93 protein-coding genes and 1 tRNA gene are annotated in these 98,493 nt (G+C 43.8%); 15 read left to right on the forward strand and 79 right to left on the reverse strand.

What is annotated here, in order from left to right:
• The first annotated feature begins 111 nt into the window (after nt 1-111).
• Both H6570_18710 and H6570_18715 read left to right on the forward strand, forming a co-directional pair.
• Nucleotides 112-1,395: a sigma-54-dependent Fis family transcriptional regulator gene (locus H6570_18710; GenBank protein MCB9321318.1), complete on the forward strand. Its 1,284-nt coding sequence runs from the start codon at nt 112-114 to the stop codon at nt 1,393-1,395.
• Nucleotides 1,396-1,497: 102 nt separating this feature from the next.
• The gene (locus tag H6570_18715) at nt 1,498-2,220 is read left to right on the forward strand and encodes a TIGR00730 family Rossman fold protein (protein MCB9321319.1); all 723 of its coding nucleotides are present in this window, start codon (nt 1,498-1,500) and stop codon (nt 2,218-2,220) included.
• Here the strand turns inward: H6570_18715 and H6570_18720 are convergent.
• From H6570_18720 to H6570_18755, 8 genes are all read right to left on the reverse strand, one after another.
• Complete coding sequence (locus H6570_18720; protein MCB9321320.1) at nt 2,217-4,142, reverse strand: hypothetical protein; 1,926 nt, start codon at nt 4,140-4,142, stop codon at nt 2,217-2,219. The two genes, H6570_18715 and H6570_18720, sit on opposite strands and share 4 nt — an antisense overlap.
• A 34-nt stretch (nt 4,143-4,176) precedes the next feature.
• Nucleotides 4,177-4,983: an SDR family oxidoreductase gene (locus H6570_18725; GenBank protein MCB9321321.1), complete on the reverse strand. Its 807-nt coding sequence runs from the start codon at nt 4,981-4,983 to the stop codon at nt 4,177-4,179.
• A gap of 7 nt (nt 4,984-4,990) precedes the next feature.
• A complete protein-coding gene (gene recN, locus H6570_18730; GenBank protein ID MCB9321322.1) occupies nt 4,991-6,655 on the reverse strand; it encodes a DNA repair protein RecN in 1,665 nt (554 codons plus the stop codon).
• Between the two features lie 65 nt (nt 6,656-6,720).
• Nucleotides 6,721-7,449, reverse strand: coding sequence for a lycopene cyclase domain-containing protein (locus H6570_18735; GenBank protein ID MCB9321323.1), 729 nt, complete (start codon nt 7,447-7,449; stop codon nt 6,721-6,723).
• A 160-nt stretch (nt 7,450-7,609) separates the two neighbouring features.
• On the reverse strand, nt 7,610-8,851 hold the full coding sequence (clpX, locus tag H6570_18740; GenBank protein MCB9321324.1) for an ATP-dependent Clp protease ATP-binding subunit ClpX: 1,242 nt from the start codon (nt 8,849-8,851) through the stop codon (nt 7,610-7,612).
• A gap of 145 nt (nt 8,852-8,996) precedes the next feature.
• Nucleotides 8,997-9,689 (reverse strand): ATP-dependent Clp protease proteolytic subunit, encoded by a 693-nt coding sequence (locus H6570_18745; GenBank protein MCB9321325.1) that lies wholly within the window; start codon nt 9,687-9,689, stop codon nt 8,997-8,999.
• Between the two features lie 128 nt (nt 9,690-9,817).
• Nucleotides 9,818-11,227 (reverse strand): hypothetical protein, encoded by a 1,410-nt coding sequence (locus H6570_18750; protein MCB9321326.1) that lies wholly within the window; start codon nt 11,225-11,227, stop codon nt 9,818-9,820.
• Between the two features lie 55 nt (nt 11,228-11,282).
• A tRNA-Leu gene (locus H6570_18755) sits at nt 11,283-11,364 on the reverse strand.
• 277 nt (nt 11,365-11,641) lie between these two features.
• Here H6570_18755 and H6570_18760 point away from each other — a divergent pair.
• From H6570_18760 to H6570_18785, 6 genes are all read left to right on the forward strand, one after another.
• Nucleotides 11,642-13,867, forward strand: coding sequence for a bifunctional (p)ppGpp synthetase/guanosine-3',5'-bis(diphosphate) 3'-pyrophosphohydrolase (locus H6570_18760; protein ID MCB9321327.1), 2,226 nt, complete (start codon nt 11,642-11,644; stop codon nt 13,865-13,867).
• A gap of 1 nt (nt 13,868) precedes the next feature.
• On the forward strand, nt 13,869-14,375 hold the full coding sequence (locus tag H6570_18765) for a transcriptional repressor (protein MCB9321328.1): 507 nt from the start codon (nt 13,869-13,871) through the stop codon (nt 14,373-14,375).
• 210 nt (nt 14,376-14,585) lie between these two features.
• Nucleotides 14,586-15,308 carry a PorT family protein gene (locus H6570_18770; protein ID MCB9321329.1) on the forward strand — a complete coding sequence of 241 codons (723 nt, stop codon included), beginning with the start codon at nt 14,586-14,588 and terminating at the stop codon, nt 15,306-15,308.
• Between the two features lie 48 nt (nt 15,309-15,356).
• Nucleotides 15,357-17,240, forward strand: coding sequence for a hypothetical protein (locus H6570_18775; protein MCB9321330.1), 1,884 nt, complete (start codon nt 15,357-15,359; stop codon nt 17,238-17,240).
• Nucleotides 17,240-25,666, forward strand: coding sequence for a hypothetical protein (locus tag H6570_18780; GenBank protein MCB9321331.1), 8,427 nt, complete (start codon nt 17,240-17,242; stop codon nt 25,664-25,666). The genes H6570_18775 and H6570_18780 overlap by 1 nt, the downstream gene beginning before the upstream one ends.
• A gap of 166 nt (nt 25,667-25,832) precedes the next feature.
• Nucleotides 25,833-27,098, forward strand: coding sequence for an adenylosuccinate synthase (locus H6570_18785; protein ID MCB9321332.1), 1,266 nt, complete (start codon nt 25,833-25,835; stop codon nt 27,096-27,098).
• Here the strand turns inward: H6570_18785 and H6570_18790 are convergent, their stop codons facing one another.
• The 3 genes from H6570_18790 to H6570_18800 all read right to left on the reverse strand — a co-directional run bounded on the left by H6570_18790 (nt 27,099) and on the right by H6570_18800 (nt 29,835).
• The gene (locus tag H6570_18790) at nt 27,099-27,806 is read right to left on the reverse strand and encodes a class I SAM-dependent methyltransferase (GenBank protein MCB9321333.1); all 708 of its coding nucleotides are present in this window, start codon (nt 27,804-27,806) and stop codon (nt 27,099-27,101) included.
• Nucleotides 27,807-27,921: 115 nt separating this feature from the next.
• Nucleotides 27,922-28,917: a succinylglutamate desuccinylase/aspartoacylase family protein gene (locus H6570_18795; protein ID MCB9321334.1), complete on the reverse strand. Its 996-nt coding sequence runs from the start codon at nt 28,915-28,917 to the stop codon at nt 27,922-27,924.
• A 24-nt stretch (nt 28,918-28,941) separates the two neighbouring features.
• Complete coding sequence (locus tag H6570_18800) at nt 28,942-29,835, reverse strand: RimK family alpha-L-glutamate ligase (GenBank protein MCB9321335.1); 894 nt, start codon at nt 29,833-29,835, stop codon at nt 28,942-28,944.
• A 100-nt stretch (nt 29,836-29,935) separates the two neighbouring features.
• Here H6570_18800 and H6570_18805 point away from each other — a divergent pair, with 100 nt between their 5' ends.
• Nucleotides 29,936-31,234 carry an MFS transporter gene (locus tag H6570_18805; protein ID MCB9321336.1) on the forward strand — a complete coding sequence of 433 codons (1,299 nt, stop codon included), beginning with the start codon at nt 29,936-29,938 and terminating at the stop codon, nt 31,232-31,234.
• A gap of 14 nt (nt 31,235-31,248) precedes the next feature.
• Here H6570_18805 and H6570_18810 read toward each other — a convergent pair whose 3' ends face one another.
• The 6 genes from H6570_18810 to H6570_18835 all read right to left on the reverse strand — a co-directional run bounded on the left by H6570_18810 (nt 31,249) and on the right by H6570_18835 (nt 40,382).
• Nucleotides 31,249-33,456, reverse strand: coding sequence for a family 78 glycoside hydrolase catalytic domain (locus tag H6570_18810; protein ID MCB9321337.1), 2,208 nt, complete (start codon nt 33,454-33,456; stop codon nt 31,249-31,251).
• Nucleotides 33,457-33,507: 51 nt separating this feature from the next.
• A complete protein-coding gene (locus tag H6570_18815) occupies nt 33,508-35,025 on the reverse strand; it encodes a hypothetical protein (protein MCB9321338.1) in 1,518 nt (505 codons plus the stop codon).
• Between the two features lie 102 nt (nt 35,026-35,127).
• On the reverse strand, nt 35,128-36,471 hold the full coding sequence (locus H6570_18820) for a hypothetical protein (protein MCB9321339.1): 1,344 nt from the start codon (nt 36,469-36,471) through the stop codon (nt 35,128-35,130).
• Between the two features lie 1,148 nt (nt 36,472-37,619).
• Entirely contained in the window at nt 37,620-39,104 is a 1,485-nt protein-coding gene (locus H6570_18825) for a glycosyltransferase (GenBank protein MCB9321340.1), read from the reverse strand.
• Nucleotides 39,104-39,793 carry a glycosyltransferase family 2 protein gene (locus H6570_18830; protein ID MCB9321341.1) on the reverse strand — a complete coding sequence of 230 codons (690 nt, stop codon included), beginning with the start codon at nt 39,791-39,793 and terminating at the stop codon, nt 39,104-39,106. Before H6570_18830 ends, H6570_18825 begins: the two co-directional genes overlap by 1 nt.
• Nucleotides 39,794-40,019: 226 nt before the next feature.
• A complete protein-coding gene (locus H6570_18835) occupies nt 40,020-40,382 on the reverse strand; it encodes a hypothetical protein (protein MCB9321342.1) in 363 nt (120 codons plus the stop codon).
• A 129-nt stretch (nt 40,383-40,511) separates the two neighbouring features.
• Between H6570_18835 and H6570_18840 the strand changes: the two genes are divergently transcribed.
• Nucleotides 40,512-41,513 carry a hypothetical protein gene (locus H6570_18840; GenBank protein ID MCB9321343.1) on the forward strand — a complete coding sequence of 334 codons (1,002 nt, stop codon included), beginning with the start codon at nt 40,512-40,514 and terminating at the stop codon, nt 41,511-41,513.
• A 28-nt stretch (nt 41,514-41,541) separates the two neighbouring features.
• Here H6570_18840 and H6570_18845 read toward each other — a convergent pair whose 3' ends face one another.
• From H6570_18845 to H6570_18855, 3 genes are all read right to left on the reverse strand, one after another.
• Nucleotides 41,542-42,324: a hypothetical protein gene (locus H6570_18845; GenBank protein MCB9321344.1), complete on the reverse strand. Its 783-nt coding sequence runs from the start codon at nt 42,322-42,324 to the stop codon at nt 41,542-41,544.
• A 100-nt stretch (nt 42,325-42,424) separates the two neighbouring features.
• Nucleotides 42,425-43,570: an acyl-CoA desaturase gene (locus H6570_18850; protein ID MCB9321345.1), complete on the reverse strand. Its 1,146-nt coding sequence runs from the start codon at nt 43,568-43,570 to the stop codon at nt 42,425-42,427.
• 316 nt (nt 43,571-43,886) lie between these two features.
• Nucleotides 43,887-44,669 carry an isoprenylcysteine carboxylmethyltransferase family protein gene (locus tag H6570_18855; protein ID MCB9321346.1) on the reverse strand — a complete coding sequence of 261 codons (783 nt, stop codon included), beginning with the start codon at nt 44,667-44,669 and terminating at the stop codon, nt 43,887-43,889.
• A 372-nt stretch (nt 44,670-45,041) separates the two neighbouring features.
• Here H6570_18855 and H6570_18860 point away from each other — a divergent pair, with 372 nt between their 5' ends.
• Both H6570_18860 and H6570_18865 read left to right on the forward strand, forming a co-directional pair.
• Nucleotides 45,042-46,901 carry a sensor histidine kinase gene (locus H6570_18860; GenBank protein ID MCB9321347.1) on the forward strand — a complete coding sequence of 620 codons (1,860 nt, stop codon included), beginning with the start codon at nt 45,042-45,044 and terminating at the stop codon, nt 46,899-46,901.
• A 21-nt stretch (nt 46,902-46,922) separates the two neighbouring features.
• On the forward strand, nt 46,923-47,558 hold the full coding sequence (locus tag H6570_18865) for a response regulator transcription factor (GenBank protein MCB9321348.1): 636 nt from the start codon (nt 46,923-46,925) through the stop codon (nt 47,556-47,558).
• Between the two features lie 46 nt (nt 47,559-47,604).
• Here H6570_18865 and H6570_18870 read toward each other — a convergent pair whose 3' ends face one another.
• The 55 genes from H6570_18870 to H6570_19140 form a co-directional block, all read right to left on the reverse strand.
• Complete coding sequence (locus tag H6570_18870; protein ID MCB9321349.1) at nt 47,605-48,567, reverse strand: alpha/beta fold hydrolase; 963 nt, start codon at nt 48,565-48,567, stop codon at nt 47,605-47,607.
• A gap of 100 nt (nt 48,568-48,667) precedes the next feature.
• Nucleotides 48,668-48,952 carry a GNAT family N-acetyltransferase gene (locus H6570_18875; GenBank protein ID MCB9321350.1) on the reverse strand — a complete coding sequence of 95 codons (285 nt, stop codon included), beginning with the start codon at nt 48,950-48,952 and terminating at the stop codon, nt 48,668-48,670.
• A complete protein-coding gene (locus tag H6570_18880; protein ID MCB9321351.1) occupies nt 48,953-49,531 on the reverse strand; it encodes a PorT family protein in 579 nt (192 codons plus the stop codon).
• Nucleotides 49,532-49,663: 132 nt separating this feature from the next.
• Nucleotides 49,664-50,455: a Type 1 glutamine amidotransferase-like domain-containing protein gene (locus tag H6570_18885; GenBank protein ID MCB9321352.1), complete on the reverse strand. Its 792-nt coding sequence runs from the start codon at nt 50,453-50,455 to the stop codon at nt 49,664-49,666.
• Nucleotides 50,456-50,651: 196 nt separating this feature from the next.
• Nucleotides 50,652-51,803, reverse strand: coding sequence for a DUF3179 domain-containing protein (locus H6570_18890; protein MCB9321353.1), 1,152 nt, complete (start codon nt 51,801-51,803; stop codon nt 50,652-50,654).
• Nucleotides 51,804-51,841: 38 nt separating this feature from the next.
• Nucleotides 51,842-52,834, reverse strand: coding sequence for an alpha/beta hydrolase (locus H6570_18895; GenBank protein ID MCB9321354.1), 993 nt, complete (start codon nt 52,832-52,834; stop codon nt 51,842-51,844).
• Between the two features lie 307 nt (nt 52,835-53,141).
• Nucleotides 53,142-53,723: a hypothetical protein gene (locus H6570_18900; protein MCB9321355.1), complete on the reverse strand. Its 582-nt coding sequence runs from the start codon at nt 53,721-53,723 to the stop codon at nt 53,142-53,144.
• Between the two features lie 64 nt (nt 53,724-53,787).
• A complete protein-coding gene (locus H6570_18905; protein ID MCB9321356.1) occupies nt 53,788-55,764 on the reverse strand; it encodes a CocE/NonD family hydrolase in 1,977 nt (658 codons plus the stop codon).
• A 391-nt stretch (nt 55,765-56,155) separates the two neighbouring features.
• Nucleotides 56,156-56,875, reverse strand: a complete 720-nt coding sequence (locus H6570_18910; GenBank protein MCB9321357.1) for a response regulator transcription factor — start codon at nt 56,873-56,875, stop codon at nt 56,156-56,158.
• Complete coding sequence (locus tag H6570_18915) at nt 56,862-57,953, reverse strand: histidine kinase (protein ID MCB9321358.1); 1,092 nt, start codon at nt 57,951-57,953, stop codon at nt 56,862-56,864. Before H6570_18915 ends, H6570_18910 begins: the two co-directional genes overlap by 14 nt.
• A 510-nt stretch (nt 57,954-58,463) precedes the next feature.
• Complete coding sequence (locus H6570_18920) at nt 58,464-59,636, reverse strand: hypothetical protein (GenBank protein ID MCB9321359.1); 1,173 nt, start codon at nt 59,634-59,636, stop codon at nt 58,464-58,466.
• A gap of 92 nt (nt 59,637-59,728) precedes the next feature.
• Nucleotides 59,729-60,481, reverse strand: a complete 753-nt coding sequence (locus H6570_18925) for a hypothetical protein (protein MCB9321360.1) — start codon at nt 60,479-60,481, stop codon at nt 59,729-59,731.
• Between the two features lie 167 nt (nt 60,482-60,648).
• Nucleotides 60,649-61,524, reverse strand: a complete 876-nt coding sequence (locus H6570_18930) for an alpha/beta hydrolase (GenBank protein MCB9321361.1) — start codon at nt 61,522-61,524, stop codon at nt 60,649-60,651.
• A 45-nt stretch (nt 61,525-61,569) separates the two neighbouring features.
• A complete protein-coding gene (locus H6570_18935) occupies nt 61,570-62,070 on the reverse strand; it encodes an SRPBCC domain-containing protein (protein MCB9321362.1) in 501 nt (166 codons plus the stop codon).
• The gene (locus H6570_18940; protein ID MCB9321363.1) at nt 62,067-62,393 is read right to left on the reverse strand and encodes a winged helix-turn-helix transcriptional regulator; all 327 of its coding nucleotides are present in this window, start codon (nt 62,391-62,393) and stop codon (nt 62,067-62,069) included. The genes H6570_18935 and H6570_18940 overlap by 4 nt, the downstream gene beginning before the upstream one ends.
• Nucleotides 62,394-62,801: 408 nt before the next feature.
• A complete protein-coding gene (locus tag H6570_18945) occupies nt 62,802-64,598 on the reverse strand; it encodes a tetratricopeptide repeat protein (GenBank protein ID MCB9321364.1) in 1,797 nt (598 codons plus the stop codon).
• Between the two features lie 519 nt (nt 64,599-65,117).
• Nucleotides 65,118-65,582: an rRNA adenine methyltransferase gene (locus tag H6570_18950; protein ID MCB9321365.1), complete on the reverse strand. Its 465-nt coding sequence runs from the start codon at nt 65,580-65,582 to the stop codon at nt 65,118-65,120.
• A 114-nt stretch (nt 65,583-65,696) separates the two neighbouring features.
• The gene (locus tag H6570_18955) at nt 65,697-66,323 is read right to left on the reverse strand and encodes a PorT family protein (protein MCB9321366.1); all 627 of its coding nucleotides are present in this window, start codon (nt 66,321-66,323) and stop codon (nt 65,697-65,699) included.
• A gap of 299 nt (nt 66,324-66,622) precedes the next feature.
• Complete coding sequence (locus H6570_18960) at nt 66,623-67,027, reverse strand: hypothetical protein (GenBank protein ID MCB9321367.1); 405 nt, start codon at nt 67,025-67,027, stop codon at nt 66,623-66,625.
• Between the two features lie 166 nt (nt 67,028-67,193).
• On the reverse strand, nt 67,194-67,481 hold the full coding sequence (locus H6570_18965) for a HigA family addiction module antidote protein (protein MCB9321368.1): 288 nt from the start codon (nt 67,479-67,481) through the stop codon (nt 67,194-67,196).
• Nucleotides 67,474-67,758, reverse strand: a complete 285-nt coding sequence (locus tag H6570_18970) for a type II toxin-antitoxin system RelE/ParE family toxin (GenBank protein MCB9321369.1) — start codon at nt 67,756-67,758, stop codon at nt 67,474-67,476. Before H6570_18970 ends, H6570_18965 begins: the two co-directional genes overlap by 8 nt.
• Before the next feature lie 184 nt (nt 67,759-67,942).
• Entirely contained in the window at nt 67,943-68,371 is a 429-nt protein-coding gene (locus tag H6570_18975; GenBank protein ID MCB9321370.1) for a PIN domain-containing protein, read from the reverse strand.
• Nucleotides 68,361-68,615: a hypothetical protein gene (locus tag H6570_18980; protein ID MCB9321371.1), complete on the reverse strand. Its 255-nt coding sequence runs from the start codon at nt 68,613-68,615 to the stop codon at nt 68,361-68,363. The genes H6570_18975 and H6570_18980 overlap by 11 nt, the downstream gene beginning before the upstream one ends.
• 209 nt (nt 68,616-68,824) lie before the next feature.
• Nucleotides 68,825-69,124 (reverse strand): helix-turn-helix transcriptional regulator, encoded by a 300-nt coding sequence (locus tag H6570_18985; GenBank protein ID MCB9321372.1) that lies wholly within the window; start codon nt 69,122-69,124, stop codon nt 68,825-68,827.
• On the reverse strand, nt 69,111-69,449 hold the full coding sequence (locus H6570_18990) for a type II toxin-antitoxin system RelE/ParE family toxin (GenBank protein ID MCB9321373.1): 339 nt from the start codon (nt 69,447-69,449) through the stop codon (nt 69,111-69,113). The genes H6570_18985 and H6570_18990 overlap by 14 nt, the downstream gene beginning before the upstream one ends.
• Nucleotides 69,450-69,554: 105 nt before the next feature.
• A complete protein-coding gene (locus H6570_18995) occupies nt 69,555-69,962 on the reverse strand; it encodes a hypothetical protein (GenBank protein MCB9321374.1) in 408 nt (135 codons plus the stop codon).
• 204 nt (nt 69,963-70,166) lie between these two features.
• Entirely contained in the window at nt 70,167-70,913 is a 747-nt protein-coding gene (locus H6570_19000; GenBank protein ID MCB9321375.1) for a hypothetical protein, read from the reverse strand.
• A 142-nt stretch (nt 70,914-71,055) separates the two neighbouring features.
• Nucleotides 71,056-72,033 carry a hypothetical protein gene (locus H6570_19005; protein ID MCB9321376.1) on the reverse strand — a complete coding sequence of 326 codons (978 nt, stop codon included), beginning with the start codon at nt 72,031-72,033 and terminating at the stop codon, nt 71,056-71,058.
• Between the two features lie 184 nt (nt 72,034-72,217).
• Nucleotides 72,218-72,583, reverse strand: a complete 366-nt coding sequence (locus tag H6570_19010) for a transcriptional regulator (GenBank protein MCB9321377.1) — start codon at nt 72,581-72,583, stop codon at nt 72,218-72,220.
• Nucleotides 72,580-72,876, reverse strand: a complete 297-nt coding sequence (locus H6570_19015) for a type II toxin-antitoxin system HigB family toxin (protein ID MCB9321378.1) — start codon at nt 72,874-72,876, stop codon at nt 72,580-72,582. The genes H6570_19010 and H6570_19015 overlap by 4 nt, the downstream gene beginning before the upstream one ends.
• A gap of 148 nt (nt 72,877-73,024) precedes the next feature.
• The gene (locus H6570_19020; protein ID MCB9321379.1) at nt 73,025-73,264 is read right to left on the reverse strand and encodes a hypothetical protein; all 240 of its coding nucleotides are present in this window, start codon (nt 73,262-73,264) and stop codon (nt 73,025-73,027) included.
• Complete coding sequence (locus H6570_19025; GenBank protein ID MCB9321380.1) at nt 73,261-73,665, reverse strand: hypothetical protein; 405 nt, start codon at nt 73,663-73,665, stop codon at nt 73,261-73,263. Before H6570_19025 ends, H6570_19020 begins: the two co-directional genes overlap by 4 nt.
• A 187-nt stretch (nt 73,666-73,852) precedes the next feature.
• Entirely contained in the window at nt 73,853-75,382 is a 1,530-nt protein-coding gene (locus H6570_19030) for an alpha/beta fold hydrolase (protein MCB9321381.1), read from the reverse strand.
• A 168-nt stretch (nt 75,383-75,550) separates the two neighbouring features.
• A complete protein-coding gene (locus H6570_19035; GenBank protein MCB9321382.1) occupies nt 75,551-75,856 on the reverse strand; it encodes a helix-turn-helix transcriptional regulator in 306 nt (101 codons plus the stop codon).
• Nucleotides 75,837-76,187, reverse strand: coding sequence for a type II toxin-antitoxin system RelE/ParE family toxin (locus H6570_19040; protein ID MCB9321383.1), 351 nt, complete (start codon nt 76,185-76,187; stop codon nt 75,837-75,839). Before H6570_19040 ends, H6570_19035 begins: the two co-directional genes overlap by 20 nt.
• 191 nt (nt 76,188-76,378) lie before the next feature.
• Nucleotides 76,379-77,131 (reverse strand): DUF4111 domain-containing protein, encoded by a 753-nt coding sequence (locus tag H6570_19045; GenBank protein MCB9321384.1) that lies wholly within the window; start codon nt 77,129-77,131, stop codon nt 76,379-76,381.
• A 212-nt stretch (nt 77,132-77,343) separates the two neighbouring features.
• Complete coding sequence (locus H6570_19050) at nt 77,344-77,709, reverse strand: transcriptional regulator (protein ID MCB9321385.1); 366 nt, start codon at nt 77,707-77,709, stop codon at nt 77,344-77,346.
• A complete protein-coding gene (locus tag H6570_19055) occupies nt 77,706-78,002 on the reverse strand; it encodes a type II toxin-antitoxin system HigB family toxin (protein MCB9321386.1) in 297 nt (98 codons plus the stop codon). Before H6570_19055 ends, H6570_19050 begins: the two co-directional genes overlap by 4 nt.
• A 211-nt stretch (nt 78,003-78,213) precedes the next feature.
• A complete protein-coding gene (locus H6570_19060; GenBank protein MCB9321387.1) occupies nt 78,214-78,513 on the reverse strand; it encodes a helix-turn-helix transcriptional regulator in 300 nt (99 codons plus the stop codon).
• Nucleotides 78,500-78,838, reverse strand: a complete 339-nt coding sequence (locus H6570_19065; protein MCB9321388.1) for a type II toxin-antitoxin system RelE/ParE family toxin — start codon at nt 78,836-78,838, stop codon at nt 78,500-78,502. Before H6570_19065 ends, H6570_19060 begins: the two co-directional genes overlap by 14 nt.
• A 105-nt stretch (nt 78,839-78,943) precedes the next feature.
• On the reverse strand, nt 78,944-79,351 hold the full coding sequence (locus tag H6570_19070) for a hypothetical protein (protein MCB9321389.1): 408 nt from the start codon (nt 79,349-79,351) through the stop codon (nt 78,944-78,946).
• 168 nt (nt 79,352-79,519) lie between these two features.
• Nucleotides 79,520-79,813, reverse strand: a complete 294-nt coding sequence (locus H6570_19075; GenBank protein MCB9321390.1) for a hypothetical protein — start codon at nt 79,811-79,813, stop codon at nt 79,520-79,522.
• On the reverse strand, nt 79,810-80,160 hold the full coding sequence (locus H6570_19080; GenBank protein ID MCB9321391.1) for a hypothetical protein: 351 nt from the start codon (nt 80,158-80,160) through the stop codon (nt 79,810-79,812). Before H6570_19080 ends, H6570_19075 begins: the two co-directional genes overlap by 4 nt.
• 50 nt (nt 80,161-80,210) lie before the next feature.
• Nucleotides 80,211-81,758 (reverse strand): IS1182 family transposase, encoded by a 1,548-nt coding sequence (locus tag H6570_19085; protein ID MCB9321392.1) that lies wholly within the window; start codon nt 81,756-81,758, stop codon nt 80,211-80,213.
• Nucleotides 81,759-81,975: 217 nt separating this feature from the next.
• A complete protein-coding gene (locus H6570_19090; protein ID MCB9321393.1) occupies nt 81,976-82,497 on the reverse strand; it encodes a DUF4411 family protein in 522 nt (173 codons plus the stop codon).
• Entirely contained in the window at nt 82,497-83,645 is a 1,149-nt protein-coding gene (locus H6570_19095; GenBank protein MCB9321394.1) for an ImmA/IrrE family metallo-endopeptidase, read from the reverse strand. The genes H6570_19090 and H6570_19095 overlap by 1 nt, the downstream gene beginning before the upstream one ends.
• Nucleotides 83,646-84,029 carry a hypothetical protein gene (locus H6570_19100; protein ID MCB9321395.1) on the reverse strand — a complete coding sequence of 128 codons (384 nt, stop codon included), beginning with the start codon at nt 84,027-84,029 and terminating at the stop codon, nt 83,646-83,648.
• Between the two features lie 169 nt (nt 84,030-84,198).
• Nucleotides 84,199-84,498: a helix-turn-helix transcriptional regulator gene (locus H6570_19105; GenBank protein MCB9321396.1), complete on the reverse strand. Its 300-nt coding sequence runs from the start codon at nt 84,496-84,498 to the stop codon at nt 84,199-84,201.
• A complete protein-coding gene (locus H6570_19110) occupies nt 84,485-84,823 on the reverse strand; it encodes a type II toxin-antitoxin system RelE/ParE family toxin (GenBank protein MCB9321397.1) in 339 nt (112 codons plus the stop codon). The genes H6570_19105 and H6570_19110 overlap by 14 nt, the downstream gene beginning before the upstream one ends.
• 105 nt (nt 84,824-84,928) lie before the next feature.
• Entirely contained in the window at nt 84,929-85,336 is a 408-nt protein-coding gene (locus tag H6570_19115) for a hypothetical protein (protein MCB9321398.1), read from the reverse strand.
• Between the two features lie 207 nt (nt 85,337-85,543).
• Nucleotides 85,544-86,455, reverse strand: a complete 912-nt coding sequence (locus H6570_19120; protein MCB9321399.1) for a T9SS type A sorting domain-containing protein — start codon at nt 86,453-86,455, stop codon at nt 85,544-85,546.
• Between the two features lie 110 nt (nt 86,456-86,565).
• Nucleotides 86,566-87,414 (reverse strand): hypothetical protein, encoded by an 849-nt coding sequence (locus H6570_19125; GenBank protein MCB9321400.1) that lies wholly within the window; start codon nt 87,412-87,414, stop codon nt 86,566-86,568.
• Between the two features lie 145 nt (nt 87,415-87,559).
• Entirely contained in the window at nt 87,560-87,859 is a 300-nt protein-coding gene (locus H6570_19130; GenBank protein ID MCB9321401.1) for a helix-turn-helix transcriptional regulator, read from the reverse strand.
• Nucleotides 87,846-88,184 carry a type II toxin-antitoxin system RelE/ParE family toxin gene (locus H6570_19135; protein MCB9321402.1) on the reverse strand — a complete coding sequence of 113 codons (339 nt, stop codon included), beginning with the start codon at nt 88,182-88,184 and terminating at the stop codon, nt 87,846-87,848. Before H6570_19135 ends, H6570_19130 begins: the two co-directional genes overlap by 14 nt.
• A gap of 105 nt (nt 88,185-88,289) precedes the next feature.
• Nucleotides 88,290-88,742, reverse strand: a complete 453-nt coding sequence (locus H6570_19140; GenBank protein ID MCB9321403.1) for a hypothetical protein — start codon at nt 88,740-88,742, stop codon at nt 88,290-88,292.
• An 834-nt stretch (nt 88,743-89,576) separates the two neighbouring features.
• Here H6570_19140 and H6570_19145 point away from each other — a divergent pair.
• From H6570_19145 to H6570_19155, 3 genes are read left to right on the forward strand one after another with little or no spacing between them, the layout of a single operon-like run.
• Nucleotides 89,577-89,813, forward strand: a complete 237-nt coding sequence (locus tag H6570_19145; GenBank protein ID MCB9321404.1) for a helix-turn-helix transcriptional regulator — start codon at nt 89,577-89,579, stop codon at nt 89,811-89,813.
• Nucleotides 89,779-90,588 (forward strand): restriction endonuclease, encoded by an 810-nt coding sequence (locus H6570_19150; protein ID MCB9321405.1) that lies wholly within the window; start codon nt 89,779-89,781, stop codon nt 90,586-90,588. The genes H6570_19145 and H6570_19150 overlap by 35 nt, the downstream gene beginning before the upstream one ends.
• On the forward strand, nt 90,588-91,541 hold the full coding sequence (locus tag H6570_19155) for a hypothetical protein (GenBank protein MCB9321406.1): 954 nt from the start codon (nt 90,588-90,590) through the stop codon (nt 91,539-91,541). The genes H6570_19150 and H6570_19155 overlap by 1 nt, the downstream gene beginning before the upstream one ends.
• Here the strand turns inward: H6570_19155 and H6570_19160 are convergent.
• The 4 genes from H6570_19160 to H6570_19175 form a co-directional block, all read right to left on the reverse strand.
• Nucleotides 91,505-93,385, reverse strand: coding sequence for an SAM-dependent DNA methyltransferase (locus tag H6570_19160; GenBank protein MCB9321407.1), 1,881 nt, complete (start codon nt 93,383-93,385; stop codon nt 91,505-91,507). The two genes, H6570_19155 and H6570_19160, sit on opposite strands and share 37 nt — an antisense overlap.
• 254 nt (nt 93,386-93,639) lie before the next feature.
• A complete protein-coding gene (locus H6570_19165; protein ID MCB9321408.1) occupies nt 93,640-95,175 on the reverse strand; it encodes a T9SS type A sorting domain-containing protein in 1,536 nt (511 codons plus the stop codon).
• Nucleotides 95,176-95,967: 792 nt separating this feature from the next.
• The gene (locus H6570_19170; GenBank protein ID MCB9321409.1) at nt 95,968-97,143 is read right to left on the reverse strand and encodes an acyltransferase family protein; all 1,176 of its coding nucleotides are present in this window, start codon (nt 97,141-97,143) and stop codon (nt 95,968-95,970) included.
• A gap of 204 nt (nt 97,144-97,347) precedes the next feature.
• On the reverse strand, nt 97,348-98,493 hold a 1,146-nt coding region (locus H6570_19175; GenBank protein ID MCB9321410.1), incomplete at its 5' end, for a T9SS type A sorting domain-containing protein.

Consider the following 98,493-nt stretch of genomic DNA (forward strand, 5'->3'; position numbering starts at 1 on the left):
TACATGTGATTAATTTATTACATGTAATAAGATTAATTACAGCTTATTACTTATTAAAAATAATTTTAATGTATATTTGACCGATACATTGAAAGAAGAAAAGAGGTGAATATGGCTCGAATACTAATCGTTGATGATGAGAAAAGCATCCGAAGAACACTAAAAGAGATCCTGGAATTTGAAAAGTACACCGTTGATGAGGCTATCGACGGGCTTGACTGTCTTACCAAAGTCAAACAAAACAGTTACGACGTCATCTTACTGGACATCAAAATGCCCAACCTGGATGGTATGGAAGCCCTGGATCGCATTCAGGTGATCAGTCCGGACACCCCGGTGGTCATGATTTCCGGTCATGCCACCATCGATACTGCCGTCGAAGCTGTCAAAAAAGGCGCTTTTGACTTCATATCCAAACCACCGGATCTTAACCGGATGCTTATCACGCTGCGTAATGCAATGGATCGCAGCAGCCTGATATCACAGCAACGTGTATTACAGCATAAAGTAGCGAAAAGCAAAGTGCAGGAGATCATTGGTGACTCTGAACCCATCACCATGATCAAAGAGACCATCGACCGGGTAGCGCCTACCGAAGCCCGTATCCTCGTAACCGGCCAGAATGGAACTGGCAAAGAATTGGTGGCGCGCTGGGTCCACGAGAAGAGTCACCGGAGGGAAAACCCCATCGTAGAGGTCAATTGTGCAGCAATACCTTCTGAACTCATCGAGTCCGAATTATTCGGCCACGAGAAAGGAGCCTTCACTTCTGCGATCAAACAGCGGATTGGTAAATTTGAACAGGCCAACGGAGGAACACTGTTTTTGGATGAGATAGGAGATATGAGCCTTTCGGCACAGGCAAAGGTGCTGCGGGCCCTGCAGGAATATAAAATTGTACGGGTTGGCGGAGATCGGGAGATCAAAGTTGATGTGAGAGTCGTGGCCGCTACCAATAAAGATCTGCGCAAAGAAATTGAAAAGGGCAGATTCCGTGAGGACCTTTACCATCGTCTTGCCGTGATCATCATTGATGTCCCGGCACTGGATCAGCGGAAAGAAGATATCCCGTTATTGGTCAATCATTTCAGTGAGATGATCTGTGCGGATTATGGAATTCCGGCCAAAGCATTTACCGATAAAGCGCTGAATGAACTTCAGAGCATGCATTGGTCCGGGAATATTCGTGAATTGCGGAACGTGGTCGAACGCCTGATAATCCTGGGCGAGAATGAGATCACGGCCAAAGATGTAATGAATTACGTCTTCCCGGCAGATCAGGGGCCAACGCGGCAGGTTCACGAACTATTCCGCAGCTTCAAATCTCTGCAGGATGTTAAGGCTTACATCGAAAAGGAATACGAGTCCTTTCGGGATGTAGCTGAAATACAATAAAATCCAAGCCGGCAACCGCCGGCTTTTTTATGGAGGTTACGGCAAAACAATTGTGTCTGTCCCTCCGTTGATTACCTTGTGCTACCCTTAAACGAGTCAATAATGTCAGAATCGCTGGAAAAATCACGCCCCAAAAGAACCATGCGCCAGTGGACCACCATGAAGGGAGAGAACTCCTGGACCATGTTCAAGGTGATCGCCGAGTTGGTGGATGGTTTTGAGTCTCTGAATCGCATTGGTCCCTGCGTTTCCATCTTTGGATCTGCACGTACCCAGCCGGACCACCCTTATTATCAGAAGGCGGTAGAAATTGCCGAGCGGCTGACCGAGGAGGGTTATGGAATCATCACCGGTGGAGGCCCCGGGATCATGGAGGCCGCGAATAAAGGTGCGTATTTGCGAGGAGGAGTATCCGTAGGATTGAATATTAACCTGCCCTTCGAACAAAATCACAACCCATTCATCGATGACGATAAAAATCTGAATCACCGCTACTTCTTTGTTCGTAAAGTGATGTTCGTTAAGTATGCCCAGGCATTTGTCGTCCTTCCCGGCGGATTTGGTACCATGGATGAATTATTTGAAGTGGTCACATTAATCCAGACCAAAAAAATCACCAATGTACCGGTGGTGCTGGTGGGGGTTCAGTTCTGGTCCGGTTTGAAAGCATGGATCAAGTCAACCATGATGGAGACAGAACAGAACATCAAACCACAGGACCTGGATTTGATACCCGTGACCGATGATATCGAAGAGGTGGTTGGTATCATCAACAATTTCTACCAGGAAGATAAAGGCCGTCTCAAGCCTAATTACGAGCTCTAGTTTCTCAATATCCAGCGGATGCCAAATCGTAAGCCTGCATCAAAATACGGATACAGCGGGTGCTGGTAGTAAGGGTCATCTGACCAAATATTCCACAAATTTTCGTATTTGATAAACCCTCGCAATGATTTGATTTCAAACTGGAAAAACGCCTCCAGCCAGGGTTGCCTTGGAGAGCTATAGGCAGTTTGATTGAAGAACTGACCGGTGAGGGGTGAATAGGATGGGGGAGTATAGACTGATTGCCATCTGCCATCGACTCCCAGCTGAAAATGCAGGTGTTTCTTAAATAAATCCGATTCAACATACATGCCATGACGCATCACCCAGACGGGGATAGGCACAACATCCGGTTTGTTGGTATTTTGCATCGCCACCTGATGGTAAGTGTGGAAAGCACCGAGGTTAAAGTCCTTCCGTACTTCCAGTTGCCAGATCTGGACTGCACCACCTGCGGATGGTGTATTCATGTCGTTGTAGTACAGCCAGTTTCCCAGGCGGTAAGCGCTTCCCTGAACGAGGAAGTGAAATTTCGGAATGTCAATAGCTACATGGGTATACAGGGCGGATTGCGACTTCCAGTCATAGTTCCAGGCAAGGGTGTCTGAAATGAATAGTTGGTCTTCAAGGTAAGATGCATGATAGCGGTTCAGGCCGGCAGTGGCCCTGAAAAATTGTCCTTTTGCCAGCTGTTGTGTCAGGGTGCCCTCCAGATGCAGGTCTCCCGTCCTGCTCCCGGAATACAACTTGCCTTCACCCTGTAAGGTAGTGGTATGGGTGAAAGGGATCTGGATCAATCCGGCCAGGGCAAACACATGAAGACCGGTGGAGGAGCCGGTGGTGTCCTGAATCAAATGATGCAGATCGTATTCTATCCCAGCTTTCAATCGCCAGGAATGCAATGGTATCGAGTCCGGATGCTGTAACCAATAGTAGGCATTCAATCCGATGCAGCGATCTCGTACATACCGGCTTATGGTATCCCGCCCTACCAGGTCCCAGGGTGAATAATAGTCGAAGTCCGTATAATTACGATCGAAGAAAGTAGCTCTGCGTGCCGTATAATACAAATTAGCCTGCAGGTCCGAGGTCCAGGAAGGACCTTTCAGACTGTCTCCATTCAATCGGAGGAACTGCTTGAACTCAATAGCCTGATCACGATCCTGGGCGGTGGCATCGTTCAGGTTTACCGGGAATATTTGTTTATTGCTACTTCGTTCGGTGCCAAAAAGGGACAAGTCGGGAAGCCCACCATTTTCCTGGGAATTGATGTTATTCAGCACATAATTCAGGAATCCCTGGTAACGGCCATTCGGATGTTTGAACCAGAACGTACTCTGCAGAAAACTGCCTCTGACAGCCTGGTTGATGTACAATCCATTTTGGTTGATGCGGGTAAAATCGACATCCAGGTGAATGCCTTTGCTGAAATTCCTGCTGAATAATGCATGTAGCAGGCTTTGTTCCTGGGTTGCCCCTTGTGAGAAGGAAAGATCACTCAGTGGTTTGCCGACAATGTAGGATCGTAAGGAGGTGTGATCGAGCTGATATAGATCGTACGCATGGATGCCCAGATCAAATCCCGTCGTTCGCTGGAGTTGCCACAGCAAAGGCCGTGCAGGAGAGCCCAGGTTACCCAAATGGGCATATTGGTAAAGACTCCGGCGGGTTGGGTCGTACTGATTAAAGTCCGGATACAAGGCGGTATCGGTGACCGGATACAAGACGAAAGGATCATTCTGATAAAAGTATTGTAACCGGACGGTATCTATTTCGTCGATAACCTGAACAGAATCCTGCAGGGTATCCACCACCGGAGTCCGGTCGGAGGGAGGGCGTCTATCAATGTCCGGACGAACCTGCCCGCGGAGGACAACCCATCCGGAGCATAGGATCGAAAAGACCAATAACCATTGACGCATCGATTGAATTTCTTGGTATAACGTCTATACCGGGTTATTCTTCATTAAAAACCGTAGGATTTATTCCCATAGAAGAATACCCACCATCGTGATACAGATTCTGCATGGTAATCTTGCGACTCAGGTCAGAGAACATAAAGACACAAAAGTTGGCACATTCTTCAGCCGTCGCATTGCCGAGCGGAGACATGGTGTCGGCATAGTCAAAGAAGGTCTTGAATCCTTTCACCCCACTGCCGGCGGTAGTCCAGGTGGGCGACTGAGAGATGGTATTGACGCGCACCTTGTTTTTCACGCCATAATGGTACCCAAAGCTTCGGGCAAAGGACTCTAGCAGTGCCTTTGATTCAGCCATTTCATTGTAATCCGGAAAGACCCTTTGAGCAGCTATGTAAGTCAGGGCAACGATGGATCCCCAGTCTTTTACAGCATCCAGCTGATAGGCGACCTGCATTAATTTGTGGAAGGAAACGGCGGAGATGTCAAAAGTTTTTAACATCCATTCGTGATTCAGGTCTGTATAAGCTTTGTTCTTACGGACATTCAGAGACATGCCTATCGAATGCAGGATAAAGTCAATTGATCCTCCGAAGTGTGCGATGGACTGTTCCAGCAATTTTTTCAGGTCTTCCATGGAGGTGGCATCGGCAGCGATGACCGGTGCGTTCAACTTTTCCCCCAATTCATGAATTTTACCAAATCGCATCGCTACCGGGGCATTGGTCAATACGATTTGAGCGCCTTCGGCAACTGCTTGTTCGGCAACTTTCCAGGCAATGGACTGCTCATCCAGGGCGCCAAAAACAATTCCTTTTTTTCCGGCTAATAATCCGTAACTCATAATTCGGTCAATTTGTGTGATTCGCTAATAATTCCCGGGCATTAGCCAGGGCACTGGTGGTGGGTGGATTGGTACTTAACATGATGGCAAGTTCCGTAATCCGCTCATCCGGTCCAAGCAATTTTACGTTTGTTTCGGTACGGTTTGCTTTTTCCTCTTTAAAGACAAAGTAATGATGGTCGCCCTTGGAAGCAATCTGAGGGGCGTGGGTGATGCACAGGATTTGATGTTTTTGAGCCAGGGCACGCATCATGACGCCCATCCGGTCTGAGACAAAGCCCGAAATACCGGTATCGATCTCATCAAAAATGAGTGTAGGCATGGTCATTTTGGAGGCAACCAGGGATTTCAGGACCAGATTTAGCCGGCTGAGTTCACCACCCGATGCTACCCGTTTGATGGGGAGTAACCGGCTGCCTTTGTTGGCAGAAAACAGGAGCTCGATGGTATCGATGCCATCCGTCTGTAGCTGGCTGACTGCCGTGAGGTCGATCTTGAACTGAGCCGCATCCATTGCCAATTCATGGAGTCCCCGGACTACTTCATCCTGCAGCCCCGGGATGGCTTTCTGCCTCTGATCATGAAGCTTTTTACCCAGTGTCATACATTCCTGTTCCTGCAGGGTAACTTTCCTGGCCAGGGCTTCAATTTCTTCATCGGCGTTCGTGAGGTGATCAATATCGGATTGCAGTTGGTGCTGGATGGCCAGGAGGTCAGCGGATTGCTGGACCTGATGTTTGCGAAACAGCCGGTACAACTCACCCAGACGTTCCTGGATCTCCTGGTAACGTTCAGGGTCAAACTCACTTTTTTCGCTGATGGCTGTCCATTCTTCAGCCAGATCGGCCAGTTCAATGGACGTCTGTTCCAGCCGGGTATTCAATCCTTCGATCATGGGGTGTTTTCCATAGAGTCCGCGCAGGCTTTGGGCGATGCTGTTCAGCTGATCCACCAGGCTGGAAGAGCCGTTCAGGACGATTTCTGCTGCTTCGCCGGTACGCTGCCGGATTTCTTCTGCATGGCTTAAGGCTTCCTGCTCCTGTTCCAGTTGAATTTCTTCACCGGCTTCGATCTGCAACTCGGTTAGCTCGGCTAGTTGGAATTGCCAGAAATCCAGTTCTTTTTGCCTGGTCCCGGCTTCATCGCGAAGAAATTGCAACCGGTTGCGTTCCTGCAGATAAGTACGGTAGATGGTGCGGTAGTGGTGGACCTGATCAAGGATACCGGCATAGGCATCGAGCAATTCCAGTTGCTTGGGCTGCTCGTTGATCTCCAGCGTGTCGAACTGGGCATGTACATCCACCAGTAGATCACTGAGTCCCCTTAATTCGGAAAGATTGACCAGAGCATCATTAATGAAAGCACGGGTTTTCCCCTGGGGTGTTAATTCGCGGCGGATGACCAGCTGGTGCTGATCTTCCAGGCCTAGTTCCTGCAGGACATCGGCGATAGAATCGTTGTCGATGATAAAGGTACCCTCGATGACACATCGTTCTGCCGGATCAAACAAGGATTTGGTATCGGCACGGTCGCCCAGCAGAAGTCCTAAGGCGCCCATCAGGATGGATTTACCGGCTCCTGTTTCTCCGGTGATCACATTCAGATTCGGAGAAAACTGCACCTGCAGTTCTTTGATGATCGCATAATTCTTGATGTACAGTGAAACCAGCATACGGGCCGTGTCAGAAATCCAGCAAATTTAACCCAATTGTCGGGAAGAATCGTACAAATCAAACGCTAATCCGACTCCGAGGCGGGTGCGGGTTCTGCTTTAGGCAGTAGAAATCGCTTCAGTTTGTTTTCATAAACAGTGGTGACGATGAGCATCATTAACAGCAGGTAAACGGTATCCTCAATTGGAATGGATGTCAGACGTATTCCCAGATTTTCCGAATCGTTGTACCAGACGATAGGCTGGGGCAGATAACTTCCGGTAAGAATTCCATTGACTAAAAAGAACGGAATGAGCCAAAACAGGTATGCGAGGTAGAAATGGCCCATATATTCTTGTTTGATCCACAGCGTATGCAGTAGCAATCCAAGGCCGGCGGCAACGAATGTGAGGCTGGTATACCAGCGATCGTAAAAAAAACATCCGAGGATACACAATGAGATACCCAGCAAGATGGATAGCAGCTTGCTGATTTTCAACAGGGGCTGGGAGGGGATAAAATAAACCACAGCTTCGTAAATAAACATGCAGGCATAGGGTACTGAAATAAAAAATAGCCATTCCTCTATCGGAAGGTGTAGTATTTTCAGTCCGGTAAGGAAGGTACTGTTGAATCCCCATACACCACTCAGGGTAAAAAGGATATCCCAGGGAATGAACAGCAGAACCATCCAGAAAATACCAAGGAACAAGGCCCCCAATTTGGATACAAAATGCAGACGTGGTTCAAAACTGGATAGCAGGGGATAGATCAGGGTAAATGCATCCAGTAACAAATAAAGATATTTAACCATGACTGCTCAATAACACACAAGGTTAGCAAAAATATTGCGTGAAATCCTCAGGACGTGAAGTTAAACCCAAATCATGGTATAGAATTCGTAGTGAAGCAAAACGAATGCTCCTGGCAGAACGCAAGAGATATAGAGATTGAGCCGGAAGAAAGCCCTGATATCAGGCTGCCCGCAATTTACTGAGCTTCGAGCCACGCAATTTTTCTTCGGCATAGGCACGGTCAATCACCAGCTTCGGAACATCCTTGCGGCCGGGAAGATCGTACATGGCATCCGTCATGATGGCTTCGCAGATCGACCTCAGTCCCCGGGCTCCCAATTTAAAATCCAGGGCTTTCTCAGCTATGAAGTCCAGTGCATCCGGAGCGATTTCCAGTTCAATATTCTCCAGGGCAAATAATTTGATGTACTGCTTGACCAGAGAATTCTTAGGCTCGGTAAGGATGCGCATCAGGGCCTCTTTGTCCAGCGGTTCCAGGAAGGTCAGCACCGGCAGGCGGCCGATCAATTCCGGGATCAGTCCGTACGATTTAAGATCCTGATGGTTGACGTATTGCAGCAGATTGTCGCGATCGATGCGTTCTTTTTCTTCGACGGAAAACCCGATCACCTGCGTATTCAGCCGGCGTGCGATGATCTTTTCGATACCATCAAAGGCGCCTCCGCAGATGAAAAGAATGTTTTGGGTGTTTACCGAGATCAGTTTTTGCTCCGGGTGTTTGCGTCCACCCTGGGGAGGTACGTTGACCTCAGTTCCTTCCAGCATCTTCAGCAGGGCCTGTTGTACCCCTTCTCCCGAGACATCGCGGGTGATTGAAGGGTTATCGGTCTTACGGGCGATCTTGTCAATCTCGTCGATATAGACAATGCCTTTCTCTGCCGATTCAACATCATAGTTGCAGGCCTGGAGGAGGCGGCTGAGCATGGATTCGACATCTTCGCCAACATACCCGGCTTCGGTGAAGACGGTCGCGTCAACGATGGCAAAGGGTACTTTCAGAAATTTGGCTATGGTGCGTGCCAGTAAGGTCTTTCCGGTACCGGTATGGCCGATGAAGAGGATGTTGGATTTTTCAATCTCCACATCGTTCATTTCGGTATTTTGTTTGAGCCGTTTATAATGGTTGTAAACGGCGACCGACAGGTATTTTTTAGCATCATCCTGACCGATGACATATTGGTCCAGATGATCTTTGATTTGCTGTGGGGTTACCTTATCCGGAAGGCGGTATTTGCTAGCTCCGGACTTCCGGTTCAGATGAAGTTCTTCTTCAATGATCTCTTTGGCCTGGTCCACACAGATCTCACAGATATGGCCATCGATTCCGGCGATCAGGATCAGGGCTTCGTTTTTATCCCGTCCGCAAAATGAACACCGGTAGTTTTCATTACTTCCTTTCATGAGGTTTCTTTAAGCATGTGGCATCGATCGGATAACCACAAGCATAACGTCAAAGGATTAAAGATAGTTACAAAAAAGGGTTAAAGCGTGTCGTCAGGCCTCTTTAACCCTTTTAGCGATGCAAATTGGATACCAAAAAAAATAATTATTTGGCATCCGAAGTACGGATGAGCACTTCGTCAACCAATCCGTATTCTTTGGCTTCGGTAGCTGTCATCCAGTTGTCCCGGTCACAATCCTCCTCGATCTTATCGTAGGGCTGTCCGGTATGATTCGCCATAATCTCGTACAACTCTTTTTTCATGGATTTAATCAGGTTGTATGAAATCTCCATGTCGGTAAACTGACCCTGCATGCCTCCCGATGGCTGGTGAATCATCACCCGGGCGTGTTTCAGGCAGGTTCGTTTTCCTTTAGTCCCTGCACAGAGCAGGACCGCGCCCATGGAGGCGGCAAGTCCAACGCAGATGGTTCCGATGTCCGGAGCCACATATTGCATGGTGTCATAGATGCCCATGCCGGCGATGACCGAGCCGCCAGGGCTGTTGATGAACATCTGGACATCGCGTTTCGGATCCGTTGATTCGAGAAACAGCAGCTGTGCCTGAACGACATTGGCTACATAATCGTTGACCGGAACCCCCATGAAGATGATGCGATCCATCATCAACCGGGAGAAGACATCCATGCCGACAATATTCAGCTGGCGCTCCTCAATAACCTGTGGGGTAAAGCCGGTAATTTGCGGTGCGGATGCCTGCATGTAATGCTCCAGGTGCATGGAGTTCATGCCCAGGTGCTTGGTAGCATACCGCATAAATTCATCTTTCGGAAACATATTATACTCCTTTTTAGATCGTGTATTAACAGTGGATAAACAAAGATACACGTCAAAAGATTTAATGAATCACCATCGCTGGAAAAGATCGGCGAATAAAATGCCGCCTGGATAGAAGAAGCCAGTCCTTATTCTTCCTCTTCAGCCAGCGCTTGCAGCTGATTGGCATTAGCTGCCTGGCGAGCTTCTTCCATGATCTTCAGGAAAGCATCTTTTTCGATGGACTTCTCGGTTACAGTGATCTCTTCTGCAAGTTTTTCAAACAATTTATCGTAGAGCAGATCATCGTAAACTTTTTCGACCTGCTTGCGCTCACTCATCATCTGATTCACCATACGATCCATGAACTCTTCACCGGGGTCGTATCCTGAAAAATATCCGCGGATCTGCTGGCGGAACTGGTTGCGAATCTCGTCGGCTTCCACTTTCAGGTCAAAACCTTTGATCAGGCGATTACGGATGATGGTCCAGATCAGGTTCTTGCGAAACCCATCAAATTCGTCATCGATTTGTTGCTGGGTCAGGTTTTCATTGGTAACCAGTAGCCATCTTCTCAGGAAGGCATCGGGCATTTCTGGCGTGTTGTTTTCCAGTAAGCGATCCTGGATGTCCCGGAACAATAAGGCTTCTGCCTGCCGGTCGTACATGCCACTGATGGATTTTTCGATGAAAGCCCTGGCTTCTTCCTCGGTTGCTATTTCCTGCCCGGGAAATGCTTTGTCAAAGAAATCCTTGTCCAGGTCAGCCAGCTCCTGCCGCTTGATCTTGACGATCTTGCCTTCAAAGAAGTGGCCGATATTCTTGTCTTCATCTTCATCCAGGTTGAGCAGGTATTTGCGAACGTATTTCTCGTCTTTGTCTTTCTCCAGCTCGTAGATGTCAAAACGGAATGTGTCATTCAGTTTCAGGGACTTGACTTTTTCGCGTCGATCATCGTTGAGGTCAGAAACAAAGGTAGAAAAGGCGGTTTCCCAGCCTTTTTCCTTTAGCGTTTCGCCATCCAGTTCTTTTGCTTCAATTTCGAGAATATCATCGTCCTCAATACCTTCCTGGACTTCGGCATATTGCCCAAGCTGTTTGCGTACGCGGGTTAATTCCGCATCCACCTCTGATGCCGGGATGCTGACGCGGTATTTGCTGTAAGCATCCTGACCTTTGATACCCTGAATTTCAAAGGTCGGTGCCAGGCCGATCTCAAATTCATATTCCAGTTTCTGGGGAGCGTTGACGTCCAGATGGTTTTCTTTTTCTCTTTCCGTAGGGATCGGCTGGCCCAGGAGGTCAAGTTTTTCGGTTTCCAGGTATTCGTAGAGGGAGGCTTCCAGTTTTTTGTGTACTACCTCGGCCATCAGGGACTTGCCGACCATTTTTTTCACAAAACCCATTGGCGTTTTGCCTTTGCGGAAACCTTTAAAGGCAGCTTTTTGCCGGTACTTTCGCAGTTCACTTTCAAATTCTGACAGGTAGTCTGCCGTTTCCATTTCAATTTGGATGACTTCAGTGAGTGGCTGTGAAGCAGCGCTGCGTGAGATTTTCATAAAACACCTGGATTTAAGGTACTTCGGAGGAAGTCCTTTTTTAATGTTAACTGAGTACGGGTGGAGGGACTCGAACCCCCACGCCTTGCGGCACTAGATCCTAAGTCTAGCGCGTCTACCAATTTCGCCACACCCGCAGTTCTTTGACTTTTATGCAATCCTGGCCCTTAAACCAGGGTACTTTCGACCGCTTTTGTCAAAAGGAATGCAAAGATACGATGATTATTGTAATATCTGAGTGCCATCATCAGGCTTTTTTGGGTATAAAATGTTTGTATCCGGATTCCTTTCATTCTTCGGGGAACAGATGGTTGTGTCCATGCGTTTAATACCTGAATGAACCTGGTAAATCGCACATTAATCAGGGGAATCACTATTTTGTATCTTTTTAGAACTTAAGGGTGGTAGCCAAGCATGGAAGAAGTATTGTTATATACTGATGCAGACCGGGTGTTGATCCAGCGCGCCTACCGCAAGCTTTTGCGTACCATCAACAAAAAAGCTACCCAGGAGGACCGCGCCGATATCCGCCGTGCCTATGAGATGGCTGTAGAAGCCCATGCGCGTCAGAGGCGTAAGTCCGGCGAGCCCTATATACTCCATCCCATCGAAGTTGCCCGGATCTGCGTAGAAGAGATTGGTCTGGGACCCACCGCGGTCGTCTGTGCTTTGCTGCACGATGTGGTGGAAGATACCGAAGTCTCCCTCCCGGAGGTGCGCAAAGAATTTGGCAACAAGATCGCGATGATCGTTGACGGCCTTACCAAACTGGATGGCCTCTACAACGTGGAGAGCCCGCAAGCCGAAAACTTCAAGAAGGTCGTAAGTACATTGGTGCAGGATGTCCGCGTCGTGCTGATCAAAATGGCTGACCGCCTCCACAACCTGCGGACCATTGACTCAATGCCCCGGCAAAAGCAGTTGAAGATTGCGGCCGAGACCAGCTACATTTATTCGCCCCTGGCACACCGGTTGGGGTTGTATAACATCAAAACCGAATTTCAGGATATCTGTCTCCGCATTATGGAACCGGAGATCTACCAGGAGATCGCTGATAAGCTGGAGGATTCAAAGAAACAACGCGACCGTTACATCAACGAGTTCATCAAACCGTTGCGCAAAGCACTCGATGCCTTAAAGGTTCCCTACCGCATCAACGGCCGACCTAAATCCATCTCGTCCATCCTGAACAAGATCCGGACGAAAAAGGTACCCTTCGAGGAGATCTTTGACCTGTACGCCATTCGTATCATCGTGGATGTTTCGCCGGAACGTGAAAAATCCATCTGCTGGCAGGTCTATTCCATTGTCACCGATGTGCACACTCCTGTGCCTGAGCGACTGAAGGACTGGATAACCACTCCCAAATCCAATGGGTATGAATCCCTGCACACCACCGTGATCGGCCCGAAAGGAAGGTTTGTGGAAGTGCAGATCCGGTCGGAGCGAATGGATGAGATTTCCGAGCGTGGTTTCGCCGCCCACTGGAAATACAAGGGTGTACAGAAAATGCATAACCTGTACGAAAGCTGGCTGGATAACATCCGCGAAATACTGGATAGTCCGCATACCGATGCGCTGGAGTTCATTAACGACTTCAAGACCAGCCTCTTCAATGAAGAAGTCTACGTCTATACGCCAAAGGGTGAAATGAAAATCTATCCCAAAGGCGCTACGGCACTTGATTTTGCTTTTGGTATCCACTCCGATGTCGGGTCCCACTGTGTAGCCATTAAGGTCAACAACAAGTTGGTCCCCATGGGTTACAAACTGGTGAACGGGGATCAGTTGCAGGTCATCACCGGTAAAAATCAAAAGCCATCCGAAGACTGGCTGAAACTGGTGGCCACCGGAAAGGCAAAAGCCAAGATCCGGCAGTCGCTTAAAGAAGAAAAAAGGCAAAAAGGCGAATACGGTAAGGAAGCCCTCGAACGCAAACTGCGGAATATGAAAGCGGAGTTTGAGGATAACCTTGACTTACTGGTCAAATTCTTCGGCTTTAAATCCCGCATGGACCTGTATTTCGCCATCGCCACCGAGAGTATAAACCTCAACGATTTGCGTCAGTTTGAGGTCGAGGGAGGAAAACTGGTACAGCGAAAACCGGAAGTCACGGTCAAGCAGGCCGTAATACCGCCTCCACCGGAACCCCGGGAGGTGAACGGAGCAGTACGCGGTGTACCTAAACTGATCATCAAAGGTGAGCCCGGAGAAGTTTATAACTACAAATTTGCCACCTGCTGCGAACCGGTCATGGGTGATGACATCTTTGGCTACATCACCATCAATGATGGTCTGAAGATACACCGGACCACCTGTCCGAATGCCATGCACCTGATGGCCAATTACGGCTACCGCATCGTCAAGGCGGAATGGGTGTACACTCAAAACACCTCCTATACTGTCGAGCTGGTTATCACCGGTATCGATGACGGACCGGGTGTTATCGAACGCATCTCCCACCTGATCTCTTCAACTTTAGGACTAAATATCCGTTCCTTTACTATCACCGGTAGTGAAGGCTTTTTCGAAGGACGGGTTTCGGTGATCGTGAATAACATCGATCAGGTCAATCACGCCATCATTACCTTAAAGAAAATGCCGGGCATCTCCAATGTCATTCGCTCGGAAACCAACTGAAATGGATAATCCACAGCATATCGAACAGATCATCCGGGAGGTAAAGAACATCTTCTCAGCCCATCTTGAACAGCAGGGTCTGCGCAAGACCCCTGAACGTTATGCCATTCTGGAGGAGATCTACCGGCGCACCGATCATTTTGACGCAGAAGCGTTGTATATCCATATGAAAACCCAGAAGTACCGGGTTAGCCGTGCGACTGTATACAATACCCTGGAACTACTGGTGACCTGCGATCTGGTTAAAAAACACCAGTTTGGTAAGAACCTCACCCAGTATGAGAAATCCTATGGTTTTAAGCAACATGATCATCTCATTTGCGTAGACTGCGGCAAGGTCCTCGAGTTCTGTGACCCCCGGGTACAGCAGATCAAGGATATGATGGGCTCGCTACTTCACTTTTCCGTCACGCATCATGCACTGAACCTTTATGGTAAATGTGCCGGTGCGTGTGAAAAGAGCATCAACCCGGAGGGGGCATCCAAAGCTCGGGAAACTTCATCTTGAACAACCTTCCTGTCATTCCTTCCCATCAATTCAACCTTCAACACTCAACCTTCAACTTTTTAACGGACTGTCTACCTATTGTCTACCCTTTCAAATTGGATGTCCAGGCATAATAATGCAACTTTGAATCAATTGCTGGCTTAAGTTAGGCACAGATTATCAATCGGTTGTGCTTTCAATGCCGGTATAGCTTCAAGTAAACCGGATTCTATGAAAAACCTTCTTGTCCTCCTGATCATGCTTTCGGCGAGTTCCCTTATGGCTCAATTGATCGATGCGGAAGGCTCTTATTTTGGCCTGAAAGGTGGTGTCACCTATTCAGGTATTGACGAAATCAAAACCACCATCATCCGACCGGTCTTTCCGGAAGAAACGTATTCCACCCAATTGCAAAACCAATGGGGAGGGACCGCTGGTCTTTTTTTCTATATGCAATTTGAAAATACATTCGTTGCGATACAGCCCGAAATACTCTACAGCATGTCCGGTGGCACCTTTAACTATAACGATGTCAATGGTCTGCATTACACGATGGCATTTAATTACCAATACATCAATCTGGTACCCTACTTCAAAATATACCCTTTAAGCCAGTTGTCAGATGGACTGGCGGGGGTACATATCGGAGTTGGTCCGCAGCTTGGCATAAACATCACCAGCAATTCCATCCGGTACACCTCTAATTCGGAGGTCATCGGTCAGGACCTCCAGATCCAGCAGAACTTAAGGGAGGTACTCAAGGGGAAACCGGCATTTTCCATTGCTCTTGGGCTGGGCATTGAATGGCAGAATTTTCTTTTGGAAGGCCGCTACCAGCTTGGTCTTTCCGATGTCATCGAAACACAGGCCAATGGATACAATTTCATTGAGAATCCTAACCGTAACATGGCCTTTATGATTACGCTTGGATACGCCATTCCATTCAACCAATAACCGGCAGAAATGGATCTTCGGAGAATAATTCTTTTTTGCCTCTGTTTTATGCCATACACCGGGTACCTGCAAAACCCGAATCCTGGCGGTGTGGAAGGAGTCCAGCTATGGTTGCGTCCGGAAATCCGGAATGGTCAGGCCGTCTGGGCAGATGGTAACGGGGTCCTTGTGGCCAGGCATCCCGGAGATTCTTTGAGCTGGCTTAATTACCAGCCCGTGATAGTACCGATGAAGAATCAGCCATTCCGGCTGCCATTGACGGATGTTTCACTTCCTGCGTTAACGATTTTTTCGGTCTCTGACACACGTTTATCGACGGAGCAAAGCATCTGGAGTTTAGGTCGTGATACACAGGCGGACTTAATCAATACCAACTACAGGGTGGCCGATTTGAGTGATCGTTATTTCTTTAATTATCCCGTATCACGGTCATCGGGACCGGTCATCCAGTCCTGCTTTAAAAGTGATTTGGACACCACACAGGATAAATTTATCCTCTGGCTGGGCTCGAGGCCTGCCAATCCTTCCATACCCGTCGATGCCTACAACGGGAAACTGGGAGAATGGCTCCTCTTCAACCGGGTGCTTTCTCCCACGGAGCGGCAAAAAATTGATTCATACCTGGCAATAAAATATGGCCTGACCTTAGATCAATCCACTCCTAAAAACTACCTGGATGCCGATGGCTCGGTGATCTGGGGCGCCCGGAGCATGGCAGGCTATGGACACCGGATAGCCGGTATTGGGCGTGATGATAAATCCGCATTGCGCACAATGCAGGCAACGTCAAGCCTGCTCCCCGGATTGCCCATTGTTTCTGCTGGCAGGCTGGCAATAAGCAATGCCACCAATTCCAGTACCCTTCCGGATCGTACCTTTTTCACCTGGGGAGATGATGATCAACCTGTCTTATGGGAAGAAAGTACGGCAGAGATTTCCATGTTGCAAAGGACCTGGTGTGGTCAATGGACCGGTGTGGTTGAAGGCTTGAAAGGAATTTCTGTTTACTGGGATCCTGAGTTATTACCACCTCCTATGCCTGGCAACCAGTATTGGCTGGTGATGGACACCTCCGGAAATACCCGTTTCACCCCGGAAGGATGGAGGGCCAGCTCATTGGAGGTGAAATCAGGCAAATTAATGGAAAGTGATATGCCTGACCCTCAGCAGAAAGCAAAATGGTTGTTCTCCCTGATGCAGGGGCCTCCCTTGTTCTTTAAAACCTGGTGGGATGCACCCCAATGCGGAGCATTGTCTCCCGGAATCCTGTCGGTTCGGGTAGTGGGAGGTAAAGCTCCCTACCGGATTACATTGGAACAGGAAGGCGGTGTCCGGACTGAAGCAACGATCAATAAGAATTTTTGGGCAGATCAGGCCCGGGATCCTGGTATTTACTGGCTTGCGATCGAAGATGCTGAGGGTAGACGATATAGGCAGCAACTGGTACTTGCCAATGGGAAGACACAAAACACGGTATCCGGAGAAGAATCCTATTTACTGGATGGAAAAGATCTCGACCTAAAGGCTGATCCCGGTTCTCCGGAAGCAGAATATACCTGGATCCTGCCGGATGGTTCGATGCATTCCGGCAATCATCTTCAGGTCGACTTCCCAGGCCATTACACTTTATTGACCCGGGAAGCTGGTTGTTTGACCGAACTATCATTTATAGTCCTGAATGCTGCAAAGACTGAACCCATTGCATTGTATCCAAACCTGATCGCTCCCGGCGGTGCATTCCGGTTGGTATGGAAAAATACAGAGGCAGCTCACCTCCGGGTGGTTTCACCCTCCGGGCAAGTGATCTACCGTCAAGAATTGCTTAAGCCAGGCACTTACCGCATCCAGCCGGGTATTAAACAGCCCGGTTGGTTTGTGGTGAGCATCCGGCAGGGGCAAAAAGAATTGGTCAGTAAGTTAATCGTGCAATGATGAAGAAGTACTGGCAATGGATGGCCGCATCTGGGATGCTTATCAGTCCACTATTGGGAACGGCTCAATCCATGGAACCAGAGCTCCTGGATCCTCAGGAATTCTCCCTGGAAACACAGGCGGACCCTGCTGCAGCGATTGAATTGATCGGTTATCCGGATGTTGACGCACAAGGAACGGCCAGTTTGCATTTTCCAATAACGCTCCCTCCGGGCCGGAAGGATATGACCCCTGATCTGAATATCACCTACAGCAGCGACCTCCAGAATGGTTGGCTGGGCTGGGGATGGGATCTCGCCATCCCGGCCATCGAAATAGACACCCGTTGGGGTACACCCCGGTTCGACATCCTGAAAGAGACTGAAACGTATTTATTCAATGGAGAGCAGTTAACTCCGGTGACGCATCGCGGAGAGCTTCAACCCAGATCAGCAGAGAAGATCTTTCATCCCCGGGTAGAGACAGATTTCCTGCGGATCATCCGTCACGGCAATCAACCGAATAACTATTGGTGGGAGGTATGGGATAATGATGGGAACCGGTACAGATACGGTGGCCCGGATGGGGATGCTTCCCTGGCCGATGATCTGGGCAGGATAGTGCGCTGGGCACTGCAGGAGATCCGGGACGCAGACGGCAATACCATCCGTTTTGTCTATCAGCAGGTTTCCGATGTCGGGGTGGCTGGTGGCACCGTCGCCGGACGATACCTGTATCCGGAACGCATTGATTATACCGGTTTTGCCGACACCTCTGGTCCATTCCAGGTCATGTTCTTTCGCGACAAGGAGTTGGGTGAGTCGTCACGGCCGGACAAAATGATCCTGGGGCGATTGGGATTTAAAGAGGTATGCGGGGATCTGCTGCGGCGTATAGATATAACCTTTAATGATGAGACGATACGTTCTTATCGTTTGGACTACCAAGTTGGCGCGTTTGAGAAGACTTTGCTCGCCTCCATTGCCCAATACGACGGGCAGGGTAATCTTTTTTACCGGCACCACTTCACCTATTACGACGAAAGCAAGTTAAACCAGGATTTTCAGCCTTATTTGCCGACCGTCAGCTGGGATGTACCTTACGACAAGGTACGGGGCAAGATTGTAAACCCGATCCCGGGATTTGATGGAGAGATTACTGTGCTGGGTGGCGATGCCTCAAACAACATTGGGGGAGGAACGGTTGTCACCGTAGGTCCAATCGGAGATCCCACCAGTAAGATCAACTCAGCTGGTGGCAGCTTTGCTTATGCCAGCTCCCAGTCGCAGGGATTACTTGCATTGGTGGATATCGACGGTGACGGATTGCCAGATAAAGTGTATACCAGGCAAGGTGCTTTGTACTACCGGAGTAATCAGGTCCGGCAAGACAATTCATTTGGGCCTGAACGACCCATCCGGGGTATTTCCGGTTTTTCCGCAACCAAAGCATCCAGCACCAGCATAGGTGCGGAAGGCCATGTTGGTTTTGTATTTGGTGGTTACGAGCATACGAATACCACGACCCGGGCTACTACCTACTTTACGGACTTCAATGGTGATGACCTGGTTGACATTGCAAAGGATGGGATCGTTTATTTTAATCACATCAATGCTGCCGGTGAGCCGGAATTTACCCGTAGTAGCAATCCAACCCCCAATCCGGTTACACCAGCTTCGCCGCCAGATCCTAACCTTTTTGCTGAGGATACGAGTGAGCTGCTGCAAAAAATGACTGATTTTCCACTGCATGATGTCGTCAGGATGTGGCAGGCACCGGATACGGGTTACGTTAGCATAGATGCACCGGTCCATTTGCTGGAAGATCCTGCAGCAGCAGATTATACCCATAAGGACGGCGTACGGGTCTCGATACAGAAGCAGGGCAGCGAGTTATGGTCTTCGCGGATAATGGGTGATGATTATGGCATTAAAAATCCTGGCAATGTTCAATATTTCCGTGTAAATAAAGGGGATCGTATTTATTTCCGCGTACAGTCGGTTTTCGACGGCGCCTACGATCAGGTGATCTGGGATCCTCGTATTACCTACGAAAGTATTTCCGGAGATACCCTTACCGCCAACGGGAAATCAAGGAAAACGTACCAGGCATCTTCCGATTTTCTCCTGACCGCAATGCAATCCCTGCATATGCCGCTTGACGGGCAGGTGTCTATTGAAGGCACATTCACAAAAGGCCGGTTGACCGATGACCTTCGTTTACAGATCTTAAGAGTGGATGGTGCGGATACCATTTATGTCCTGGACCGCCTATTGCGTTCGGATAGTGTGATAAGCACGGACATTGCAATTTCAGGCCTACCGGTCAGGGATGCCGATGTATTTTATTTTCGCCTCTTAACGTCTACGCAGGTGGACTGGAGAGCGCTGGATTGGAAGCCGCGTATTTATTATACCCAGGCCGATAGCCAGCAGGTGATCGGTACCAATGGTCAGCCGCTCTTTGACTTTTATCCGGTAGTGGATTATTCCATGTTCAACAATCCGCTTCGGCCCGCCGCCATCTGGCAGGCGGCAAACACCGGTACCCTGGATGTATCGGTTTCATTACCTGGCATTGCCGACACGCTCAGTGGAGAGATTACCCTTTCGGTCAAATCACTGCATACGCTGGTTGGGAGGAAGACAATATCCATCCGCAATGGCGCTGCAGCTCAGGGGCTCTCTTTATCGGCACCGGTGGTTAGCGGGGACAGTTTATGGATCGAAATCCATACGACCAATCCGGTGATGGCTTACGCATTTAAAGGCCTGCAGGCCACCATTCAACTCAACCAGATCACGACTGCGATCCGGCCCGGACTGTTCACCACTTCCCGCGTACAGCAGTCCTTATTTGGACCATTGTATCGCGGTTGGGGTCAGTTTGCGTATTATGGTAATGGTAACCGGGCCAATAGCCCGATCGTGGAATCCGACCTCAAGCTGGATGACAAGATGATGCAGGTAGATACATCAGAGATCGACCTGGAAGACCCTGAATCTCTGGGTGACTTATTCAATGCCAAAGAAGCGGCCTTGATCATCCTGGTACCCGATGTGCTTTCACAATCCTGGAAGGGCTACGACAACCTGACCTATGTCCTGGCTAACAGCATCAGCAGTTCGCGGCTGGGTGAGGATGATCTGATCGTGACGGCTCCGGCCTCTAATGGTGAAGGGTTGGCCGCTCCGGCCCGTCGCTTTAAAAATACCATGCATAGTGTTGCCGTGGGCGGTGGGGTAGGAGTGGTGAATGGATCTGCCGGTACTTCCTGGAGCGAGACAGAGACATTGCTGGATGTGCTGGATATGAATGGAGACCGGTATCCGGACATTGTTACTAAGGATATGATTCAGTACAGCACACCATTGGGAGGCTGGGAGTCGAACGGAGTTCCCTATGACCTGGGGATCCATCTGGCAAAGTCCAATTCCCTGGGAGCCACACTGGGAGGTGGTTTTATCTATTCCAGCACCTCCAATTCGGGAGAAGCCGCCGGAGGAATATCGCGTGCTGCCAGAGTTAAATCCCGGACAGGCACTTCTGGTAAACGGGCGCGTTCGGCGGCAAAAACAGCAGCGGAAGCCATCGGTATCAGCGGCAATTTTACCACCGATGACGACCATGCGGAACACAGCTGGCTGGATATGAATGGTGATGGACTGGTGGATAAAGTATATCAGGATGGCCGCGTTGCCTTAAATCTCGGGTACCGGTTTGCATCTGCAGAAAACTGGGGATTCTCGACCATTCGAGAAGGTAAGAGCTCGGACTACGGCGCAGGCCTGGGTGTCAACTATAGTAATGGCAGTATCGTAGCCGGTACTTCGTTATCGAGAACGGATATCTGGACCACTGCCGGACTGGAAGACCTGAATGGCGATGGTCTGCCCGATTGGGTGGTTGGAACAGATCCTTTCCGGGTCAGGATGAACACGGGCAGTGGTTTTGGCCCGGCGCAATCCTGGGAAGGCATAGCCGGATTGGAGACCTCGTCAGCCACCGGTGAATCCGTCAACACGGCTTTCACGGCATGCATAGAAATCGTATTCATTGGTATCCGCATCTGTATTAATCCCGGATTTTTCACAGGCCAGGGTGTCAGCCGTGGACAGACCCTGCTTGAAGATATCAATGGCGATGGCTATGCCGACTACCTGGTTGCCACGGAAAATGACGGTGACCTGGATGTTGCGCCATCCACCCTGGGAAGAACAAACCGGCTAAAAACTGTCGAAAACCCATTGGGAGGTGCACTTATCCTGGACTATGCAGTCGCAGGGAATACCTATGGATTACCATATGGTCAATGGGTGCTCTCGGATGTGCGGCAGACAGACGGGGTGGGGGGCGATGGCGCCGATACCATCCACACAAGCTATTCCTATTCACAGGGTTATTACGACCGACGTGAACGGATGTTTTACGGTTTTGGCAAGGTACAGATGAATGATTGGAGTGCAGATTCCGTCTACCGGACCGTAGAGACCACCTACGATGTTACTTCGTACTACAGAAAAGGGCTTAAACTGTCGGAGTCGGTCATGGACGGCAATCATCGCCTTTATGTCCGGGATCAGTATACCTACGAGCTCAGGTATCCGGATCTGGGAACGGTGGTTCCTGTCAGCCTGGAAAGCCTGGAGAATGCAACCTATTTTCCGGCACTGGTTTCTCAATCGACCGGGTATTACGAAGGACAGGAGACACCGGGACTGGAACACCGGATGGATTTTGACTATGATGTACACGGAAATCAGATCCTGGAGCGGGACTACGGCAATGGGAATCCGGAGGATGTACTTACCACGACCACCAGTTATCACAACCTGGATGACCAGCACATTTATTCGGTACCGGAAGAGATCCTCCTGACAGATGACAACGGATGGCTCAGACGACGTACCGTCTCCGTGGATGACGCCGGTAACATTACAGAGACCAGGGATTACCTGAGTCAGGATTCGGTAGCTGTGAACACGTATGCTTTCGACAAATATGGCAATCTCATAGAGGCTATCCGGCCCGAGAATCTCCATGGCGACCGACTGTCCTTTACTTATCAGTGGGACGCTGACCTGCATACCTACCTGCAGGAAGTCAGAGACAGCTACGGAAATCATTCCGCCTATGAATACGACCCACGTTTCGGTGAGCTTACGTTACGTTCGGACATGAATGGGCAGCAGGTGCGTTATTTGTTCGATGAATTCGGACGTGTGAGTTCGATTACCAGCCCGTTTGAACTGGCTGCAGATAAGCCTTTTTCGCAGCGTTATCAATATCATCTGGATGCTCCGGTGGCTTATGCAGAGACTTATTCCTGGGATGCGACCCGGGAGTCGGACATCCTGTCCGTATTATTTGTAGACGGGTTAAACAGGGATATCCAGACCAAACATACGTTGGCTTTGTTTCAGGGGGATGGGTTGGCGGATAAAGATGTTCTTCAGGTTTCGGGTAAGGTGGAGTACGATGATCTGGGGCGGGCAGTTGCCAGTTATTACCCGGTTACCGAATCGCTCTCCAATGCAGGTGTTTATAATAGTGAGAAAGCCAGTACGGCACCCACCCGGATCATGTACGATGTCCTGGACCGCACGGTTAATGAAACACGGCCTGATGGTACGGTCCTTTCCATGCACTATGACATAGCTCCTGATTATCAGATGGAACCATCGATTCATCTCACCCTGACCGATGCGCTGGGTAGCCGGCGCCATACCTACTGGGATGTACGTGACCGGCAGTCTGCCGCGATGGATGAGACGGAAAATGGGGAAGTCTGGACATCATTTACGTACAATGCGCTGGGAGAACTATTAAGCACCGAAGATGATCAGGGCGTTATGACCACCTATCGCTACGATCGATTTGGCCAGTTGCTGAAAAAGGAGAACAGTGATGAAGGAACTACCATTGATAGATACGATCTCGCCGGTAATTTAATCTCCCGTACCACGGCTTCACTGGAGCAAAATATTCCGGATGATGGAGCGATCCGTTACGACTACGATCACGAAAGGCTTACACAAATTACCTATCCCAAGCACATCGAGAACAATGTTTATTACCATTATGGTAAACCCGATGCCGATAACTACCGTGCTGGCAGGGTTTGGTTCGTAGAAGATGCTTCGGGAGGCAGGGAGTGGACTTTCGATGCATTGGGCAATATTGATAAAGAGATCAGGACCATGCTGATCAATGCAACACATATTGCAACTTATATATCAACAAGTACCAGCGACACCTGGGGCCGAACGCTCGTCATGCAATATCCTGACGCAGAAAAGGTGACTTATGCCTACAATGGTGGTGGTATGCTGACAAAGATGTACGGAGAAAAACTTGGATACCGTTATGACTATCTGACTCAAATAGGATATGATGCCTTTGGTGACCGCACCTTCATTCGGTTTGGCAATGATGTCCACCAGTCCACCACCTATGACGTGACACGGCGGCGTGTTAATAGCATCACTGCAGGGTCCCTGAAGGGAGAATTTATGACATCCGGTTACGATTATGACCCGGAGAGTAATGTGACCGGGATATCTGATCAGACCAACCTGGGAGATGCCTCCCGAAACTCTTCATTCACAGCCGATTATGGTTACGATCGGCTGCATCGGTTGACCCAGGCAAAGGGAAGCAATGCAGGAAATCAACAACATGCTTTTGATCTGGATATGGCTTACAATCATGCTGCGAATATTAGACAAAAGCAACAGAGGATCCTGCTTGACGGAAAATTGGAAGAAGGCCGGAGCCTGGACTGGACCTTCGCTTACGGCAACCGCCATGCTCCCGACCGGATCAATGAAAAACTACTTCAGTACGATGCCAATGGGAATCTGGCAGATCAGTCGGCTACGGTTGTCTTTGATAACCGTCAAATGATCTGGGATGAAGAAAACCGGCTTACCGGGGTCTCCGACAACGGTGAAATGAGCAGGTATACCTATGATGCAGAAAGTCAGCGTGCTATTAAGAGCAGTGGCGGAAGTCAGGGCATCTTCCTGGATGGTGAGACCGTGGGGTTTGTCAATCATTCCGATAATTTCACTGCTTATGTAAGCCCTTACCTGACCATTCGTGAGGATCGATTTATCAAACATTATTATATCGACGATGTACGCTTTTTAAGCAAGCAGGGCACCGGTAAGTTTGTCCACGACTTGTTACCCACCTATGGCGGCATCTCAGCAGGTAATATTGATTATCAAAAACGGATGGTAGCTCTTCAGCAAGGTCTTGATCAATATTACCACGACCTGGGCATTCCTCCCGGGCCACCCACCCTTTATGGTTATTATGCCAATCCGGATGTGAACGGAAACCCTCTGCCCGGGGGACAGGGAGGTCAACCCTGGCAGATACCTCCGGCTAACTGGAATTTGCCTATTGGCCCCCCGGATACGACCGGGCCTCCGGGGCCGCCGGTGTGGATCAATGCCGCCGACACCATTCAATCAGAGCCAGGATATGGATTCACTGGGGACGCGCTGGCTAAGGAAATATTGGATTTTTATTACCTCAGTGATGCGCAGGGAAATGTAACCTATGTGACTAATCACGCCGGAGAGGTGATCCGCCACGTGACCTATTTGCCTTTCGGTGAGATTCTTCAGGATGAAAAGTTTGATGACCATGTACCCGATTATCTCTTTGGTGGTAAAGAGCGGGACGCCGAAACGGGCATGTATTATTTTGGCGCCCGCTATTACGATCCGCGTATGTCCATGTGGCAAAGCCCGGACCCTGCGGCTGGCGAGTATCCTTCACTGAGTCCTTATGCTTACGTGGCGAACAACCCTTTGAAATATTCCGATCCCGACGGCAATCTGATCGTCATTGCCAGCAAAAGCAGTGCTTCTTTTAAAAATGATGTCCGCCGTGCCTTCCGCTATCTGCAAAATAGCCCCACCGGCAACAGATTGATAAGCACCCTGAAAAAGTCATCGCATACCATCCGCATTGAAGAGACCAGGGATTTGGCCGGTGTCGAATTCTCTCCGGACGACCTTACAGTGATCTGGCATCCGCGATCTGCACTCAAAGTTAAGAACGGAGGGAGGCAGACACCTGCATTAGGATTGGCTCATGAACTGGGGCACGCAGAAAAACGAATCCGCAATGCCCGTGAAGAAGACCGCGATTTTGAGCATAAACTCCATAACGGTTATCATAATGTAGCGGAGAAAAAGATCATTCGCGGATTGGAATATAAGATTGCCAGGGAACTGAATGAAGCGACACGCACAGACCACGAAGGCAGTGAATACCTGGCGACCAGCCCGGTGTCGACCCAACCGGTTGCTTCCCGCAGCAAAAGACCGCCGAGGAAAAATCTTCAACCCCGGCGTACAACACGTCCCGGAGCTAGTTCCGCCAAGCAAAAGAAAATCAATCGTATGGCCACCTTCAGGCCCCGGGAGTAGCGCAGGTGAGAATCCGGAGCATTGCATTTATATAGCGCATCCATGGGTCAAAGGATTACGGTAGGGTGAACATTTCCAAAGATTTATTCCTCCCCGCAATTCAGGAGGGTATGCCGATTTCTCGGGTAGAAAAGAGTATCTTTGGCTCTTTAAAACACACAACTCGATGAAAATTGATGTAATTGTCGGATTGCAGTGGGGAGACGAGGGGAAAGGAAAGATCGTTGACTACCTGGCTACGCAATACGACATGGTTTGCCGGTTTCAGGGTGGTCCTAACGCCGGCCACACCCTTAAGTTTGATGGAAAAAAATTTGTCCTGCACACCATCCCTTCCGGGATCTTCCGGTCTGATCTCCAGAACCTGATCGGCAATGGTGTTGTCATCGATCCCATCACACTGGAACGGGAGATAGCGGAATTGCAATCTACCGGATTGTCCTTTTTGGACCGGTTGTTCGTAGCTCATAAAGCGCACCTTATCCTGCCTACACATCGGTTATTGGATGCGGCCTCGGAAGCATCAAAAGGAGCAGCAAAAATTGGTTCAACCCTTCGTGGCATCGGTCCGACCTACATGGATAAGACCGGTCGCAATGGTCTGCGGGTTGGTGATGTGTTCGCTCCGGATTTTATGGATAAATATCGGGCGCTCAAAGAAAAGCATCTTCATCTGGCATCCATGTACCCAGCCATCGAGTTCAATCTGGAAGCGGAGGAGACCAAATGGTATGCGAGCCTGGAGTGCTTACGCAGTCTGCAGCATGTGGATGGCGAATATTTTGTAAACCAGGCCCTGGATGCCGGCAAACGCCTGCTCGCAGAAGGTGCTCAGGGAAGCATGCTGGACATTGACTTTGGCACCTATCCCTATGTGACTTCTTCCAATACCATCACAGCCGGCCTGTGCACCGGCCTGGGCGTGGCTCCCAAGCGCGTAGGCAAAGTTATCGGCATCACCAAGGCGTACTGTACCCGTGTAGGTTCCGGGCCTTTCCCGTCCGAATTGCACGGGGAAGAAGGTGAGGCACTGCGTGAAGCCGGCCATGAATTTGGCGCTACCACCGGACGTCCCCGCCGTTGTGGGTGGATCGACCTGCCTCAGCTGAAATACACCATCATGCTGAATGGTGTCGATGAAATAGCCATCACCAAAGTGGATGTGCTGAACTCCTTTAATACACTGAAGGCTGCGACACACTACCAGATTAATGGCAAGGATACAGATGCCATTCCGTTCGAGATGGTGGATGGCGTGCCCCTGACGTATCGTGAATTTCCAGGTTGGCTGGAGGATACGGCGTCCTGTACCGAACGGGATCAATTACCGGCAGCCTTGCAGGAATACCTGCTCTTTCTGGAACAAGAGCTCAAGACACCGATCAAATACATTTCCACCGGACCTGAACGGCAAAAGCTAATCGTTTCCTGATTATTGATTCAAGCCCTCAGCCGGGTTGTGCGCCCGGATGATATACTGGTAGTCGAGAAAGCATTCATCCACGGATATATCCGTGTACCCCGCGGCATACAAGTCATCTTCTATCTGGTATAATGGTACCCTTTCATTCCGTGGCACCGGGAGCGGAATTCGTTTCATCTTGTAATCTACGATCAGGATAGTACCGTTGGGCTTTAAAGCTGTGCGTAAGTGCTTGAGGTATTCCAGGCGGTCAGGTAAGTAAGCTATCGTATTGACGATCAGGATGTCGTCAACCTCATCCGTTTCAAGATTAGGGTTATCCGGCTTAGCCAGCCGCATGTCGATTTGTTTTCTCAGGGTGGAATCGTAGTTGGGGAGGTTGATCAGCTCATCGATGGTAGCCAGGGCAGCCGGATCAATATCTATGGCAATCACTTTCGCCCCGCGAGCCGGAATCAGTAACGTGAAGAATCCGGAACCTGCTCCGATATCGGCGATGACCTTACCATCAATATCACCCAAAAAATCGAGTACTTTACCGGGTTTTTGCCAGGCCAGTCGACTGGATTCTGCAAAGTAACCCAGGATCTTTTCGGTGGAAGCCTCTACCGGTGATACCGAATCATCTTGGACCGTTTCCGTAGGTTCGGACTGCTCCTGCACGCGGTTGTGGCAGGAGGAAATGATAAGAATGAGGAATAACGGCCAGAGCTTCATGAAAGCGTTCATTAATGGACGAAATTAACGGTTTTTTTCAGATCCCTGTCGCCGTAAGGCAATCTTATATCCGGTGAAATCTATTGCTCGTGCCAGCTATTGCGGAATGTCGCCATCATGGCTTGTCCGGATTGATCTTCTCCCACTCGTGGCCGATGTGGAACAGGGCGTCGCCCTGATGGACCACCGGAGTGTTGTTATGTCCAATGATGTACCCGCTTTTGTTGGCCCTCAGGAGCACCTCTTCCAAGCCATCTTTGTCCCTTAAAAAACCAAGCGGTTCTTGTTTTCGTACTTCGCAGCCGGAGGATTGGGTCCACATAAACAGGCCGGATTGCGAAGCGCGTGACCAGCTCGCCCGGATAACATGGATGATGTCGTGTGTGGTTTCCGGTGCTGTTCCGATCATTTCCAGGCGTTGAAGTACCCGCTGCATGCCTTCCATGCCTTTCTGAATAGCAAGGCCGTCCAGCCTTAATGCTTCGCCTCCTTCATAAACGAGGATGGTCTTCCCCATCTCGAAACTTGTTTTGCGCAGTGATTTTGAGATCAATGGCTTTTGGATGATGAAAGGCGGGGCGAATACTTTGGCGATCTCAAAAGCATTGGGATCTTTGGTCGAATACCTTACCTGAGGGTAATTATAGAGCGTGCGTCCACCGGTATGAAAGTCCATGCCCACGTCGATCAGAGGGAGGACATTTTTAGTAAGCGTTGCGGCTACCCGGGAAGCCAGCGATCCACTGCTGATACCGGGAAACGCACGGTTGACATCCTTTCCATCCGGTACATCACGCGAGAAATTGATGAACCCATAGACATTGAGGACAGGGATGGCGATGATGGTACCTCGAAGCGGTTTTGCCAGGATTTTGTCAAAAACGACCCGGCGCACGATCTCAATGCCATTGATTTCGTCGCCATGGAGGCCGCCCATAACCAGTACGGTAGGGCCCGGTTTTTCACTTCGGTACACATGTGCTTTGATGGAAATCTGAGTGCCGGAAGGTAACCGCGCAACCGTCAGGCTGATGAGTTTGGACTCACCCGGTACGATGGTTTGTTTATTTAAAGTGATGACTCCGTAATCAGCATTGTTCTCTTTCCACATGGGTGTTAGGTTTCCACGATATGATTAGTGCAGCGCCGTTTGCCTCCTCACTTCCCGCTCAACAAAAAGAATGATTTCATTCGCGATGTCTATACCGGTCGTGCCTTCAATGCCTTCGAGCCCCGGACTGGCATTGACCTCCAGGATGAGCGGACCACGCTGCGAACGAAGGATGTCGACTCCAGCCACCTTCAATCCCAGGATCTCGACCGCACGAAGGGCTAATACCGCTTCTTCCGGTTCGATGTGTATGATCTGACTGGTGGCGCCGCGGTGCAGGTTGGAGCGGAACTCACCCTCCCGGGCTTGTCTGCGCATGGTTGCAACAACCTCGCCATCAACAATAAAAACACGGATGTCCTCACCTTTTGCTTCTTTGATGAATTCCTGGATGATGATCTTTTCCCTTAATTTATTCAACGCTTCCACGATGGTTTCGGTGTTGATTGCATTCTCGGTCTTAATGACGCCGATACCCTGTGTTGAATTTTGCATCTTGACAATAAGGGGATGCTTTCCCAGATGTTCCAGCAGGTATGGCAGCATCACCATATTGTTGGTAAGTAAGGTCTTTGGGATAGGAATGCCAGCTCCTGCCAGCAACTGGAGGCAGATCAGCTTGTCGCGGGCCTTCAGGAGTGCATCCGACCCAACCGTGGTGAATACCTTCTTCATCTCAAACTGCCGGATGATCGCTGCACCATAATCGGTTGCCGTGCTTCCGATGCGGGGAATGATGGCATCAAAATTACGGAGCGGCGCATTGTTGTAATAAACCTGGGGACTGCCGTCTTCGATGATCAGGTCACAAAAGAGGTGATCGACCACTCGGATGAAATGGCCCCGTTTCCGACCAGCTACCAGCAGGCTGTGCGTCGAATACAATGCCGGATTTCGGGATAGGATCAAGATATTCATCGGCGTCTAAGATAAGCATCTGGTTAATAGATTTCAGATATTAGATTCTAGATGCTAGCTTTGGCATGGCCGGTTCCCTAATGGATTCGACCAGAGGCATATGGAGAATTCTCAGGTGGTACAACTCAATGATAAGCGGGTCATCCGCGGATGGGCATTTTTCGATTGGGCTAATTCTGCCTACGCGCTGGTGATCACCGCTGCGATCTTTCCGGCTTACTACCTGCAGGTGACCCAAAGTGAATTATCCATTGGCCATCAATCCATCAGCAACAGCTCGCTGTACGCCTATGCCATCTCAGTCGCGTATTTGTGCATTGCCTTTCTGAACCCACTGTTATCCGGGATTGCCGACTACAGCGGGCGGAGAAAGCGATTCCTGAAATTTTTCACCTACCTGGGTTCTACATCCTGCATCATGTTATTTTTCTTTCAGGGTATGGATCAGCTGTGGTGGGGCACCACCTTTTTTATCATGGCCACGATCGGGTTTGCCGGAGCGCTGGTTTTTTACAATGCATATCTGCCGGTGATCGCCAGTGAAGATCGCTACGATGACGTCAGTGCCCAGGGCTTTGCCTATGGCTACATTGGGTCTGTCCTGCTTTTAATCGTCAATTTGCTGATGATCATCAAGCCGGAATGGTTCGGGCTTCCGGAAGGCAGCCTGGCACCACGTATCTCCTTCGTTATGGTTGGCTTGTGGTGGTTGGGTTTTTCCCAGATTACCTTTCGGCGCTTGCCGATGGATCAGCCATCAGGACAGATCGGTCAGCTGCTGCAGCATGGCTTTCGGCAAATTCGGGACGTTTGGAAGCGCTTACGGCACCAGAAATACATCAAGCGGTTTCTCTTTGCCTTCTTCTGCTACAGCGCCGGCGTGCAGACCGTACTCTATATGGCTGCCACATTCGCAGAAAAAGAGCTGCAGTTCGGTTCCCAGGATCTGATCATTATTATCCTGATACTGCAACTGGTGGCAATCGGCGGGGCGTACCTCTTTGCCTTTATGTCCGACCGGGTTGGGAATAAACTGGCTTTGAGCACCATGTTGATATTGTGGATTTCAATTTGCATCGTAGCTTATTTTGTACAGGAGAAGGTCCAATTTTACGCGGTTGCCGCCGCCGTCGGTATGGTTATGGGAGGAATCCAGTCCCTGAGTCGCTCAACCTACTCCAAGATGATCGATGACAATGAAGGTGACCTGAACTCCTATTTCAGCTTTTACGATGTCCTGGAGAAAATAGCTATCGTCCTCGGGACCTTCAGTTTCGGCTTTGTCGAACAGATTACCGGAGGTATGCGCAACAGTGTACTGGTGCTGGCACTGTACTTTATCTTTGGCCTGATTATCCTGAGCAGCGTAGACATTAAGCGATTTGTAGCCAAAAGCTGAGACTGGCAACCGGATTAAAAATTAACATCAATTTTATGCACCCCGCTCGTTAGGGATATCTTGGGTGGTGATACCTTCTGATTATCTACCGATATGCTTTCAACGTTCTCACTGACCACGAATAAACCTTTGGTGTTGGCGGGTATGGAAATGACATAGGTTTTGCCATTTTGATGTCTGGCAAAGGATGCTTTCACCGTGCCACGAGACGTTGGTACCTCGATGATACTGGTAGTGAGGTCGCTCATCCTGGGCTCGATCCGGACCGTTTCAAATCCGGGAGTCTCCGGCCGTATGCCCCACATATACCGGGCAATGATGTTAGCTGGAGCCGTCCCCCAGGCATGGTTCCAGTCGGCATTAGGCTTGTATTTCAGGTCCCAGGCTTCCAGAGTCATGGTTGAACCCAATTGGGTCATATGCCACCAACCCCGATCCGATGTGTTGCGCATGATATTCAACGCATACTGATCCTCATCTGCCTGGTAGAGTCCTTCGAGTAAATATTGCGCTCCGTATACGCTGCAGGCCAGCCCCCTTTTCTTAATGAAATTGACCACGGAAGCAATGTGTTCTGCAGGAACCAGGCCAAATGCCAGGGGCATCATATTGCTGTGCAGGGAAGCATGATGTGATCCGGCGCCGTCAACATATACCCCGCGAAGGGTATCAAAAAGATTGGAGTTGATCGCAAAGCGCACTTGTACTACCCGGTCATGGAATTGTTCTGCTTCTTCCGATTTACCCAATACCCGGGCGAATATTTCCAGGATCTCCAGATTCCGGAAATAGAAAGCATTGACTACCGTGTTTACGGGCACCATGTCATATCCATCACGTTCTCCCTGAGTCTTGGCTAATGGCCAGTCGGTATCTTTCTGTGCAGGAGGCCAGTCAACGATATCCTGCAGGCGCATGGTCGTATCTTCAAAACCCAGGGATGCCATAAATGTGCCGTTAACCTGAGGCGACTGACTGGAAATCAATCCATCCGGACCCGCCAGATCCACCAGGCATTTCTTTTTGAGCTCATCATAGTAGCGAAGGATCAACCGGGTGTTGCCTGTGTACATGTAATCTTCATAAACCATCATCGCCATGTGCAATTGCCATTCGGTGGGCCAGGTAGGATGGTCCATCAAATACGCAATCGTAAGTCGTGCCAGTGAATATTCACGATCTACCTGGTAGTGCGAAAGTTGGTTGATGTAGGCGTCAGCTTCGTAAGGGATGCGCTCGCGGTCCCCATCTACATAGATGCCTGCAAATGACGTACCCTCAATGGTATACTTGCAGAGGTCCCAAACTTTGTTCAGCGTCGTATCCGAACTTTTAAAACTGCTGCTGGCTGGGTCAAAGTCGTAGTAAACAGCACGCTGCCGGACCATATGGGGCAGGATAGGTATCTTGCAGTTTTCAATTTCCACATACCGGAAAGGCATGACAACACCAACGGAATCAGGAAGGTGGATGGCATGAGTGCCGGTGTTCCGCGGATCCGGAGGCAGTTGAAGGATGAAATTGGAGGTGGGTTTACCTACCGGCAACTGAATCAGCTGATAGCGGACACTGCCGGGTGGCTCACGGTCAATGCGACCGCTTTTATCCAGCTTTTCACCCAGTCTGATGGTCAGCGTGTCGTTCTCCTCCACCGGATAATACAAAGCCAGGGTGCCGAAGGCATCTTTGCCGAAATCAATGAAATAATGGTCCGACTCAATCGCTTGCAATTCGACAGGAGCGTTGAGTCTAATGCGCAGCCCCTCATAGCTGGTGGAGCCGTAATCGCCCATGGTAAAGCGTTGGACCGGGGAATATTCGGTTGGAATTCCTGCCACATCCCACAACCTCATCTGCCAATAGTAGGTTTGGCCTGGTAAGAGTGGTTTGCCGGCATAGACAATATTCGTTGAGGCGGGGCTTTTAACCTTGCCACTATCCCACAAGTCACCATTTTGCCGGGATAATTCGGGCTCCGAAGAAGCGACCCATACCTGGTAAGCACTCTGCGTATTGGATTCTACAGGCACCTGCCAACTGAAAACGGGAAGAGAATCGCCGGTCAGTCCCCATTCCGGGTGTCGCATACCACTGACGGTCATTCCGGCATCATAGGCCGTGACTGGGAATGGCACAGGAATAACTTCCTCCTCGGGCTGGGGTTGGCAGCCCAAAAACAGTAGTATGCCTGTCAGGGTAGCTAACGTTTTGGCGAAATTCATGTTGGTAATTCGTTTTATCGGGGGGGACAATTTGAAAAAAGGTTCTACCATTTATTCCTTTCGTTCATAACAACCGATGTCCGGCATGTTGTCCCGTGGCTGATCATCAATGTCCGCTGTAATTCCCGGTAACGGTTTTGCTTTGTCCTGGGCAATAGACAAGGTATCCAGTTGGTATTGAGCCATGTCAATGTTTACAAAGAGGGGGTCGGTGTATTCTTTATTTTCAACGCAATCCCGGCATTGGGACAGGAAGTTGGGATAATCATCCAGGAGATCTTTTACCCGGACAACACAATTTGCAAACATGACTTCCCATGCGAATGGTTCCTTGCCACTGGTCGCATCGACCATGTTCAGTTCATCGGTGCCTGAACCGGTGATGATGCAATTGCGCCAGCTAGCAATGAGGCGGTAGATTGTGACGGAGGAACAGTCGTCATTCAGACAACGAAAATTATCCATGTACACGCCATCTGTCGTGTTGCCATAGGAAGCGATGGTGCAGTAGTCAAACTGGTAGTTGCCACCATAGGTGAATGCTACAGACTGGGCGCCCTGATTGTAGAAAAGCGAATTGGTAGCCTGAATCGAGGACCGTTCACCCAACAGACCTACGTTAGCGTTGTTGTAAATACGCACGTTGGCCAGGGTCAGGCTGGAGGCAGAATCAGCACGTATGCCTACGATGGAGTTTTTTATGGTTGTGTACTTGAATACATTGCCTTTACTGCCGGCGCCGAGCCGGATGCCTCCCCACTGACCAGGGACATCAGCAAATTCCGGTTCCAGGCGATCTCCCTGGATGATGACCGGCTCATCGACCGTGCCTTCACTCACGATCCTGCCTTGTGATAAAGTCCAGATAAGGCCGTCATTATAGATCCCCAGATCATTCCGGGCAATACCTCCGTGTACATAGATGCGGGTCCCTGCCGGCAGGTGCAGGGTACAGCTGTCGATGAACAGGGCGCCATAGAGGACGTAGGGCCTCGGATCATCCCAGCTCTCCTGCTCCAGATTACAGGATAATACGGCTAATTTACCCTTGAACTGGTTGTTGGGAATGTAATTGGCATTTTGCCCCCAGGCTTCCAGTATGACCGTTTGCTGATTGCCGTTGGTCTCAATCTGAAGAGACTCATCGATGATAAAGGGACTTACTGAAAATGGTTCATCGGGGTCAATGGTCACCTCGACAAATACCCAGATGCTATCTTTAGGCCAGATCTCCACATTTTCTGCGATGCCGTCCGGATAGGAGACGCCGTCCACATTGATCCTGAATTTACTGGCATCTCCCCGCTCCAGGGCTATGCGGCTGATACGGACAAATTGATCGTAGGGATTCCGGATACGGATCGATCTGGTAGCGCTGCCTACGTCGGTGAATACGGTGTCAAAACGCAGCGTATCTTTCGAGAATGACAGGAGGGCATCGTTGTGGGTATAATAGTCGATCTTAAAACATCCACTGCTCCACCAGGCCAGGATAATGGCAGATACCAATAGCAAAAGAAACCTTGTCAGGGTCAGGGGTGTCCGTAGATGATGTCTCTGAAAATCCATTCCGGCTTGAAATCACTGCAAAATAAACGTTTAATTCAGAAGTAGTGGTATTGGCGTGTACACGTGTCGAGGTGTTTTCGGATTTTAGAACACACTTGTTTGTTACTTCAACCTTTCTGTGGTCCAATAATCGCTGATTATCGCCACCAGCAATAATCCATATTCGACGGCAATCCAGCCCAGGCGTTCGTGAAAATCACCTCCGAGATAATGGCTGTAGCTCAACACGGCAAGAAAGCTCCAGGCAAGAGGAAATCTCCTGCCGGCCAGGACTCCCGTAAAGACCAGGGTGACCAGGTACCAGGGGTGCAGGGTAGTGGTGGTCAACAGGTAGGTCATCATGGTCCAGAGCAGGGCTTCCGGGAGATGTGATACTTCCCGTTTGCGTGGCCAGAAGGCGATAATGAGGATGAGGACGGCACCCAATATTCCCAGGCCAGGACCGATATAGGCGATGGGGTTGAATCCCGTAAAGGCCTGGCCGATGGCCCTTGCCAGGTAATAAAGGCCGGCATTGAATTCAAATTTACGGAAATAGAGATCCAGGCTGTCCAGGAACCCGCCTTGCCCAAGCACGCCCAGGAGTGGTATGGCCAGTAGCAGAGTGCAGCCCACAGCTAGGGTCAGCCAGGTACCGCGATTTTTAGGTTTTTCTGTTATAAGTAGTAATGGACCAAATATGGCCGTAACCAATTTTGTGGTTGTTGAAGCGGCAAAGGCCATTCCGGAGGCAATGGTATGCTCACGTTGGGCCAGCCATCCCAGACTCATGGCCAGGAAACCGACCATGATCCCTTCGGCATGCAGGTTCCCAAATATTTCCACGACGATCAGGGGATTCAGAAAATACCACCACCGGCGGTGGACCGGCACCTTTAGTCGCTTCATGCCTGTCCAGGTTGCCAGATCGGCTGCCAGCATGAAAAGACGCAGGATCAGTGCGGCTGTCACCAGGGATCCTGTAGCACGCCACACGGCAGCTGCCGGAATAAAAAGGACCTGAAGCAGGGGAGGGTAGACGGAATAATAATCCGGTGAATTGAGCAGGGTAAACAGGTGGGCATAACTCGGATCCCTTGCAAAGAGCGTAATCACCTGAGTAGGGGTTCCGACATACGCATTTGCACCGTCCAGCCAGCGTAGACCATCCCACAAAAACCGGTAGATATCGTTCGATAACAATGGTTCACTTCCGGCTAATAAGAGACGTCCCAATACAGCGAGGATAATCATAAACTTTGCCGGTAAGGCCTCCCGCGGCATTCCCATTAACCATCCGAACGCTCCAAATGCCAGAGCATAGCCACCCAGGATGGCATAGAATTGGGTTTGCTGGACAAAATAACCCAACCAGCCGATGCCCAGGAGCCAGAGTAATCCGGCCAGGACTCCCATCGTCATTTGACTGGGGTTGTTTATTGCGATAACCTTTTTCGATTTCTGCATCGGGGTTGTTATTTGGATTTTTGTGTCCTGAATTGAAAGGTATATAATTTCATTTCGCTGGCCACGAATTTCACGATTTTCCACGAAATCAACGAATGCTCACAAAACGGCCCCAATCCGATATCCCAAGCAAATCCCCAGGCCCAATTGCAGCCCAACCCGGTTATGCCCAACATGTATGCATCATGGGGGTCCCATCTGGACCACATCTTATAAACCCGTATGTCCAGGCAATATACCCTTGCACCACCGGAGCCCATCCCCGCCATGCGTACACCGAATCTCCCCGAACCGGTACCATCGGGACCAAATCTTAACCCGTACGTCCAGGCATGATCCCCTTGCACCGTCGGAGCCCATCCCCGTCATGCATACATCGAATCTCCCCAACCCGGTACCATCGGGGCCACATCTTGTAAACCCGTACGTCCAGGCATGATCGTCTGACCCCATAGGGACCCAACCACGTTAGGCCCAAAGTGTGTAAATCAACCCGTTCCCATCGGGACCAAATCTTGTTATCCCGTGCGTCCAGCATGAACCCCCGGTCCCATCAGGACCAACACCGCCATGCATACTGAATCTCGCCAATCCGGTCCCATCGGGACCACATCTTGTAAACCCGTATGTCCAGGCATGATCCCCTTGCGCCGTCGGAGCTCATTCCCGCCATGCATACACCGAATTTCGCCAAACCGGTCCCATCGGGACCACATCTTGTTAGCCTGTATGTCCAGGCTTGATCCCCCGGTCCCACTAGAGCCCAACCCCACTATCCAAATACAACTAATCCCCCCAAACCGGTCCCATCGGGACCAAATCTTGTTATCCCGAATGTCCAGGCAATGTCCCCGGTCAATCGGAGCCCAACCCCGTCACTCATACACCGAATCTTCCCAATCCTGTCCCATCGGGACCAAATCTTGTTATCCCGTACGTCCAGGCATGATCGTCTGACCCCATCGGGATCCAACTCCGTTATGCTCAAAATGTGTACATCACGCCGGTCCCATCGGGACCACATCCCGCTAGCCTATATGTCCAGGCATGCCCCCCCGGTCCCATCGGGACCACATCTTGTTAGCCCGTATGCCCAGGCAATATACCCCGGCCCCATCGGGGCCGTATGTAGGCTAGGATCACAGATGTTATTTCACCTCCAGGTGACGTAAAGAATAATAAAAGATCATTCCGTACCCGAAGGCCAGCATCCCATGGAAAATCACGAAAGAGGTAAAACCATAATAAATACCCATAACCACCGCCGCCAGAAAATAAACGGCCATCACCCCTTCCCATACCGTCAACCTCGAAATGGACCTCGCCAGGTAACGATGGTTCCGAAATGTATCCGTGATGGTCCGGATATTAAACTTTGGGGTACGGACAAACGACGACTTTCGACCCAGCCAACCCTGGATAACCGCCACTGAATTGTGGAGAGATAACCCCATCGAAAGCGAGAGAAAAACGGGGAACAATACCAGGAATTTCAGCGCTTTTTTACCCCACGAACCCTTTGACCAACCGGTCGTCACATTGCCCGCAAAATAAACCGCAACAATGGCCAGCATCCCGGTTAAAAACCAAGCAAAATAATGGATGTTAATTTCCAGAAACCGGGTCAGGAATAACACAGGAACGCTAAATACCCCGATCAAAAAGACAAACACAAAGATGGCGCTGGCCATGAGGTGTAGCGTGGCATGGATCTTTTTGCCCAGAGGCAGGGTGGATCGCCAGACGTGCGGCAAATTTTTTTTCGCCGTCTCTGCTCCGCCCTTCATCCAGCGGTGTTGTTGGGATTTGAGGCCATTCATTTCCGCCGGCAGCTCGGCCGGCGATCCCAGCTTCTCCAGATATTGGATTTTCCATCCTCTCAGCTGTGACCGGTAACTCAGATCCAGATCCTCGGTTAGCGTGTCGGGCTGCCATCCTCCTGCATCAAGGATGGTCTGACGTCTCCAGATTCCGCCGGTTCCATTGAATTGCAGCAAATATTGTCCTTCCAGCCGTCCGGTCTGCTCTACGGAAAAATGCACGTTCAATTGGAATGCCTGCAGGGCTGTGATCAGCGAATAAGACTCATTGAGGTGTTCCCAGCGCGTTTGCACGACACCTGTTCTTGGATCTGAAAACCAGGGTATGGTACGTTTCAGGAAATCCGGTGTCGGCAGAAAGTCAGCATCAAAAATGGCAATAAATTCTCCCGAAGCCTCCTCCAAACCATATTGTAAAGCACCTGCCTTATAACCCTGGCGGTCGGGCCGGCGGATATGCCGGATGTGAAAACCCTGCGCCTGGTATTCCCTGACGACGCGAGTTATAATCTCGGTGGTGTCATCGGTAGAGTCGTCGAGGATCTGCACCTCCAGAAGTTCCTTGGGATAATCAAGCAACATGATGTTTCGGATGAGACGCTCTACGACATAAATCTCATTGTAGATGGGAAGCTGTACGGTGACCGGAGGCCACTTATTGGGTGGTGGAGGTGTCGCTTCGGAAGGACGGTGATGATGGCGGGAATACAACCAAAGCAGATGCAGTTGTGAAAGGCAAAAGACCAGCACGTAAAACAAGGCCAGGGCATAAAAACCCACCAGGATGTATCCGGCCCAGGTCCACCAATCCATCACATCAGCTTAAATATGGTCCACAAAATCTTATGACCGGCCAGGATGGTGCCTTTTACGGTTCCGGAGACCTTGGAGACTCCCACGCGCCGCCGGTACGATACCGGCACTTCTGCACACTTCAATTTATGCTTAGCCGCCTTCACCTGCATTTCTACCGTCCAGCCAAAATCAGGATCTGCCATTTCCAGCTCCAGCAGTTTATCCCACCGGATGGCCCGGAATGGGCCCAGGTCTGTAAAACGGTAACCGTAGATCAGCCTGATGAGGGTTGTTGCCAGCCAATTTCCAAAGATCTGTTGCGGCTGCATCGAGCCCGGCTCCAGGTTACCCATAGCACGGGAGCCTATGACCAGGTCTGCGTTTGAATGCAGGATGGGTTCGATCAGGGCTGGCATTTCTTCCGGATGATCGCTGTAGTCTGCATCCAGAAAGACTACCAGGTCCGGTTGTTCGTCGATCGGCTTTGATTTCAGGTATTCGATGCCTTTGAGGCAGGCGCTGCCATAACCTTTACGGTTTTCGGTCAGGACGGTAGCGCCTTGATTCTGTGCAACCATTGCGGTGCGGTCGGAACTGGCATTGTTGCATACGACAACCTCCCGTACTAAAGCCATGGGCATATCTTTCAGCACCAGCCCGATCGACTCTTCTTCATTGTAGGCTGGTATGATTACATCGATGTGCATCTGCTCTGCATTCGGATGCAAAAGTACTCTTTCTGACCACGACATTATAGTGTTTGACGGCCAGTTGTCGGATCAGGGACAGGAGTTCCCGAAGACCATTTAGTGGTTAATGCAGGATTTCTTCAACATTTTCCGCGAATGGCGTAGGATAGTCCCGGAGGCACGCGGCTCAAATGCTGGCTTTGTGTCCATCTAATGCCAGAATTCCCTGGGGGTAAATACCTGGTTACGATGCCCTGCTTGAAGATTTAATTTCAATCAATGTCCTTTTTATTTCCTCCAGATTTTGTTGGATATCCCGCATGACCGGATTGGATGAGGAAGAATTACGTAATTCCTCTTCACGTAATCCTAATAAGGTATCAATCCGTCCAACAATTAAGGACAACAGAATAAAAACGATAAGGATTAGTGGGATCGATATTGCCAAATGATCAAATATTAGCCTCCCTAAAAAACTGTCTTTGTAGGCCTTCAGGAGAACAAATGCGATCATCAGGAACTGAACATATCCAACATACATTTTTGCCCGGTCAATGTATATTTTCCATCTTATCAGTGCTTTCCGGTCTGCTTTTATTTTAGCCATATGAGGTGTTTATTTTATTATTGAAATCAAATATAAAATGCAGAAGGGTGGATCGTGTTGTCTTGCCTATGGCTCATTGAGGCAGTATTTTGTATTAATGAGTTAAATTGGCAATTAGAATTTAGAGGGATGAAACTTTTATTCTGGTTACTTGCTCTGGGTGTCGTTTTCGCATATTGGACGTCATCGTCATCAACCGAAGTTGTCGACACAATTCCTTTTGATAATAGTTGCCCGGTAATTTATGATAACGATGATCATCGTGACATGTACACGGATGAGTATCTATTTTCGTTGGCCAGTGCTGGTAGTATTAATCTGAAAGGTATAATTACCAGCTATAGCGGAGATAATTATGAATATAATTTATTCGTTTCAGGTCGTCAGCAAATTATAGATAAAGCTCGGCAAAGTGGGTTGATTAACTTGCCTGATGCAATAGCTGGACCGTTTATGCCATTGCAACGGCCCAAATCAAACCAGATAGAGGATACCCATTCCTTAAACAGTGTCGCTGGGCAGTTCATTGTGCATGCTGCAATGCAAGCGTCACCGGACAAGCCACTTGTCGTAATTGCCGGAGGGCAGTTAACGGCGATAGCAGATGCCTATTTGCAGGACCCACTCATTGCAGATAGAGTGATCGTTTGCGGTATTTTTGGGACATTACATGAAACGTATAATGCTGGATTGGATTCCTGGGCCTGGGCCATTGTCATCCGAAAATTCAGATGCGTATCCATTTCAGATTCTGAAGATGGTACACCTTATAGCTACGTATTTCTTCACGGACGCCCTCTGACTGGCAAGCAGAGGATTAAGCAGGATCTCGAAAATGGCGTTATCCCTTCAACAGCTTTTTATCACTGGATGCTTGAAAAACATCACCCGGTTCATCCTCCGGTTTATATGGAAAAAGATGGTGATACACCAGCTGCCATTCCGTTGATGCGGCCGGATTATCTTACCGGTATGGAACGTTGGCGATGTACCGGAACTGATGATGATGGTAAGCCTGTCGTTGTGCCCGATTCTGATGGACCGCTGTATCTTATTATCAACGCCGATCCAGATGTCGCAACGATGGAATTTTGGCGCGCTATCGAGGAATCAAAAACCTGGCGGCATTGAGGTACAGTGCCAGCTGGCAATCGCGTGCTTATAGGCTTTTGACATATCCCTTCCAATCATGCAGAAGCGTTTCTTCGTCGACGCCAAGCTTATCAAGTAAGGAGTTTAATTCGGTGCAAAATAGAACCTGAAATAATTTTTCCCGGCCATAATGCGCATCCAGATACATCACGACCGATCCGGATAATCCGTAGCGCAAATTTCCAGACCAGAAATCAGCCAGATGCTCGGGTATTTCATTTTGTTTGATTGCTTCCTGAACCGCCAATATGCGGATCGAATCGCATTGTCCTGATGCATAGGTCGCCAGACCCTCCACAAACCAATCCAGGCCACTCACTTCACTGAAATCGGAGCTGGGATTGTTCTGGCCGTGGAACACATGCATCAGTTCATGGGTAATTAAGTTATTCATTGCAGTAGTATCTGCTGACCGGTGCTCGCAGGCGAATGAATCCCATCGTTGAGGCGCGATGATATCGAGTCTGCTCGCGACGCCACTGGCGACCATCCAGCATTCGGACTTAAAAGCAGGCATTCCCCAGTCGGATTGCCAGGTGCTGTCGAGAGAGGCTCGATCCGGATGGATGTAAATGTCAAAATGCTGTTTGTACGGTTTTTGGAAAAATTCCTGGACCCGATTCATTCCCTGATTCAGATTCATTCGGTAACCTGGAATCTCCGCGGCATCTATGGCCGTATAGTAGATCGAATAGCCGGCCTGGTTTTCTGAAATCCAGTTCATGGAAGGGACTACTGGATGCAGGTTGCTGTGGACCAGAAGACCGATAAATAGGCTGATAGGGATCATGCGGTGTTGTGAATGATTTCAAGATGAAATTATTCGTAAATAGCTGCCGGAAGCCGGAATTTAGACTTGACAACAGATTGGATCGACGCAGGTATAAGGATTACACCAGAGAAGCGCTTTTACCAACGCGCGGAACAGTAGCTTCCGGAGCGCTGAGATGTTTAAGGATCTGGTAATGCTTCTTCAGAGCTTGCCAGAAGGTTCGGTTTTCCTGGTATTCTATCCCATGATCATCGCAGGTCTCCTTTAGGATCTCGGTGAGAGCCGGATAATGGACATGACAGACCTGGGGCAGGATGTGGTGGATTACATGGATGTTGATACCTCCCATCAGCCAGGAGCCCAGCCGGCTTTGTCTGGAAAAATCAGCCGTCGTTTCCAGCACATGCAGCGCATAATTGTTGTCAATATTACCTTCATCATCCGGTATCGGGTAAGTGGTGCCGTCGTAAACATGGGTTACCTGGAAAATCAAAGCGAAAGTCAGTCCTGGTAGCACATGCATGAATACCCAAGCGCCCAGAATGGTATACCATGGTGCGGACAAAAAGAGGATGGGGAGCACCAGTGTGAGTCCATAAAAGACTGATTTACCAATAAACAGTATGATGTATTCCTTCAGAGGGTGCTTGATGTTTTTTTGATTGCCAATATGGGCTTCTCCAAAGAACCACTTAAAATCTTTGATTGTCGCCCATTGGAGCATCGCGAGTGCATAGAGGAGAAAGGTGTAATAATGCTGGTATTTGTGCCTCGGCAACCAGGGTTCATCCGGCGTAAAGCGGAACAGTCCGTGTGTTTCCAGGGTTACGTCGATGCCGTGAATATTCACATATCCATGATGCGCACCGTGCATCCGCCGGAACAGGTATTGGTTGCCACCGATGAAATCCATGCTGTAACCCAGCAATTTATTGACATATTTGTTCGATGAGTAGGCGTTGTGGGTGGCATCATGCATGATGTTGAAGGCAATGAAAATATGGATATAGCCAAGGAGCAGATAAACCAGGTAGAGGGCCACCGGGTGAGAACTTAAGGTATCCGACATGATCCAGGCATAGGTGGCGATCCAGGTCACCATGGCAAATACCGTCTTCAGGTACATCTCTGTATTGGCATAGGGGCTGATGCCATTTTCGCTGAAATAATCACCAACCCGTTTCCTCAGATCCTGGATAAATAACTCTTTCCTGGGATTACCTTTAAACCGGACTCTCTTTGCGCTAGTCGTTGCTTTGATCATGTACCACCGATGTTATAGTGCTGCCCAAAGTTAGGATATTCTCCATCTCAGTGCAACGATATCACGTTAAGCTTAATCGTTTTTTGTTCCGGTGCTTTTCTTCTTAAGAATGCTTTTTCCAGGGTTTCGATCGGGGATAAGTCTTTGAATTTTAGTTCGATAGATTGCATTGTTCCAATAAATTGCCAGTCAGCCAGAAGATTCGGACTGAATGAATGGTAATTGGTTGAGGAGCGAGCCGATAAAAAAAAAAGACCAGAACTCAAGGTTCTGATCTTTTGCGAAATCAATTGTTCCAAATTGGTGTCTGGAGGGATCAGGATATGTCGCTAACGGTTGTTTCGCTGGCAGGTATCGGGTTTTTGGAGCCAAACTTGGTAAAGGGTACAAGGGAAGGAACACTTGTACGGTATTCCTCATAAAGTTTGCCATATTCTTTAATAAGGTCCTTTTCTTCAAAATAGATGCCTACGAAGATATAAGCAGTGAAGAAGGTTGCCAGCAGGAAATGAGACATGGACATGGTCGGGGTCGCCCAGAAGATCATACTTAATCCCAGGTAAATGGGATGTCTCACCATTTTGTATAATGCAAAGGTGGTAAATCGTGGCCGGCGAGCCTTGCGTTGCATCATATGCAGGTAGGCTTGTTGTAAGCCAAATAATTCAAAATGATTGATCAAAAAAGTACTGGCAAGCAGGACCGCAATGCCCAGGAAAAATATTACATACATAACGTAATAGCCGACGGAGCCCGGACTTAATTGCCAGAGTATGCCTTCAACCGGAGACCAGAACAAAGCAATACCGACGCACAGGAATCCGGAAATCAGCACAAATAGACTGCGTTCCAGGTGTTGAGGGACAATCTTGGTCCACGACTCTTTGAACGATTTGCGTGCCATCACCGAATGCTGGATTCCGAAAATAGCAACAATGCCAAAGTTGATCAGTAAGGTCAAGCCGATGGTGCGGGTTTGAGGTTCCTCCATCTGGTTGATGGGAATAAAATTACCTATCCACAGGATAAGATACATCAGACCGGCAAATCCGATCAGGTAGAAGAGAACGCTAATTAAAAAACCGAAAGTCCGTTTCATTTTGTTTGTGATTTTACAGGAGTTATCCTTTTTAAATAATATCGTTAATAATTCGACGCAGCATTTCGTCCATGTTGCAGTACAAATTTCCGATCTCATTCCTTGCCGGGATTCACCCATATCCATGGTTTTGAAAAATCATGGTTTGCAGTGGTTGACTCACCTAATTGTGTGAGGTCATGAATCACGGATTTATGCGATTTCAGGGTTTATGAGGACCAACTACCTTTGCATAAATTGGCTACTGTGCATGAACTGCGGACTTTGGTACGGTCGCCGATATCCACGGGGAATTGGCTATATTGGAAAGTGACGATGAATGGCTTTACCGGCGACTTTGATATTCTAATCCCGAACCTGGATTGTTGATGCATGAAAATTCAATGGTGCATAGTTTTGATTTTATTTGCTGCACAGTTACCTGGACAGGATCCCAATGTGCTGGATAGCCTGAAACAAAAAATTCTGGACGCCTCCAATGATTCACTCCGCTGTGAAGCACGGATCGATTTGGCTTTATTTTTATATGCTGGTGATGAAGCGGTTCGCTATGCCAGGGAGGCACTGGAGACAGCCAGGGAACATCAGTGGCAGCATCTGATTGGGAAATCCTATTATGCGCTTGCCTGGTGTCACCCCTTCGAAGAGATGGAGCAGAAGACGCTCTACCTGGACAGTGCGCTTTTAGCTTTCGATGGCATCCATGATCTCGATGGGTTGGGGCTCACCAGCAATACCCAGGCAGTTATGTTTATGGAATATGGCATTTACGATCAGGCCATTTCATCGTACGAGAATGCCTTCCATTACTACCTGGAATCGGGTGACCGGGACCGGCAGGCATTGATCCTCAATAACTGGGGAGCATGCCTGAATGAAATGAAGGAACCAGCTCTGGCTATTGAAAAATACCAGGCCGCGCTGAGCTACGAGGAATCCCAGGTTCCCGTCAATCATCTGAAGCTGGGGCGTATCTACCATGGGCTGGCCGAATCCAACCGGCAAATGGAGCAGTACGGGCAGTCGGCAAAATTTGATATCCAGGCTTATTCCGTACGTAAAAAATCCGGCAACATAGCCCAGGCGGAAACGCTTATCCACATGGCGGACCTGATCAGTGAGGTCATTGAGAAGAAAGTAGATACCATCACGATGATGGACGATTTCCGGCAAATTGGATTTACCGGTGTCCTTGATTTGCTGAATAAGGCTGAATCCTTTCCGGGCGTTGCCGACCGGCCCGACTTTCAGTATACTATTTTGGATGCCAAGCGTCATTGGTATCTGGTAAATGGAGCCTACCAGGATGCCTACCGGATGCTGGACACGTTAAAAAGATTCGATGAGCAGCAAAAATTGAATCCTACCAGTCTGGCGGCATTGGCAGGGCTGAAGGTTAAATACGAAAAAGAAATACTGAACCGCAAACTGTTGGAGGCCGCCTTCAAGAACCAAAAAAAAGCTAATCAGGTGAATATTCTACTTCTTTTCCTTTCACTCATCGGCGCGCTGTCCATCATCGGGTTTCTTTGGTACCAAAACAGGATGCGTCGCAATAGTCTGCTGCTGGCCGAGGCAAAACAGGAACAGCAGATCATAGCCATGCGCTCACTCCTGGAAGGGCAAGAGCAGGAAAGGTCACGGATCGCCAGGGATCTGCACGATGGATTGGGAAACCTGCTTTCTTCGATTAAGGCCAATATGAGCAGCCTTTACATCGAATTTGACGACTCCGGAACCCGCAGGATCTACCACAAAGCAAGCGATATGATCGATGAGGCCTGTACGGAGGTGCGCAAGATGGCCCATGAGATGATGCCCCAGGCACTGAAAAAAGTCGGCCTGACCAACGCATTGAATGACCTGGTCAACCGCATGAATTTTTCCCATCCATTCCACACAGAATTTAACGTATATGGCAAAGAACAGGATCTGGGAGATCAATTCAATATCATGATCTACCGGATCATCCAGGAATGTTACAACAACATTGTCAAGTATGCACAGGCAAGTGAAGTTCTGCTACAATTGACATTCAGTGAAGAATGGCTGAATGTTACGATTGAAGATAATGGAGTAGGTTTTGATCTGAAATCGATCCCGGCTGACAAAGGAATGGGTTTAAAAAGTATCGACTTTCGTGCCCGTTTTATGGGTGGGGATTATGAAATAGACAGCCGTCCCGGAGAAGGGACTATGGTAACCATCAATGTGCCGATAAGGCCTCAATAAAAATAAATGAACCCCGGAAAAATGATTCGAATTTTCCTCACAGATGATCACCAGATCTTGTTGGATGGCATAAAAGCCATGCTGATCAATGAGCCTGGAATTCAGGTGGTGGGCACAGCATCCAATGGATTACAAACGCTGGAATGCCTTAAAAAACATGAGGTGGATGTTCTGTTGCTGGATTTACAGATGCCCGTCATGGATGGCCTGGAGACGATCATGCACGCATTGTCGATTCAGCCCGGTTTGAAAATACTGATCCTGACCACCAACGATGAAGGAAGCATTATCACCACTCTGTTTAAACGGGGAGCGATGGGGTATCTTCTAAAAAATGCATCGAAGGAAACACTGATCAATGGTATTAAGGATGCCCATGCCGGCCGGCGTGTTTTGAGTGCTCATTTAACCTCGAAAATGATTGAAAGCCTGAACGAACGCCCCCGGCCATTGCAGGGTCAAATGCCCCAGATTACCAAGAGAGAACTCGAAGTGATCAAACTGATTGCCAAAGAGTTCACCACCCAGGAGATAGCCGATGAACTTTATGTGAGCGTCAATACTGTAGCTACCCATAAGCGCAATCTGTTTGTCAAAATGGATGTGAAAAATTCGGTAGGGATGATCAAAAAAGCGACCGATTGGGGACTGTTGTAATCTGCTCTGAAGTCTGCGGCAAACATCAGACAGCTGCTGCCCGGGCTTATTCGGTGTAGGTTTTATCCAGCCATTCCACGACTTGTTCCCAGCTTTCCCGGGGAATCTGGGCATGGGTGGTATTTTTCATCACGATCATTTCTTTTTGATCGCCCGGAATAAGATCATAAAATTCTTTCACCTTTTCCTCTGAAAACAACTCGTCACGGTCGCCGACACCAACCAATACCGGAATGTTCAGGTCAGAAGGTAATCTCAGTTTCTTCACATCCAGCATGGTGAAGAAACGGGGAGTGTAGTGATAGGTGAACAATGTGTCATCCGTCATGTGCATGCCTTCACGGTAATACTCCACCGACTGGTAGGCCGGACGCAGGATGGCACTGGCAATGATCCGGGCCTGCTGCATAAAGGGAATGGGCTTGTTGATACCCGGGCGTGATTCATAGGCTCCGGACAGCAGGACGAGGCTGGAAATTTCTCCCGGAACCGTGTCGGCCGCACACATGGCTGCGGCCACACCGAGACTATGACCCAGGACAACGACGCGTGGATAACCCAGGCTGTGTACGTATTTTACGGCATCGGCCAGGTCACCGATCCACCGGTCTTTACCCGGGCTGTCGCCTCGATTGCCGCCGGAAAGGCCATGGCCACGATAATCCAGCCCGAAGGTCGTGTATCCTCCATCAGAGAATGGGATGCCGGCCATTTCATAAGGGCCACTGTATGCGGTAAAGCCATGAAAGATGAGCACGGCGATAGAAGATTTGGCAGGTACGAGGGTATCCGGATTCCAGCGGCGCAGAAATAGGGTCTCCCCGTCGGAAGCGGTAAACACCTCGTGCGGTCCTGTGTATTGCTGCCGCAGTGTGGCTGCCTCATCCGGCGTGATGCCCTCATTCGGTACTTTATGGGTTACCGGCCAATAAGCCAATGCCAACCCGGCAATAAAGATCAGCCCCACCAGGGCCAATAACGTATATGTAATTTTCTTAATCCATTTCATACCGCAACTGGTGCCTTGTCAATCCAGGTAGATAGCATCGCTATGAAATTACAATAAAGTAGCAACGAATACTTTGGTCAGGCGAACATCTACCGTGAAATTATTTCATCAAATTGAAGCAGGTGGATTTATTCGTCCCTGTTCCTATTTTATTATCCAACCGCTCCTCCATCTGAATAATGCATCGCTTATATGGCGTGGAGTGGCCGGTAATCTTTTGAAATCCGAGTTTGGTATACAGGTTGATGGCCGGCTTTAGTAGGGTATTGCTTTCCAGGTACACTTTTGTCGCACTCAGCTTTCTGGCTGCCTGGATGCAGGCCTGTCCCAGTACGGGTACGGTAGCATTAAGTGTAATATATTTTTGAGGGAGACCGGGATTCAATCAGAACCCGATCCGTAAGCCGGCATTTACCAGGAAATAATTGATCCTGATGCCAGTCACATCCTGCGGCGATAGCGCATCGGACAATCCGAAATTATATCCAAGGTCGAGAAAAAAGATACTCAGGTCCACACCAGCTCCGGCGATCCCGGACAGCGTAAACTGATTAAAATCTTCTTTGCTGACGTCATTGATGGCCCCGGAAATGGTGTTGTTTACCTTGAATGCGAAGTTAGGTCCGGCGAAGAAGCGTATGCCAAAACTCTTTTGATAGCTGGGTTCAAACAGCTTGAAGCCCACTAATACCGGCACGTTCACTCTGGTGATCCGGACGTCGCCCACATTCTTGATGGTAAGCTGCTCCGGGTTGATGTTCAGCCCGGGCTGAAAATAAAAGGGATGCCCGAACTGGAAATCCAGGCCGATGATGTAACCGGACTTGCCGGTCAGTTTTCCCTGGATGGTCTCGTAGCTCAGGTCGGAAGCTTTGATACCGATTTGCGGGCGGATAGAGATCTGGGCTGTAGCTGCGGTAATGGCGAGCAGGAGGGCAGCGGTGAGGATGATGGTCTTTTTCATGCGATGTTCGATTGTTGTTTAAGCTGGGCAGGGTTTGCCGGACACGTCTTCGAAACCGGCAGGATCCTATTTGTAATAAAGACAATTGGTCATCCGAAATTGTTCGGTTTGGGTGAAAAAGACAACCATCGATTACGGCCAGGCCGGAGGTAGTACTGTTTTTTCTAAAACGGTCTCTTTGACCTCGCCACCTTCCAATCCCACCAAATACGCATTGCTTTCCGGATTCAGAGCCACAACTTGTTTGACTTCTTCGTTTTCAAAATAAATGCCTGCCTGGTCATCACAGGCATAACCGGCTTTGTATTCACCGCTTTTGATTTTTGACCAATAAAGTGGTCTTCGTTTACCTTCACCGTCATAATGTGGACAGTGGCTCGCTTTAATCAAGCCCAGGCCTTCTACGGTACTCAGCTCACCCGGTCTGGAATCTGTAGTTCCTTGTTCAAACCAGCAAAGAGAGCCCGCACTGCCTCCACCTAACAGGACACCCTGTTCATAAGCTTTGCGCAGAGCAAGATCCATCCCTTGTCCCTTCCAGATGGCCATCATATTCAGAGTATTGCCTCCTCCTACTATTATGGCATCCATACTGGTGAATATTTCTTCGAATGATGTTTTTTGATTGTATGAAGAAATAAATGATCGCTGCACAAAAGGCCTTATGGGCAAATCGGCGCATGTTTCAAACCAATGCATGACATATCCGGCAGCGTCACCGGTTGCAGTCGGAAGAAAGCAGATTTTTGGATTTTCCTTTCCGGTGAGCAAGGCAGCGTATTTCATAAATCCCCGGTCGTAATCACCTCCGTAAATGAACAATTTCCGGTTGATGAATTTTGAAGTGGAGGGTGCCGCCGGAACGAAAGGGAGCGTCAGGGCCGGCACCGCGGCGGATGTCTTTAGGAAATTTCTACGATTCATTGATCACCTTTGTCGAGGTTAATAAATTGATTCCATGGTACAACGAACGATTTCCCGGCGTTCTTATCTGAGCAGCAAATTTGGTGGTAATCCATTGAGGAGACTTGTCGATACATGACCGGAAAGACCGGCAGGATCGTCTCCTTGTTACTCAGATAATCCATCCCCGGGATGCGTTGCAAATAAATGGCGAGCTTTATTTTCCATACCTCTCCGTCAAAGGATGAAAGGTCTTCCAGCTATGCCAATATTCCTGATATGCTTCTATCCGTTTTAGATCATTACCGGATTCCGTTAGTGATCTTCCGTCAAAATCATAGGTATTATCCTGGCTCCTTATGGTGTCATGGGCCAGGACAATTTGTTGCAGCGGATTGATGCGTTCCAATACCACAAAACTGCTGCTGTCTTGTGATAGAATAATGGCAATCGGTGTACCCTCGATCATGTCGCAAATGACGTGCTCTTTTTGCAGCAAATTCCAATCGTATGCCCTGGAAACATCGCCGATCTCCACGCCCACTACCCAGGATTTGTCTTGCCACGAAGCCGTATCCCTGCGGGTCAGTCTGCCGGTAAGCCTCCCTTTCTCGTAGGTCTGCATGCTATCGTATTTTATTTGAAAATGAGGATCTGCCTGCATCACCAATGAATTCGGGTGTAGTTCAAACCATTTGGATAGGGTGGTTTGCATGGATGGGAATTCGGGGAGCTCCTGTCCCTTCAATCTTCCCGTAATAGCCTGGCCGGTAGCCTGCCGCCACCAGCTTTTCGTGGTTTTATCCTCAAACATGGCATTGTAGTGATCCATGCCTACCAGCCTGAATTCCTCAATTTTACCATTTACTATGGGTTCCCACACACGGCCGGTGCGGCATACCGTACAGTAGGTGACCATGATAGGTTTGCCGCCGATTCTGTCCCGTACCTGATGATGATAGCCCAGATACTGGATAGGATAGGCCTTCGCTTCTCCTTGGTAGGTGATGCCAAGGATTAGCCGGTCCGGGTCAACCCGATTATCACTAGCATTTTCAACGGTCAAAGTTTCAGGTTGGTAAAACATGGTGTCGGCAGCCATGTAAAAGTTGGTCGCATAGATGATCCCGGCCAACAGGATCATTGCTGCCGCAGGTATCCATTTCTTGTTAACAAATACAGACCGGGCACCGAAAAAAATCAGTAAAACAAAAAAGCCTCTGATGAACCATCGCCAGGAATAAAGGGCATATGCAAGATCTATGCTGTTAACTTCCTGGCTGCCGCCGGGCATGGGCATAATGAAATAAACATTGGCAATTTCAAATAAAGCAAAACCAATGATTCCCAGATAAAATAGTTTCTTCATGGATGATTTTTTACTGGAGTTAAAAACATCGGAAAAATTCAATACCAGGGTGTGCCGTATTTCAGGATCCAGTTTACGGCTTCGGAATACATGGTATCCCGTAATACCGAATCTTGTGGCTGGAGACTGTGGCCTGCATTCGGGAGGGTCACCAATTTATGCACGGCGCCTGCTGATTCCAGTTTTTGGTTTAGTTCCAGGGCCTGGACGTAAGGAACTACAGGATCGGCATCACCGTGGATGATCAGCACCGGGATTTCCTTTTTCACATGATTGACCGGGCTGGCTTCAAAATAGGCGTCATCCGGCCGCGTGTTGGTCTGGTAAACTTTTCCGGTCATTTTTTGGATAAGGTCCAGGAGGCCTACCCGCCGCGTGTAATTCAGCAAAGCGGTATCAGCCACATTGGTGGGCGCGGAGAACTCCACAATGGCATTGATCTTTTGAGGCGATAAATATCCGGTCATCAGGGCCAGATGTCCTCCGGAGCTGACTCCGGTGACTGCAAAGTAGTTGTTGCGGGTGTGCCATTGCTCTGCGTGGTCTGCACAGTAATCCAGGGCAGCCTCACCATCGGCTACCATTTCCTGGTAGTGAACCGTGCTGTCATTGGCATAGCGATGGTTGATGCTGGCGACGGCTATTCCGTTGGCTAGCAGGATATCCTGGTATTCACGGATGTTTTCTTTGCCGTACCCAACCCAGCCGCCACCATGGATCAGAAGGACAAAAGGGGTTGAGTCACCGCGATGCGCCGGCAGATAAACATCCATGAGGTTCCGCTCATACGGACCGTATTTCACATCCATCAGTTTCTCCTCAGCTAGGTTTGCTCCGGATTGCTGTACGGGAGAACAAGCCAGATGGGCCAATACCAATGCGCCGATGGTGAACCAATGGAAGGGCTTGAGTGTGAATGAATCCATGCTGGTGTAAGGATATCTGGTTGCAAATTGATAATACAAATTACGAAACCATTCAAACTCAGACCAGGAGAAATGGAGAGGACACTTTTGTTTTACCCAAATCATGCAATAGAATTCGTTGCGAGGCGCATTTATGCAAGATTAGCTAGTGATTCGCTGAGGAGTCATAGCAAGCTATGGCGACAAAGTGAAATGCTTGATAATGAAGCAGAAATGTACAGTAGCAGAATACTTTAAAGTCTTAAATATCGAATTATTTTAAAATTTTGAGTTCCTAATTTAAGCGATGAAAATTGAATTAAATTCTTATACCACATTTCTAATGCAATCCAATAAGAATATCCTGATTTACAGTCACTTGAATTCTTAATTTATTCTAAATGAAAGGGTCTGTTGCATGATTTGGGTTTTACTACCGGGCGCTTGTATAGTTGGTCAATTCATTGGTATAAATACCATAGCCATCGGCATTGACGTGCCTGATATAATTTTTTAATTCGGGAGAGTACCACCACGTATCAGACATCTCACCTCTAAAACCTCTGGAATTGGTTACAATTCCCTTGTACTCTATTTTGTAAGCCTTGAATTTTCCGGCGATAACCTCCAGATCTTCAAATGCAACAACCTCGACATCCTGACTGGTTTTCCCTTGGGTACCTTCACTGTTTTCCCATTCTGATACATATTTCCACTTTTTACCTACATATAAAGGCCAATCGCGAAAGGGCGTACTACTCTGCTCCTGGTTTAAAGTAGTCGAAATCAGGCTGGTATCAACGCCATTCCAAAATCCTAATGATCCATGGTAATCTACTACCTCCTGTATGTCTACTCCTTCAGCACGAACTTCTCCTTCTACCGTTCGTTTCCAGCTCCAAACCCATTTTTCTCCAACGTGATAATCATGTAATGTTGGTTCGTTGGTTGTTGAAGTGGTACAGAAGGTAAACAATAAAAGTAATGTCAATGGTAATGTTACTCGGTTTGTCATAAGTGATGGTCTTTTGATTAAATGATATAAACGGGGAAGTTGAATGCATTTATAGGGCATATAGCTATTGATCCTCACGCCATATCGGAATGAATAATTTGCTTCCAGGACTGAAGTTTAATGACAAGGGTGTTTTTGAATCGTCTATGGATTCTGTGCTTACATCCTTGCCAGAGCCATAATTGATTTGGGCATAGGGATTTTTATTGCCATTGATAATCGCAACCAGCTGACTGCCTTTTGCTATTTTTTTACTGATAATTCTGGTGTTATTAAATGCAATAGTCGTTTCTACACCCGGTGTGATCAGCTCTCTTATCTCTCTGCTTTTAGAATAACTTGCCCGGCCGATGTAGTAGCTCAAATGGAAGTATTTACCTTCCGGGGTTAATTCATACAGATTAATCGAAAAGTCAAAATCTTTTTTGTTTGCGGTGACCAGCAGTGAACCTGAAAAGGAGCCATTGATGATGACTTCCTTTTCAAATGGAATCGTTTTAAACACCAGTCCGTCATTCAGATTAATGCTGTCCGTAATAATTGGCCAGGGATAATAATCGGCGTTGTTGGATGTTGATCTGTCTGCAAAGTCTATGGTGAGATTTAAAGGATCCTGTTCTTTGTTCTCACGGGTCGACAGTTGGTAGGTTTCGCCAACTTTTGTGTTACTTAAGTAAAAGGCCAGTGAGTCATTACCCATTTCTTTTAAAGAGGGTGCATGCAGCCATTTATTTTCGCCCATCACCTCAAAATTTACTTTATCCTTTAGTATGCTTGGTTTTTCCTTCCCTTTCAGGATATAATCGAACCATTCAAACACCAGCCCATCGCGAATATTGATGGCAGCGACCGGGTCAATTTCATAGCCACGTAAATTCGCGCTGGGTACAGATTGAGCTCCCCAGTGGTCGTAAGGCCCGATTAGTAAATAGTGTTCTGCGCTGGGGTTGTGTTTTAAATGTTCTGTATAGTAATACATCGCGCCGCGCTGACCGTCATCATAATATCCGGTGGTGGTAAGGATGGGAATGTCGATATGCGCGAACTCATCCTGGTAAGGTATCATCTGCTGCCAGAAACCATCATAACCGGGATGACTTATCCATTCCTGGAATACAGGATTAGGTGTACCATCAATGGAATCCATTTTATTGTAGGGCCTGCCGGAAATAAACCAGGTATTTTGGAGATGATTCCAACGGTCCCTATCGTTGTTTGCCTCATTGTCGAGGAATTTATTATTCGTAACATAGGGGATCCATTTATAGGGGAAATTGTAAAAAATATTATTCTCCATGGGAACATCCAGGCCGGGGGCTGCGGACACCGATGGGACAATGGTTTTTAATGCAGGATGTACTTTTTCCTTAAGCGATGCCCATTGCGTAAACCCGTTATAACTCCCGCCATACATACCCACTTTGCCGTTGTTCCAGGGTTGTTGGCTTATCCAGTCTATGACGGCATAAACATCTTTGTGCTCGTATTTATAAGGTTCAATGGGGTCATGACTTTGCCGTTTGCCACGGGAGGTGGCAATAACACCAGCATAGCCTTTCGAGGCGGCCAGCATGGCCTGGTTTTTATTGGAGATATCCGCGTAGATGGTAAAAATAAGAATGGCAGGTAAGGGTGTCGTATTTCTTTTCCTGACCGTAATGACAGAGATTTCAGCTCCGTCCTTGGCAGAGGTTATGACTTCCTCCCGGATGAGGTATCGGCTATTTTCATCGCGCTCTGTTTCTTCGAATAGGATGGGTTCGGTAGAGGAATAAATGTGGTAAAGAAAGTATGCCCTTAAGAGGTTCAGTGCCTCATCCGGAGACAGGGCACCGGTCGGTGCATGGATGTATTTGGATTGAAATGAGGTGGTGAATTGCCTTACTGCATCGTAGGTAGTGAAACTGACTAGGATACTGGACGCTTTTACATCATCACAACTAAGGATGTAATTTCTGATAACAGATCGATAGGCATCGCTGAAGTTATCCCCTGAATTCACCTGTTCAATTTTGGCTTTAGAGTACAGCTCATATTGCATTAAAACCGGATGACTTCCTCCAAAATTTGATGTTTCCCGTAAGGCTTTAATCGTTTCAATGGAAGCCTGAAAATCCCCTGCCAATAGTTCAATCCGGAAGCGGTCATTTGGCTCCACGGGTATATTTTTCGAAGCAGTATAATTTATGTAAGCCTCAGCCAGGTTTTTCATGGCTAGGTCCAGTGCTGAGCTGTCTGACAACTCGGCTTTTTCAAATATTATGGTTTGACCTATCGCGGTTATGCTAATGGTTGTCATGATCAAAAGATGGAGTAACTTTTTCATAGTTTGATATTGATTACCCTGGCTGCAGTTCAATGCAATTGGCCTTTCTGGCAGAGCAGATGGTTGTTTTTCTAAATATTTTACACTGATCTTAATTCGGAAATGCTTACAGGCTATTCCAGTTTTTGAATCGGGCCGATTGACGACTGGACACCTCAAGTGATTCGCCGGTTTTTAATTCAATGTTCAGTTTTTGTTTGAACCCGGGTGTTATTCGTTCGATGTATTCCGTATTGATGATCTGGCTGCGATTAATTCTGAAGAATACATTGGGGTCCAGCTTTTCTTCGATCTGATTCAGCGATCTTTTGATCATAGCCTTGTCACTACCAAAGAAAAATCGCACATAATTGTCCATCGACTGGATGAGCCGGATCTCTTTCAACGGAACGAAATAACACTGTTCCCCATCTTTTATGAATATCTTATAATGCATGGGCAACGGTTTTTTTATTGCTTCAATTTTTACAAACTCGGCCTTCACCTTTTCAATGGTAACGGCAAAACGCTCGTCCCGCAGAGGTTTGACCAGGTAGTCCAACGCATTGACCTCAAATGCTTTTACAGCGTATTGATTGTATGCAGTGGTGAATACCACTTTCGGTACTACGGTAAGCTCTTCCAGGAGATCGAAGCCTGATTTTTCGGGCATTTGAATATCCAGGAATATCAAATCAGGCTGTTCTTTTTCTATCAGTGCGACGGCATCATAGACGTTTGCAGCCTCACCGGCTATGATATATTCGGGATAGTTTGACAGTGCCCTTTTCACTTCTTCCCGGGCAAGCCGTTCATCATCGATAATTATGGTTTTATAGGTGTTCATTGTTTTTTCGAATTGGTATGATTAATATGGCTCTCACCTGGTCGTTAGCAGTATTTAGTAATTCGAAGCTGGCTTGGCCAGGATAATGGAGATCCAATCTTTTTGTTAAGTTTTTAAGCCCGATACCTGCTTCCGAATTATAGGTGAAGATCTTTCCTGGATTTTGGACGATGATTTCGATGGACGCACCTTTATGAGCGATGGACAGCGTTAATCGGCCTCCATCGACGCGCTTGTCAATCCCATGTTTTATACCATTCTCCACCAAAAGCTGGATGCTTAATGGTAGGATAAGGCAGTTTTCCAACTCTGGATCCATGTCAATTGATACATTCAGACGCTCTTCAAAGCGTATCTTTTCAAGTTCGATGTAATCCTTTACCAGTATGAGCTCTTCTTTGATGGTGATAAATGGAGCATCCTTTTCATAGAGGGAGGTGCGCAGTATGTCGGACAATAGATCCACAGCCCTTCTCGCCATTTTGGGATTTTCAATGATCAGTGACTTGATGGAGTTGAGGGAATTAAATAAGAAATGAGGATTTAATTGTGTCGCCAGATTATCAAGCTGGGCCTGCTTGGCAACCACCAGGAGTTCTGCATTTTGCCTGGTTGTTTCCAGACTGTTCAGATGATAATGATACAGATGATAGGCTAAAATCCAGATAGCCATTAAGCGTAAACCGGTAATTAAAACCGGATCCCAGGTTATCAGAGACTGCCCTAATAAAAAATCCTTGTTTCCGATTATGGTCCAGTAATAATGCCATTTCAGGTTGGCAAGAAGCATGAACGCAACAGCTAATAATATTATGGACGGAATGATTCTGACCGCTAAACTGCCAAGATTAAGTGCGTTCCAGTTTAATCTTTTGGCTACATATCGGTACAGATGAGTGAGAGAAACCCCAATGGCTATATCCAGGACATAATTAAGCAATGTGAAGAATAACCCATAGTTGTCCCTGGTATACACAGTATATGCCCAATAGAGGGATACAATTCCCCATCCGGTAAGCTGGCATATCCAATAAAGTGAAATAGCTTTGTTGTTCGTTCTATGTAATGATCTGTTCATAGATAAAACAAAGAAAACGCAATCGCATCAAATAAGGAAGGCAAAGTACACGAGCGTGAATTTTCGGCTGTGAATTCACCTTTAAATTAGTTTGCCGTCTTCTTTTGGACGAAAAGAAGATTGCAGATGGATCTGGTATATTGATCTTGTATCAAATTTACGATGTTCTTCCGGTTGATCGCGTTGGACTAAACTCTGAGTTTTGCATTTATTATTTATTGGATGGCAGGTTCAATCATTTTGATCAGATCCTCATTTTCAACATCTGAAAACCGGCCCCTTTGTTTGAATTCCAGATTCAGGGAGTCTATTTCATTATTTTTTTAGTATTCCAGTTGTTTATGGCAAGCGTAATCACTATGCCGATTACCACAAGAAAAATTTCTCTCTAAGCATAGTTCAGATATTTTACCGTTTTCCCTTCTGAAAGCAGATTTTCTCTAATCCTTCTAAATAATTTCATAGGATAACGTTTGCCGTATGTGGTATTACGAACGTAACCCTTCGTAATTAGTTCCGCTCTTCTAATTCTTCTATTTTCATCATGGCATGTTCATTATCAGGATTGAGCTCAAGTGATTTTTTATAATTATCAATTGCTTTTTGAGAATCACCGATTAATTCATAGGCTTCTCCCAGGCTGTCATAAGAGTTGGGTGATTTGGGGTAATTCTCGACATTCAGGGTAAAGAATTCCAATGCCCTTGATTTGTCGTGGTTATCTCCACTTTGTAGCATCCGGTAGCCTAGTTGGTTTACCAGATGCTCGGGAGGCGGAAAATCCCATGATAGCCGGTCTGAAAGTTCCTGAAAATGCTGGGTTAGTTGCTCTTTGTTTTCTACATCGCGATAGGAAATACCATAACCTTCAAAAATGGCTGAAATGCCATTGTGAAAAGCAATGACCGGGACCGAGCTATGGCTTTCCTGATCGAAATATTCCAGTTTTGCCGGTAGTTCACCACTGCATTTACTATTCAGGGATTCAAATAATCTTATGTGCCGGTCACGATTTCGGATATTCCTTTTACCCCAGTTTGCAGTGGCTATGTAAATGAACCTTTCAAATGATTGCTCAGTCAGTGAATCCAGTTTATTGTCCATGGTTTCTGAATCCCATGTTCCGAAACTTGGATCAACGGCAATAAATGAATTAAAAAGAGTCTCTTCTTTCATGTAGGCATGAGTCGCCAGTAAACCGCCTAAAGAATGTCCAAAAAGGATATGATAGGGTGTAGTTCTGAATTCCTTATCCAACTCTGGTAAGAGTTCCTCTTCCAGAAAACTCAGAAAACGATCTCCTCCGCCGGAATTATTTGCTCTAACGGTGATGATTTTGTCCGGAGTGAAGTCTCTTCTCCGATCGACATTTTGAATGGCAACCACAATCATCTCCGGGATTTTCCAGTTCCTGTAAACATCAGAACTCATGTAATTTACCATTCCGGTGATAGCCTTGAAATGCAGATTTCCATCCAGTACGATAAGCACCGGATAGCTTTTATAGGCTGATGTCTTGTTAGAATATGAATCCGGAAGGCTGACCCAATATTCCCTGTCTTCATTCAGGATATGAGACCTGATCATATGTTTTGTGCCGATAACAATTTGTTCCGGATCCTGTGATCTGATCTGATTAATACCTGTAAGTATCAATAATGCTGCAATCATGTATTTAGACATGCGGTATGATTTTTATTTGGTTGGTATCAGTTTGTCTATATGGAGTGACAGGTTTTGCCTGAACTATACATATCCCCTTTAATCGTTTCCCGTTACGTTTCAATATCCTTTTCAATCATTTCAATTACGCGGTTGGATTTGGATTTTATGCTTTCATAAGCTGAAATAAAGGCATTATGCATTGAAGCTAAAATCACGAGTCCATTTTGATATTCCTGACTTTTAAAAAGACCATTAAAATCCTTAGCGGTGATATTTTGTTCTTCCGCAGTTTTTTCACCGGTAAAAATGGGATACATTTTATCCAGTTTTATGTAACTGGCAAGTGGTCTTGAAATATACTCGCGGTAATCAAATTCTTCATGAGCAATGCCAAATTCGTTCATTTTATAAATTTCATTCAACTCCAGAAGGTACACTTTGATGGAATCATTTGATATCAGGCTAAGATTCCCGGAACTCTCCAATTCATTAAAGGTACTATTGTTCGGAGAAAATCTTTCTTCCATTAATGAATTAACAACATTCTTCGTGACAGCAGTTAATTCTTTAATTGGCGGCTCGTTGATTTGCTGTATAAGCTCCTGGTCGCTTATTAACCTTCCATTTCTGAACGCAATCAGGTAGTCCAAACTTGCTATGTCTTTTTTTAAGTCTAGTATGATATTACTTAAATATTTGATTTCCCTTTTTCTATCCGTCCGTGCATTGTTCCAGTTGTTGACCTGTAAAGCAATTAAAATTCCAATGACCACCAGAAGGATTTCTCCAAATGCGTACTTCAGATATTTTGCCCTTCTTCCTTCAGCAAGAAGATTTTCCCTTATTTGTCTAAACAACTTCATAGTTGGTTAAGGGTTGGTTATACATGTACCCGTACGTTAAAAGTAATGATGTGAGCCGGATCTCTCTAAGAAATATCTGGTTTGTCGGGTTTTTGTCCTTTGTTGCATTAATCTGAGGGTTAAAAGACCACCTTTGCTGATGGTTGTCAGGAACAGAGAGGGGGACGTTACTCTAAGAAATTATTCATGTATGTTGCAATTGTTTTCGTTTGCATCATCACCCCGACGTGTCCCTGTGAAGGAATAATGGCAAGCTGTGATTTTGGCATAGGTTCTATATCTGCCGTTTTCCCACCACCGAGCAATTGATAAGTTTTCATCAGTTCTACTTTATCAAGCCCATCATTATCACCGCATATGATCAATACGGGTGAAGTGATTGCAGCAATATTGGAATCCCCGATATTGAATGGTGCTTCGGCAAAAACGATCATTTTCTCGATAAACTTCCTCCACATGGATTTATCAGGCGCCACGGCATCGTACGCGGTTTGCAATGGTGTGTTATCAAAAAATTCGGGCTTAAAATCTTCAAATGCTCCGTTTACTATGGGCAGCCAACCCGCGGTTTTGTAAGTCGATGAAATGATGACCAGTCTTCTGAGCCGCTCAGGACTTTGCACCGCAAACTGATAAGCAACTGAGCCACCCATACTATACCCGGTGACATCTGCGCTGTCAATTTTCAGGTAATCCATAACCTCCTCCACATCCTTTGCCATTGTTTCGATGTCCATTTTCCGGTCAGAATAGGGTGAGTGGCCGTGTCCCTGAAATTCAATGGCAATGACTTTCCTGGATTTTGAAAGTTCAGGTATTAATTCCGCCCAGTTTAATTCTATGGTGTAAAATGCTCCGTGCAATAATAGGATTGGGAAGCCTTCTCCATACACTTCGTAATAAATCTGAGTGCCTTGTACAGGAGCGTATCCGCTGCTGGCAGGCGTGATTTGTTGCCCGATTAATGGTATTACTGCAGTTAAAAGTACGGCAATCTTCACGGCCGATTTGATCGTATTGGATAGTTCAACTACTCTTTTCATGTGAGGATTTATTAGGAGTCAGGATTATGGATTTGACCTCGGATGTTATTGGATTTTTCTTTTCTGCGCCAATAGATTTTCCAAATTGCCAATGGATGCTTTATAGCCTTCAGCGAAGCCCATTTCAATCATCTTCTCCAATCGCTCAAGTGATTCATTGTAAATGGTGATCTGTACGGTTGTTATACCATCTGTTTCACTGAATGTATAATCCCATTCAGAGCCGGTAGGGGCGGGGTTTTCATCTTTATCGGCGAAGGCATTGTATAATTTGAAATTGGTCTTTGGTGTAATGGATCTGTATTCCTGAATGATCCAACCCTCTTGTCCTTCGGGACTTACCATCGCATAAAATCTTTTCCCGCCAACGATAAAATTCATGTATTTGGTTCTGGCTTTGAATGGGGCTGGTGCTACCCACTGGTCAAGCATTTCAGCCCGGGTAAAAGCATCCCAAACCAAATCCAGTCCTGCATCAAATTCCCTGGTGATGTAGACCGTTTTCGCTGACTTATCTACGCTGAAGTCAAATTTCAGGTTGCTCATTTGGTTTGTTTTGTGATGGTGGTCAATAAATTATCCAACTGGTTGAACTTGGTTTCCCAAATTCTTTTGAATTCTTCCAGCCATAGGTCTATCTCTTCCATTTTGCCGGGATTGATGTGATAATAAATCTCTCTTCCCTTCTGTTCCTGCCTTAACAAATGACATTCTGTGAGGATTTGGATATGCTTTGATACCGCCTGCCGGCTTGTTTGAAATTCTTCTGCAATGGCATTAGGCGTCATGGACTGTGCCGCAACCAATAGTATTATCGCTCTTCTGGTCGGGTCGGCTATGGCCTGAAAAACATCTCGCCTGGTTTCCATATGCTAATTAATTGCTACCAAGTAGTTGCAAATATATGTGCAATTATGTGGTTGCTCAAATGTTTGGTCAGAAATTTCTCAAATTTTCTGGGGAGTAGGGCAGGGGTGCCAGTACTTACCATTCGCTTATCCCGGGAGAACGGTTAGTTCAATGCTCCCTGCCGGGCCAAGGTACTTTACTATCCTCTATTGATTCATAGCTACCGGTTGTATTAGCTCCGGTGTGGGCAGGGCAGGGGTGAATTGGTGGCTCTTATTTTGAATCCCGCTGCCAGGTTAGTGTGCGGATGATTGGTTCTCCCTCAATGGTGGTCGTTTCTAATTGGATGATCAATTGATGGCCGGATATTCTTAGGTTTTATGGTGGCTATCCAGCAAGATAATTGTGCTGGCCGCATTTATTAATCTTTAGACACGGGCTTTTGAAACAAAATACATTTCCATTTCACCTTTCCCTTTGGTTTCAATTTTACCACGGCTTTGAAAGGTGAAATCCGGGTCGTCTTTCAGTAATTCAAAGGTCGTTTGACTGATGTTCACCAGACCGGCTTGTCCTGAGGATTCTACCCGGCTGGCTGTATTAACGGTATCTCCCCAGATGTCGTATTGAAACTTCTTGACACCTACGATGCCGGCCACCACCGGACCGGTGTGTATGCCTGCCCGCATGTCAAATGCATGGTTACTCCCGGCATCTGTTTCGGATTTGCGTTTGCTGATGAATTCCTGCATTTCCAGTGCAGCCAAAACCGTTTTTTTAACGGAATCGTCGGAAGGAACCGGGAGTCCACCAGCCGCCATGTAGGCATCGCCAATGGTTTTGATTTTTTCAATTCCGTATTTTTCAACGATCGCATCGAAAGCCTCAAAACAATAGTTGATTTCATTCACCAGTTCGGCTGCACTGAGCCTGGAGCCCTGTTCTGTAAAATCTTTAAAATCCGTGAAGAGAATACTGACCATTTCGAAATCCCGTGCATCCGCTTTGCCTTTTTCCTTGAGTTCGCGGGCTATTTCTTCGGGGAGAATGTTCAGTAGCAGGTTTTCTGAACGTTCTTTTTCGATTTGTATGGATGCCTTTGATTTTCGTACATATCGCCATCGGATGTAAAATGCGCCTGCTAAAAGCAAGAAAAATCCGCCGATTATGATGCTTATATTTTTTGTCTTCTCTTTCTGACGCACTTCTTTTTCGTGGGCTTCCTGTATGGTGCGAGCTTCGGCCTGAAACTCCATTTGCTGAAGTTTCTTGGCTGTTTCCTGGGTATTCAGGCTGTCCTCCACCGCATTCAATTGCTCAAGATAAAGAAGTGCTTTGTCGCCATTGCCCAGGGCTTTGTGCGTATCGTATAAACAGGAACAACTCGCCCGCTTCCTTACCAAAGAGTGAAAGCTGGCGGATATGTCATAACCGCGCTGGCAATACGCAAGCGCTTTGTTGTAGTCTTTTTGCTTTAAATAGATCTCCCCGATATTATTTGCGGAGAGAGCTATTCCATTCTTATCCCCAAGTTGTTCGTAAAAGGTTAGGCCTTTTTCGTGGTAGTCCAGTGCTTTGGTATATTCGCCCTGCCTCTGGTACAATAATCCAAGACTGTTGTAAGTGTCCGCAATTCCTGTTTTATGATCAAGCTGTTTGAAGATCTCAAGACTTTGGGCGTAATAGTCCAGGGAGTTGGAGTAATCTTCCAGTTCCCGGTAAATGGCTCCCATTTTGGTTAGCGTGGCCGCCACGGCCCCCTGATCACCTTTTTGGCGGTTGAGTTCCAGACTTCTGATGCAATATTCCAGGGCTTTTGAGTAATTCCTCTGGTTCATATAGATGGTCCCGATATTATTCAGGGTGGGACCTGTCCGCTTCGGATCATTGTACTCCAGGCTTTTAATATAATGGTCCAGAGCCTGGGTATAATCCCCCTGGTTGTGATAAATACTGCCAACGTTGTTATGAGCAATAGCAAGGACATTAGGATGGCCCATTCGTTTGGCGACATTCAAGGCCCGAATGTAATAGTCAAGTGTTTTCTGATAATCACTTCGGTTAACCCATGATACGCCCTGAAGCGTATATCCTGCAAATTGTGCTCTGGCGTAATGTTTTTTGAGCCCGAACGCTACCAATTCTTCGGCCAGCGCAAATGCCGAATCCGGTTGCGAATAAAGATAACCGTCCCAGATATAGTCGGAATAAGCTTTTACACGCAAAGAATCCGATTGGGATTGGTCTTGCCAAATAGAGTAGAGTGAGTCGAGATTCACCTGGCCTTTCAAGGAAAATCCACTTAATATACTTAGAACGAGTATGGTACGAATATACATTTTGTTTTATTTGGACGGCACGCAATGGTAAATGCTTTGAGCAGCGGCGGTAAACTGTCTTGAAAGTATCAGCTGTGTATATTTTCCTCTGTTGAATCCGGATCCATATCCGGTATCAGTTATAGCCGCTGTTGTGCCCCGTACTTTGATGATCTTGTTCCAGTTTAAAGTTAAACTTTCCAACCATATAAGAACACAGGTTTTGTCCATTTCTTATTACAGGTTAATAGTGGGATCTCAAAAAGGTGACCCGGCTAAATTAGCTTTACGACCGTTACCGTATGAAGATCGGGTGTAAATACCGGTAGGGATTGCAGGCTGTTGCAAACACCCCAGGGAAAATTGTTGTTGGTTTCAACGCTTAGTTAAAGTATGAAACACAGAAGACCGAACATCCGGAGGTCATTATTTATTCTCCTGGTTTTGATGTAGTCCTGTTGCAAAATATTTATTTATTCTTTCTATGCCATTCTTTATACCACCTTTCACCATATTTCCAAATCCATTATCCGGCAAGCAGGATATAAATGATTGTGCCAGGTCATAGTTCTTTATCGCGTTCTCAAAGTCGTTCAGGTCTTCATAACATTTAGCAATGTTTAAATATAATGAAGGAAAAGTCCCTTCAACCGTATCGTTATCCATTCTTAGAGCCAACTGTAAAGCTGTCTCGTCCCATTTCAATTTGTCATTTACGTTTTCCTGATGCCGGGCGACATAATGTGCAGCAATAAATTTTTCAAAGTCGTTGGATGCTTCGTTCCATGCCTGGAGGAAAAGCCTGCTTGCTTCTTCATGGTTGCCTTTTCCTTCCATGTCCATACCCTGAGCACAGAGTTTAACTACCTTATTATTTGGGTCGAAATGCATTTTAGTAATGGATATAATTTTAGGAACAGCCTAGTCCCGGCCAAATAAAAAATAATGTAATATGTTGCCGTCAAATTGAACCACTCATTCCATTTTTTCCCAGGCTTGCTCTGACTAATTCAAGGGGAAAAAATAACCCAGCGTATAATCAAATCCTACTTTATGAAATTTCCCTTTATTGGCAGCCTCGGTAAAAATGTCATTAAGACTAAGCATATAGCGACCGTCCACAAACAAAATCCCTTTACCCACACTTAAACCAAATCCGGTACCTGCAGCAATCCCATAATCCCAGGCATTGATCTGGTCCTTATCAATATCTAAAGTAATCTTATCGCCGTTCGAAGGTTTCTTAAAACCATTTATGACCTTTCCAATTGTTGGGCCGGCATTCAAATAGCTTTTTACAGTTCCCAGGTTGAATTTATATTTAGCCAGTAAATGCAAATCCAGTTCATTGAATATCCAGCGTGTCATAATCGTGCCATTGTCAAACAGGTAACCCTTTTGCAACCAGTTGATCTCGGGTTGCAACGCCCAATGGTTTCGGCCTTCGATTTCCAGCATAACAGCGGCGTGGCCGCCAAAGGTATTTTTAACGCCACCGGTTTTGTAGCCATCATCGGTGGTAACACTGGTAATGTTTACACCACCCTTCAATCCCAGGGATAGTTGGGCAGATGATGTAAACGGCAGCAGCAGCATTATTGCGACGTAGATTAAAATGAATCGGTCCTTCATGATACGAGGTTTGTAAATAAAGATCGGCTATTTTAAATTACAGTGGAGCAGGTGTGTCTAAATTATTTTTGAAGGTCTCCTTCTTTCACCCCCTTGTCACGCAAACGTGAACAAACGCATTTTGAAAACCAATCAATGGGTAAACACGTAACCCGGCCAGGGCAAATAGCTATTGTTGGTGACTGGACATCTTAACCCTTATTTTATAAACTCCGATGTCAAATGTCATATCAGACTTAATTCATCTCCTGGAAATAATCTGTCCGCAGAGCAGTGAATTTATCTGCTGGCGCTTACGATTAATTCTCAACTTTATTCAAAAACTCCGAAATCACCTTGGCTAATTGTTGTGGCTGGTCTATCATGGTCATATGAGCTGCACCTTCAATAATTTCTACACGAGCATTATTTGATAGCTTTTGGAACTCATACATTGTTTCAGGCCTGGCTTCATCATACTCACCGGTTACAAAAAGTATAGGTTCTGATATTTGATTGAGGTCTTCAGATCTGTCAAAGTCTTTCAGAGTTCCGGTAACATTAAATTCCGTGGTGCCCCACATGTAATGGTACACCTGATTGTTAAACCCTGGTTCATTGTCACATTTTTCGTCGGGCAGATTGGTGTATCCTTTTCGGGAAAGGTGCTTGCTTTGGTGTCGCGCGGAATGCGCGGCAAGCAAAAGTGCCAATGTTCGAAACACAGTCACTGTCTAGCAGCATTGTGCATAACGTTCAAGTGTAGCCGAAGTAGTGGGCTTGAAGCCGTTAGTCGGTAACACGTAATGTTTTTCTAAGTTGGTCAGATTTATCCAAAGGCCATCTAAAGCCCGCTATTTCATGTTACACGCTGTTGTACCTCGTTTTAATTTAATTTAATACATTTATTTTTTCCAATTCCCTTTCCAACTTGATATGTTCTTCTTCAAGATCGAAATCATTTTGGAGGCCCAACCAAAATTTGGCTGATGTTCCGAAATATTTAGAAAGTCTTAAGGCAGTATCAGCTGTGATCCTTCGATTTCCTCTTAAAATCATACTTGTTCTAGTTTGAGGTATGCCAATATCTTTTGAAAGTTTATAGGCACTAATTCCCATCGGTTTTAGGAATTCCTCGAGCAGTACCTCACCTGGGTGAATATTCTTAAGTCTAGTCATGATAATCAACTATTTTTACTTCGTAAGCGTTAGATGATCTCCACTTGAAGATGACTCGCCATTGGTTGTTAATCCTGATGCTGTGGAATCCTTGAAGATTCCCAGTGAGTTTCTCCAATCTGTTTGCGGGTGGAACTCTCAGATCGTTTATGTTCGCTGCGTTGTTGATCATTCTTAACTTTCTTCTGGCCACATTTTGAATCTGATTGGGTAGATGTAACGATCTTATCCCTTCCCAGATCTTTAGCGTTTCATGATCTCCAAATGAACTAATCATCTTAATCGTTACTAATAACGCCTAAGATAAGTAATAAGTTTCAATTTGCAATGAGGTACAACGTCTAGGGCGCATTCGCCGTCCCGCCTGATTCATTTCTTCTAAGTTACGATGTTTGTTGTTGGTTTCAAGGTTTTAATGCGTTGTGGCCTCTTTAAGGCGGGATGGTCGTTGTCGCGCCTTGTTATCTCTCGTCATTGATTGTTTTCAAATAATTTTCAGATGTAAATACAGCAATTTTGGATTTTTCATAATCTTTAGTATTTCTCGTTATGATAGCATCTATTCCATCTATTGTTAATGCAGATGAATATTGGATAGAATCTTCAAAATCCTTAAAATCATTTTTTAATGCTTGTATTATTTCTTTTTTGGTTGTACCCACTATTTCTGCTATTTCGATAAGGTCTTCTATAATTTGAAGTGCCATATTGTGCCCTAAATACTTTCTGATTATATAGTATATGTTATTAACACTTACTGCAGAAACATAAAGTTTGATTATGCCTAACTCATTCAATTCAAATACCCTACTTGCTGGATTTGCGAATGGTTCTCTGTCTGTAAAGAAGTCAATGATGACATCTGAGTCAATAAAAACTTTAGACTTCATATTTCTTTGTCAGTTCTTCTTCTAAATCCTTTTTGTAATCAAAATCTTTATCAACCTTTAATATGCCTCTCAATCGCTGTATTCTGGGGGACAATTGTTTTGGCTTTATTTCTCGACTCTCTTTTGTGATGAGTTTGAAGTAGTTTTCAACTAAGTCAGATAGGCTCTGACCCTTTACTTTGGCGTATTCTTTCGCCTCCTCGATGATCTCCTTCTCTATTGTTAATGTTAGCTTGGTGTTCATTGCTAATAGCTTTCTTCAAATATACGTATTGAATTTGGCTAATGCAACACGTGTATCACTAGGGGTGATGAGAGATAACGTCCAAGGCTATGAGCAGTGGCGGTTCATGGCATCATTTACTTAAATAGTATCATGTATGTCTATGGTCATACTCTTCGTCAGGTTCTAATGCCGACATTGCTTATAGCCGCTGTTATCTCGGGTTCATTTTAATTGATTGATATGGTTATTTTCTTACCCAATCCCAATTCAAATATTTTATATAATGTTGATAATTGAATATCTGTTTTACCGTTTTCAATTCTGGATATATAGCTTTTTTTAGCTCCAATTTTATCTGCAAGTTCTTCTTGGGTGAGGTGTGCTTGTAATCTTTCTTCTTTTAACATTTCACCTATGATGAAAGCTTTCGCTTTAGCTTCAAATTCATCTCTTACTTTTGTTCCTAGCTCACCGTACCTCTCGGTTAAATGTTCTTCTAGTGTTGTCGTATGCTTAGCGTTTGCCATCGAAATACTCCTTTTTAACTTGTTTCGCTTTGTTAAGCTCTGATTTTGGGGTTTTCTGTGTTTTCTTAGTAAAACCATTCATAAGAATCACCAGGTTCCCCTCATCATAGCAAAAGAAGATTCTATAGATGTTGCTTCCTTGTTTAATCCTTAAATAAAAGAGATTGGATTCTTCTGCACTGCCAACATATCTGCCAGGGATTTGCCTTGTGTATTGCAAATAGTAGAGGCCAAGGTCGATCTTCTCTTGAACTTTGGTGGACTGACTATCATAGAACTCTTTAAAGTACGTTTTGAAGTAGACAACGTTCCGAATCTTCTCCATCTTCAAAGTTAACTAATAATGGAACTAGACGCAACTTTATTGTGTCCTTTGAGTATCATTTTGACCCTTTTGATTTGAAGCTTACGAACCATTTTAAGAGTCATTTCAGCACATCCAATATTTCTTTCCTTCGAGATCGATGATTGCGGGTCCACCTGTACACCCACCAATCTCGTCTAATTCAACATCACTTTCGGTGTGCGTGATGATCCATGGCCCGGATTTGTGTTTCTTTAATATCCCTTCATCAAGCACTTCTCCTTTTTTGATGCCTGATAGTTGTCCATCTCCTTCGTAGATGACTTTAACCGAATCTCCTTTGATCTCAACGGCTACTTTCTCATTCATGGTCTTTCCATCCCATTCAGCAAATGCAATGTCGTAACGATAGGTGCCATCTGGAGGTATGGTATCAGCTGCTCTATTTATTTGATCAAATGTTTCTGTTCCGACCTCTACGGTTCTAGTGATATCCACTGTAGGAATATTCTGCACATCAGCTGAATATGCCAAGTAAATGGTTAAAGTAAAGATCAATGTGAGTTGAAGTAATTTCATCGCTTGAACGCTGTGTTTTGAATCCGAGATAACGGTTGGGCTATAAGTAGTTGCGTGGGTAAGCACTTAATCCTGCAATTACACCTAACTGAAAATCCGCGAGGATTTTCGGAAGCAGGCGAGAACAAGCAATTAATTATAGCCATTGTTGTGCTTTCGTTATTTTTCTAATTCGGTATTTATGATTTCAGTAATTCCTTCGGCTTCTTTTATGTTTTGATCAAGACTAATCCTTGATGAATTGTAAATATTAGCTTTCCATATAAGATACGTTTCAATACCTATATAGATGTCTGCATTTTTATTTTCAATGTTTATCATTTGTCTCAATTGGGGTTGATTGAGAAACTTACTTTGCTGTTGTAAAACTGATCCACCTCTTAATGCCGCTTCTTTCAATAAATCATTCAGATTGTCCATGTTGGCTGTAAATGTCCTTACGCTCTGAACTTTACTTTTGTTGTATTGAGTCAATAAACTACGAAGGTTGGGATTAAATAATTTGATATCCCCTGTGTTTATGAGCGTTTCAATGGTACTTGTTTTATATTCTAGATTTATAGTATTAAAATTATTTTTTAGAATGCTAGCAAAAATTTCAGTTATGCTCAAATTGGGTTTTGCATAGATGTTGTTATAGTCTTGTATTTTATTTATTTCTACTGTTAATGATAATATTCTTTCTTTAGCATAGTTGTTGTCATTTTCAAAATCAGATAAAAGTTGTTGATAGTATTTTTCCTTTAATTTTCCTTCTTTTTTTGATTCATTCCAGTTGTTTATTTGAAGAGCAATTAATATTCCAATAACAACCAATACAATCTCACCAATGGCGTATTTTAGGTAGTTGGTGGTTTTGCCTTCAGCCAAAAGCGATTTACGGATATTTCTAAAGAATTTTATCATTGGTTAATGGTTGGTCGTAATGAAGCACAACGTTTAGGGCGCATGCGACGTCCCGCCTTCTTAATGATTCTTCCTAGTTACGATGATTGTTGATTGATTCATGTTCTTTCTTTGTCCTGGTATCTTTAAGGCGGGATGGTCGTTATCGTGCCATGTTAGTGGCCGTAATATTACTTCCCCATAGTGTAAGGGCCAATAAGCTGTCATCTTTATCCTTCATAACGTCTTCCCATCTTATTCTTGTCATCTGTATCTCGGTCAGCTTGCTTTTGTATTTATTATCCTTCATCCGTGATAGTTCACTGTATATTTCAGCTCCTATTTCATCAGCACCTGGCAGTACTACTCCATAAACCTCAGTCAGGTTCCCTGATTTAATACTAATTGTTACAAGATATCCTTTTAAATTTGGTGGTTTTTTGAAATAATAAAGATCTAAGGTATTTGGGAAAATGCTATTTGTGTATACTCCTTCAAATTTGCTCTCTTCATTATTGTAATTCATTATTAAGTTTCTAAGCTTGTCAGAATTTACACTATATATAAATGCATACCCCAGTTCTTTAAAGGCTTTTAAATAGGCTGTTCTTAATAGTGCCAAATCAAATTTATTTTTATCAAATGTTTGTATTGTAAAGTTTACATCAAATTTTAATTGTTCGCTCTTAAAAATGTTCTCGATGGCATTATGAAATTTAGGGTTTGTTCGCTCCGGGTTAAATAAGAAATTTGCCTTACCATCTCTATTGAAGAAAATTCTGCCATTTGTGGGAATACTATTGTTTATCATGAATGAGGCGTTTTTTGAAGCGCCAGGTGTTTTATCCCCGAATTTCTTCGTCTCCAACATTTTTTTTAACTGACTATCAAATATGCTTCCATGGCTATTATTGCATTGTTTACAGGTTAATACCGTTTCTTTGCCACCAACACTGCTTGGGAGTATATGCTCCAGTGTCAGTGGTGTTTTTGAATTATGTTTCAAGCTTGATCTTTCAAATGATCTTTTGCAGAGTGGGCATACATATATATCATCTTTTTTAAATTTGATGTTTGGGAAGAATGATAATATATCCTTAAGGTTGTTTGAATATTTATTGAATAGTTCTTCTTTATTCATGATTTTGATTCTTTACTATATGCCCGCTAACGTTTTGGGCGCATGCGCCGTCCCGCCCCTCTATTGCTTCTTCCAAGTTACAATGTTTGTTAATGGTATCATGTTCTTCCTTGCGCGTATCTATTTCAGGCGGGATGGTCGTTATCGCGCCATGTTATGTCTCGCCAAGAATCTTTTAACAAGTTCAATTCAATTGGTAGTCTTGGATTAGTACGGATGGTGTTAATTTAAGCTTTTCGGTCAGATTTCGAATCATTTTCACGGTTAGTTTCCTCTTCTTATTTAATACTTCCGAAACGATTCCTTTTGAACCTATTACCCCCACTAAATCTTTCTGTTTTAGTTCCATTTCTTCCAATCTTATCTTAATCGCTGTGATGGGATCTGGAGCTTCAATTTTATAGTTCTCTTCTTCATAATTTTCAATGAGTAAGGCCAGTAGCTCAGCTTCTTGTCCTTCTTCTGTGTTGGGTTTGGCATCGAAGATCTCATTCAATCTTTCCAATGCTTTTTCGTATTCTATATCTGTTTTAATCAATTTCATTTTCAGATGTTGTTTGCATCAATAGTATCATAGTCTTTGTGAGTGCCAATAAATCGAATGAATAGCCATTGTTTTTCGTAGTTGATTTTAGCTATCAGTCGGTAATCGTTTCCTTTGATGTTGAACACTACCCTTGAGTTCTTGAGGATGCTTACAGTTGCATAGAACTGTTTTATATCATCGGGCTTGTTCCAGGTAGCTCCTTTCACCGTTTCATACCATGTCTCCAGATAGTCCTTTGAATCTGGGTACTTTCCCCAAAACTCTCTAATCGTTTTCTTGGCTACGATACGTTTCACGCTTCAAAGATACAAAGTTTTCAATATGAGAACAACCTTTATCGTGTTAAGGCCTATTGGGTATGGCTGGTGAGACATAACGTGATGGCGGAATGCGGCGGCTGGGGCGATAGCCCAGGTGACGTCATGACCGCTTGTTATACTGCGTTTATACTTCCCATTGACTTGTTTCACTGAACTCAATTCTTACTGACTTTGCATATGTTGTAACTTCCTTCATCGTACTTGAAATTGGGAAAGGATCAATTTCACTATCAATTATTAGATGCATATGATCTCTTGACCGTTTAACGAACATTAGGTAGTCTATCAATTCATCTATTCCTTGTTCATCTGCTACAATTTCTATCTGTTCAGGTATTCCCTTGAATGTCAATATTGATATCATCCTTTTAGTTTATGTACACCAGATTCCAAATACTCTTTCCACAAAATCAAATTCTCCCTAGTTATAGGGAAACCAATTCCGGGATTGTCCCACTCCAATATCACATTTGATACACGTTCCCCAATGTCCCCAAATTCATTCCATGAAAAATAATCTGATCCAATTAATGCAAATGCTATTGTATTTATATTTTCACTGGAAATGTCTCCTTCGATAGCATCATTGCATAAATTTAAGAGATGGTTCATGGTGACGGTGTACTCTCCTGTATCATCCATTATTTCAATATCAACTTCGGATGTATCGTATCCAGTTCTCATCCTACTTCCGTTAACATCTTCATTTAAAACCTCTGCAGAGATTTTACCATCAAAATATTTCTTGAGAATTTCCTCCTTCATTTTCTTTTTATACAGTATAACGGTGAGTATATGCAAAGTAGGCGATTGCGGGCTTCATACCTATCAAACCGTGACAATTTTGAAGCGGGCTACAACCGTTGAATTTACTACTTTCTCGCATATTTTGTATATACATTGTTATAGGGTGTTTTTTCTCAAGTATTCACAAAGAGTGTTCGAAGTTGCATCATCGTACTAAATGCAACTGTCGTGTTTTAGCACAATCTGTATTTAACTTTTGTGTTGGATCAGCAAAGAATTGGTGTCCAAGTTGTAAAGCACATTTCCAGTATTCAAGGTCTTCCGAATTGGGTAATTCTACTGGAAACTGTCCGTGTATACCATTTTTGAAAACGACATTTATTGCATTAGCATAAAGCATTTCTATTTTATAGCCGACGATACATGACGAGGAAGCATCCAACTCACCAGTAAAAACTAACTGTGGGCCATCATAATAAACGTGTGAGTTTGCAATCTGCTCAGCTTGACCAGAGGGCCACAGATCACATACTGAAGAGCCTCCGAACTCAGGAAGAAAAGAACGCACAATTTCAGAATTTGCTATGGCTTTGTCATATTCACATTTTGACTCGAATGGCTTGCTCTCATTACAGTATACGGATAAGTTTTGTCCTAAACTCTGTTGGGCATAAATCGGTTCAAGCGGTCGAACCTTATCGAGCCCTTCTTCTTTTCTCATTTTTTGCTGGGTCTCGAACATGAGTTGGCCATCGCCACGAGCTGCTGCATCCATGAGAATCAGGAGGTTCTGTATTCGTTGTTCGTAAGTCGAATAACCTCTTGGATATAACCAGTTACGAATAAAGTATATCAATTTAGAGTCATTGTATGATTGTTCACCGACTAATAAGGGCTGCTCCCTGAGTCGAACTAATGTTTCAGTAAAACGGCTACGTAATTGTGGAAATTTAGAAGAGCAGGCTGAGTCTACTGCACATTTAGTAAATAGCTTATTTAACGCGACATCAAGACCAATAGCATCATCGATAAGTTCCTGACCTTCAGGTAAAGCAGGGCCATCATGAATTATTGCACGAACGCTTGAAGGATAATAACGAGCCATTGTAAATGCAAGTCTGCTTCCATAGGAAATCCCCCAAAGATTCCACTGATTCATACAAAGTGCTTTTCTGAGTTCTTCCATATCATTGGCACTATTTGCACTGTTATATTGCGAAAGGTCAATTCCCTGTTCAATAAGATTGTCTCTGCACTTTTCTAAATCAAAAGGATTGTCCTGGTCATCAGGGCAATATAGCTGAGGTATAGATCGACCAGTTCCTCTTTGGTCAAAAAATACCCAATCTCTGTCAACCACTACATCGTGTATAAGAGGACTCGTTACCAGAGTTTCAGCAAAGTATAGGCTAGGCATTCCAGGACCACCGCTTAGGAAAAGAACTGGATTTTCAGGATCCGAATTTTTATGAGCCTTAATCACCATGAAAGCAATTTCAATGGATCGACCTTCTGGTGCATTATAATTTTCAGGCACCTTAAGCCGGCCGCAAATTACAGGAAGCTGGGCTTTACTAGAATCGAACGGACACGAAATCCTCTTCCATAAAGTTTTGACTTGGGTCGGTTCGATACTTTGTGCCAATGCGCAATTTTGAAATAACATTAAAAATACAATAGAATACCCATAATTAGCAAGTTTCAGAGTTGTCAACATTTTTAAAAGTTGTTTCATGTGTATTATTTTTTTGAAATGCCCTATAACGTCTAAGTGTAGCCGAGGTAGCGGGCTCTATTGGGTCCTCTAGTCGGTAACACATTGTATTCTTCTAAGTTAGTCATTTCATTCGTAAGTTTCTAAAGCCCGCTATCTTGTGCTACACCGTGTTATCTGGGGCTCCATTCATATTTTAATTGACAATTCTAGTTCACCGCCAAATCCTAATTCAACTATTTTCTGGATCGTTGATAATCTTGCCTCTTTAATATTGTTTTCTATTTTTGATATATAGGATTTTGTAGTACCAACTTTATCAGCTAATTCTTGTTGAGTCATTCCCTTTTTATGCCTGGCTTCTTGAATGAGTACTCCTAACTTGAAATCTTGATATCCTTTCTCAAGTTCTTCTCTGGCTACTGTGCCTCTTTTACCGAAATGTTCCTCTTTCAGTTGCTCCAACGTTTTAAGATTACTTTCTTTCTTTTTCATATTCATCTTTTATCTTAAGAGCTTTTTCAATTTCTGTTTTTGGTGTTTTTTGTGTTTTCTTTTGGAAGCCATTCATCAACACAACTAATTTGTCTTGATCAAAGAAGCAGAAGATTCTGAAGTTGTCGGTTCCAAATTTCACCTTTACTTCGTATAATCCATCCGTGTTCGTTAGGTGTTTTAAGTACTTCTCAGGCACCACTTCAATATCTTCGATCAATTCCAATGTCCAGATGATCTTTTGTTTCACCTTAATTCGCTGTTTAACAAAGAATTGATCAAAGTAATCTTTGTATCGAACTACCTTTCGAAACTTCTTTGGTGGATTCACTTTTCAAAGATACTGCTTGTTTCACTAAAGGGCAACATCATATCCGCTTCTTAAGTACCTTTATGACTATTTGGAGGCTCTTTTAATGTAAGTGGCTGTTTTGTGAGTTACAGTCCCAGCTAACGGTTAGTACACCTGCCGTACGACCGATAGGGAGTATGGTCACGGTGTACATTGTTCTCAGCTGGTTTCTATTTACTTAGCGCTTGATCAATTCTTCTTTCTACTTGTTTAATTAACCTCAAAATTTCTTCTTCTGTAATGTTCTCAGTGCTATTATTTTGCCGAATTCTTAATGCCTTTTGCACGGTTAAATTACTTGGTTCTCTAATTAAGAATTGCTTTCCACCATTTGTTTTTGAGTGAAATCTATTTGTTTCTATATATTGAAGTATTCTACAGGCGTTCAAAACTGAATTTTGACCTTTCGGGTCGTGAAAGTCATCCAATAAATATCCCATTTGCCAATGTAAAATTTGCTTCAGCGCATTTAATATCAATTTACTGTCTACTTTTTGAAAGTTTATTGATTGCTCACTTTCGTAAATTTTAATGCCATTCTGTCGGCATAGTTCTATAAGAATTAGCATTTCAGTACTTGATCCTTCTGACCACCTTTCTTCAGGCCAATTCATCCCAGTAGAAAACCAAAATTCATAGCTTGGTTTATTCTTAATTACTTCAACATTCTGTTTAGTCATCAAAACAATATCTAATCCCGCTGCAAGACATGATTTTTTTGTCTCATTTAATATCTTTTCTAATTGGTCTTTTTCAAATGTTGTCAATGAACTATTTGTTATTCCAAAAACATCAATATCGCTTCTATTTTCAATATAGTCCCCAAAACTTGTAGAACCAATAATATAGAGACTGATTAATTTCTTTTGCAATACTAAATTAAGTCTATTAACCAACTCATTAATATATTCACTTTGAATCATAGGCCTTAGAAACTACTGTGGACAATTTAATAACATTGTTGTGATAACTTGCTGAGAACGTTTAGGGCGCATGCGACGTTCCGCCTGCTTCATTTGTCCTGTGTTACTTTGTTTGTTTATTGTTTCATGTTTTTCATGTGTTCCGGCCTCTTTAAGGCGGAATGGTCGTTATTGCGCCATGTTATGTCTCGCCAAGAATCTTTTTAACAAGTTCAATTCAATTGGTAGTCTTGGATTAGTACGGATGGTGTTAATTTAAGCTTTTCGGTCAGATTTCGAATCATTTTCACGGTTAGTTTCCTCTTCTTATTTAATACTTCCGAAACGATTCCTTTTGAACCTATTACCCCCACTAAATCTTTCTGTTTTAGTTCCATTTCTTCCAATCTTATCTTAATCGCTGTGATGGGATCTGGAGCTTCAATTTTATAGTTCTCTTCTTCATAATTTTCAATGAGTAAGGCCAGTAGCTCAGCTTCTTGTCCTTCTTCTGTGTTGGGTTTGGCATCGAAGATCTCATTCAATCTTTCCAATGCTTTTTCGTATTCTATATCTGTTTTAATCAATTTCATTTTCAGATGTTGTTTGCATCAATAGTATCATAGTCTTTGTGAGTGCCAATAAATCGAATGAATAGCCATTGTTTTTCGTAGTTGATTTTAGCTATCAGTCGGTAATCGTTTCCTTTGATGTTGAACACTACCCTTGAGTTCTTGAGGATGCTTACAGTTGCATAGAACTGTTTTATATCATCGGGCTTGTTCCAGGTAGCTCCTTTCACCGTTTCATACCATGTCTCCAGATAGTCCTTTGAATCTGGGTACTTTCCCCAAAACTCTCTAATCGTTTTCTTGGCTACGATACGTTTCACGCTTCAAAGATACAAAGTTTTCAATATGAGAACAACCTTTATCGTGTTAAGGCCTATTGGGTATGGCTGGTGAGACATAACGTCCAAGGCTATGAGCAGTGGCGGTTCATGGCATCATTTACTTAAATAGTATCATGTATGTCTATGGTCATACTCTTCGTCAGGTTCTAATGCCGGCATTGCTTATAGCCGTTGTTATCTCGGGTTCATTTTAATTGATTGATATGGTTATTTTCTTACCCAATCCCAATTCAAATATTTTATATAATGTTGATAATTGAATATCTGTTTTACCGTTTTCAATTCTGGATATATAACTTTTTTTAGCTCCAATTTTATCTGCAAGTTCTTCTTGGGTGAGGTGTGCTTGTAATCTTTCTTCCTTTAACATTTCACCTATGATGAAAGCTTTCGCTTTAGCTTCAAATTCATCTCTTACTTTTGTTCCGAGCTCACCGTACTTCTCGGTTAAATGTTCTTCAAGGGTTGTTGTTTGCTTAGCGTTTGCCATCGAAAAACTCTTTTTTAATTTGTTTTGCCTTGTTAAGCTCTGATTTTGGGGTTTTCTGTGTTTTCTTAGTAAAACCATTCATAAGAATCACCAGGTTCCCCTCATCATAGCAAAAGAAGATTCTATAGATGTTGCTTCCTTGTTTAATCCTTAAATAAAAGAGATTGGATTCTTCTGCACTGCCAACATATCTGCCAGGGATTTGCCTTGTGTATTGCAAATAGTAGAGGCCAAGGTCGATCTTCTCTTGAACTTTGGTGGACTGACTATCATAGAACTCTTTAAAGTACGTTTTGAAGTAGACAACGTTCCGAATCTTCTCCATCTTCAAAGTTAACTAATAATGGAACTAGACGCAACTTTATTGTGTCCTTTGAGTATCATTTTGACCCTTTTGATTTGAAGCTTACGAACCATTTTAAGAGTCATTTCAGCACATCCAATATTTCTTTCCTTCGAGATCGATGATTGCGGGTCCACCTGTACACCCACCAATCTCGTCTAATTCAACATCACTTTCGGTGTGCGTGATGATCCATGGCCCGGATTTGTGTTTCTTTAATATCCCTTCATCAAGCACTTCTCCTTTTTTGATGCCTGATAGTTGTCCATCTCCTTCGTAGATGACTTTAACCGAATCTCCTTTGATCTCAACGGCTACTTTCTCATTCATGGTCTTTCCATCCCATTCAGCAAATGCAATGTCGTAACGATAGGTGCCATCTGGAGGTATGGTATCAGCTGCTCTATTTATTTGATCAAATGTTTCTGTTCCGACCTCTACGGTTCTAGTGATATCCACTGTAGGAATATTCTGCACATCAGCTGAATATGCCAAGTAAATGGTTAAAGTAAAGATCAATGTGAGTTGAAGTAATTTCATCGCTTGAACGCTGTGTTTTGAATCCGAGATAACGGCCGGTGCAAACGCAGTAGGCCCGCATAGGGGCTATTGCCGTTTTGCATTTTGTTAGGTAGCGTTTTCTTCTCTATTTAACTCTTTTTTTTAGGTCAATAATCCACAAACCAGGCCACCAATTAATCCCAATGCCATTATTGGTTTAAAGGCCTTTGTTATCAGAGCATCAGGGAAACTCAATACTCCACCAATAATTAATCCTTTTAGCCAACCATGTATTGGCAGGTCAATGTTGAAAATTATGAACCCAATTGAAAATCTGTTGACGAAAGAGGCTATTATCGCTTTTCTCTTATCTTCAAATTCCATAAAAAGCATTGGAATTATTGAGACAATTCCCAAAATTAATCCTGCTATTAAGCCTTTGATGATGTTGTTCATGTTGTATTTTTTATATCGTAGGCAGATTTTAGCCAATTAATCAACTCGCTATCCACTTCGTTTAAACTCTCCAATTTAATTGTATGCTTAAATCTGTTTGCGGAAATTATTTCAATTTTTTGTATTCGTTCGCTGTCAATTGCAAAATTTGTGTGGATTTTCAATAAGATATAATTTTTTCGTGTGTAAACCCCTGCAAATCCCGATTTGTTATCCAAATGGATACTTGACTTTTTAGGGGATTGAATTACAGTTCCAAATTTTTGGCACTCTGAAATTATTCTGTCATATATTTCCCTGACAATTGGTTCGTTTTTCTTGAAATGTTCATTTATTGAGTATTCCATTTTCTTTTTTTTAATGCTACCTAACGGGAGTCTGTGCATCAACTCCCTATCTAATTTATCTTTTGTGTTGTCCTAAACTGTGGCAGCTGAGGGTATGTTAAAAATGAAAGTTGAATGTGGCGTACCATCAAGACTGTCAGCAGTATATTATCAAATATAGTCAAAAAAGCGTCTTTTAGGCGCTTGAGGAATACCGAAAATCCAAGTATAGAAACAGTTCTCCTGAGATTGTAGGTTGAGAATAGAAGTGCGATCTCACCAAGTATTTGATCCTTTCCTTTCATGAGGACATAAGTGAAATCCCATTGTCTTTTGAAAGTTCCGAATTGATGCTCAATGATTTGTTGACGTTGGCGGTAGTAGTCTGGTTTTTGATGTACTCGCTTATTGTTGCGATCAATAGAAGATTGGAATTCGATTCGTTGGATGATTCTGCCATTTCTGGCATTGGTGCATTGCGATCGAATGGGGCAATGCTTGCAATCAGCTGTTCTGTAATGTTTAAAACGTGCAGCTGGATGTTTGGGCTTTTTAGATTTGCGATGGTAGATCATTTCATTGGATCGCAAGATGGAACCATTGGGGCAACGATAGGTATCGGATCCAGGGTGATATTTGAAGTCCTCGACCGGGAAGACTTGATTGGTGATATTGGCTGAGTTGGCTTTAGGTGAAACATAAGTGGTAACGTTGAGGGCTTCACAGGCTGCTAGCTGGGCGGCGGTATGATATCCTTTATCAGCGAGTACATCAAACTTAGTGATTTCCAAGTTTTCTTGAACCTGGAGGACCATGGATTCGAGGGCATGGGTATCATTGACATCACCGGTATCAAAGGCAGCGAGGAGCTTGTGTTTAGCATCACTAGCTGCTTGGATGTTATATCCTACGTTGACAATATTTCGGTGTAGGATAACAGCTTGAGCATCGGGATCGGTAGTGGACAGTTGTTCTTTACCGGATTGGATGATTTCATCTCCAAGTTCGCAGTACTGATTCCACTTGTCAATCTGATCGTTGATCTTGGCATGCAGCTGCTCTTTTTCTTCGTCATCATCAGCTTGATCGAGTTCTTCACAGTAAGCATCGATTTTGGCATCGATGTAATCCAGGTGCCGGTGGATTTTGGCCAAATTGTAGTTGTTTTTGAGGCTATTTTGAGCCCGGACTTTAAAAGAGTCGATCGCAATGGTTTTGCCCTCAATAAGTCTCCAGCCTTTGAGCATGGCAACAAAATGGCGAAAGACCTGACGAAAAGCTAGTGCATTCTGCTTGCGGAAATTAGCAATGGTCTTATAGTGAGGTCGTCTACCTTTTAAAAGCCAGATGACTTCCAGATTGACCTTACAGGCATGTTCTAGTTTACGGCAGGACCGGATGCCATTCTGATAGCCATAGAGATAAAGTTTGAGGAGTACACCTGGGTGAAACGGTGGGCGACCCTGTTCATTTAACTCAAGGTTTTTGAAATCAAACTGCTCTAGAGGAAGCACATCAATAAAAGCATCGATAATACGAACAAAAGCTTCTGGGTCGACCATTTGTTCGATCGAAGAGATGAACATTTGTTCGCGATCTTGACCTTCGACAAAGTCCATAATATATGTTCGTTGGTGATAGTATTAATTTACGAAAAAAGTATCACATTAAAAAATATAATTATAGGTTATTGCACAGTCTGACGGTCAAGTATAAGAGCAGTAGCGGATTTCAAGGCGATTAATTGTCCGCCACCACAAAAGTTTACTAAATGCACAGACCTTGATTTTACCACTTCATCCGCTATTGCTCTTATACAATGTTGTGCCTCGTTTTTTATTTTTTTCTTTCCATTCTTAATCCTCTTTCAATAAGAAAGTCATTTATGTCAATACAGCGAACCCCGTTTCTCTTCGAAACCGCTGGAATCTTATTGTTCTTTGTTTTGCTTTCACTTGCTATCAGTGTACAATTATGCACCTTGCAATAACCAATTAAGTATGGGTCAGCTTCTTCTTTTCCTTCTGCCTGCTTTCGAGCATTTAAAAAGCCTGTATTATACTCAGCATTGATAATCGGTATTGCTTCGTTGAAACTTGCTGCATCCGTATCAACCAATAAATGTTTTTTCCACTTTTTAACCCACTTTTTTAAAAAATCCTCCTTGCCTTCATAGTCGTTTATTTCTTGTTCTACAAAGTCAATTGTCTTGAAACATCCTTGTTTTATTAAATCTTCAATTTCTTCCCAAATAGCAGCGAAAACAGGATTATCTTTCTTAAATGTTGATTCAAGCATGATTAGCCCACTCGTATCAATAACATAAACCGTATTTCCTTCGCTGAATAAATCCATCATTAAGCGTTGAGAAGTTGTCTTGTTTTCGGAATGTAGGACAACTTAACGCCTAAGAAATCAGACAAGTCCTTTAAGTTTATGCGGTTTTGGTCGTAGGCTTTAAAAGCTAAGCCGATGAATGTTCTTCCTTTTTCCTGAATCGCTTCTTTGGCTAAATTTCTGCCTTCAGGGTTCTTAGCTCTACCAAACTGCGGTTTGTTCCATTTTTCATGTTTCTCCTTGTAGAAAGATTTTGTTGTTAAACCATTTTCGAGAAGACTCCTTAAAATGGCAAGTGGCCCGACATGAAAATGATTCGCTAAATCAACCAAGTCTTTCTTAGCCCAAATCTTCTGATTCCGTGATTGATATTCATGCAAGATTCGCATTTGCAGAAGTTCAGATTTCGGAACCAATACTTCAGCGGCAAATGCATTGCACCATTTTTCTAATTCCCATACCGGGTTTAAGGACAAGTCACTTATCGCTCCTTCGTTTAATAGTATGTGCCCCAATTCATGGAAAAGTGTAAATATCTTTGAATGTGGTGGTTCTCCTCCTCTTTTGATTCCAATGATGGGAATGATGTCATCCACAATGGCAAAGCCTCTTACATTATCCTGCGTTAGGCTTAGCTGAAATACTGCCACTCCTAAAGATTCGATTCGTTCAATGTAAGCTTCTAATGCAATCCTGATGTTTTCAATTTCCCTGATTTCATTCAAATGGAGTAACTGACGGATTTTGCTCGCAACCTCTCGCGGGTCTTCCTGAATAGAACCGGATAAACTGAATCTCGGAAATGGAATGCCTATTTCTTCACGCAGTTCAACAAACGATTGAGCCAATGCCCTTGACTTACGAACTGCCATGATGGTTTTTTCATTGAAGTGCCCAAGCTCTTTTGAATCTATGGTTCGTCTGTCTTGTGGCAGCGGTTTTTCCTTTGGTGGTTTGTTTAATAAGAGTGTTGCGATGGTGCGTTTGTAGGTTTTGGAAAAGGTCTTCAGTTCCTCTAAAGTGGGCTGCTTTTCACCTGTTTCCAATTGAACCAAACGCTTTGGCGAAATACCCGTACTTTCAGAAGTTTGTGCACGATTCAAGGCAAGCGATTCCCTTGCCCAAACAAGGACTTCATGATTTACATTGATATGGATGTTGTCATTCATTTATCTGGTTACTAATTGCCTGTATTGAATAAACTCAATAGGATTGGAATTCGTGTTCAAATGAGTTTCAATAAACTCAATTCCTTCTGCTGTCAATCTGCCCACCAATTCAAAAGCCCCCCATCCCTGAAACTTTACGAAAAGCTGATTCACAAAATGGGTATTTGAAAATACAACTTCATGTCCATTTTCAAAATGGTTTGCAGCCATCGGGACATTGTTAAATTGTCTATTGGGTTCAGTGTGTGTCAGCATAATTCCATGAAAGTCACTGTTTCCATCGTAGAAATCATCCCAAACTACAGCAGGATGAAACAAGCCATTTAGCCAATCCCTTTTTGCAACTCTGCTCAAAGGCAATAATATATCTCCTTTACCAAACATTCCTTCGATCTGTTCTCTTTTTTTTTAATGGGGCACAACGTCCAAGGCTATGAGCAGTGGCGGTTCATGGCATCATTTACTTAAATAGTATCATGTATGTCTATGGTCATACTCTTCGTCAGGTTCTAATGCCGACATTGCTTATAGCCGCTGTTATCTCGGGTTCATTTTAATTGATTGATATGGTTATTTTCTTACCCAATCCCAATTCAAATATTTTATATAATGTTGATAATTGAATATCTGTTTTACCGTTTTCAATTCTGGATATATAGCTTTTTTTAGCTCCAATTTTATCTGCAAGTTCTTCTTGGGTGAGGTGTGCTTGTAATCTTTCTTCTTTTAACATTTCACCTATGATGAAAGCTTTCGCTTTAGCTTCAAATTCATCTCTTACTTTTGTTCCTAGCTCACCGTACCTCTCGGTTAAATGTTCTTCTAGTGTTGTCGTATGCTTAGCGTTTGCCATCGAAATACTCCTTTTTAACTTGTTTCGCTTTGTTAAGCTCTGATTTTGGGGTTTTCTGTGTTTTCTTAGTAAAACCATTCATAAGAATCACCAGGTTCCCCTCATCATAGCAAAAGAAGATTCTATAGATGTTGCTTCCTTGTTTAATCCTTAAATAAAAGAGATTGGATTCTTCTGCACTGCCAACATATCTGCCAGGGATTTGCCTTGTGTATTGCAAATAGTAGAGGCCAAGGTCGATCTTCTCTTGAACTTTGGTGGACTGACTATCATAGAACTCTTTAAAGTACGTTTTGAAGTAGACAACGTTCCGAATCTTCTCCATCTTCAAAGTTAACTAATAATGGAACTAGACGCAACTTTATTGTGTCCTTTGAGTATCATTTTGACCCTTTTGATTTGAAGCTTACGAACCATTTTAAGAGTCATTTCAGCACATCCAATATTTCTTTCCTTCGAGATCGATGATTGCGGGTCCACCTGTACACCCACCAATCTCGTCTAATTCAACATCACTTTCGGTGTGCGTGATGATCCATGGCCCGGATTTGTGTTTCTTTAATATCCCTTCATCAAGCACTTCTCCTTTTTTGATGCCTGATAGTTGTCCATCTCCTTCGTAGATGACTTTAACCGAATCTCCTTTGATCTCAACGGCTACTTTCTCATTCATGGTCTTTCCATCCCATTCAGCAAATGCAATGTCGTAACGATAGGTGCCATCTGGAGGTATGGTATCAGCTGCTCTATTTATTTGATCAAATGTTTCTGTTCCGACCTCTACGGTTCTAGTGATATCCACTGTAGGAATATTCTGCACATCAGCTGAATATGCCAAGTAAATGGTTAAAGTAAAGATCAATGTGAGTTGAAGTAATTTCATCGCTTGAACGCTGTGTTTTGAATCCGAGATAACGGTAAATTGTATGAGTAGTGGCAGATTGCGTGGTACTTTCCTATCAAACCTCTACGCAGTTTGAGCGGGCTACAAACCTTGATATTTAGCATTTTGCCTGCCATTACTTATACAAAATGTTAGCTGGCGTTATTCCTTTATTATCTTTTTAAATCCAATAATCTGATTGTTGATTTGCAAACGAATCACATAAACACCTTTATTTAAAAGAGATAAATCAATCTTTAAATTTGAATCAAGTGCTTTGTAAGATTTCACTACTCTACCATTCAAATCAAATAAATCTATTGTATAACTTGAATAATCTTTAGCTTTTATTTCTACAAAATCCTGAGCTGGATTTGGAAATAATTCAAATTGGTCAGAAGATTCTATGTTGTCAATACTAGTCCTGATATAAACGTAATCACAAGAATCTACAATCCCTGTTGAATACAATCCAATTTCAGAATCTTGATAACATCTTAATCCGCTTGTATAGTTTCCATCGCACGCAATATTTGACCATGGATACCAATTAAACATATATTTTACATCTCCAATTTTCTCAATTATTGTAGAAGTATATGTCTCAGGCATATTTTCATCATCTTTGTCATAAGTTACATACAATATTTTTAAGTCCTGACCATTTATTTGAGTTGTAGAAACGGAATCAACTGTTATTGTTAATGTATCAATATCTTGTTCTTCATCTTTTATTTTAATGATCCATGAATCTGCTGCTATTGCATTAAAATCATATAAGATTTGAAAATCATTAAATATCGTATCGAGGAAAAAAACAGTATCATTTCTTGTGAAAAGATATTCTATTTCAGGTCTATCATTACACTCTATTTTATGCCTTTTTGTTATTTTTTTGCAAGTTTCACCAAAAATCAAAGTGTCTTTTTCTGAAGTAAATTTTATGTAGTTAATATCACCTGAAAATGCAAACTGTTCATTATAATACCATTCTGCGCCAATTGGTGCAAAATCTTGTCCGTAGAATGTAATCGTTGAAATTACCATGATTATTGTTAATACAATTTTTCTCATAGGATTATATTTTAAGTTTCTAATTGTTCGTTTCGTTCACTTTAATGCCAGCTAACAGTCTGGCGATATGTGACGGCCGTCCTGGAGGGCGGCTGGCATCATACCGCTTGTTATCGATTTTTTCTTTCCATTTCTCTTTGTCTGTAAATCTTAATTAACTTTTCAATTTTTCCTGGATTAGGATAGAAATTTGAAAGCTCTATGTATTCCCCTAAATTGCCATTTGAATCTTTCGAACGATAATCTATATCAAGATACCATTTAGAACTTTTACCTCTACCTTGAAGCACTACATTTGCTTTCTTAACCTTGTTCCAAGAAACTATGTTTGCATTCTTAAATTGGATACCCTCGTTTGATAGTATAATTTGTGTTGAATTATCCAATGACTTCGGCAATAAGAAAATTCCTCCAAATATTGAGATGCAAATCAATAGTATGCTAATGAAGATTTCGCTATTTCTTATTTGAAAGTACGCTAATATTAAACATCCTAATATCAAAGCACCATAAATCCATTTTAAGGCTCTTGAATTCTTTACTATTGTTTTGTTAGGAACTGAACCATCGTCTTGAATTGATTCAAATTCATCATCTATCAGGAATTTATTCTCAATTTCTAACCATTTCTTTCTTTGTGCATTTGACCATATTTCAGTTTTATTGAACCAACTATTGACATTCCAAATAAGTTGCTGTTCAATTGCCTTCCTTTTAAGCTCATGGACATTTCTTACGTTTCCGAATGCAATAATTTTCCATCTTGTTATTTGAATACTCCACCAAAGCCACATAAATACAAAAGTTGAAACTCCAAGTAATCCTACAAGCCATCCATTTAATTTTAGGGTCGATAAGTAAATAGTTAGACCAAATCCAATTATCATAATTGCAAAAACAGGATAATTCACCATGAAGTGACCCTTTTTAAGTGCATTATTTACTGTTAATTGTTTCATCTAATTATCGATAACGTCCAAGGCTATGAGCAGTGGCGGTTCATGGCATCATTTACTTAAATAGTATCATGTATGTCTATGGTCATACTCTTCGTCAGGTTCTAATGCCGACATTGCTTATAGCCGCTGTTATCTCGGGTTCATTTTAATTGATTGATATGGTTATTTTCTTACCCAATCCCAATTCAAATATTTTATATAATGTTGATAATTGAATATCTGTTTTACCGTTTTCAATTCTGGATATATAGCTTTTTTTAGCTCCAATTTTATCTGCAAGTTCTTCTTGGGTGAGGTGTGCTTGTAATCTTTCTTCTTTTAACATTTCACCTATGATGAAAGCTTTCGCCTTTGCTTCAAATTGGTCTCTTTGTCTTGTTCCTAGCTCACCGTACCTCTCGGTTAAATGTTCTTCTAGTGTTGTCGTATGCTTAGCGTTTGCCATCGAAATACTCCTTTTTAACTTGTTTCGCTTTGTTAAGCTCTGATTTTGGGGTTTTCTGTGTTTTCTTGGTAAAACCATTCATAAGAATCACCAGGTTCCCCTCATCATAGCAAAAGAAGATTCTATAGATGTTGCTTCCTTGTTTAATCCTTAAATAAAAGAGATTGGATTCTTCTGCACTGCCAACATATCTGCCAGGGATTTGCCTTGTGTATTGCAAATAGTAGAGGCCAAGGTCGATCTTCTCTTGAACTTTGGTGGACTGACTATCATAGAACTCTTTAAAGTACGTTTTGAAGTAGACAACGTTCCGAATCTTCTCCATCTTCAAAGTTAACTAATAATGGAACTAGACGCAACTTTATTGTGTCCTTTGAGTATCATTTTGACCCTTTTGATTTGGAGCTTACGAACCATTTTAAGAGTCATTTCAGCACATCCAATATTTCTTTCCTTCGAGATCGATGATTGCGGGTCCACCTGTACACCCACCAATCTCGTCTAATTCAACATCACTTTCGGTGTGCGTGATGATCCATGGCCCGGATTTGTGTTTCTTTAATATCCCTTCATCAAGCACTTCTCCTTTTTTGATGCCTGATAGTTGTCCATCTCCTTCGTAGATGACTTTAACCGAATCTCCTTTGATATCAACGGCTACTTTCTCATTCATGGTCTTTCCATCCCATTCAGCAAATACAATGTCGTAACGATAGGTGCCATCTGGAGGTATGGTATCAGCTGCTCTATTTTTTTGATCAAATGTTTCTGTTCCGCTCTCTACGGGTCTAGTGATATCCATTGTAAGAATACGCTGCACATCAGCTGAATATGCCCAAGAAATGGTTAAAGAAAAGATCAATGTGAATTGAAGTAATTTCATCGTTTGAACGCTGAGTTTAGAATCCGAGATAACGGACCGGACTAGGCGGCCGCCCCGGTTATCTTTTGATATTGGTAATGCGTTTTGATCGAAGCAACGTCTTTCTTTATTGAATGCCTATTGGCGGAACGGAGGGATGGCGTCCTAGTCGTTGTTAGCATGTCGTATCATGTTATAGTGTTTCTCAATGTACTGTATTTTTTTGATTGCATTGCCAATATGCCCAGGACCACCACCGGAATCTACCACAGCCAGGTTCATGGGGCTAGGTTGTATGTTTGTGTTTTGTTATACCCTTTGGACGTGATCGGAGCATCCTGTAATATCTTTTGATTTCAGTTAGAATGTTTGTCTCGTGGATGCTATGAACCACCCATACCACTGCAGCCTGAACAGCGCGTTCATAATACGCCCCACAATTCCAGTGTCATTTGGGAAAAGAGGATGACGGTTAACTGCAAGGAAATCATTTCAATTTCTGATTTTCAATTTGATAAAATAGATTCATGATGGGTTAATGACCTCTATTCTGCTACGTATTGATTTATTTGATTTTAGTTCATTCAGTGTCCAGAGTTCAAGGTGCAAGTATGCATGCTAACGGTCACCTGTATGTGGCGTAGCCGATTGCGGGCTACTTTCCTGTCAAACCGAGATGAAGTGGATGCGGGTGAAGAACCTACATTTACCCACAAAACCGGCTATGACATATACAGATTGTTAGGCGTATGTGCTTTTTTTTAATCATCTAAGATAAATCAAATTATTCAAAAATAGTCGTGAGTGTTACTTATAGTCTTTGGCTTATAGTCTACATTTATAAATCTTTGCAATATGGATGTAAAATCTAAAATCGGTATAAGAATTAAAGAACTTAGAGAACAGAAAAATATGTCTCAAAAGGATTTAGCATATTCTGCTGATTTAGATAGAAGTTATATTGCAAGTGTTGAAAACGGTCAAAGAAATATTTCCATTGTAAATATTGAAAAAGTATCAACTGCACTTGGTGTTACCCTAAAGGAATTTTTTAATAATGGCAAATTTGATAACAATTCAACGGGCAGTTGATAATTTTAAAGAATTAATTGAGACTTCAATTCTCGAAGGTGGAATAAAAGCCAAAGAGGCAATGATTAGGTCATCAAGACCGATTAATAACATTCACGAAGCAGTAAAGGCAGATTTAATTCGAAAAGGAATTTCACCTGCAAGAATACACCCACCACTCGGCGAAACTACACCCGAATTAAAACTAGCAGGTTTTATTAAACAAAAGTATCAAGATGTATCTGTTTCCCCGGAAGGGCATGTGCCTGAAGAAGAAATAATGACAGAAGGTATCCTACGAGAGGCAACTGACTATTACGGTAAAGATTATACGGAAAGGACAATTTCTATCAATGTTAGAAGTCAAATGAGTTCCTTGGCAAAAAATTTCGATACTCTTTATGAAAGGACTATTGCCGAAGCTCAGAACCTGCACGTAAGATGCCCAAAAATGGTTTTAGGTGAAGTCTATATGATTCCGGTAAAAGAGTATGATGCCTCGGTAATGGATAATAATGAAATTGACTTTATTGACCGAATTGGGGCTGTTGAAAAATACATTAAGTCATTCCAAGCAATAAATGGACGACCAGACTACAAAAGAGAAGATTACAAATATGAAAGAGTTTGTTTGCTCCTTGTAGATTTTCAACAATCACCTGCAAAAATTTATAGTACAAACCAAGAGCTGTATGATGATGGTTTGCTAGAAAGAAATTCCGATGCCAGTATAGAGGAATTATCGTGGGAAAGTTTTACCGATTCAATTCTTGAATCTTATAGTGATAGATTTTAATGACTAAAAGTAAAATACTTACAAACGCAGAAGAAGTTCAGCTTCAGCAAGTCAAAGATACGATTGACCAAAATATTAGAAATGCGACTCCATTAAACATACTTCAAGTTGCATGTGATAATTTTAGATTTGCTTTTAAAAGAGCTGTTGAAATTGCGGGCGATAAGGGTAAACAAAGTTTAACAACTTCAAGTAAACATATTTTGCTATTCCACGAAGTTGTAAAATCCGAACTTATTAGAAATGGTGTACGACCTGATTTAATTTTTCCACCACAATATAGTTCTGAGGGAGAATTGAAGTTTACTGGATTTATAAAAGCTAAGAAGCAAGATATTTCGGCTGTGCCATCAGCTTATATTGGCAAAGAGACACCCGAAAATATTACAATTGGTATGATGACTGGAAATATTGATGTATTTGGTAAAAATTATACGGAAAATTCTCTGGTGGTTAATATTAGAAGCCAAATGAGTAGTATTGGAAATAATGTTGATACGATAGCAGAGAGGGCTTTTGCAGAAACACTTAATTTACATATGAGATGTCCGAATATGGTTTTAGGTGAACTATTTATTTTACCAATTACTGGCTTAAAAATGAATGAAGTAAAAAAGAATAATCCAGTTTATGAGCCAATTATTAAAACCAAGAAGAAAAAAAATAGTAAAACAACAGCTGAATCTATTGAGACAGTAATTAATACATATTCATCAATAAACAATAGAAATATTGCTTCTGATGAGGGCTATAAATATGAAAGGCTGTGTCTTATTTTAGCTGATTTCAGTCAAACACCTGTGAAGATATATAAAACTACGGCTGAATTAATTGCTGATAATTTGCTTCCAAATGGTTCTACTGCAACGCTTAATGGTTTAGAATTTGATACATTTATTTCAGATTTACTAAATATTTATTCTACAAGATTTGGTACTGGCAAGTTTAATTGATATTTCCGAATTAAAAGTTCATCTATTTCTTCTCTATTTTTTAAATTTCTTAGCAATTCAATTTCTTCTTTTGAAAAATCAGGGATTGTAAATTTTTCAATGAAGTTTTTTTGATAGCAAGGAAAACCACCCTGAATAGAAACACTGGTTTTACTAATATAATAGTCCATTACTATTGAGTTGAGTATTTTTTGTGCAACCAAAATGTTTTCTTCTTTTGATATTTCGTGTGTATCATCATCAAATAAAGACATTGATTTTGAATTATCCTTGTCAAAATAAATTCCGTAACCATTGGTATAATAAGCATCTTCTTCCGGCACAAACAGAAATCGTGGATGTTTGCTAAAAGTTGGATTAAGTATTTTTTTACCGAATCTTGTAATTCCTTGTGTTCTGCCCCAAACATAAAATGGTGAATAATTACTTTTCCCTTTATCTCTTGTTTCCAACGTTTCCTTTTCTGAAAGAAGATACTCATAACACTTGGGATATTTGATTTGAAATTCTTCTTCGGAAATTGGAGTTGCATTTTTTAAGTCAGTAAAATAAGGTGTAATTATTCTCAACGTATTTCGCTCAATATCATTTTGGTTTTTGAATTGAGAAATTTTATATACAGGTTTTGTAATTTCCCTCTCGATATAAAAAGTACCTTTTTCAGTATTTTTAATTAAATAACCATTTTCTTCATTTGAAGAATCAACAAAGAAAATTTCATCTTTCAGAGTAGCAATTCCAACAGCGATATTAAATAAATTCTTAATTGGAGTCCCAATATTCTCAATTATCCGAATATTGTCCTGTTCGGCAGTTTTAAGCAACCGCCACTTTTTTACATTTAGCTGTTTCAAATAGTTTGGAGAACCATTTGCCGTCTTTAAAAATTCTTGACAAGTTTGATTATCTCCAATTTTATCAAACAGAACTGACTCATTCTCCTTTTTACTAGCAAATGTGATTGCAGTGTATGTTTGGGCATCAAATACTTTTTTGTGCCTAAAATCAACAATTCTAGTTAAACACTTTGTCTTTAGGAAATATTGGCGAAGTGATAACCCAGCTAAAGAGGTGAAATAATTGTTAGGAGTTATATAACCAAGTTTCCCGTTAGATGCTAATAGTTTGTATCCTAACTCAAAAAAAGCAAAATATAAATTGAATGTTCCATATTCAATCGTTTGCCATTTATTAGCCAAATATTGTCGGTTTTCATCGCTCAAATCTTGGTATTTTACATATGGCGGATTTCCAACAACAATTTCATATTTATTTGTCCAATTTGCTTTTAAACTATCTTGGTTAAATAAATTAAAATCAGATTCTTCAATTACTTCGTTATTTTGAAGTCCCAATAAACTTAAAATTGTTTTCGAGCGATTTATATTGTAGTCAAGTATGTCAGAGCCGAAAATATTTTCTTTGATTGTTTTTTTTATCGACTTTCTGTAATTCTTTTGATAATATTCCGCAATTCCAATTAAAAATGCTCCGCAACCACAGCTTGGGTCTAGGCATTTATCTTCTTCTTTTGGGGCAACTTCACTAATTATATAATCTACAATATATGTTGGTGTAAAAAATGCACCATTTACTTTTCTGTCGGTTTTTGGAATTAACAATTCTAAGTAATTCTCTAACTGTTTTAAATCACTTATTTCCAATGCAGATAGTTTTAGATAAACATCTGCATGAGGTTCAAAATCATTAAGTAATTCTTTTATAATTGGACTTTTTTCAAAGTCAAGATTGTTGCTTTGAATGAATGAATAAACAAGGTGTTTCTCAATAATGTCAATGTCTTGAGTTTTTAAAATGTCGTTTATGATACCTTTGTTTATCACCTTTCTTGTGTTGATTATAAGCAACAAAATTAATCTAAATTCTTGCGGTTTGCAAATAAACTTTTAAACAAATTTTTCTTAATAGGATGTACTTGGGAGCAAGGATTTTAGCATTACGCCTAACGTTGAGTATAAGAGCAGTAGCGGATTTCAAGGCGATTCCCTGTCCGCTACCACAAAAGTTTATTAAATGCACTACTTTCAATTTCAGTACTTCACCCGCTATTGCTCTTATACAATGTTAGCGGCTGCACTTATTTTTCAATTATTAATTTACGTGTTAAATAGCCAGTCCCTGTTTCAATTTTTATTAAGTACAAACCATTTTGTAGGTCTGGCAGATGTACTTGATTGGAATTACTTTTTCGCAAAATTATTTTCCCTGTCATATCAATTATTGAAATCGCTTTTATGGATTCAGAAGTTTCAATGTTAATGGTATTTTGTGCAGGATTTGGGTATATAAAAATTTTCGGAGTAAATGTGTTCTCATCAATTCCTGTTGTTAAACAAATATTGTCAATTGCTTCACTTGTATAAATACCAATAGGCGAAAGATTAAATTGAAACATATTTTGGTAACCAGTCTGCGCTCCAAGATTTAGAATTTGTCCAGACGGCATTGAAAAGTGAGTTAGAAAATCATATGTTAACTGTCCAAACATTACATTTGGCCAATGAAATTGTACTAACTCTATTTTGGATTGTTGTGATAAATTTACCATTGCCTTAACGAAAAGAGTATCAATTGAAACCCAATAATCGAATACGTCTCTCGAGTAAATCAGTTGACTGGTTGCCACAGGTTGATTGATGTTGGTCATCTCACTATTTGTTGCTTTATAACACCATGACTCCCCAATCACCAGTTTTTTATTGTTAGCATCTGCTACGGAATCTATTTTAAAAGCAATATCATTTATATAATTGAAGTGAGGCGGATATATGTGATAATCAATGTAGTCAACATTTGTTAGCGTAGCAATTTTTTCAAAAAAGTTATAATCGTCCCATGTTCCGGCACCGGCACCGAGCAATGTCGCACCGGTATTTAGATTTGTGATAAAATAATTGACAAGCGAAATGGTGCTGTCAACACTATAGTCAATTAGATTATATAGATTGTATTCTTGTGTCTGTGGCTCCATTTCCAATGTCAGGTAGTCAGGTTGCAAGGAGTCTATAATGGTCTGCATCATTTGTAATTTTTCCAGTTTAAATCGGGCGATTTCGAGAGAATCATTCGTGAAAATATTATTGTCTGGATTGAAGTAGTGTTTTTCAATATCGCTGGTCAGTTTTGGTTCTCCAAAAACAGAATCAACGAAAGCTGCTTGACAACCTATAATTAATTTGAATCCTTTTTGTTTTATTTTTTGACAAACAGTCACATAAAAATCTAGGTAGTATTGTGAGTTTGTAAAGGAGTCAACTAGCATTGGATATTGGAGTGTCACATCAACAGCTTTATATCCTAAAGTGTCAAATGCCATTAACATAGTGTCAATTTTGGCATAAAGTGCATTTTGATAAACGGGTATAGGATAAGGGAAAGCAGTATCAGGTGTAAATAACGCGTAACCTCTATTGCTGTTTGCAAGCATTAAATTTCCTGCAAAGTCTGTACAATAGAGGTGGTTGTCCCAACGGTTCAGAATTTCGTTGTTTATCTGATTGAGTTTAAATGTTAGTTCAACTTTTGCCGTGTCCCATTGTGGTGGCACTTGTGCTTTAACTTGCGAAGAACATAGTAGGAAAACAATTCCGAAGAAAGTAATAATCTGCTTCATATGTCTTGATTTAATGATTTGTCATTTGACTACAAATAATGCTTAAGGTTTAATATGTGTTGCCGCTAACGCCACAATATGTTGCGTTTTTAGTTGTTTAAGACTACCAAAGTAATGAAATTTTGTAAAAACCCCATTTAGCAGAGAAGGAAATAAGTAAAAATAAAACTTAAAAATCCCTACAAGCAAAGTTGAAATTTGCCACCAACAAGTACGCACCTACAAAATGAATGGAGCAAACCACCTAAGCCGCAAAAAGCAGAACAGTTAGCAACAAAAAAATGCAATATATTGAATGTTAGGTGCTTTTATTTTAAAGCCAACGCCTCAAAATCCGAAGGGGAAAAAGTAACTAAGTAACGCGTACGAGTGTAGCAGAAAAGCAGCTTAAAGGTCAGCCCGAAAGAGGGAAAAACTACGAGCATAGCAGCAATACCACAGGAGCAACAGAGCGTAAAAAAAGTTGGTTAGCTTACCAATAGGAAAAATAGTGCAAACTGTTTGGTACAAACTTTTAGAAACCACCAAAAGCAAACGCTATCGAAAACTGTAAGCCATAAGTAACTAAACTATTTTTGCGTAAAGAAAGCAGAGAAGAATCATCATCTCTCGCTCCGAAAGTATCAGATAAAGGGCTTTTCTTTTTTTAAGGAAATGACAAAGTTAAAAAACTAAAGGAGAGAATAAGAAATTGCACCTAACGTTGGCAATATGGCATGAAGCGGATTACGAGCGATTCACTATTAAACCGTGACAAAATTGAAACGGGCTACCCCCCTCCAATTAAGCACTTTACCGCTTTTTGCTATATTGCGTGTTGTAACCAGTTTTTTTTGTTTTTTTCATTCCAAATAAAAATCTCATTGTATTATTCGGTCGAATAAATAGATGATATATAAGTACACAGATTGAAAAACAAACTAAAAGTAAAAATACATATTTAAACGCTGTATTATCTGGTGTTTGAACAACATAAAAGCCAATAACAACAATAATGGTCTGATGAAGAATATAGAACGGATAGACAGCCTGATTACAATAGGCTAATAAATTACTTTTTTTATTTAAATATTTTTTACCATATCCTAAACTAGTTAACACCCATGCCCAAGCATTTAAATTTATTAGAGCAATGAAAATGTAGGTTTGAGGTTTTGTTATCCAATTATCCCATAAATCGAATGGTTCCCAACCATTCCACCTAATTATATTGATGAAAAGAATTAGTAAAAAAGCAGTTCTTAAGTAGAACCGTCTTTTTCGCTCAATTTGCTCAAGAATAATTGGGAATTTATACATTAATACTCCAATAAAAACAAAAAATATAAAGAACGAATGTCTTGCCCAATCGTTAATCAAATCGTGCGTAGTTTCAAATCGAGTTGCTAAAAAAGTATAAGGGATTATAGCTAAAAAAATAATTGGAATTATTGAGTAATCTTTATTAAAAAAAAAGTCAAGTTTATTTCGTACATTCTTTTTACTGAGATATACTGATAATGGTATTGATAAAATATTATAGCAGAATAAATAAGGGATAAACCAAAGATGTAACCAATGAAAATTACCATTTGGATACCACTTGAACTCTAAAAAAGTTTGATAAAATTCGAGATAATTGAAATCTATTCCTTGTAATTTTCGTTCAAAATAGATTTGAGGTGCAACCAACAAAAACGTCCATATCACAGTTGGGATAATTAGTCTTTTAAATCGTTGATAAAAAAAATGTCTTTGATTCATTTTTTCAAGAAGTATGGCAGAAACAAAACCTGAAACAAGAAATAACAAAGGCATTCTAAATGCGGACATCCAATAGTTTAGTTCCATTAAAACATTGCTTGATGAAACGTCTTTAATATGCCAGTCATTTTCCACTACAAAAATCATGTTTACATGAAATATGAACATCATTAAAATTGCAATAACTCTTAGGAAGTCTATATAGTAGTATCTGTTTTTCATCATATTTAGGCTGGTAAATTAGATGTATGACGATTTAAGTCGGTAAATGTTACTGGTGATGTCAAATTGGTTACAACGGTGAGTATATGGCAAGTAGGCGATTGCGGACTTCAAACCTATCAAACCGAGATGAAGTTGAAGCGGGCTACAACCGTTGAATTTACTACTATTTCGCCTATTTGCTATATACATTGTTAGCGGCTGCACTTATTTTTCAATTATTATTTTTCGTGTTAAATAACCATACTCTGTTTCAATTTTTATTAAGTACAAACCATTTTGTAAGTCTGGGAGATGTAACTGATTGGAATTACTTTCGCGCAAAATTATTTTGCCAGTCATATCAATTATTGAAATCATTTTTATAGACTCAGAAGTTTCAATGTTAATGGTATTTTGTGCAGGATTTGGGTATATAAAAATTATTGGAGTAAATGTGTTCTCATCAATTCCTGTTGTTAAACAAATACTGTCAATTCCTTCACTTGTATAAAGACCAATAGGCGAAAGATGAAATTGAAACATATTTTGGTAACCAGTCTGTGCTCCAAGATTTAGAATTTGTCCAGGCGGCATTGAGTAATGTGTAGCGGAATCATAGGTTAATTGTCCAAACATTACATTTGGCCAATGAAATTGTACTAACTCTATTTTGGATTGTTGTGATAAATTTACCATTGCCTTAACGAAAAGAGTATCAATTGAAACCCAATAATCGAATACGTCTCTCGAGTAAATTAGTTGACTGGTTGCCACAGGTTGATTGATGTTGGTCATCTCACTATTTGTTGCTTTATAACACCATGACTCCCCAATCACCAGTTTCTTGTTGTTGGCGTCTGCAATAGAATCAATTCGAAATGCAATATCATTTATATAATTGAAGTGAGGTGGATATATATGATAATCTATGTAGTCAACATTTGTTAGAGTAGCAATTTTTTCAAAAAAGTTATAGTCATCCCATGTTCCGGCACCGGCACCGAGCAATGTCGCACCAGTATTTAGATTTGTGATAAAATAATTGACAAGCGAAATGGTGCTGTCAACACTATAGTCAATTAGATTATATAGATTGTATTCTTGTGTCTGTGGCTCCATTTCCAATGTCAGGTAGTCAGGTTGCAAGGAGTCTATGATGGTCTGCATCATTTGTAATTTTTCCAGTTTAAATCGAGTGATTTCGAGAGAATCATTCGTGAAAATATTATTGTCTGGATTGAAGTAGTGTTTTTCAATATCGCTGGTCAGTTTTGGTTCTCCAAAAACAGAATCAACGAAAGCTGCTTGACAACCTATAATTAATTTGAATCCTTTTTGTTTTATTTTTTGACAAACAGTCACATAAAAATC

The organism is Lewinellaceae bacterium, from assembly GCA_020636135.1.
Classification (GTDB): domain Bacteria; phylum Bacteroidota; class Bacteroidia; order Chitinophagales; family Saprospiraceae; genus JAGQXC01.

Bases quoted from the DNA above. Each gene is read 5' to 3' on its own strand.
- H6570_19025 (MCB9321380.1), bottom strand. From the start codon at position 73,665: ATGAAGGAGGAAATTCTCAAGAAATATTTTGATGGTAAAATCTCTGCA.
- H6570_18765 (MCB9321328.1), top strand. From the start codon at position 13,869: ATGGATAATCCACAGCATATCGAACAGATCATCCGGGAGGTAAAGAAC.
- H6570_19085 (MCB9321392.1), bottom strand. From the start codon at position 81,758: ATGGACTTTGTCGAAGGTCAAGATCGCGAACAAATGTTCATCTCTTCG.
- H6570_18830 (MCB9321341.1), bottom strand. From the start codon at position 39,793: ATGCACATCGATGTAATCATACCAGCCTACAATGAAGAAGAGTCGATC.
- H6570_18790 (MCB9321333.1), bottom strand. From the start codon at position 27,806: ATGAAGCTCTGGCCGTTATTCCTCATTCTTATCATTTCCTCCTGCCAC.
- H6570_18940 (MCB9321363.1), bottom strand. From the start codon at position 62,393: ATGGAAACCAGGCGAGATGTTTTTCAGGCCATAGCCGACCCGACCAGA.
- H6570_18870 (MCB9321349.1), bottom strand. From the start codon at position 48,567: ATGAAATGGATTAAGAAAATTACATATACGTTATTGGCCCTGGTGGGG.
- H6570_18865 (MCB9321348.1), top strand. From the start codon at position 46,923: ATGATTCGAATTTTCCTCACAGATGATCACCAGATCTTGTTGGATGGC.
- H6570_19135 (MCB9321402.1), bottom strand. From the start codon at position 88,184: ATGGAGAAGATTCGGAACGTTGTCTACTTCAAAACGTACTTTAAAGAG.
- H6570_18980 (MCB9321371.1), bottom strand. From the start codon at position 68,615: ATGAACACCAAGCTAACATTAACAATAGAGAAGGAGATCATCGAGGAG.
- H6570_19000 (MCB9321375.1), bottom strand. From the start codon at position 70,913: ATGATAAAATTCTTTAGAAATATCCGTAAATCGCTTTTGGCTGAAGGC.
- H6570_18935 (MCB9321362.1), bottom strand. From the start codon at position 62,070: ATGAGCAACCTGAAATTTGACTTCAGCGTAGATAAGTCAGCGAAAACG.
- H6570_19120 (MCB9321399.1), bottom strand. From the start codon at position 86,455: ATGAGAAAAATTGTATTAACAATAATCATGGTAATTTCAACGATTACA.
- H6570_18770 (MCB9321329.1), top strand. From the start codon at position 14,586: ATGAAAAACCTTCTTGTCCTCCTGATCATGCTTTCGGCGAGTTCCCTT.
- H6570_19030 (MCB9321381.1), bottom strand. From the start codon at position 75,382: ATGAAACAACTTTTAAAAATGTTGACAACTCTGAAACTTGCTAATTAT.
- H6570_18885 (MCB9321352.1), bottom strand. From the start codon at position 50,455: ATGAATCGTAGAAATTTCCTAAAGACATCCGCCGCGGTGCCGGCCCTG.
- recN (MCB9321322.1), bottom strand. From the start codon at position 6,655: ATGCTGGTTTCACTGTACATCAAGAATTATGCGATCATCAAAGAACTG.
- H6570_19125 (MCB9321400.1), bottom strand. From the start codon at position 87,414: ATGAAACAATTAACAGTAAATAATGCACTTAAAAAGGGTCACTTCATG.
- H6570_18880 (MCB9321351.1), bottom strand. From the start codon at position 49,531: ATGAAAAAGACCATCATCCTCACCGCTGCCCTCCTGCTCGCCATTACC.
- H6570_19045 (MCB9321384.1), bottom strand. From the start codon at position 77,131: ATGATTCAAAGTGAATATATTAATGAGTTGGTTAATAGACTTAATTTA.
- H6570_18990 (MCB9321373.1), bottom strand. From the start codon at position 69,449: ATGGAGAAGATTCGGAACGTTGTCTACTTCAAAACGTACTTTAAAGAG.
- H6570_18720 (MCB9321320.1), bottom strand. From the start codon at position 4,142: ATGCGTCAATGGTTATTGGTCTTTTCGATCCTATGCTCCGGATGGGTT.
- H6570_18950 (MCB9321365.1), bottom strand. From the start codon at position 65,582: ATGCATTTCGACCCAAATAATAAGGTAGTTAAACTCTGTGCTCAGGGT.
- H6570_18785 (MCB9321332.1), top strand. From the start codon at position 25,833: ATGAAAATTGATGTAATTGTCGGATTGCAGTGGGGAGACGAGGGGAAA.
- H6570_18925 (MCB9321360.1), bottom strand. From the start codon at position 60,481: ATGAAGTTGTTTAGACAAATAAGGGAAAATCTTCTTGCTGAAGGAAGA.
- H6570_19090 (MCB9321393.1), bottom strand. From the start codon at position 82,497: ATGATGGATTTATTCAGCGAAGGAAATACGGTTTATGTTATTGATACG.
- H6570_19005 (MCB9321376.1), bottom strand. From the start codon at position 72,033: ATGAATAAAGAAGAACTATTCAATAAATATTCAAACAACCTTAAGGAT.
- clpX (MCB9321324.1), bottom strand. From the start codon at position 8,851: ATGAAAGGAAGTAATGAAAACTACCGGTGTTCATTTTGCGGACGGGAT.
- H6570_18745 (MCB9321325.1), bottom strand. From the start codon at position 9,689: ATGTTTCCGAAAGATGAATTTATGCGGTATGCTACCAAGCACCTGGGC.
- H6570_19035 (MCB9321382.1), bottom strand. From the start codon at position 75,856: ATGAAAAAGAAAGAAAGTAATCTTAAAACGTTGGAGCAACTGAAAGAG.
- H6570_19165 (MCB9321408.1), bottom strand. From the start codon at position 95,175: ATGAAGCAGATTATTACTTTCTTCGGAATTGTTTTCCTACTATGTTCT.
- H6570_18840 (MCB9321343.1), top strand. From the start codon at position 40,512: ATGAAACTTTTATTCTGGTTACTTGCTCTGGGTGTCGTTTTCGCATAT.
- H6570_18780 (MCB9321331.1), top strand. From the start codon at position 17,240: ATGAAGAAGTACTGGCAATGGATGGCCGCATCTGGGATGCTTATCAGT.
- H6570_19140 (MCB9321403.1), bottom strand. From the start codon at position 88,742: ATGAAATTACTTCAATTCACATTGATCTTTTCTTTAACCATTTCTTGG.
- H6570_18715 (MCB9321319.1), top strand. From the start codon at position 1,498: ATGTCAGAATCGCTGGAAAAATCACGCCCCAAAAGAACCATGCGCCAG.
- H6570_19130 (MCB9321401.1), bottom strand. From the start codon at position 87,859: ATGGCAAACGCTAAGCATACGACAACACTAGAAGAACATTTAACCGAG.
- H6570_18850 (MCB9321345.1), bottom strand. From the start codon at position 43,570: ATGATCAAAGCAACGACTAGCGCAAAGAGAGTCCGGTTTAAAGGTAAT.
- H6570_18750 (MCB9321326.1), bottom strand. From the start codon at position 11,227: ATGAAAATCTCACGCAGCGCTGCTTCACAGCCACTCACTGAAGTCATC.
- H6570_18985 (MCB9321372.1), bottom strand. From the start codon at position 69,124: ATGGCAAACGCTAAGCATACGACAACACTAGAAGAACATTTAACCGAG.
- H6570_18810 (MCB9321337.1), bottom strand. From the start codon at position 33,456: ATGAATTTCGCCAAAACGTTAGCTACCCTGACAGGCATACTACTGTTT.
- H6570_18710 (MCB9321318.1), top strand. From the start codon at position 112: ATGGCTCGAATACTAATCGTTGATGATGAGAAAAGCATCCGAAGAACA.
- H6570_18970 (MCB9321369.1), bottom strand. From the start codon at position 67,758: ATGATTAGTTCATTTGGAGATCATGAAACGCTAAAGATCTGGGAAGGG.
- H6570_18975 (MCB9321370.1), bottom strand. From the start codon at position 68,371: ATGAAGTCTAAAGTTTTTATTGACTCAGATGTCATCATTGACTTCTTT.
- H6570_18895 (MCB9321354.1), bottom strand. From the start codon at position 52,834: ATGATTTGGGTAAAACAAAAGTGTCCTCTCCATTTCTCCTGGTCTGAG.
- H6570_18890 (MCB9321353.1), bottom strand. From the start codon at position 51,803: ATGAAGAAACTATTTTATCTGGGAATCATTGGTTTTGCTTTATTTGAA.
- H6570_18905 (MCB9321356.1), bottom strand. From the start codon at position 55,764: ATGCAATATGAGCTGTACTCTAAAGCCAAAATTGAACAGGTGAATTCA.
- H6570_18795 (MCB9321334.1), bottom strand. From the start codon at position 28,917: ATGTGGAAAGAGAACAATGCTGATTACGGAGTCATCACTTTAAATAAA.
- H6570_18955 (MCB9321366.1), bottom strand. From the start codon at position 66,323: ATGAAGGACCGATTCATTTTAATCTACGTCGCAATAATGCTGCTGCTG.
- H6570_19105 (MCB9321396.1), bottom strand. From the start codon at position 84,498: ATGGCAAACGCTAAGCATACGACAACACTAGAAGAACATTTAACCGAG.
- H6570_18855 (MCB9321346.1), bottom strand. From the start codon at position 44,669: ATGAAACGGACTTTCGGTTTTTTAATTAGCGTTCTCTTCTACCTGATC.
- H6570_19145 (MCB9321404.1), top strand. From the start codon at position 89,577: ATGGATGTAAAATCTAAAATCGGTATAAGAATTAAAGAACTTAGAGAA.
- H6570_19155 (MCB9321406.1), top strand. From the start codon at position 90,588: ATGACTAAAAGTAAAATACTTACAAACGCAGAAGAAGTTCAGCTTCAG.
- H6570_18815 (MCB9321338.1), bottom strand. From the start codon at position 35,025: ATGGATTTTCAGAGACATCATCTACGGACACCCCTGACCCTGACAAGG.
- H6570_19095 (MCB9321394.1), bottom strand. From the start codon at position 83,645: ATGAATGACAACATCCATATCAATGTAAATCATGAAGTCCTTGTTTGG.
- H6570_19110 (MCB9321397.1), bottom strand. From the start codon at position 84,823: ATGGAGAAGATTCGGAACGTTGTCTACTTCAAAACGTACTTTAAAGAG.
- H6570_18835 (MCB9321342.1), bottom strand. From the start codon at position 40,382: ATGGCTAAAATAAAAGCAGACCGGAAAGCACTGATAAGATGGAAAATA.
- H6570_18775 (MCB9321330.1), top strand. From the start codon at position 15,357: ATGCCATACACCGGGTACCTGCAAAACCCGAATCCTGGCGGTGTGGAA.
- H6570_18735 (MCB9321323.1), bottom strand. From the start codon at position 7,449: ATGGTTAAATATCTTTATTTGTTACTGGATGCATTTACCCTGATCTAT.
- H6570_18900 (MCB9321355.1), bottom strand. From the start codon at position 53,723: ATGACAAACCGAGTAACATTACCATTGACATTACTTTTATTGTTTACC.
- H6570_18800 (MCB9321335.1), bottom strand. From the start codon at position 29,835: ATGAATATCTTGATCCTATCCCGAAATCCGGCATTGTATTCGACGCAC.
- H6570_18860 (MCB9321347.1), top strand. From the start codon at position 45,042: ATGAAAATTCAATGGTGCATAGTTTTGATTTTATTTGCTGCACAGTTA.
- H6570_19080 (MCB9321391.1), bottom strand. From the start codon at position 80,160: ATGGAATACTCAATAAATGAACATTTCAAGAAAAACGAACCAATTGTC.
- H6570_18920 (MCB9321359.1), bottom strand. From the start codon at position 59,636: ATGTCTAAATACATGATTGCAGCATTATTGATACTTACAGGTATTAAT.
- H6570_19065 (MCB9321388.1), bottom strand. From the start codon at position 78,838: ATGGAGAAGATTCGGAACGTTGTCTACTTCAAAACGTACTTTAAAGAG.
- H6570_18825 (MCB9321340.1), bottom strand. From the start codon at position 39,104: ATGGATTGGTGGACCTGGGCCGGATACATCCTGGTGGGTTTTTATGCC.
- H6570_19100 (MCB9321395.1), bottom strand. From the start codon at position 84,029: ATGTTTGGTAAAGGAGATATATTATTGCCTTTGAGCAGAGTTGCAAAA.
- H6570_19060 (MCB9321387.1), bottom strand. From the start codon at position 78,513: ATGGCAAACGCTAAGCAAACAACAACCCTTGAAGAACATTTAACCGAG.
- H6570_18805 (MCB9321336.1), top strand. From the start codon at position 29,936: ATGGAGAATTCTCAGGTGGTACAACTCAATGATAAGCGGGTCATCCGC.
- H6570_18845 (MCB9321344.1), bottom strand. From the start codon at position 42,324: ATGATCCCTATCAGCCTATTTATCGGTCTTCTGGTCCACAGCAACCTG.
- H6570_18760 (MCB9321327.1), top strand. From the start codon at position 11,642: ATGGAAGAAGTATTGTTATATACTGATGCAGACCGGGTGTTGATCCAG.
- H6570_18725 (MCB9321321.1), bottom strand. From the start codon at position 4,983: ATGAGTTACGGATTATTAGCCGGAAAAAAAGGAATTGTTTTTGGCGCC.
- H6570_18910 (MCB9321357.1), bottom strand. From the start codon at position 56,875: ATGAACACCTATAAAACCATAATTATCGATGATGAACGGCTTGCCCGG.
- H6570_19170 (MCB9321409.1), bottom strand. From the start codon at position 97,143: ATGATGAAAAACAGATACTACTATATAGACTTCCTAAGAGTTATTGCA.
- H6570_19020 (MCB9321379.1), bottom strand. From the start codon at position 73,264: ATGATATCAATATTGACATTCAAGGGAATACCTGAACAGATAGAAATT.
- H6570_19075 (MCB9321390.1), bottom strand. From the start codon at position 79,813: ATGAACAACATCATCAAAGGCTTAATAGCAGGATTAATTTTGGGAATT.
- H6570_18820 (MCB9321339.1), bottom strand. From the start codon at position 36,471: ATGCAGAAATCGAAAAAGGTTATCGCAATAAACAACCCCAGTCAAATG.
- H6570_18930 (MCB9321361.1), bottom strand. From the start codon at position 61,524: ATGAAAAGAGTAGTTGAACTATCCAATACGATCAAATCGGCCGTGAAG.
- H6570_19150 (MCB9321405.1), top strand. From the start codon at position 89,779: ATGGCAAATTTGATAACAATTCAACGGGCAGTTGATAATTTTAAAGAA.
- H6570_18915 (MCB9321358.1), bottom strand. From the start codon at position 57,953: ATGAACAGATCATTACATAGAACGAACAACAAAGCTATTTCACTTTAT.
- H6570_18965 (MCB9321368.1), bottom strand. From the start codon at position 67,481: ATGACTAGACTTAAGAATATTCACCCAGGTGAGGTACTGCTCGAGGAA.